This is a genomic window from Nonomuraea sp. NPDC001699 (assembly GCF_053596455.1).
The window spans coordinates 110,856-226,198 of sequence record NZ_JBSFGF010000011.1 but is presented as its reverse complement, the minus strand read 5'-3'; the positions used below and the strand labels follow the sequence as shown (position 1 = coordinate 226,198).

At 72.4% G+C, this 115,343-nt stretch carries 92 protein-coding genes (2 of these 92 cut by a window edge); 47 read left to right on the top strand and 45 right to left on the bottom strand.

Going from position 1 to position 115,343, the window contains the following annotated elements:
* Positions 1 to 309: the start of an AraC-like ligand-binding domain-containing protein gene (locus ACWCSU_RS30670; protein WP_449939657.1), read on the bottom strand. It extends 705 nt beyond the left edge of the window; 309 of the gene's 1,014 nt are visible here — the first part of the coding sequence; the start codon lies at positions 307 to 309; its stop codon lies beyond the left edge, outside the window.
* 306 nt (positions 310 to 615) lie between these two features.
* On the opposite strand from ACWCSU_RS30670, the gene ACWCSU_RS30665 reads away from it, so the two are divergent.
* Positions 616 to 1,713, top strand: coding sequence for a HesA/MoeB/ThiF family protein (locus ACWCSU_RS30665; protein WP_449939656.1), 1,098 nt, complete (start codon positions 616 to 618; stop codon positions 1,711 to 1,713).
* A 142-nt stretch (positions 1,714 to 1,855) separates the two neighbouring features.
* Positions 1,856 to 3,067: a hypothetical protein gene (locus tag ACWCSU_RS30660; RefSeq protein ID WP_449939655.1), complete on the top strand. Its 1,212-nt coding sequence runs from the start codon at positions 1,856 to 1,858 to the stop codon at positions 3,065 to 3,067.
* A gap of 233 nt (positions 3,068 to 3,300) precedes the next feature.
* Here the strand turns inward: ACWCSU_RS30660 and ACWCSU_RS30655 are convergent, their stop codons facing one another.
* Together ACWCSU_RS30655 and ACWCSU_RS30650 are read right to left on the bottom strand one after the other, a co-directional pair.
* Positions 3,301 to 3,528, bottom strand: coding sequence for a hypothetical protein (locus ACWCSU_RS30655; RefSeq protein ID WP_449939654.1), 228 nt, complete (start codon positions 3,526 to 3,528; stop codon positions 3,301 to 3,303).
* A gap of 29 nt (positions 3,529 to 3,557) precedes the next feature.
* A complete protein-coding gene (locus ACWCSU_RS30650) occupies positions 3,558 to 4,319 on the bottom strand; it encodes a L,D-transpeptidase (RefSeq protein WP_449939652.1) in 762 nt (253 codons plus the stop codon).
* A 90-nt stretch (positions 4,320 to 4,409) separates the two neighbouring features.
* Between ACWCSU_RS30650 and ACWCSU_RS30645 the strand changes: the two genes are divergently transcribed.
* A complete protein-coding gene (locus tag ACWCSU_RS30645; RefSeq protein ID WP_449939650.1) occupies positions 4,410 to 5,093 on the top strand; it encodes a response regulator transcription factor in 684 nt (227 codons plus the stop codon).
* Positions 5,090 to 6,880, top strand: a complete 1,791-nt coding sequence (locus ACWCSU_RS30640; protein WP_449939648.1) for a sensor histidine kinase — start codon at positions 5,090 to 5,092, stop codon at positions 6,878 to 6,880. The genes ACWCSU_RS30645 and ACWCSU_RS30640 overlap by 4 nt, the downstream gene beginning before the upstream one ends.
* Before the next feature lie 62 nt (positions 6,881 to 6,942).
* Here the strand turns inward: ACWCSU_RS30640 and ACWCSU_RS30635 are convergent, their stop codons facing one another.
* Complete coding sequence (locus ACWCSU_RS30635) at positions 6,943 to 7,146, bottom strand: hypothetical protein (protein ID WP_357696788.1); 204 nt, start codon at positions 7,144 to 7,146, stop codon at positions 6,943 to 6,945.
* Between the two features lie 289 nt (positions 7,147 to 7,435).
* Here ACWCSU_RS30635 and ACWCSU_RS30630 point away from each other — a divergent pair, with 289 nt between their 5' ends.
* Positions 7,436 to 7,996: a hypothetical protein gene (locus ACWCSU_RS30630; RefSeq protein ID WP_449939645.1), complete on the top strand. Its 561-nt coding sequence runs from the start codon at positions 7,436 to 7,438 to the stop codon at positions 7,994 to 7,996.
* An 80-nt stretch (positions 7,997 to 8,076) separates the two neighbouring features.
* A complete protein-coding gene (locus ACWCSU_RS30625; RefSeq protein WP_357696794.1) occupies positions 8,077 to 8,787 on the top strand; it encodes a helix-turn-helix domain-containing protein in 711 nt (236 codons plus the stop codon).
* Here ACWCSU_RS30625 and ACWCSU_RS30620 read toward each other — a convergent pair.
* The 4 genes from ACWCSU_RS30620 to ACWCSU_RS30605 form a co-directional block, all read right to left on the bottom strand.
* Entirely contained in the window at positions 8,769 to 9,347 is a 579-nt protein-coding gene (locus tag ACWCSU_RS30620; RefSeq protein ID WP_449939642.1) for a dihydrofolate reductase family protein, read from the bottom strand. The genes ACWCSU_RS30625 and ACWCSU_RS30620 overlap by 19 nt on opposite strands.
* A gap of 257 nt (positions 9,348 to 9,604) precedes the next feature.
* Positions 9,605 to 15,268, bottom strand: coding sequence for a WXG100-like domain-containing protein (locus ACWCSU_RS30615; protein ID WP_449939639.1), 5,664 nt, complete (start codon positions 15,266 to 15,268; stop codon positions 9,605 to 9,607).
* 6 nt (positions 15,269 to 15,274) lie between these two features.
* Complete coding sequence (locus tag ACWCSU_RS30610) at positions 15,275 to 15,577, bottom strand: hypothetical protein (protein ID WP_449939637.1); 303 nt, start codon at positions 15,575 to 15,577, stop codon at positions 15,275 to 15,277.
* The gene (locus ACWCSU_RS30605; protein ID WP_357696804.1) at positions 15,574 to 15,957 is read right to left on the bottom strand and encodes a YbaB/EbfC family nucleoid-associated protein; all 384 of its coding nucleotides are present in this window, start codon (positions 15,955 to 15,957) and stop codon (positions 15,574 to 15,576) included. Before ACWCSU_RS30605 ends, ACWCSU_RS30610 begins: the two co-directional genes overlap by 4 nt.
* Positions 15,958 to 16,145: 188 nt before the next feature.
* Between ACWCSU_RS30605 and ACWCSU_RS30600 the strand changes: the two genes are divergently transcribed.
* Positions 16,146 to 16,406 (top strand): hypothetical protein, encoded by a 261-nt coding sequence (locus ACWCSU_RS30600; protein ID WP_449939634.1) that lies wholly within the window; start codon positions 16,146 to 16,148, stop codon positions 16,404 to 16,406.
* 279 nt (positions 16,407 to 16,685) lie between these two features.
* Here the strand turns inward: ACWCSU_RS30600 and ACWCSU_RS30595 are convergent, their stop codons facing one another.
* Entirely contained in the window at positions 16,686 to 17,381 is a 696-nt protein-coding gene (locus tag ACWCSU_RS30595; RefSeq protein ID WP_449939632.1) for a hypothetical protein, read from the bottom strand.
* Between the two features lie 53 nt (positions 17,382 to 17,434).
* A complete protein-coding gene (locus ACWCSU_RS30590) occupies positions 17,435 to 17,896 on the bottom strand; it encodes a GbsR/MarR family transcriptional regulator (protein WP_449939629.1) in 462 nt (153 codons plus the stop codon).
* Between the two features lie 160 nt (positions 17,897 to 18,056).
* Between ACWCSU_RS30590 and ACWCSU_RS30585 the strand changes: the two genes are divergently transcribed.
* Complete coding sequence (locus ACWCSU_RS30585) at positions 18,057 to 19,337, top strand: glycosyltransferase (RefSeq protein ID WP_357696811.1); 1,281 nt, start codon at positions 18,057 to 18,059, stop codon at positions 19,335 to 19,337.
* 9 nt (positions 19,338 to 19,346) lie between these two features.
* Here the strand turns inward: ACWCSU_RS30585 and catA are convergent, their stop codons facing one another.
* Together catA and ACWCSU_RS30575 are read right to left on the bottom strand one after the other, a co-directional pair.
* On the bottom strand, positions 19,347 to 20,000 hold the full coding sequence (catA, locus tag ACWCSU_RS30580) for a type A chloramphenicol O-acetyltransferase (RefSeq protein WP_449939626.1): 654 nt from the start codon (positions 19,998 to 20,000) through the stop codon (positions 19,347 to 19,349).
* A gap of 77 nt (positions 20,001 to 20,077) precedes the next feature.
* A complete protein-coding gene (locus ACWCSU_RS30575) occupies positions 20,078 to 21,310 on the bottom strand; it encodes a hypothetical protein (protein ID WP_449939624.1) in 1,233 nt (410 codons plus the stop codon).
* Positions 21,311 to 21,457: 147 nt separating this feature from the next.
* Between ACWCSU_RS30575 and hemC the strand changes: the two genes are divergently transcribed.
* Entirely contained in the window at positions 21,458 to 22,393 is a 936-nt protein-coding gene (gene hemC / locus ACWCSU_RS30570; RefSeq protein WP_449939621.1) for a hydroxymethylbilane synthase, read from the top strand.
* A gap of 16 nt (positions 22,394 to 22,409) precedes the next feature.
* On the opposite strand, the gene ACWCSU_RS30565 is transcribed toward hemC, so the two are convergent.
* Positions 22,410 to 23,282 carry an alpha/beta fold hydrolase gene (locus ACWCSU_RS30565; RefSeq protein WP_449939617.1) on the bottom strand — a complete coding sequence of 291 codons (873 nt, stop codon included), beginning with the start codon at positions 23,280 to 23,282 and terminating at the stop codon, positions 22,410 to 22,412.
* Between the two features lie 100 nt (positions 23,283 to 23,382).
* Entirely contained in the window at positions 23,383 to 24,537 is a 1,155-nt protein-coding gene (locus tag ACWCSU_RS30560; protein WP_364087868.1) for an ROK family transcriptional regulator, read from the bottom strand.
* A 239-nt stretch (positions 24,538 to 24,776) separates the two neighbouring features.
* Here ACWCSU_RS30560 and ACWCSU_RS30555 point away from each other — a divergent pair, with 239 nt between their 5' ends.
* The 5 genes from ACWCSU_RS30555 to ACWCSU_RS30535 all read left to right on the top strand — a co-directional run bounded on the left by ACWCSU_RS30555 (position 24,777) and on the right by ACWCSU_RS30535 (position 31,761).
* Positions 24,777 to 26,387, top strand: coding sequence for a beta-N-acetylhexosaminidase (locus ACWCSU_RS30555; RefSeq protein WP_357696822.1), 1,611 nt, complete (start codon positions 24,777 to 24,779; stop codon positions 26,385 to 26,387).
* Positions 26,384 to 28,243, top strand: a complete 1,860-nt coding sequence (locus ACWCSU_RS30550) for an ABC transporter permease (RefSeq protein ID WP_357696824.1) — start codon at positions 26,384 to 26,386, stop codon at positions 28,241 to 28,243. Before ACWCSU_RS30555 ends, ACWCSU_RS30550 begins: the two co-directional genes overlap by 4 nt.
* 22 nt (positions 28,244 to 28,265) lie before the next feature.
* Complete coding sequence (locus ACWCSU_RS30545; RefSeq protein ID WP_449939614.1) at positions 28,266 to 29,531, top strand: extracellular solute-binding protein; 1,266 nt, start codon at positions 28,266 to 28,268, stop codon at positions 29,529 to 29,531.
* 142 nt (positions 29,532 to 29,673) lie between these two features.
* Positions 29,674 to 31,077 carry a serine hydrolase domain-containing protein gene (locus ACWCSU_RS30540; RefSeq protein ID WP_449939612.1) on the top strand — a complete coding sequence of 468 codons (1,404 nt, stop codon included), beginning with the start codon at positions 29,674 to 29,676 and terminating at the stop codon, positions 31,075 to 31,077.
* 18 nt (positions 31,078 to 31,095) lie between these two features.
* Positions 31,096 to 31,761 (top strand): nitroreductase, encoded by a 666-nt coding sequence (locus ACWCSU_RS30535; RefSeq protein ID WP_449939610.1) that lies wholly within the window; start codon positions 31,096 to 31,098, stop codon positions 31,759 to 31,761.
* Between the two features lie 10 nt (positions 31,762 to 31,771).
* On the opposite strand, the gene ACWCSU_RS30530 is transcribed toward ACWCSU_RS30535, so the two are convergent.
* A complete protein-coding gene (locus tag ACWCSU_RS30530) occupies positions 31,772 to 32,761 on the bottom strand; it encodes a helix-turn-helix transcriptional regulator (protein WP_364087857.1) in 990 nt (329 codons plus the stop codon).
* 91 nt (positions 32,762 to 32,852) lie between these two features.
* Between ACWCSU_RS30530 and ACWCSU_RS30525 the strand changes: the two genes are divergently transcribed.
* Positions 32,853 to 33,251, top strand: coding sequence for a VOC family protein (locus ACWCSU_RS30525; RefSeq protein WP_357696834.1), 399 nt, complete (start codon positions 32,853 to 32,855; stop codon positions 33,249 to 33,251).
* A 34-nt stretch (positions 33,252 to 33,285) separates the two neighbouring features.
* Here the strand turns inward: ACWCSU_RS30525 and ACWCSU_RS30520 are convergent, their stop codons facing one another.
* A complete protein-coding gene (locus ACWCSU_RS30520; RefSeq protein WP_449939607.1) occupies positions 33,286 to 34,155 on the bottom strand; it encodes an arylamine N-acetyltransferase family protein in 870 nt (289 codons plus the stop codon).
* A gap of 189 nt (positions 34,156 to 34,344) precedes the next feature.
* Here ACWCSU_RS30520 and ACWCSU_RS30515 point away from each other — a divergent pair, with 189 nt between their 5' ends.
* The 3 genes from ACWCSU_RS30515 to ACWCSU_RS30505 are packed head-to-tail and all read left to right on the top strand — an operon-like array spanning position 34,345 to position 37,444.
* The gene (locus ACWCSU_RS30515; protein WP_449939604.1) at positions 34,345 to 35,022 is read left to right on the top strand and encodes an FkbM family methyltransferase; all 678 of its coding nucleotides are present in this window, start codon (positions 34,345 to 34,347) and stop codon (positions 35,020 to 35,022) included.
* A complete protein-coding gene (locus tag ACWCSU_RS30510; protein ID WP_357696840.1) occupies positions 35,022 to 35,786 on the top strand; it encodes an enoyl-CoA hydratase/isomerase family protein in 765 nt (254 codons plus the stop codon). Before ACWCSU_RS30515 ends, ACWCSU_RS30510 begins: the two co-directional genes overlap by 1 nt.
* A complete protein-coding gene (locus tag ACWCSU_RS30505) occupies positions 35,783 to 37,444 on the top strand; it encodes a CoA-transferase (RefSeq protein WP_449939603.1) in 1,662 nt (553 codons plus the stop codon). The genes ACWCSU_RS30510 and ACWCSU_RS30505 overlap by 4 nt, the downstream gene beginning before the upstream one ends.
* A 29-nt stretch (positions 37,445 to 37,473) precedes the next feature.
* Here ACWCSU_RS30505 and ACWCSU_RS30500 read toward each other — a convergent pair whose 3' ends face one another.
* On the bottom strand, positions 37,474 to 38,670 hold the full coding sequence (locus ACWCSU_RS30500) for a kynureninase (RefSeq protein WP_449939601.1): 1,197 nt from the start codon (positions 38,668 to 38,670) through the stop codon (positions 37,474 to 37,476).
* Positions 38,667 to 39,452, bottom strand: coding sequence for a tryptophan 2,3-dioxygenase (locus ACWCSU_RS30495; protein ID WP_357696846.1), 786 nt, complete (start codon positions 39,450 to 39,452; stop codon positions 38,667 to 38,669). Before ACWCSU_RS30495 ends, ACWCSU_RS30500 begins: the two co-directional genes overlap by 4 nt.
* Before the next feature lie 238 nt (positions 39,453 to 39,690).
* Here ACWCSU_RS30495 and ACWCSU_RS30490 point away from each other — a divergent pair, with 238 nt between their 5' ends.
* Positions 39,691 to 40,974, top strand: coding sequence for an acyltransferase family protein (locus tag ACWCSU_RS30490; RefSeq protein ID WP_449939600.1), 1,284 nt, complete (start codon positions 39,691 to 39,693; stop codon positions 40,972 to 40,974).
* A gap of 72 nt (positions 40,975 to 41,046) precedes the next feature.
* Here ACWCSU_RS30490 and ACWCSU_RS30485 read toward each other — a convergent pair whose 3' ends face one another.
* A complete protein-coding gene (locus tag ACWCSU_RS30485; RefSeq protein WP_449939599.1) occupies positions 41,047 to 41,985 on the bottom strand; it encodes an NADP-dependent oxidoreductase in 939 nt (312 codons plus the stop codon).
* Between the two features lie 99 nt (positions 41,986 to 42,084).
* Here ACWCSU_RS30485 and ACWCSU_RS30480 point away from each other — a divergent pair, with 99 nt between their 5' ends.
* On the top strand, positions 42,085 to 42,792 hold the full coding sequence (locus ACWCSU_RS30480; RefSeq protein WP_357696852.1) for a TetR/AcrR family transcriptional regulator: 708 nt from the start codon (positions 42,085 to 42,087) through the stop codon (positions 42,790 to 42,792).
* Between the two features lie 10 nt (positions 42,793 to 42,802).
* On the opposite strand, the gene ACWCSU_RS30475 is transcribed toward ACWCSU_RS30480, so the two are convergent.
* Positions 42,803 to 43,555: a methyltransferase domain-containing protein gene (locus ACWCSU_RS30475; RefSeq protein WP_449939598.1), complete on the bottom strand. Its 753-nt coding sequence runs from the start codon at positions 43,553 to 43,555 to the stop codon at positions 42,803 to 42,805.
* On the bottom strand, positions 43,552 to 44,718 hold the full coding sequence (locus tag ACWCSU_RS30470; RefSeq protein WP_449939596.1) for an MFS transporter: 1,167 nt from the start codon (positions 44,716 to 44,718) through the stop codon (positions 43,552 to 43,554). The genes ACWCSU_RS30475 and ACWCSU_RS30470 overlap by 4 nt, the downstream gene beginning before the upstream one ends.
* 104 nt (positions 44,719 to 44,822) lie before the next feature.
* Here ACWCSU_RS30470 and ACWCSU_RS30465 point away from each other — a divergent pair, with 104 nt between their 5' ends.
* Entirely contained in the window at positions 44,823 to 45,806 is a 984-nt protein-coding gene (locus ACWCSU_RS30465; RefSeq protein ID WP_449939595.1) for a GlxA family transcriptional regulator, read from the top strand.
* A 39-nt stretch (positions 45,807 to 45,845) separates the two neighbouring features.
* Here ACWCSU_RS30465 and ACWCSU_RS30460 read toward each other — a convergent pair whose 3' ends face one another.
* From ACWCSU_RS30460 to ACWCSU_RS30445, 4 genes are all read right to left on the bottom strand, one after another.
* On the bottom strand, positions 45,846 to 46,298 hold the full coding sequence (locus tag ACWCSU_RS30460; protein ID WP_357696860.1) for a DUF1579 family protein: 453 nt from the start codon (positions 46,296 to 46,298) through the stop codon (positions 45,846 to 45,848).
* Between the two features lie 60 nt (positions 46,299 to 46,358).
* Positions 46,359 to 46,766 carry a DoxX family protein gene (locus tag ACWCSU_RS30455; RefSeq protein WP_357696862.1) on the bottom strand — a complete coding sequence of 136 codons (408 nt, stop codon included), beginning with the start codon at positions 46,764 to 46,766 and terminating at the stop codon, positions 46,359 to 46,361.
* Positions 46,767 to 46,784: 18 nt separating this feature from the next.
* Complete coding sequence (locus ACWCSU_RS30450) at positions 46,785 to 48,251, bottom strand: multicopper oxidase family protein (RefSeq protein ID WP_357696864.1); 1,467 nt, start codon at positions 48,249 to 48,251, stop codon at positions 46,785 to 46,787.
* A gap of 141 nt (positions 48,252 to 48,392) precedes the next feature.
* Complete coding sequence (locus ACWCSU_RS30445; RefSeq protein WP_449939592.1) at positions 48,393 to 49,706, bottom strand: extracellular solute-binding protein; 1,314 nt, start codon at positions 49,704 to 49,706, stop codon at positions 48,393 to 48,395.
* 148 nt (positions 49,707 to 49,854) lie between these two features.
* Between ACWCSU_RS30445 and ACWCSU_RS30440 the strand changes: the two genes are divergently transcribed.
* The 12 genes from ACWCSU_RS30440 to ACWCSU_RS30385 all read left to right on the top strand — a co-directional run bounded on the left by ACWCSU_RS30440 (position 49,855) and on the right by ACWCSU_RS30385 (position 73,704).
* The gene (locus tag ACWCSU_RS30440; RefSeq protein WP_357696868.1) at positions 49,855 to 51,072 is read left to right on the top strand and encodes an NAD(P)/FAD-dependent oxidoreductase; all 1,218 of its coding nucleotides are present in this window, start codon (positions 49,855 to 49,857) and stop codon (positions 51,070 to 51,072) included.
* An 11-nt stretch (positions 51,073 to 51,083) separates the two neighbouring features.
* Positions 51,084 to 52,838 (top strand): amino acid adenylation domain-containing protein, encoded by a 1,755-nt coding sequence (locus ACWCSU_RS30435; protein ID WP_449939590.1) that lies wholly within the window; start codon positions 51,084 to 51,086, stop codon positions 52,836 to 52,838.
* 10 nt (positions 52,839 to 52,848) lie between these two features.
* Positions 52,849 to 53,061 (top strand): MbtH family protein, encoded by a 213-nt coding sequence (locus ACWCSU_RS30430; protein ID WP_357696872.1) that lies wholly within the window; start codon positions 52,849 to 52,851, stop codon positions 53,059 to 53,061.
* A 3-nt stretch (positions 53,062 to 53,064) separates the two neighbouring features.
* Positions 53,065 to 54,177, top strand: a complete 1,113-nt coding sequence (gene hppD / locus ACWCSU_RS30425) for a 4-hydroxyphenylpyruvate dioxygenase (protein WP_449939587.1) — start codon at positions 53,065 to 53,067, stop codon at positions 54,175 to 54,177.
* Complete coding sequence (locus ACWCSU_RS30420; RefSeq protein ID WP_357696876.1) at positions 54,174 to 55,526, top strand: condensation domain-containing protein; 1,353 nt, start codon at positions 54,174 to 54,176, stop codon at positions 55,524 to 55,526. The genes hppD and ACWCSU_RS30420 overlap by 4 nt, the downstream gene beginning before the upstream one ends.
* Positions 55,527 to 55,531: 5 nt before the next feature.
* Positions 55,532 to 56,884, top strand: a complete 1,353-nt coding sequence (locus ACWCSU_RS30415) for a nucleotide disphospho-sugar-binding domain-containing protein (RefSeq protein ID WP_449939584.1) — start codon at positions 55,532 to 55,534, stop codon at positions 56,882 to 56,884.
* Between the two features lie 30 nt (positions 56,885 to 56,914).
* Positions 56,915 to 57,898: a dTDP-glucose 4,6-dehydratase gene (rfbB, locus tag ACWCSU_RS30410; protein ID WP_357696880.1), complete on the top strand. Its 984-nt coding sequence runs from the start codon at positions 56,915 to 56,917 to the stop codon at positions 57,896 to 57,898.
* A gap of 18 nt (positions 57,899 to 57,916) precedes the next feature.
* Entirely contained in the window at positions 57,917 to 59,188 is a 1,272-nt protein-coding gene (locus ACWCSU_RS30405; protein ID WP_357696882.1) for a class I SAM-dependent methyltransferase, read from the top strand.
* 11 nt (positions 59,189 to 59,199) lie between these two features.
* Positions 59,200 to 59,952 (top strand): class I SAM-dependent methyltransferase, encoded by a 753-nt coding sequence (locus ACWCSU_RS30400; RefSeq protein WP_364087812.1) that lies wholly within the window; start codon positions 59,200 to 59,202, stop codon positions 59,950 to 59,952.
* Complete coding sequence (locus ACWCSU_RS30395; RefSeq protein ID WP_364087810.1) at positions 59,939 to 61,093, top strand: aminotransferase class I/II-fold pyridoxal phosphate-dependent enzyme; 1,155 nt, start codon at positions 59,939 to 59,941, stop codon at positions 61,091 to 61,093. The genes ACWCSU_RS30400 and ACWCSU_RS30395 overlap by 14 nt, the downstream gene beginning before the upstream one ends.
* Before the next feature lie 642 nt (positions 61,094 to 61,735).
* Positions 61,736 to 72,274 (top strand): RHS repeat-associated core domain-containing protein, encoded by a 10,539-nt coding sequence (locus ACWCSU_RS30390; RefSeq protein WP_449939579.1) that lies wholly within the window; start codon positions 61,736 to 61,738, stop codon positions 72,272 to 72,274.
* 29 nt (positions 72,275 to 72,303) lie between these two features.
* Complete coding sequence (locus ACWCSU_RS30385; RefSeq protein WP_449939577.1) at positions 72,304 to 73,704, top strand: WD40 repeat domain-containing protein; 1,401 nt, start codon at positions 72,304 to 72,306, stop codon at positions 73,702 to 73,704.
* A 125-nt stretch (positions 73,705 to 73,829) separates the two neighbouring features.
* Here ACWCSU_RS30385 and ACWCSU_RS30380 read toward each other — a convergent pair whose 3' ends face one another.
* Positions 73,830 to 75,137 carry an MFS transporter gene (locus ACWCSU_RS30380; protein ID WP_449939575.1) on the bottom strand — a complete coding sequence of 436 codons (1,308 nt, stop codon included), beginning with the start codon at positions 75,135 to 75,137 and terminating at the stop codon, positions 73,830 to 73,832.
* A gap of 47 nt (positions 75,138 to 75,184) precedes the next feature.
* Between ACWCSU_RS30380 and ACWCSU_RS30375 the strand changes: the two genes are divergently transcribed.
* From ACWCSU_RS30375 to ACWCSU_RS30365, 3 genes are all read left to right on the top strand, one after another.
* Entirely contained in the window at positions 75,185 to 75,970 is a 786-nt protein-coding gene (locus ACWCSU_RS30375; RefSeq protein ID WP_357696892.1) for an SAM-dependent methyltransferase, read from the top strand.
* 144 nt (positions 75,971 to 76,114) lie between these two features.
* Entirely contained in the window at positions 76,115 to 77,155 is a 1,041-nt protein-coding gene (locus tag ACWCSU_RS30370; protein WP_449939572.1) for a trypsin-like serine peptidase, read from the top strand.
* Between the two features lie 96 nt (positions 77,156 to 77,251).
* A complete protein-coding gene (locus ACWCSU_RS30365) occupies positions 77,252 to 77,818 on the top strand; it encodes an RDD family protein (protein ID WP_364087799.1) in 567 nt (188 codons plus the stop codon).
* Here the strand turns inward: ACWCSU_RS30365 and ACWCSU_RS30360 are convergent.
* From ACWCSU_RS30360 to ACWCSU_RS30315, 10 genes are all read right to left on the bottom strand, one after another.
* Positions 77,806 to 78,618 carry a class I SAM-dependent methyltransferase gene (locus tag ACWCSU_RS30360; RefSeq protein WP_449939570.1) on the bottom strand — a complete coding sequence of 271 codons (813 nt, stop codon included), beginning with the start codon at positions 78,616 to 78,618 and terminating at the stop codon, positions 77,806 to 77,808. The genes ACWCSU_RS30365 and ACWCSU_RS30360 overlap by 13 nt on opposite strands.
* 8 nt (positions 78,619 to 78,626) lie before the next feature.
* Positions 78,627 to 79,082, bottom strand: a complete 456-nt coding sequence (locus tag ACWCSU_RS30355; RefSeq protein WP_357696900.1) for a GbsR/MarR family transcriptional regulator — start codon at positions 79,080 to 79,082, stop codon at positions 78,627 to 78,629.
* Positions 79,083 to 79,167: 85 nt separating this feature from the next.
* Positions 79,168 to 79,716 carry a GNAT family N-acetyltransferase gene (locus ACWCSU_RS30350; protein WP_357696902.1) on the bottom strand — a complete coding sequence of 183 codons (549 nt, stop codon included), beginning with the start codon at positions 79,714 to 79,716 and terminating at the stop codon, positions 79,168 to 79,170.
* 27 nt (positions 79,717 to 79,743) lie between these two features.
* A complete protein-coding gene (locus ACWCSU_RS30345; protein WP_449939566.1) occupies positions 79,744 to 81,033 on the bottom strand; it encodes a cation:proton antiporter in 1,290 nt (429 codons plus the stop codon).
* 190 nt (positions 81,034 to 81,223) lie between these two features.
* On the bottom strand, positions 81,224 to 82,435 hold the full coding sequence (locus ACWCSU_RS30340) for a cytochrome P450 family protein (protein WP_449939564.1): 1,212 nt from the start codon (positions 82,433 to 82,435) through the stop codon (positions 81,224 to 81,226).
* A 32-nt stretch (positions 82,436 to 82,467) separates the two neighbouring features.
* Positions 82,468 to 83,604 carry a M29 family metallopeptidase gene (locus ACWCSU_RS30335; protein ID WP_357696908.1) on the bottom strand — a complete coding sequence of 379 codons (1,137 nt, stop codon included), beginning with the start codon at positions 83,602 to 83,604 and terminating at the stop codon, positions 82,468 to 82,470.
* Positions 83,605 to 83,626: 22 nt separating this feature from the next.
* Positions 83,627 to 84,736, bottom strand: a complete 1,110-nt coding sequence (locus tag ACWCSU_RS30330; protein ID WP_364087788.1) for an NAD(P)/FAD-dependent oxidoreductase — start codon at positions 84,734 to 84,736, stop codon at positions 83,627 to 83,629.
* On the bottom strand, positions 84,733 to 85,740 hold the full coding sequence (locus ACWCSU_RS30325; RefSeq protein ID WP_449939563.1) for a cucumopine synthase-related protein: 1,008 nt from the start codon (positions 85,738 to 85,740) through the stop codon (positions 84,733 to 84,735). The genes ACWCSU_RS30330 and ACWCSU_RS30325 overlap by 4 nt, the downstream gene beginning before the upstream one ends.
* Positions 85,741 to 86,008: 268 nt before the next feature.
* Entirely contained in the window at positions 86,009 to 87,118 is a 1,110-nt protein-coding gene (locus tag ACWCSU_RS30320; protein WP_357696914.1) for a S1 family peptidase, read from the bottom strand.
* Between the two features lie 187 nt (positions 87,119 to 87,305).
* Positions 87,306 to 90,497, bottom strand: coding sequence for a BTAD domain-containing putative transcriptional regulator (locus tag ACWCSU_RS30315; RefSeq protein ID WP_449939560.1), 3,192 nt, complete (start codon positions 90,495 to 90,497; stop codon positions 87,306 to 87,308).
* Positions 90,498 to 90,620: 123 nt separating this feature from the next.
* Between ACWCSU_RS30315 and ACWCSU_RS30310 the strand changes: the two genes are divergently transcribed.
* The 3 genes from ACWCSU_RS30310 (at position 90,621) to ACWCSU_RS30300 (ending at position 94,184) form a co-directional block, all read left to right on the top strand.
* Positions 90,621 to 91,721, top strand: coding sequence for an alkene reductase (locus tag ACWCSU_RS30310; RefSeq protein WP_449939558.1), 1,101 nt, complete (start codon positions 90,621 to 90,623; stop codon positions 91,719 to 91,721).
* Between the two features lie 323 nt (positions 91,722 to 92,044).
* On the top strand, positions 92,045 to 92,500 hold the full coding sequence (locus tag ACWCSU_RS30305; RefSeq protein WP_357696920.1) for a VOC family protein: 456 nt from the start codon (positions 92,045 to 92,047) through the stop codon (positions 92,498 to 92,500).
* Between the two features lie 112 nt (positions 92,501 to 92,612).
* Entirely contained in the window at positions 92,613 to 94,184 is a 1,572-nt protein-coding gene (locus ACWCSU_RS30300) for an FAD-dependent oxidoreductase (RefSeq protein ID WP_449939557.1), read from the top strand.
* A gap of 89 nt (positions 94,185 to 94,273) precedes the next feature.
* Here the strand turns inward: ACWCSU_RS30300 and ACWCSU_RS30295 are convergent, their stop codons facing one another.
* The 3 genes from ACWCSU_RS30295 to ACWCSU_RS30285 form a co-directional block, all read right to left on the bottom strand.
* Positions 94,274 to 95,149: a hypothetical protein gene (locus ACWCSU_RS30295; RefSeq protein ID WP_449939556.1), complete on the bottom strand. Its 876-nt coding sequence runs from the start codon at positions 95,147 to 95,149 to the stop codon at positions 94,274 to 94,276.
* Positions 95,150 to 95,292: 143 nt separating this feature from the next.
* Entirely contained in the window at positions 95,293 to 95,985 is a 693-nt protein-coding gene (locus ACWCSU_RS30290) for an HAD family hydrolase (RefSeq protein WP_357696925.1), read from the bottom strand.
* 26 nt (positions 95,986 to 96,011) lie between these two features.
* Positions 96,012 to 96,929, bottom strand: coding sequence for a LysR family transcriptional regulator (locus tag ACWCSU_RS30285; RefSeq protein WP_449939555.1), 918 nt, complete (start codon positions 96,927 to 96,929; stop codon positions 96,012 to 96,014).
* 119 nt (positions 96,930 to 97,048) lie between these two features.
* Between ACWCSU_RS30285 and ACWCSU_RS30280 the strand changes: the two genes are divergently transcribed.
* Positions 97,049 to 97,906, top strand: coding sequence for an SDR family NAD(P)-dependent oxidoreductase (locus ACWCSU_RS30280; RefSeq protein WP_449939553.1), 858 nt, complete (start codon positions 97,049 to 97,051; stop codon positions 97,904 to 97,906).
* Here the strand turns inward: ACWCSU_RS30280 and ACWCSU_RS30275 are convergent.
* Positions 97,899 to 100,856 carry a S8 family serine peptidase gene (locus tag ACWCSU_RS30275; RefSeq protein ID WP_449939551.1) on the bottom strand — a complete coding sequence of 986 codons (2,958 nt, stop codon included), beginning with the start codon at positions 100,854 to 100,856 and terminating at the stop codon, positions 97,899 to 97,901. The genes ACWCSU_RS30280 and ACWCSU_RS30275 overlap by 8 nt on opposite strands.
* Positions 100,857 to 101,007: 151 nt before the next feature.
* Between ACWCSU_RS30275 and ACWCSU_RS30270 the strand changes: the two genes are divergently transcribed.
* On the top strand, positions 101,008 to 102,006 hold the full coding sequence (locus ACWCSU_RS30270) for a helix-turn-helix domain-containing protein (protein ID WP_449939550.1): 999 nt from the start codon (positions 101,008 to 101,010) through the stop codon (positions 102,004 to 102,006).
* 126 nt (positions 102,007 to 102,132) lie between these two features.
* Positions 102,133 to 103,593 carry a serine/threonine-protein kinase gene (locus ACWCSU_RS30265; RefSeq protein ID WP_449939547.1) on the top strand — a complete coding sequence of 487 codons (1,461 nt, stop codon included), beginning with the start codon at positions 102,133 to 102,135 and terminating at the stop codon, positions 103,591 to 103,593.
* Positions 103,594 to 103,611: 18 nt separating this feature from the next.
* Here ACWCSU_RS30265 and ACWCSU_RS30260 read toward each other — a convergent pair whose 3' ends face one another.
* Positions 103,612 to 104,115 (bottom strand): nucleotidyltransferase domain-containing protein, encoded by a 504-nt coding sequence (locus ACWCSU_RS30260; protein WP_449939546.1) that lies wholly within the window; start codon positions 104,113 to 104,115, stop codon positions 103,612 to 103,614.
* Positions 104,116 to 104,170: 55 nt separating this feature from the next.
* On the opposite strand from ACWCSU_RS30260, the gene ACWCSU_RS30255 reads away from it, so the two are divergent.
* Genes ACWCSU_RS30255 through ACWCSU_RS30245 form a run of 3 tightly spaced genes read left to right on the top strand, consistent with a single transcriptional unit; the run spans position 104,171 to position 107,021 of the window.
* The gene (locus ACWCSU_RS30255) at positions 104,171 to 105,580 is read left to right on the top strand and encodes an aldehyde dehydrogenase family protein (protein WP_449939545.1); all 1,410 of its coding nucleotides are present in this window, start codon (positions 104,171 to 104,173) and stop codon (positions 105,578 to 105,580) included.
* A 3-nt stretch (positions 105,581 to 105,583) separates the two neighbouring features.
* Entirely contained in the window at positions 105,584 to 106,027 is a 444-nt protein-coding gene (locus tag ACWCSU_RS30250; protein WP_357696939.1) for a hypothetical protein, read from the top strand.
* A 1-nt stretch (position 106,028) separates the two neighbouring features.
* A complete protein-coding gene (locus ACWCSU_RS30245; protein ID WP_449939543.1) occupies positions 106,029 to 107,021 on the top strand; it encodes a nitrilase-related carbon-nitrogen hydrolase in 993 nt (330 codons plus the stop codon).
* A gap of 3 nt (positions 107,022 to 107,024) precedes the next feature.
* On the opposite strand, the gene ACWCSU_RS30240 is transcribed toward ACWCSU_RS30245, so the two are convergent.
* Genes ACWCSU_RS30240 through ACWCSU_RS30230 form a run of 3 tightly spaced genes read right to left on the bottom strand, consistent with a single transcriptional unit; the run spans position 107,025 to position 109,683 of the window.
* On the bottom strand, positions 107,025 to 107,831 hold the full coding sequence (locus tag ACWCSU_RS30240) for an ABC transporter permease (RefSeq protein ID WP_357696943.1): 807 nt from the start codon (positions 107,829 to 107,831) through the stop codon (positions 107,025 to 107,027).
* A complete protein-coding gene (locus ACWCSU_RS30235; protein ID WP_449939541.1) occupies positions 107,828 to 108,604 on the bottom strand; it encodes an ABC transporter permease in 777 nt (258 codons plus the stop codon). The genes ACWCSU_RS30240 and ACWCSU_RS30235 overlap by 4 nt, the downstream gene beginning before the upstream one ends.
* Positions 108,601 to 109,683: an ABC transporter substrate-binding protein gene (locus ACWCSU_RS30230; protein WP_449939540.1), complete on the bottom strand. Its 1,083-nt coding sequence runs from the start codon at positions 109,681 to 109,683 to the stop codon at positions 108,601 to 108,603. Before ACWCSU_RS30230 ends, ACWCSU_RS30235 begins: the two co-directional genes overlap by 4 nt.
* Before the next feature lie 267 nt (positions 109,684 to 109,950).
* Between ACWCSU_RS30230 and ACWCSU_RS30225 the strand changes: the two genes are divergently transcribed.
* Entirely contained in the window at positions 109,951 to 111,327 is a 1,377-nt protein-coding gene (locus tag ACWCSU_RS30225; RefSeq protein WP_449939539.1) for a sensor histidine kinase, read from the top strand.
* Between the two features lie 85 nt (positions 111,328 to 111,412).
* Here ACWCSU_RS30225 and ACWCSU_RS30220 read toward each other — a convergent pair whose 3' ends face one another.
* Complete coding sequence (locus tag ACWCSU_RS30220) at positions 111,413 to 112,207, bottom strand: glycerophosphodiester phosphodiesterase family protein (protein WP_357696951.1); 795 nt, start codon at positions 112,205 to 112,207, stop codon at positions 111,413 to 111,415.
* A 348-nt stretch (positions 112,208 to 112,555) separates the two neighbouring features.
* On the opposite strand from ACWCSU_RS30220, the gene ACWCSU_RS30215 reads away from it, so the two are divergent.
* A protein-coding gene (locus ACWCSU_RS30215) for an ATP-binding protein (protein WP_449939538.1) crosses the window boundary here: on the top strand, positions 112,556 to 115,343 show its 5' portion. Its footprint extends 2,711 nt past the window's final position; 2,788 of the gene's 5,499 nt are visible here — the first part of the coding sequence; the start codon lies at positions 112,556 to 112,558; the stop codon falls past the right edge of the window.

Below are 115,343 nucleotides of genomic sequence, written 5' to 3'. Positions count from 1 at the left end.
CATCCGGGTGTCGTTGCCGCCCTGGGAGATCCACATCGAGCTCCCGACGATCAGGGCGAGCTCGTACCTCTCGGGGTCGGAGCGGCGGATCAGCGCGGGCGTGCGCACCGAGCTGAGCGCGGGGAACGACATGGTCGTCACCTGGACGGTGTCCAGGTCGATCGCCCCGGCCGACGCCCGGAAGTCGGCGGCGTGGTCGCTGGTGATCTGGATGGGCGCCACGTCGTGGCTGATCAGGTCGCACCACCAGTCGAATCGCTGGTCGGGCGGCAGGTCCGTGCTGTGCAGGGTGACGATTCCCAATTTCACCTCTCACGCCGTGATCTCGAGCTTCCGAGACGTACTCGATGTGACGAGAAGCCCAGCCGATGCGACGATCGCGGCGCCCCCGCCGACCACATCATCCGCCATCCCGAGGCCGCGTCGGCCGACCGGACCGGGGTGCGAGCCGGTGTCCGTGCCGCCGTCGCCAAGGAACAGTGCGCGCTCCGCCAACGACTTCCATGATCCGCCGCGCCTATGCTGCCCACGTCGGACCGCCGAACGGGGTTCTCCACCCCAGGTTCGACGCAGCGGCCATGGTCGTCACGGCCGGGACCACACATCGGAGGACGTATGCGGCCACGACTCAAGAACGTCGCCTGGGAACGGATGGGCGAGGAGCTCCGCCTCGTGTACGACCTGCGTGACCAGCTGATCGTGACCGACCCCGGCGGCCAGGTGGAGAAGCTCCTCGCCCTGCTGCGCGAGGGCGGGCGCACCGTCGGTCAGCTCGCCGGCGAACTCGCGCTCCCCGTCCAGGACGTGCTCGGCGCGATCGAGGCCCTCGACGCCGAGCGACTGCTGGAGGACGGCGATCGCCTGGGCGCCCTCGACGCCGCCGAAGCCGAGCGCCACTTCAGCAACCTGGCCTTCTTCGAGTCGTTCGGCACGTTGTCGCGCAGCCGCGAGGACCTGCAACGCCGGCTGCGCGAGTCGCACGTGCTCGTCCTCGGCACCGGCGGACTCAACTCCAACACGATCCCGCATCTCAGCGGGCTGGGCGTCGGCAGGATGACGCTGGTCGACAGGGACACCGTCGACGTGCGCAACTTCGCCAGGCAGTACCTCTACCGCTGGGAGGACCTCGGCGCCAGGAAGGTCGAGCGGGCGGCGGAGTGGGTGCGCGCCTTCGATCCGGCCATCAAGGTCCAGGCGATCGACACGGGCGTCGAGAGCGCCGGGCAACTGGCCGAGCTCCTCGACGAGACGCGCCCCGACGTGGTCGCCTCGGGGATCGACCAGCCCAAGGAGGTCGACCTCTGGGTCAACGCGGCCTGCGTGGGGCACGGCGTGCCGTTCGTACGCGGCGGCATCACGGTCACCAAGGGGATCGTCTGGTCGGTCGCGCCGGGGGAGAGCGCCTGCAGGGCCTGCGTCCCCGCCGATCCGACCAGGCCCGACGGCCACGCCGATCCCGACGAGCCCGCGCTGAGCGCCGAGATCGCCGCGGCCCGCCTGTTCTACAGCAGGCCGCAGCCCAACAGAGGCATCGGGCCCGTCGCCGGCCTGCTCGGCGCGCTCCACGCCTTCGAGGTGCTGCGCTACCTGACCGGTTTCGAGCCACCGGCGTACGCCGGTCGGCCACTCACCATCGACTTCGCCGGCGCCTGCGCCATGAGTCAGGCCGAGTGGTCCCGCAATCCCGACTGTGTGACCTGCGGAAGGAGTTGACCACTATGAAGATCGAGATCGTGCGGATCGAGAACACCCGCCTGACCGGGCTGAACACGCCCGACTCCTGACCATCGAGGGCGCACCCCGGCCGAGGCAGGGGTGCGCCTCTCTTGTCGCTCCGCGAGCTCCAGGAGGACGGATGTCCGCCATCGCCGACCGGGACCTGCGCGAACGGGCCGCCCGGCTCACCGTCGCCTTCGACGGTGACGCCTGGATCCTGGGCCGTCCCGACCTCGGAATCTTCGTCGCGGTGCCGGAGCCGGGCGCGGTGTTCGTCACCACACTGCAGGAGGGCGGCTCGGCCGCCGAGGCCGCGGGGCGGGCGAGCGAGGTGGCGGGCGAGGAGGTCGACGGGGCCGACTTCCTCGACGGTCTCACCGGCGCCGGCCTGCTCGACCCGCCCGCACCTCCCGAGGAGCGAGCCCCCAGCGGCTGGATCGAGGGACTCGGCCAGGACACGGCGGCCAGATTCTTCGGCAGGACCGCCTGGACGTGCTACGCGGCGGCAGCGGTCTTCGTCGTAACCGTCTTGGCGTTCGCGCCCGACTTGCGTCCTTCATGGGAGGACGCCTGGTTTCTCCCGAGCGCCGCACTGTCGATGCTCACCTACCTGCTGGTCGACATCGCCTTCAGCGCCCTGCACGAGGCGTGGCACTGGGTCGCGGGCAGGGCGCTCGGCGTCCCCGCCACGTTCAGGGTCAGCTATCGGGGCCTCTACATCGTCTTCGAGACCGACCTGACCCAGATCGTGAACGTGCCGCGCCGCCGCAGGTACGGGGCCTACCTGGCGGGCATGGCCATCGACGTCGTGGTCGTGGCGACGGCATTGGGGCTGCGGCTGCTCGACAGGGCCGGGATGCTCACACTGCCTGAGACGCTGAGCGGGCTTCTCGGCGCGGTGGTGTTGTATCGGCTCGTCGGGATCGTCTGGCAGTGGGCCGCGGTGCCCATGCGCAGTGACGGCTACGCCGTACTGGCCAACGCGTTGCGCTGCCACAACCTGTACCGGGTCACGTGGCTGACCGCCAAGGCCAAGCTCTTCCGGCTGCCTCCCGCCGAGGCGGCCGAGCTGGCCTCGGCGGGCGAGCGTGATCGGCACGTGGCGCGCTGGTTCGCCCTGCTGTACATGGCGGGGGTCGTGGTCATGGCCGGCATGTTCGTGCTCGTGGCCCTGCCGCTGCTGCTCGCCCTCGCTCAGTGGGGCCTGGTACGGCTGAGCGCCGGCGCGACAGGTTCGGCCGAGTTCTGGGAGGCGCTCGCCGTGACGGCGTACGTGGCGACACAGCTTGCCCTGCCCCCGCTCCTCGCACTGAGGGAACGCCGACTGCGGAGGTCGGGCAGGCTCCTCTGAAAGGATGCTGCCCACCGGCCAGTGCTACGGGAACTCCACGTTGCGTCGCATCGCACGGGGAGATCCGGGGCAGCCGCTCTCCATGCGGACGCTGACAGCAGGCCGCGGTCCCCTTCGCCGCCCGTACGCGCCGCCGCGGCGTCCGGGGCCTGCTCCTGCCCGCGATGGCCAGGCCGCTGACGCGGCCGACGGGCAGGAGAGGCGGGACGTCACGCGGCGGCGACGTGTCGTGATCAGCCGGTGTAGCGCGGCTTGACGGCGACCGGCTCCCTCGGCCCCGCCGTCCGCTCGACCCTGGGCCGGCTGTCGGCGGGCGCCGGGGAAGGCACTGCGGAGGGGGCGGCGGAGGGCACCGCGGCGGGCTTCCTGGGCTCGGCCGAGGCCGTCCCCGACAACCCGGCGACACCCGCCGCGAGGGCCAGCGCCGCGCAGGCGCCGACGAGGATGTTTCTGATCTTCATAGGGTTCCTCTCATCCTTCGAACAGGGCCTCAGCCCTTGACGACGACCGGAGTGCCGATCGCCAGGTTCTTCGCCATCCAGGTGATGTCGTCGTTGCTGACCCGGACGCAGCCATGGCTGGCCCGCGTGCCGATGGCGGAAGGTCTGTTCGTCCCGTGGATCGCCAGCTGGCCGGGGCCGCCGGCGAAGCTCTTAAGCACCGGCGAGAAGCCGCTCAGTCCGAAGGCGTAGGCGCCGTAGGCCCCGCCGTCACCGGTGGGCTTCACCAGCTCGGTGAAGAAGTAGCGGCCCGGAGGCGTCGGCGTCCCCGCCTCGCCGGTCGCGACCCTGCCCGTCCTGACGGCCCGGTCGCCGTCGTAGACCGTGAAGCGGAACGCCCCGCGATCGATCTCCACGCGGTGGGAGGTCTCCGCGAGCGTCACGTCGGCGGCCCTGATCCAGCCCTTGCTGCCGTTCGGCCGGATCGGCAGCAGCACCTGGAGCCAGTCGCCCTCGTCGCGTTTCACCAGGAAGACGCGCGTCGCGCCGTAGTCGTTGGGACTGGTGATCGTCCTCTGGACCGCGCCCTGTTTGTCCCGATAAATCGTGATCCGGGTCCTCTTGGCGCTCGCGATCTTCGATCTGGCGCCGCCCGCCGGGGTGCTCGCCGAGCCGGGGCGTACGGCGCTGCCGGCGCTGACGGCGCTGTCCGCACCGGCCGCACGGTCCGTGCTGCCGGCGCTGCCCGCGCAGCCCGCCAGCAGGAAGGCGAGTGCCGTCGCCGCGGCCGTACGAAGCAGGTTGGTTCTCACCCGGCGCAGCCTGGCGACAGAATGTGTGGAACCTGTTTGCCTGTCATGCGAATCCCGTATGCACTCTCGGAGTACGCATAACCTCGGGCCATGTGCGCGTACGTACTGGTCGCCGAGGACGACCCCAAGCAGGCCGAACTGCTCAGGCGCTACCTGGAGCGGGAGGGCCACGAGGTCCGCGTCGTGCACGACGGACGTTCGGCGATCGACGAGGCCCGGCAGGGAGACCCCGGCCTCGTGCTGCTCGACGTGATGATGCCGAAGGTCGACGGGCTGGACGTCTGCCGGGTGCTGCGCGGCGAGTCCGACCTGCCGATCCTGATGTTGACCGCCAGGTCCACCGAGGACGACCTGCTGCTCGGGCTCGACCTCGGCGCCGACGACTACGTCACCAAGCCGTACAGCCCGCGCGAGCTGATGGCCCGCGTGCGGACGCTGCTGCGCCGTACGGGCAGGTCGCCGGAGGCCGGCCGGCTGTTCCGGGCGGGCGATCTCGTCGTCGACCCGGTCAGGCACGCCGTCACCGTGGCGGGCACGCCGGTGGACTGCACGCTCGCGGAGTTCCGGATCATCGAGACGCTGGCCGCCGAGCCGGAACGGGTGTTCAGCAGGAGGCAACTGCTGGAGCGCGTCCACGGGTTCGACCGGTTCATCACCGAACGCACGGTAGACGTGCACGTGATGAACCTGCGCAAGAAGATCGAGCCCGACCCGCGCCGGCCGTCCCGGCTGTTGACCGTGTACGGCGTCGGCTACAAGCTGACCCAGGCATGAGATCGCTGTTCGTCAGGCTGCTCACGAGCTCGGCCGTCGTCGCGGTCTGCTCGATCACGGCGACGGCGTGGCTGGCCGCCAACAGCACCTCCGGCGCGATCCAGCGCGAGCAGGGCCAGACGCTGGCCAGCGACGCCCAGATCAACAACAGCCTGCTCGGCTACGCCTCCCGCCATCCCGACTGGTCCGGCGTCGCCGCCACCGTACGCGACCTCGCCGCCGCCAACAGCCGCCGCATCGCGCTGACCACCGAGAAGGGCGCCCTCATCGCGGACTCGGCGTCCGCCGGGACCGCGCTGCCCGCCCGGGTGTCGGCCGTCGTCGATCCGCTGGCCGTGGACGTGACCCTGGTGCCGGGGGCGGCCGAGGACCGCATCGATCCGCGCGCGGTGGGCCCCTTCCTGCTGCCCGACCGTGACCGTGCCCGGCTGGGGAAGGCCGCCGACGCCTACGCCGTCTGCATGAGACGTACCGGGCAGGCCGTACGGACGACGGTCTCCCACACCGGCAGGCCCTCCGTGACGACGACCGGCGAGGGTGCCCCGCGGGAGCCGAGCCAGCCGAGCCCGGTCCCGGCGGTGACGGCCCCCTGCGACGCCGTCACCTTCAACGCGCCGACGCCCACCGAGAAGACCGCGTTGAAGCAGCTCAACCTCCTGGTCGGCAGATGCCTGAAGGGCAAGGGCGCGGAACGCGGCTCGGTCGGCCTCGACTTCACCTGGATCTCCAAGGAGAGGCGGCCGGCGTCGTCGGCCGCCGAACCCGGCCAGACGATCTCCTCCTGCATCGTCACCGCCCGCAAGGAACAGCTCGATCCCTACGTCGCTCCGGCCGCCTACCTGTACATCGGATCCCCCGCCGAGGCCACCGGCCCGCGCATCCCGCTGCCCTCGATCGCCGGCGCCGCCCTCCTCGTGCTCGTGCTGACCGTCGGCGTCAGCGTCATGGCGGCCAGACGCCTGGTCGGCCCGGTCAACGCGCTCACCCACGCCGCCCGGCGGATGCGCGACGGGGACAGCTCCGCCCGCGTCCAGGTCAGGACGACCGGCGAGATCAGCGAGCTCGCCACGGCGTTCAACGAGATGTCCGAGCATCTCCAGCGCATGGAGGAACAGCGCAAGGCCATGGTCAGCGACGTGTCCCACGAGTTGCGCACCCCGCTGAGCAACCTCAGAGGCTGGCTGGAGGCGGCACAGGACGGCGTCGCCGAGCTGGACCCCGCGCTGATCGCGTCCCTGGTCGAGGAGCTCCTGCTGTTGCAGCACATCGTGGACGACCTCCAGGACCTCGCCCTCGCCGACGCGGGCAAGCTCCGCCTGCATCTCGAACCCGTCCACCTCGGCGACCTCCTCGACCAGGTGGCCACCGCCCACCGAGGCCGCGCCGAAGCCGCCGGGCTCACCCTGACCACCGGCATCACCGGCACTCCCGCCCTGACCGCCGACCCCGTACGACTCCGCCAGGCCGTCGGCAACCTCGTCACCAACTCCCTGCGCTACACGCGGGCCGGCGGGCACATCACGCTGACCGCCCGCCAGGACGGCGACCACGTGATCATCGAGGTGACCGACACGGGGATCGGCATCCGCGCCGAGCACCTTCCGCACGTCTTCGACCGGTTCTGGCGGGCGGAGAAGTCCCGCAACCGCCGCACCGGGGGCAGCGGCCTCGGCCTCGCCATCGTCCGCGACCTGGCCGAGGCGCACGGCGGCACCGCCACCGCCACCAGCACCCCGGGCGTGCGCACCACCTTCACCCTGCGCCTTCCGGGCGAGGACCCGTCCTAGGGTGACGGGGATGACGGGATCGGCGACCTCCTCCAGCTCGGCTGCCGGCATCGGCTGAGGGATCAGCTCCCCGGATGCCGGAAGACGTGGAACTCCATGTCGGTCCCCTGAGCGAGGCCCAGTTCCGGAGGCAGCGAGGCGAGCGGCTCGCACCCGGCGAAGGCGCGCCGCAGGGAGTCGTGGGCGATCACCTGAGGGGTCTTGACGACGATCAGGCACGCCGTCCCCTGCCGGGAGGCGGCGATGTCGGCGACGATCCGCGGCACGGGCGGCGAGGTGCGGGTCAGGTCCAGGCCCTGCTCGGTGAAGGCCGGACCCCAGGGCGGCTCGACGACGTAGACGTCGGACGGGCTCCGCCGGCATCCACTACTGCCCGGCCGCCCACTTCTGCCGTCTGATCGTCCACACGCTCGTCAGAGCCCCGCGCCGCCGCCTGCCGGACCTGCGTCTGGACCTGGCGGTCTGCTCCGCGCCACCCCGTACCGACCTGGGACTGAACGGCCCGGCCCAGGTGACCGTCCACTGGCCGCGACCAACGGAAAGGATCATCACCCGATGACGACGACCGACCTGACCCCTCAGCAACTCGGCGGCAACTGGCTGCTCAAGGCCGAGGCCGACTACGACAGCGCGCCCTCCGGCACCGACTACACCGCCTACGCCAAGGCCGTCATGGTCTGCGCCAAGGGCGACGGCGAGATCTCGGCGCCGGAGCGCGACTGGATCCTCGGCTTCTTCGCCGCGCTGGGATTCACCTGCAAGAACCAGTCGCTGTGCATGTCCGGCGCGACCTCCGGAGCCTCGTGCGGCCGAACCGTGGACTACAAGTACAGCGAGGTCTGCGGCAAGGACATCTACGGCAGCCAGGAGTGCTACAGCAACCTGGTCTCGGCCGGGCAGCGGGTCGACAGCTCCCGACACGGCGACAGCGGAGGGCCGGTCTTCGAGCTGACCGGCGGCGACGCCCAGGTCCGCGCGATGGGCACGGTCACGGGCAGCATCACCAAGGACTGGATCATCACCAAGGGCCAGTGGTTGTTGCAGGAGTTCGCCACCGCCGTCCGGGACTTCCCCGGACTCGAACCGGCACTCGACCTCGGCCCCGATCCCGTGTAGTTCACGGCCTCCCGGATGGTCCCCGTACCTCGGCCGGACCGGGGCCGACCCTCGGCCGGCTGCGCGCGTATCCTGCTCTCGTGGCACTGCGGTTCGAGACACGCGCGTCCGACTCACCGTGGGTCGACGCCGTGTGGAGCTGTACGAGCGAGCACGTCGCGGAGATGACGTCCGTCGCGGCGGTGTGCTGGGGCCTGGTCTTCTGGGAGCGCGAGGGCAGGGCGTACGCGGGCATCTCCGGTCCCGAGACCAGAAGCGGCACCGCGCAGGTGCCGGAGGGCGCGACCTTCGTCGGCATCGAGTTCGCCGTGGGCACGTCGCTGCGCGCCGTCCCCCCGCCGACTCTGGTCGACGGGGGCGTCGAGCTCCCCGACACCATGCGCAGGACCTTCGTGCTGGACGGCGTCCGCTGGGAGTCTCCCGCCCCCGACGACGCCGAGGCCCTGGTCGACCGTCTGGTCCGCGTCGGAACCCTGGTCCGTGACCCGCTCGTCACCGACGTTCGCCGAGGCCGCCGTCCAGCGGTCTCGGGGCGCACCCTCGAACGCCGGTTCCGGGCGGCGACCGGGCTGACCCAGGGCGCCGTCCGGCAGATCGAACGGGCCCGCAAGGCCTCGGTGCTCCTGGCCGCCGGCGTATCAGTCGCCGACGTCGTCTCGGGGCTCGGGTATTTCGACGAGCCACATCTGGCCCGCGCGCTGCGCCGCTACGTCGGGCGCACGGCGCGGCAACTCCGGGAGGGCACCGGCGGCGCCATCGCCCTGGACCTGGGTCAGCTGACGACGTCGTAGATCAGTTTCACGATGCCGTTGGGGTAGGCGGCGGACGCGCGGAGGCTCAGCACCTGCTTGTCCTTGTCCGCCTCGCTGAACAGGCTCTTCCCAGCGCCGAGCAGCACGGGGAAGACGAGAAGGTTGTACCGGTCGATCAGGCCCGACTCCGACAGCCGCCGGGCGAGTTCCGCGCTGCCATGGATGAAGATCGCGCCACCTTCGCTCTTCTTGAGCTCGACGACGTCGTCGGCCGAGCGCAGGATCGTCGTCGGCCCCCACCCCTCGACGAGGTCGTCGTCGGACAGCGTGGTCGAGACCACGTACTTGGGCAGGTCCTTGTAGGCGGCGTGGTCCTCCGAGTCACGCCAGATCGGCGCGAACGCCTCGTAGCTCCGGCGGCCGAACATCAGCGCCGTCGTGTCCTCCAGCTCCTCGCCCTTCAGCGAGAAGGCCTCGGGCAGGAACTCGATGTCCTTGGCCACCCAGCCGCCGCTGCGGTGCTCCTCGCCCGGCCCGCCGCCCGGGGAGTCCACAATGCCGTCAAGCGACATGAATCCGGTATAGATCAGATCACGCATGTGCTGTTCTCCTCATGGTCCGGCGACGAGGTCGCCAGATGGATCGTCAAGCGGGCCGCAGCGTCAGGCCGACGCGGTGGCGGAACGCCTGCGCCCATGCTACGAACCGGTCATCGCGACCGTCTTGGACGAAAACGACGCCATCCCTTCGGTGCGGGCCCGCCGTCGCCCGCCCGGCTGCTCACAGGCGTGCCGCTTCGCCTGTCACGAGACCCGTGTTCCGGAGAATCAGTCCGACGGTGCAGGAGGTGCCGTCCTCAGCGGGTGATCACGCCGGGGTGTGCGGCCTCGAAGTCGGCGAGCCCCTTGGCGGTGAGTCTGAGATGAAGGCCGCCGGCGACGTCCACGGTCAGGGGTTTGTCCCTGCCGTGGAACACCAGGGAGACGTCCAGCTCAAGATAGGTGTTGTCGTGCTGCTCCTCCAGGAAGTTGCGCTCGACGATGTTGGCGTTCCGCGACGCGGCCTCGTCCGCCGTCTTCAGGTTGCCGCCGACGCCGCCGAAGCCGAGGCCCCCGTCCTGCGAGCCGGCGGACCCGCCCGCCCGGGCCGCCACGCCCCGGCCCTGCTCCTGGCCGTGCCCGACCGTGCTCATGGTCTGGGCGTAGACACGCTGCTTGACCAGCGCGGTGGTGATCTCGCGCGCTCCGGTGACGTCGATGCCGACCCTGCCGATCCCCGGGATCACGTACTCGTGCGCGAGCAACTGCTCCAGATGGGCGCGCATGGTCCGTTCCTTGGTGGCCTCGGCGAGTGACATGCCGGCCGGGCGGGAGAGCTCGAATCCGCCGGGCCGGTCGGCCAGGGACGGGACCTCGCCCCGGAGTCTCGGCGGCACCGCGCTCATCGGCGCCCATTGCTCGACGAGCGTGGCGGCCGGGAACGCGACCTGGCTGACGTCCCCCTTGGGGACGCCGTCGCCCAGGGTGGCGGACATGGGGTTGGGGTCCGCCGGGTCCGCCCAGCGCGGATCCGCGGCGACGACCGGCGTGCGTCCCGCGACCGGCGTGCCCTGCGGCACCTCCGTGGTGAGGTGTCCCGGCACCAGGACGCCGACCTCGCCGTCCGCGACCGCCCGGGACGTCGAGGTGACCCCGGCGTGCCGGTCGAACATTCTCCCGGCGCCGTCGTGCCCGGTCACCTCGCCCACCTTGAGCAGCACGTTGCGGGCCACGTTCTGCACGGGCTCCAGGAGCGGGCGGACCGGGACGTGTTCGAGCGTGATCTCGAACCTGACCGGGTGCTTGAACTCCTGCGGGGCCTCGCGCGTCTGGTAGCGGTTGATCTCCTTCGCGATCGTGCCCCGCCCGTCCACGGTGTGGGAGTCGCGGTTGTTCGCGAACCCCGCCTCGGCGCCCCTGAGCTCGCCGTCCGAGGACTCCATGTAACGCGCGATCGCCTCCGCGCCGCGGTCCGTTCCCGCCTCGCGCACGCTCAGGTCGCCGCTCAGGCGCTCGTTGCGCAGCATGAGGCCGGCGTCAGGACGCTCACCGACGTGGACGCCGTCGTCCACCTCGGCCGTGACCCGGATGCCCACGCGTTCGGTGACCCGGCCGTTCTCGTCCGTGACGAACAACCAGGAGGACACGCCGTTCCCGCGGAGTTCGCCCAGCTTCGTGCCGAGTGCGCCCTGGCTGTAGTTGCCGCGCAGGTGTTCGGCCACCGGATGGTTCGTGAGCTCCTGGCCGTCAGGGAGGAGGCCGTCGCGGCGGAGCAGCCCGAGGATCTCCGGCAGCACGGCCTGCGCGTCGAGGTGCAGGACGAAGGCGGTGTTCAACGCCGCCTCGGGCGCCGCGTAGGCGCGCGTCGTGTGCCCTGCCTGACCAGCGGGGTCCACGGCCTCCGGGCCGTCGAGCCCGTGACGGCGTGCCACCTCGTCGGGAAGCACGAGGTCCATGATCTCTTCCACCCGGACGTACGTGGTCGGGCCCTGTTCGACCGTTCCGCCGCTGGTCCTGGTGGGGGTGACCTCCAGGACCAGGTCCGCGCGGTACCAGTGGGAGGTGCTGCCGTCGGAGTAGGTGACCCGGGACACGTCGCTGCTGCCCAGGTAGGAGCTCTCCACGGCACTGCGTTTCGCGGCGCCGTGCACCCCGGCTCGCGCCACGACCTTGCGCTCGGTCGCGCCGGCTTCCCCGGTTCCGTGCGAGGACCCGGCGGCCTCGCCGTCGCTGAGCGTGACGCGCAGGCCGGTCCTGGCGTGCCCGCCGACCGTACGCCTGCCGCGTTCGGCGTCCAGGGCCCTGGAGTTGCTGCTGGAGTAGCTCTCGTGCTCCACCCCGGTCTCCGACTTGACGTGCCTCACCCCGGCCACGTGGGCCTTGACGTGCACGTCGTGCCGCGACCCCGAACGGTCCGACACGGTGTAGTGCAGGCCGTCGGGATGAGACGTGATCATGGTTTCCAGGTTGATCACGTCGGTGGCGGTCTCGAACACCGGCGGCACGTCCAGCCGCTCCGCGGGCGCCGGCAGTTCCGCCCATCGGTGGTAGAGCTCGGCCAGCGTCGAGGGAAGGTCGGGCATGGCCCCCATCCGGACGATGGCCGACAACTCGTCGGCCCCGGGCCGCCACAGGTCGGCGGGCCGCTCGGACGACGACTCGACCCGTCCGAGATGCGCGACGTCCTGTGCGAGCACCGGCCTCTGCGGCAGGTGGACGTTCGGCACGAGGACCTCCGCCCTGCTGCCGTGCACCTCCCACGAGGTGTTCAGCGTCTCCGTGCCGTCCCGCGAGATCCTCATCCTGACGTCGAAGGAGAGATCCCGCGTGATGGTGAAGCCGCCGCTGGTCTCCGTACGGTCGTACCTCGTGTGGCCCGAGGAGAAGCCGGTGCTGCCGGACTTGGTGCCGCTCCCGGTGAGGGACAGGTTCACCGGGTCGATCTTGAGCCGATCGTTCACGTCGAGGCGCGCGACACCACGCACCTCCGCACGGCCCGTGCGGGAGCTCTCCCGCTGGCTGGTGTCGGTGCGCGAGGTGATCCGGCGCTCGTTGACGGTCAGGTCGGACGCGCCGACCTCGTGCCGCCGGCCCAGCGTGCCCTCGGCCAGGATCTCGACGGTGTAGCCGCCGATCGACCCGTCGTACCTGATGCCGTGGAGGGCGTGCGTCAGGTCGGCCTCCAGCGCCGCGGCGCCGAAGCGGCTCTCGACGTCCCGCATGATCTGCCGTGCGATCTCCGGCGGGAGGTCGGGCAGCGCCCGGGCGACGGCCTGGTGGATCTCCGCGCTGAGCAGCGTCTCCCCATGGACCCGGACGCCGCTGCCGAGCCCCGTCCCCCGACCGGCCGCGAGCGTCTCCGGCTCCAGGGCGTGCGGGTCGTAGCCGCGGTTCGGGTGCTCGCCCCTGGCCGGGTACTCGCCGACCGGTTCGTCCAGTGAGAACCCCGCCCGCACGTCGTCCAGCTCCCGGTGGAGGTCGGCGAGCTTGCGCTGGATGTCGTTGAACTCTCCCAGCGGGCGCAGATCATGCCCGAAGACGTCCTGCTCCATCCGGGACGCGTCGCGGGTCGGGACGATCAGCTCGGCGGGCACCTCCACCTCGAAGGTGCCGAGCTTGTCGGTCTCGACCTGCAGCCGCATGCGGGCGTCGTACATGGTGACGTCGCCGAGCCTGGTCAGGACGGTGTGGTTGCCGTGCGCCCTGTTGGTGGACGTCACATGGTCCGTCCCGTAGCCGACCCCGCCGACGGCCCTCGCGACGACCTCCGCGCGGTCACCCAGCGGCAACCCGATCTTGCCGCCCGCGTGGACGCCGACGCTCGCGCCCTGCCGGTACGACGTGCCCTCGCTCTCGCGCCGCCCCAGGTCGTCCCGGAACATCGTCTCGACCGGCGAGCGCCCGCTCCCGTCGATCGGCTCGACCCGCGTGATCTCGCCGGTGATCCGGACGGAGTCCTCCGCCGACCGCAGCAGGGACGTCTTGTACCGGATCGCCTCGGACGAGACCCCGCTCGACAACATCGACTGGCTGCGGTTCTTCATCCCCTGTTCGCTGAGCAGGCTGGAGGTGAGATGGTCGGTGATCCTGACCACCTCGCCCGCGGGCAGCCCCGCCGCCAGCCCCCGGCGCTGCACCTCCAGCACGAGAGGCGTGACGTCCAGGCCGGTGATGGCGATCCCGTGGTCACGGAACCTGTGCCCCGCTCCTTCCGGCACCTCGTGGCGGGGGAGCGGCGCGGGGTGGTCGGCGCTCAGCAGCGGCCCTTCCCGGGTGAACTGCTTGGGGAAGGGGATGGTCAGCGAGAGGTCGGGGACCGCCGCGGTCCGGGTGACCTTCTCGCCGTCACGGTAGATGTCGAGGGAGATGCCCGTGGCGAAGTAGTCATGGGCGGGGGAGATGGCCTTGTGCCCGCTGATGACCTCGACGCCGTTCGTGTGGGTCGTCCGTGCCGTGCTGCTGACGCCCGACCGGGGCAGGGCGTTCGCCTCGGCCTCGTCCGGCGACTGGTAGAGCCCCTTCATCAGCCCCGCGGTGCGATCCAGTGAGGTGCCCCGCGAGGACTTGCCCTCCACGCCGTCCCCGCCGAAGGCGACCGGCTTCTCCGGGGCCAGACCCGGCTGCTCCACGTGCGTGAACTCGCTCGGCCTGAGCTTGAGGTAGATCACCTTGTCCCCGACGCCGAGCGCCACGCCTCTTTGCAGGTGGTTGGTCCACACGTCGCGGTCGCCGCTGGAGAGCGCCTCCGTCAGCCAGAGGCGGATCACGGCCCGTTCCCGCGGGACGATGCCCGTGATGCCGGCGGTCATGGCCTGCGCCGCCGCCCTCGGGTCCACCGGCACCCTGACGTCGTGCACGGCGGTCTCGCCCAGGGCGCCGATCTCGACGACGCGAGGCGGATGGATCTCGGGCTTCGGAACCCCCGCGTCGGCGGACGCGAGCTGGGACGTCAGACCCTGGAGCACGTCGGACGCCAGGTCGGGGCGGTGCCAGGCGGGCGATGCGATGGTCTGCTGGTTGTGGTTCACCGCCTCCTGGACCGCGTCCGCGCCGGTCCTGGGCCCGGGGCGTCCGTCCGGTCCGGAAGTCAGGGGTGAGGCCAGGTGCTGGCCGTCCGCGCCGAGCGCGCTGGACGTGATGCCCTTGGCCAGCAGGTCCCAGCTGAAGTTGCCCTGGACCATCATGGTGCCGGCCGTCGTGATCCCGCCGGCCAGGGCGAACTGCCCGGCCTGGCCGTACAACGAGGAGTGGGCCGCCGCCAGCAGCTTCTCGGCCGTGGACATCTCGGCCCTGGTCAGACCGGCCCGCAGCGTGGGGGTGGCCAGGCTGCTCAGCCCGCCCGAGGCCAGTCCCATGAGCCCGCCCATGGCGGCGCCGCTCACCGCCGAGATCGCGAGCTGACGGAGATCGATGTCGTCCCTGCGGCCCTGCAGCAGCTGCGTGCCCTGGATGCCCAGGTCCATCCCGGTCACGATCCCGGCGAAGAGCAGCATGTTGCGCCGGCACTGCCTGGCGATCTGCCCGACCGTCAGCCGGGCGAGCTGCAGCCGCGGCGGAATGAGCGCCAGACTCGCCCCGCCGGTGGCCAGGGCCGCGGCCAGCAGATATCCCAGTTGCACGATCAGCAGCCAGACGGTGACCTCGATCATGTACTTGGCGTACTGGATCTGCACGCCCACGCCGTTGAGCGCCACCGCGGCGTCCACGAGCCGCTTGACCGCGAGGGCGACCTGACCGCCCGCCACCTTGCCGACGTGGGCGGCGAAGGCCAGATGGGCTTCCCCGTCCCAGTCCTTGCCGATCCTGCGCGCGCTGCCCGGCAGGTCGGCGCCCGTGCCCTCGACGAGCCGGTGCGCGGCGATCACGCAGGCGTCGGCCAGCCGGAAGCAACCGGTCTCGTCCCCCTCCGGCCAGTCCATGCCGACCACCCAGCCGATGTACGGCTTGGCGAACTCGGGCACGAGGAACCCGTCGAACCCCATGGACGATCAGTCTCGGGTGACGGGGGGAGGGTGCTCCGCCGCCTTGTAGTTGCGGGCGCTCGCGTTCAGCCCCAAGGCGACGTCTTCGAGTTCGTCGATGAACGTCGTCAGGGCGTCGAAGATGCCGCGCTCCATCTCGGGCAGCTTCTTGGCCAGCTCCGCGCCGTACTCGTCGTCGCCGAGCGTGTTCCTGTCCCGGTTGAAGGCGGCGCGAAGGTCGGCGCGCACCTGCTCCACGTTCCCCGCGAACAGCTCGTACGTCCTGGCTTCCCGGTGCAGCGCCTCCCGCCGTACGTTGAAGCCGCTCACGGGGCCGGCTCCACGGGGCCGGGGAAGAACGCGTCGAGCGTGGCCCGCTCCCCGAAGACCTCCTCGTACGGCACGCCGTCCGGCATGAGGGGGTTCAGCAGCTGCCGGCTCTGCTCGGAGACCGCGGCGGTGGCCGCGTCGGCCTGCTGCATGATGGCGTCGGCCAGTTGGGTGGGGGACAGGCTGCGATATGCCCGGGGGCTCAGCTCGACGCCGCGCAACTGACCGTGGCGGCCGACGGTCACGCTCACCATTCCGTCCGCCGACCGTGCCGTGTGCTCCAGGGCGGAGAGCTCTCCGAATGCTTCGCGTACGCGGGCCACCTGCTGGTTGATCTCGTCCGCGAGCGCGCTGACCTCCGCCTCGAACGCATCCGCCACAAAAACACCTTTCGCCCGCCTAATACCGGAAGGCATCATACGTCACCATTTTTTACAGGATTACGGGTAACCGTATCGTTTACCTTCTGTTAACAGAAGTGTCACGAGATGGCCGAGTGCCCGCCGGGGAGTCCCGTAACGCGGCCCGGGCGTCGCTCGATCGAGCGGGTGTGACGAGAAGAACCCCGGTGAAGGCCATGATCCCGCCCAGGAGACCGACAGCCGACGCCTCCTCTTCCGACAGGCAGAGCTACGGCCAGGTCATCAACGTCGTCGCAGGCAGTGTCACCGTAGCGGCCGGCGTACTCGGGGTGTCCGGCGTCACGGCGGGTGTCGCCACCGCGCCGCTGCGCAACGTCACCAGCGTCCTTCTCGTCGTGATGTGGGTGATCATCGCCTGGTCGTACATCGGCAACGCGAGCAGTTCCAGCCAGAACGCGGTGGGCTAGGCGGCCTTCCTGGGCGGGATCGCCGCGGCCACGGTTCTCCTGGCCGTCGTCGTGACCCGCCACCTTCACTGGCCGGCCTCGGAGACCTGCGATACACCTTCTCCATCGAGCTCCCGAGGCACGGAAGCGGGAAGTGGGTCGGCATAAGCGCCCGGCTCGGACCGGAGAACCCCTCGAACATCCCCGTCGCGAACAAGTGCGGGCACGCCGGACCTCCCGAGGAGGGCGTCACCTGCACACTCGTGCGGCTCCCGTGATGGCCGGTGCGGTCGCCGGGCGTCAAGCCGTGCGATCTCGCCCCGGGAGGTAGGGGCTGAAATGGTCGGCGACGATCTCCGCGATCGCGGCGGCGTCGCGGGAACCGTCGACCTCGACCACGCGGATGCCGAGCCGGCGGGCGGTGCGGACGGCGTCCTCCGCGACGAGGGCGTCCCGGGCCACGCGGTTGGCCTGTGCTCGGGCCGGATCGCTGACCTCGTGCCCGAATGCGGAGGCCCGGGGGAGGTGGTGGAGCTGGTGTCGGCGGAACTCCGGCGTGGGCACCATGACGACCATCCGGCGCGGTGAGTCGATGATGGGGGCGACGAGTTCGGGGCGGAGTCCCCAGCCCTCGGCCATGATCGGAAGGCCCGAGACGAGCGCGCGCAGGTCGTCCAGGGCCCACTCGAACCGTACGGGGAAGCCGGTCAGGGTCTCGGCGGCCATCTCTTCCGGGGTGGAACGGACCCACACCTGGTCCGGATCGGGATCGGCGGCGGGCTCGCCGAGGCTGACCCGGCGGGCGATCCGGCGATCGTTGTGCCCACGTGCGTCGTGGTAGTCGTAGTGATAGACGGTGATGCCGTACTGGACGGCCAGGAGCCGGGCCACGGTCGACTTTCCGGCCCACTGGCCACCGCCGATCCACAAGGCGCGGCGCAACGTGCCGAAGGGGTCCCGGACGTCGTCGTTCGCAGGGAGGTCACGGGTGGTCATCTGATGTCCCTTCGGATCGACGTGCGGCGGCCGACCACGGTGGCGCGGCTCGCTCAGCGGGGTGCGTGGGTCTGTTCCCAGCGGTGCAGCAGGCCGGGCAGCTCGCTCAGCAGGAACTGGTAGAAGTCGCGCATCCGGGCCAGCCGGGTGTGGGCCGGGTCGCCGGAGGCGGTGGTGGCGATGCCGGTCTCGGCGGCCCGCAGCAGGACGTGCACCATGGTGTTCTGGGTGGAGAACAAGGTGGGCCAGGCGTCGTCGCGCAGCCGGTAGTGCTCGCGGCGGCTGCCGGGCGCGGGCAGGCGTTCGATGAGCCCGGTCGTCAGCAGGGCCTTGACCGCGCCGGACACCGACCCCGCGCTGACGTCGAGCCGGTCGGCGATGTCGCCCATGGTGACCGTCTCGGCGTCGGTGAACAGGAAGAACGCCAGGACGCGCGCCGACATGCGTTGCAGGCCGCCCTCGGTCAGCACCAGGGCCAGCCGCTCGGCGGCCTGCCATCGTTCCTGGTCGCTCACCGCGCCACCTCCTGACAGGGATCATAACCGAATGACCCAAACTTCAGGAATTTCTGAAACTTCGGTATATTGTGCTGTTGTTCGGCCCTTCAGACAGGCCGTTGGTGTGCCGGGAAGCCTGGTCGGCGAGCGCAACAGTCCTTTCGAGCAAGGAGCGCCGATGAAGGTCCTCGTCCTCACCCACGGCACCCGTGGCGACGTGCAGCCGTACGCCGCCCTGGCCCTCGCCCTGAAGCGGGCCGGGCACGAGGCCGTGCTGGCGGCCCCCGCCGCCATGGCCGGCCTGGCCCGTCCGCACGGCATCGCCTTCGCGCCGCTGCACGACGGCCCGAACACGCTCATCGACGACCCCGGCATCCGTCAGGCGGTCGAGACCAACTACCGCGGCCTGCGCGGCAAGAAGGTCGCCCTGCAGGTGATGCGCCGCAGCAAGCCCCTCATGGCCGAGGTCTTCACCGACCTGGCGGACGTGGTGCTGGACGGGCCCGGCAAGGGCGCCGACCTGGTGGTGCACGCGCCCGGCATGCCGGGCGCCCATGTCGCCGAACGGCTCGGCGTGCCCGCGGTGCCCGCCGCGCTCCAGCCCGTGTGGGTGCCCACCGCCGCCTTCCGCAACCCGATGTTGCCGCTGCCGCTGCCCAGGGCGCTGAACCGGGCCTCCTACCTGTCGATCAAGCTGATGCTGCGCTCCTTCGCCGGCATCGCCGACGACCTGCGCTCGCGCCTGGACCTGCCCCGGCGGCGCGGCCGGCACGACCTCCTGCGCCGTCCGGACGGAGGCCCGGCGACGGTCCTGCACGCCTTCAGCCGCCACCTGCTGCCCCACGACACACCGGGCGGCCTGGACTATCCGGCATGGGTGCACACCACCGGCTTCTGGTACCTGCCCGCCCCGCCCGACTGGACGCCCTCGCCTGAGCTGGCCGCCTTCCTGGCCGACGGGCCGCCGCCGGTGTACGTCGGGTTCGGCAGCATGGCCGGCACCGATCCGTGGCGGCTCGGCCGGGTCGTCGCCGAGGCCGTCCGGCGGGCGGGGGTGCGTGCCGTGCTGGCCACCGGCTGGGGCGGCATCCAGGCCACCGATCTTCCTGACGGCGTGCACCTGCTCGACCAGGCGCCGCACGACTGGCTGCTGCCGCGCATGGCCGCGATCGTGCATCACGGCGGCAGCGGCACCACCGCCGCGGCCCTGCTGGCCGGACGGCCGCAGGTGATCTGCCCGTTCGTCGCCGACCAGCCGTTCTGGGCGGCCCGCGCGCACGCCGTCGGCGTGGCCGGGCCGCCCCAGCCGCAGCGGCGGCTGACCCCGGACGGCCTGGCCGCCGCCCTCCGCCTGGCCGCCACCGACGCCCGGATGGCGGACACCGCCGCCGAACTCGGCCGGCGCGTCCGGGCCGAGGAAGGGAACGGCCGCGCGGTCGAGATCCTGGAGTCCCTGTGAACGGGTGGGTCAGGTCTCCAGCCAGGCCGGGTCCGCCACCAGCTCCTGCAACTCGTTGACGAGGCGGGCCGAGTGGAACCCGTCCACGACGGCGTGGTGGGCCTGCACGGCGAGGGGGAGCAGGACGCGGCCGTCCCGCTCGGTGTAGCGGCCGAGCGTGAAGATCGGCGCGAGATGGTCCCAGTTGTCGCCGATGTTGAGGTTGAACCCGGTGAAGGACGCCCACGGCAGGCTCGACACGTCGAACGTGTTGGCCGGGGGCGCCCCCTGCGGGAAGAAGTCGGCGGCCCGGCTGTGCTCGGCGAGCAAGGGCGCGGCGACGTCGTGGAAGGCGCCGAAGCCGGGATCGTAGGGCGCCCACACGCACGAGAACGTCTCGCGTTCGGCGTTGAAGACCGTGAACGCCGGGTGCGCGACGGGCCACACGGCCGGCTCACCCGACGTGGTGAGGCACATCCTGAACTCGTCGTGCCGGTTGACGACGGTGGCGAGCGCCCAGATCTGCGCGATGTAGGATTTGCGCCGCGACTGACGCAGCGCCGCGGCGAACGCGGTGACGTCGACCTCCACCGTGATCGAGTACGTGCACGGGACGCGGCGGTAGTGCTCGAAGTGTTGCCGGCGGGGCCATGCGTCGAGGTCGACGGGGGTGGGAACGTCCATCCGATCATCATGCCAGCCGCCCGCGCCACCACGGCACCGCTCGCTCGGCGGCCGCCCCCGAGACGGCCGGGCGAGTCCTAGTCGCCGTGGAGCCCGTCGGGGTCGCAGTAGTCGATGTCGTCGGTCGGCCTGAAGTCGGCCACGATGATCTCGCGCTTGAACGGCCCGCCGCGCTCCATCTCCTCGGCGGACGCCTCGTAGGTGAACTGCTGCATGGGGCGCAGCCGTCTGCCGCCGATGACCACCGGCCTGCGCACCGAGTAGATGGCGGGGAACGGGCAGCAGTAGTAGCTCCCGAGCGGCTCGCCCGCGGCGTCGACGGCGTAGGCGATGGCGCCGTCCCGGAAGGCGGCGTTGATCTGCCCCTGGATGCGCAGGGTGGCGGCCGGGTCGGGGTCGTACTCCCACATCTCCTTGACGGCCTGCCTGGCCTTGGGGTCGGCCTGCCAGAATTCCCGCCGTTGCGGGTCGGTCAGGCACCAGGCGTCGAAGTCGCGGGCGTCGACGTCAAGGGACTCGTACGTCGCGGCGGGCCGGGTGGCGGTGCTGCGGTAGCCGGCGATGTGCCGGGGCATGGCGATGAGCTGGCCCACGTGGTAGTAGAGCTCCAGGGAGCGCTGGAGCCGCTGCTCGATCGCCTCGTGCAGGCTCGGCCGGGGGTCGGCCTTGAGCAGCCCCTCGGCGTAGTCGGCGGCGGTGGCGGCCTCGGCCACGAGCTGGCGCAGCCGTTGCAGGTCGGCCTGGTGGTCGTGGGCGTCCGGGACGGTCTGCTCGAACACGCCGAAGGCCACCTCGGCGTGCCGGCGGATCGCCCGGGCGGCGGCCAGCATGCCGTGCAGGTGGGGCAGCGGGCAGGGGTCCGCCTCGGCCCATTCGGGCAGGTCGGCGGGCAGCTGGAGCTCTGTCTCGACCAGGTAGCGGCTGTTGCCCGCCGCCTGCCGGGCGCGCGACACCCAGCCTTCCACCTGGCCGAAGCAGGCGGCCACCTGCCGGCTGGTGACCGGCGGCACGTAGCCCGCGGTGCGCGGGTCGGCGGTGTAGTCGGCGTCGAGCAGCTGTTCACCGATGGTCTGCAGCACGAACGCGTTCCAGGTGCACAGCAGCTGGCCGGAGGCGGCCTGCGAGCCGTGCCAGAGGTTGACGCCGTCCTGGACGAGGCGTAAGCGCAGCTCCTCGGCGTGCTCCAGCTCGGTGTAGACCAGGCCGCCCGCACGCCGGTACGCCTCCAGCTCGTCCGTGCTCACCTCGCCCCTGTAGGCCGCGATCACCCGCGTCATCAACGTCGGCCGCGCCGGGTCGTTCGCCATCATGTACGTCCCCGTTCTCTTCCCCGTGAATGGTGATGATCCGTACCTTAGGCCGCCATAGGCGGATTCGTGGGGCGGACGGCCCGGGAACGTCACGGACGGCGGGCGATTGCTCCGCGCGGCGGGCAGGCGACGCCCTACGATCGGACGATGACCGTCCCCGAGTTGATCCGCATCGTGACGCGCTCCTCTCCCATGGCGCTCGCCCAGGTCGAACGCGTACGGCGCGAACTCGCCGACAGGCACCCCGGCATCCGCACCGAGGTCGTGCCGGTCACCACGTCCGGAGACCGGTGGCAGGGCTCGCTGTCGGCGCTGGGCGGCAAGGGCGCGTTCACCAAGGAGGTCGACGAGGCCCTCCTGGCGGGCCGGGCCGACCTGGCGGTGCACTGCGTCAAGGACGTGCCCGCCGACCGTCCGCTCCCGGCCGGGACCGTGTTCGCGGCCTTCCTCAAGCGTGACGACGTGCGCGACGCGCTCGTGCACCCCGGCGGCCTCACGCTGGACGCGCTGCCCGACGGCACCCGGATCGGCACGTCGTCGGTGCGGCGCGTCGCCCAGCTCGCCGCGTCGCATCCGCAGCTGCGCTGTGTGCCGATGCGCGGCAACGCCAACCGGCGGCTGGAGAAGCTGGACGCGGGCGAGGCCGACGCGCTGCTGCTGGCGGTGGCCGGGCTGGAGCGCATCGGCCTGCCGGACCGGATCACCGAGGTGCTGTCGCCGGAGACGATGTGCCCGCCGGTCGGAGCCGGCGTGCTCGCCCTGCAGTGCCGCGAGGACGACCCGGCGACCGCCGAAGCGGTCGCCGGGCTGGGGCACCCCGACACGTGGCGGGAGGTCACGGCCGAGCGCATGCTGCTGCACGTGCTCCAGGGCCACTGCAACTCGCCCATCGCCGGTCACGCCCGTGCCGAGCGCGACGGCCGGCTGTCGTTGCGCGCCCGGGTCTTCTCCCCGGACGGCAAGCAGGTGCTGGACGCCCACGAGTGGGCCGGCCCGCTGGACCCGGCGACCCTCGGCACCTCCGTCGCGGTCGCGCTGCTCCGCCAGGGCGCCCGGGAACTGATCGACGCCATCCCGCACTAGCCGCCCGGACGCCCGCCTAGACGGGTGACCCGGTCTCGCTCGCCTCGCCCTGCTCGACGTGGGGTTCGTCGCCGCGCAGCAGCCATTCCAGCGTGGCCGGGGTGGCGGCGAAGTGTCCGGCGTGTCCGCCGTCGGGCTGAACGGTGAGCGTGGCGGTGGGGAGGTAGGCGGCGAGCCAGCGGGCGTGCGCGACCGGCACCACGCCGTCCAGCTCGCCGTGCCAGAGCCGGACCGGAACGGTGACGGAGGCGAGGTCCACGCCCCACGGGCGGCCGAAGAGGGCGATGACGTCGTCGGCCCAGCCGCCGACGCCGGGGCGGACCGCCTCGGCGTACGCGGCCGAGAGCATGGCGCCGATCTCGGGACGGGCCAGGACGGCGGCCTCGGCCGGGGGCAACCGCGGCGGTTCGGACGAGTCCGTCTCCAGGTGGGCGATCATGGCGTCCCGGTCCCGCAGGGCGACGGCGGCGCTGCGCTGGTTGCCCTCCATCATCCCGGCCGTCCAGTCCAGCCCTTCGGCGTCGCGCGGGGCGAGCGCCGCCAGCGAGGCGACCCGGACGATCCGGTCGGGGTGGCGGGCGGCCGACGCCAGCGCGTGCGGCCCGCCGCCGGAGACCCCGTAGACGGCAAAGCGGTCGAGGCCGAGCGCGTCGGCCACGGCGACGACGTCGTCCGCGCCGTCCACCACCCGCCGTCCGGGCAGGGGCGTCGAACCGCCGAACCCGGGACGGTCGAAGGTGATCAGCCGGATGCCGAGCCCGGTGAACAAGGAGTCGTCGGGATGGCGGGCCAGGCGTCCCATGGGGGTGCCGTGCAGATAGAAGACGGGTGTCCCGTCGGGCATGCCGTACTGCTCAACGGCGAGGGTGCGGCCGTCTCGGGTGATCACTGTTTGCACTCCGCCACGCTAGCCATTGGCGACACCCGTGCATCAGGGGTTTCATTCCGGGCGAAAAAGGACGCATCGCCCCCGGAAGCGTCTCGGGGGGTCAGCGTGCGGTCGGCAGGGGCGCGTCCGGGGTGAAGTGCTGGGCGTCCACGTGTGCGACGGCATAGTCGATGGCGCCGGTGACCACGCACTCGTCGCCCAGCGTCGAGGCGCGCAGGTCGGGCAGGCGGATGCAGGCACGTTCCAGGCGGGCGCGCAGCGGCGGCAGCAGCACGTCGGCCGATCGGGAGAACCCGCCGCCCAGCACGACGACCTGCGGGTCGAGCAGCAGCACCATCGCGCTGGTGCCGACGGCCAGGTCGTCGACGTACCGCTCGACCGCGGCCAGCGCCACCGGGTCGCCCGCGCGGGCGGCGGCCAGGGTGTAGCCGGCGGCGTCCGCGGGCGGGGTGCCCTCGGGGATGATCGCGCAGCTCTGGAGGTGTCGCGACGCGTCGAACAACCGCGCCTGCGGCAGCATGGCGATCTCGCCGGCCGCCGTGCCGAACCCGCGGTGCACCTTGCCGTCGATGATGACCGCGGCGCCCATCCGGCGGCCGACGTGCAGGAACACCACGTCGTCGACGTCGCGGGCGGCGCCGCGCACGGCCTCGGCCCGGGCGGCCAGGCGGCTGTCGTTCTCGACGAGCACGTCGCAGGGGAACAGCCTTCGCAGGTGCCCGGCCAGGTCGAACCCGGTCCAGGCGGGGATGGCGGCGCAGTAGAGGATGCGTCCCTCGGGGGTGATCACGCCGATCGTGCCCGCGGCGAGGACCCAGACGTCCTCGATGGTCTTGCCGCCCAGCGCCAGGCAGCTCGCGACCGTCCGCTCGATCGCGGCCAGCCGCTCGTCCAGGGGGGTGTCCGGTTCCACGGGCTGGCGGGTCTCGGAGAGGATCACGCCGTTCAGATCCGCCAGGGCGGCCCGGATGTTGTGACCCCCTATGTCGAGCCCCACCAGGTAGCCGCTGCCGGCGCGGAACCGGTAGCGGCGGGCCGGCCGGCCGACCGTGCCCTGGGCGGGCGGGGTCTCCTCCACCCAGCCGAGCGTCATCAGCTCGTCCACGACCTCCTTCGTGGAGGGGCGCGACAACCCGGTCCGCTCGGCCAGGGCCGACAGGGTCAACGGGCCGGCGGCGCGCAGTGCCGCGATCGCGGTCAGGACGTTGAGCTGTCTGAGCCGTGACAGGTCGCCGCCGCGAAGTGTGGGGGCCAAGAGCCGTCCTAACGCAGGTCTCCTCGATAAGGGCGGAACTCATTATGCCAGCCCGGGGTCCGAAGCTGAGCAAGAAGGGCTGATACGAGCACGAATGAGCATTGACCCTCGCTCTGGGCCGGTGCTACTAATGAAGCGCTCCTTCGTAAAGGAGGCTGGGCCCCGTACGGCGCCGTCGGTCACGCCCGGGAACGCGCCCGCGGCGAAGAGTCTCCTTCATCAGCTCCGAGAGGCCGTCAATGATCGTCCCCAAGCCCCTGCACCACGAGGCCAGACCGGGCCGCTTCGTCATCGACCGGAGCACCGCGCTCACCGCCGATCCCGCGCTCGGCGAGGTCGCCGCCTGGTTGCGCGGCGAGCTCAGCCCGGTCACCGGCGGCGAGCTGCTGCCCGGCGGCCCGGGACCGGCGACGATCAGGCTCGGCCTCGCCGACCTGCCCCCCGACGCCTACCGGCTGACCGTCACGCCCGGCGAGGTCACCCTCGACGCCGGATCGGCGGCCGGCGCCTTCTACGGGGCGCAGACGCTGCGCCAGCTCCTGCCGCCCGACGCCTTCCGCCGCGCGGGCGCGGGCGTGCCGCTGGAACTGCCCGCCGTGCACGTGGAGGACCGCCCGCGCTTCGCCTGGCGGGGCGCGATCCTCGACGTGGCCCGGCACTTCATGACCAAGGCGGACGTGCTGCGCTTCATCGACCTGATGGCCCTGCACAAGCTGAACGTCCTGCACCTGCACCTGACCGACGACCAGGGCTGGCGCATCGAGATCAAGCGCTACCCGCGCCTCACCGAGATCGGCTCCTGGCGCGAGGAGAGCCAGGTCGGCTGGCTGGGCGAGATGGACGGCCGGCCGCACGGCGGCTTCTACACCCAGGACGACCTCCGCGAGATCGTCGCCTACGCCGCGCGCCGGCACATCACGGTCGTGCCCGAGATCGACCTGCCCGGCCACACCCAGGCGGCCATCGCCGCCTACCCCGAGCTGGGCAACCTCGACACCCCGCTCGGCGTGCGCACCACCTGGGGCGTCGGGCACAACGTGCTCAACGTCGAGGACGCCACGATCGACTTCTTCAAGAACGTCCTCGACGAGGTGCTCGACCTCTTCCCCAGCCCGTACGTGTGCGTGGGCGGGGACGAGTGCCCCAAGGAGCAGTGGCGCGACAGCCCGGCGGCCCGCCGCCGCATCGCCGAGCTGGGCCTGCGCGACGAGGAGGAGCTGCAGAGCTGGTTCATCCGCCAGTTCGACGACTACCTGGCCGGACGCGGGCGCCGCCTGGTCGGCTGGGACGAGATCCTGGAGGGCGGCCTCGCCCCCGGCGCGGTGGTGGCCTCCTGGCGGGCCGACCTGGGCGCGGTGGCCGCCGCCCGCGCCGGGCACGACGTCATCAACTGCTCCAACACCGCCGTCTACCTGGACTACCGGCAGAGCGAACGCGACGACGAGCCGCTGCCGTTCAGGACCGTGCTCACCGTCGAGGACGTCTACGCCTTCGAGCCCGTCCCGCCGGAGCTGCGCGGCGACCCGGCCGCGGAACGGGTCCTGGGAGCCCAGTGCGGGATCTGGACGGAGCTGATCGACTCCACCCGGCACGTCGACTACATGGCCTTCCCCCGGCTGGCGGCGTTCGCGGAGACCGTCTGGTCGGGCCCCGAGCGGGATCTGGCCGACTTCCGCCGCCGCCTGGCCGCCCACCTGGCCCGCCTCGACGCGATCGGCGTGGAGTACCGGCGCGAGTCCGGCCCGCTGCCGTGGCAGAGACGCCCGGGGGTGCCCGGCATGCCGGCCGAGCGCGACGAGTGGCTGGCCACGCTCGACTCCTGGACCGCCAACCTCAGGGACGCGCCGTGAGGACGCCCGCGGCGGCCCGGCTCGCCGACCTGTGGCAGCGGACGGTGCCCTGGCGCTGGCTGACGCCGAGCACGCTGCTCATCGCCGCCGTCGTCGGCTTCCCCGCCCTGTACATGGTCTGGATGTCCTTCCTCGACATCAGCAGGATCGGGCTGGTCAAGGGCATGGCCGGGCTGGACAACTACGCCAGGCTCCTGAAGGAGGACGCGCTCGGCCCGGTGGTCGGCAACACGCTGCTGTGGCTGGTGATCGTCGTCGGCCTGACCATGCTGCTCTCGCTGGCGCTGGCGCAGTTCCTGTCCAAGCCGTTCTTCGGCCGCAAGTTCGTCCGGCTCGCGCTGGTGGTGCCGTGGGCGACCTCGCTGGTGATGACCGCGACCGTGTGGCGCTTCATCTACGAGGGCGGCAACGGCCTGCTCAACCGCCTGCTGATGGACCTGTCGATCATCTCCGCGCCCGTCGACTGGTACAAGGACCCGGCCACCGCGCTGTATTCGATCATGGCGGTCGGGATCGTCACCTCGATGCCGTTCACCACCTACGTGCTGCTGTCCGGCCTGCAGACCGTGCCGCACGACGTGCTGGAGGCCGCCCGCATGGACGGGGCGAGCGCGTGGGCGACCTGGCGGCGGGTGACGCTGCCGATCCTGCGGCCGTCGCTCATGATCGCGCTCGTGCTCAACATGTTGCACGTCTTCAACGCGTTCACCGTCATCTGGGTGATCATGGGCAAGACGGCGGGCAACCACGCCGACACGACGGTGACGTGGCTGTACAAGATCGCGTTCACGGCGCAGCTCGACTCGGGTGAGGCGGCCGCGCTCGGCGTGCTCAACGTGGCCTTCCTGCTGCTGCTCATCCTGGCCTTCGTGCTGGTCCTGCGTCCTCACCGCAACCCGGCGGCGAGCGACAGGACGCCCGTGCCGGACGGAGAACGTCCCGCCGAGGAGCAGCCTGCCGGTGAGCGTCCCGCCGGGCCGGTTCCCGGCAGGCGGAGCAGGCCGGTGCTGGTGCGGGCCGGCCGCGGATGGGCGCGGGTCCGTCCCGTGGTGCTCCCGGTCATCGGGTTCGCGGTGGCGCTGTTCTTCCTGGCCCCGTACGTCGCGATGTTGCTGGGATCGCTCAAGACGGACGCCGAACTGTTCGCCGTCCCGGCCGACTACCTGCCCAAGAGCTGGGCGTGGTCCAACTACGCCGACGTGTGGCGGCGCATCCCGCTGGCCGACTACTTCCGGGTCAGCCTGACCGTCGCGCTGGCCTCGACGGCGCTGGTGCTGGTCGTCGCCGCGCCCGCCGCGTACGTGCTGGCGCGCTCCAGGTTCAAGGGACGCTCGGCGTTCCTCAGCGTGATCCTCGTGACGCAGATGTTCCCCGCCGTCGCGCTGCTCATCGGCCTGTACCGGCAGGCGGTGTTCGTGGACGGCGTGAACAGCTACTTCGTCATCATCGCCATCAACTCGGCCTTCAACCTCGCCTTCGCCGTGTGGATCCTGCACGCCCACTTCGGCGCGATCCCGGTGGAGATCGACGAGGCCGCCATGATGGACGGCCTCGGCAAGTTCCGGATCATGCTGCGGATGATCCTCCCGCTGGCCGCGCCCGGCCTCGTCACCGTGATGATCTTCACCTTCATCCAGGTGTGGAACGAGTTCGTCATCGCGCTGACGCTCTTCAACGACCCGGCGGGCGGCCGCGTGCCGCTCACGGTCGGCGTCCAGCAGTTCGTCGGCCTGTACGAGACCAACTACCAGTACCTGTTCGCCGCGGCGCTGATGGCGATCGTGCCCGCGGTGATCCTGTTCGCGCTCATCGAGAAGCACCTGGTGAGCGGCCTCACCGCGGGCAGCACCAAGTGACAACGACAAGGATCGGTGTGAGATGACCCCCACAAGACGACGACGGCTCGGCGGCCTGGCCGCGTTCACCGGTCTCGTGCTCGCGCTGACCGCGTGCGGCGGCGGCTCGGACGGCTCGGACGGATCGGGCGGCGACGGCCAGAACTCCATCAAACTGGTCGTGGCCCAGTACACCGAGGGCACCCGGCCCTACTGGGACGAGCTGATCGCCTCCTTCGAGGCCAAGCACCCCGGCAAGAACGTCGAGCTGCAGGTGATCGACTGGGGGAACCTGCAGAGCCAGGTCAACACCATGGTCCAGACCAAGCAGTTCCCCGACGTGCTCAACGGCAACGTCTTCGCCGACTACGCCGAGGCCGGGCTGCTGTACCGGGCCGAGGAGGTGGTCTCGAAGGAGGTGCTGTCGGACTTCCTGCCGTCCTTCGCCGAGAACGCCTCCTACGACGGCGGCCAGTACGGCCTGCCGTTCGTCGCCACCGTCAACGGCATGTACTACAACAAGAAGATCCTCAAGGAGGCAGGGCTCGACAAGCCGCCGGCCACCTGGGACGAGCTCCGCGCGGCGGCCAAGGCGATCAAGGCGCTGCCCGGCAGGTACGTGCCGTACGCGCTGGCCCTCGGCGCCGAGGCCGGCGGCTACGAGTTCGGCACCTGGCTGCGGGCCGACGGCGGCGACTGGCGCGCCGACGGCAAGTGGGCCGTCAACGGCGATCGCGCCGTCGAGACGCTGGACTTCCTCAAGTCGCTGACCAAGGACGGCTACACCCAGCCGAACCCCGGCCAGACCAACCGCGCCGACGGCACCTGGCCGCTGTTCGCGCAGGGCAAGGCGGCCATGGTGTACGCGTCCTTCGGCACGCGGGCCTTCCTCGACCCGGTGGACAAGGCGGGCATCGACTACGGCACCGCGCCGTTCCCCACCAACAACGGCGCCGAACCGGCCACGCACGGCATCCAGGACTACCTGATGGCCTTCAAGAAGGACGGCAACCAGCAGCTGGTCCGCGAGTTCCTCGACTACTTCTACCAGGCCGACAACTACACCAAGTACCTCAAGGTCGAGGGCCTGCTGCCGACGACCGCGTCCGCCTCGGCGCTCATGCGCCAGGACCCGAAGGTGACCCCCGTCGTGGACATGGTGGCCAAGGCCCGCTTCGACCCGACCTCGGAGCCGGTCTGGGCGGAGCTGCGCGGCACGCTGGCCGCCGAGCTGGGGGCCGCGCTGGCGCCGGGCAGCGACCCGCGCGCGGTCCTGACCAAGTTCCAGCAGATCGCCGCCGGCTCCTGACCGCCGCACCCGGGCCGTCGTCCCGCCGCGCGGTGGGATGACGGCCCTGCGCGGCTTCCGTGAGGAATAGCGGTTTTCCGTAGGAAAAGCGGAGGGATATCGCAATGGTTGCGGAATGAGGGTGGTTCATAGCGTTGGGCGGGTGCTCAGAAACCTCCTCGCCGTGCTCTGCCTCGCCCTGCCGCTCGCGTCCGGCCCGGTTCCGCCGCACGACCTCGACCCTTCGTCGGTGGACGCCTTCGTCACCAAGTACCGCGAGGCGACCGGCCTCCCCGGGGCCGCGGTCGCGATCACCAAGGGCCGGCGGATCGTCCACGCCGCCGGGTACGGCGAGACCGCCTCCGGCGAGCCGGTGACGGCCGGCACGCCCATGGCCGTGGCGTCGGTCAGCAAGTCCTTCACCTCGCTCGCCGTCCTGCAACTGGTGGAGAAAGGGCAGGTCGAGCTGGACAAGCCGGTGCGCGGTTACCTGCCCGAGTTCACCATGGCGGATCCCAGGGCCGCGCGGATCACCGTGCGGCAGCTGCTCAACCAGACGTCCGGCATGGCTGACTCGGCCTTTCGCGAGAAGAGCCTGCCCCAGCCCGACACGCTCCAAGGCGCCGTGGCACGGCTCAGGACGGCGAAGCTCGCCGCGGAGCCGGGGACCGCCTTCAGCTACCACAACACCAACTACCAGGTCGCCGCGCGGCTGGTCGAGGTGGTGAGCGGGCAGCCGTTCGCGGCGTACCTGGACGCGCACGTCTTCACGCCCCTCGGCATGCGCGGCAGCAGGACCGTCGACACCGACCGCGACCTGCCCGGCAGCGCCCGCGGCCATCTGGTCGTCCTCGGCCGGGCCGTCGCCGTGCCCGAGCCGTCCGGGTTCGGCAACGGCTCGGGCGGGATCCTCAGCACCGCCGACGACATGGCCCGGTGGCTGATCGCGCAGAACAACGGCATCCTGTCTCCCCAGAGCGTCAAGGAGATGCGCACGCCGTCCGAGCAGGACGCGGAGTACGCCCTCGGCTGGATGATCGGCGAGACCGCCCGCGGCACTCCCGTCGTCCGGCACGACGGCGACCTCTTCACCTCCACGGCCGCCCAGTTGCTGATGCCGGAGTCGGGGTACGGCGTCGCGGTCATGGCGAACACCGGAACGGCCTTCGGCGACGCCGACGCCCTCATGGACGGCCTGGTTGCCCTGATTGAGGGAGGCACCCCCGAGATCCCCTCGTCGCCGCCCTACCTCGTCACCGACATCCTGTTCGTCCTGCTGACCCTCGCGACCGCCGGGCCGGCCGTCCGGGCTGTGGCCCGCTCCCGGCGCTGGGCCGTCGTGCACGGCGGGTGGCGGCGGTGGCGGCTGCTGCCGTATCTGGTCCCGCTCGCGCTGTGCGTCACGGTCGTCCCGATCATGAGGGTGCTCCTCAGAGGTGGCGACATCATGTGGATCCAGGTGGTCTATCTCTATCCGACGTTCATGATCTGGTTGGTGACGGCCGCGGTCGCGGGCACGGCGGTGACGGCCGCACGGCTCTACGCCGCGGCCCGCAAGGGCAGTTGAGTGAGAGGACGAGCAGGCATGGACGTGTACGAAGCCGTGGACAGCCGCCGGGCGGTGCGGGCGTTCAGCGACGAGCCGGTCCCCAAGGAGGTGCTCGAACGCGTGCTGGCCGCCGCGACACGGGCTCCGTCGAGCGGGAACCTCCAGCCGTGGCGGCTGTACGTCCTGGCCGGCGAGCCGCTGGCCGAACTGAAACGGCGGGCGACGGCCAGGGCGCTGGCGGGTGACCCGGGGGACGAGCGGGAGTACCCGATGTACCCGGCCGAGCTGGCCTCGCCGTACCTGGACCGCTTCGCCGCCGCGGCCGACCAGCGGTACAGGGCGCTGGGGATCGAGCGCGACGCCCCCGACAGGCCCAGGAGGATCGCCGCCCTGAACTCGGCGGCGTTCGGGGCGCCGGTCGTCCTGTTCTGCTACCTGGACCGGACGATGGGCCCCGGGCAGTGGGCGGACGCGGGCATGTACCTGCAGACGGTCATGCTGCTGCTGAGGGCCGAAGGGGTGCACAGCTGCCCCCAGGTGATGTGGACGATGTACCGCGAGACCGTCAGCCAGATCGCCGGAGCCCATGACGGACTTGTCCTGCTCTGTGGCGTCGCGGTGGGCTTCGAGAAGGAGGACGTGCCACCGCTGCGCACCGGTCGTGCGGACCTGACGGAGACGGTGAGCTTCGTCGGCGTGTGACGCCGGGGGATCAGGCTCGGGCGCGGGACGCGAGGCGGTCGGCGACGGCGAGGACGAGGTCGCGCAGCTCGCCGGGGCGCTCGATGACGAACGGCCGGTCGAGCGCGGCGAGCACGGCGGGCAGCCAGTCGAGCCGCTCGGCCCGTAGCTCGACGCGCAACCAGCGCTCGCCCGCCGGGCCCGCCTCGCCGGCGGGCTCGTCGGCGATCTCCTCCACGGTGGCGACGGCGGCGGGCAGGCGGGCGCGGATCTGCTCGGGCGTCGCGTGGACCCGCAGGGTCACCTCGTGCCGGTAGGACGCCGTGACGAACCCCGACAGGACGCGCTGCGCCGGGTCCGGTCCGGCCGGCGCCTCGAACGAGCCGGGCAGGGCCCGGGCGTCCGCGACGCGGTCGAGGCGGAAGGTCCGGTTCTCGCCGAGGCCGGGGTCCTCGCCGGTCACGTACCAGCGGCCCGCGTGGCTGACGATCCCGTACGGGTGCAGCGTGCGGTCACTACGCCGGCCGGCGCGGTCGGCGTAGCGGATCGAGACGGGCCGGCGGTGGCGTACGGCGTCGGCGATCGTGAGCAGGGTGGCGGCGTCCGGGGCGGCGGGCCCGCCGGGCGGCCCAGTGAAGGCGAGGGATTCCAGGAGCGCGTCGAGCCTGCGGGCGAGCCGTTCGGGCAGCACCCGGCGGATCTTCGCGGCCGCCGTCTCGCTCGCCGTGTCACCCGCGTCGCCGGACGTACGCCGGTTGGCGATCAGGCCGAGCAGCACGGCGAGCGCCTCGTCGTCGTCGAGCATGAGCGGCGGCAGGCGGTGGCCGCGGGCGAGGCGATAGCCGCCGTAGCGGCCGCGCACCGACTCGACCGGCAGCCCGAGATCGATGAGCTGACCGACGTACCGCCGCACGGTACGGCCGTCGACGCCGAGCCGGTCGGCCAGTTCGGCCATCGTCCGGACGCCGCCCGACTGAAGCAACTCCAGGAGCGTGAGCACACGACCGGTGGGTGGCGACATGAGTTCGAGCTTATGGCGAATAGTGGACCGAATCTGTCCAGTATCAGTCGTAACGTGCGGGGTGCCAAGAGAAAAAAGCAGGAGGAACGCCGTGGATTTCGTCTCGATCCGCATCATCACCGGTGACGTCGCCCGCCTCGCCGGGTTCTACGAGAAGGCCACCGGGACGCCGGCGGCCTGGTCCACCGAGGACTTCGCCGAGATCAGGACCGGCACCGCCACGCTGGCGATCGCGAGCACCCGCACCGTCCCGCTGTTCGCCCCGGGATCCTCCCGCCCGGCCGACAACCACAGCGTGATCGTCGAGTTCCTGGTGGACGACGTGGACCGCGTGTACGGAAACCTCACCGGCTTCGTCACCGACTTCGTCAACGAGCCCACCACGATGCCCTGGGGCAACCGGTCGCTGCTGTTCCGCGACCCCGACGGCAATCTCGTCAACTTCTTCACCCCGGTCACCGCCGCCGCCGAGGCCAGGTCCGCCCGCTGACCGGCGGGGTCGGGCGGCGGGGTCGGGCGGCGGGTCAGGCGACGGGGGTGCGGCGGCGGGACTGCCAGGCGAGGTGGGCGTCGCGGACCTTGGTCCACAGGGCCTCGCGTTCGGTGCCGCCGATGTCGTCGAGGCGCAGCCCGAACACCTCCTCCAGCGCGCCGTACCACTCCCGCCGCGTGGACAGCTCCCGCTCGGTCCTGCCGTCCGCGCCGATCCGGCGCAGCATGCAGCCCACCAGGCAGTCGGCCCCGGTCGCGTCGCGCCGCAGTACGACGGCGGCCCGCACCAGGCGGGACTCGGGCGACGTGCACAGGTACGGATGCCACTCCACGAAGTCCCCGGGCGCGGCGGGCGCCCGTTCGACGTCGAGCCCGGCGATCGATCCGCGGGCGTCGTGGTCGAACCGCCACCCGCCCGGCTCCACGTCCGAGGCGGACAGCCGGAACTCGAACGGCCCCTGGCGGTACGTCCCCGCCCGCAGCGGCAGCGGCTCGTGCAGCCCGTCCCCGAGGCCGATGTCCACCAGCCAGTCCTGCCCGTCGAGCGCGACGGTGAGGGCCAGGTGCGGCGCGAACGACGCCGGCGAGGCGGGCGCCCGTACGGCGGCCTGCACCCCGGCCCGATGCCAGGTGACGTCGTAGCCGAGCGCGGTCAGCAGCGTGGCGAACGCCCCGTTGAGCTGCACGCAGTAGCCGCCGCGCCCGCGCAGCACCCGCTCGACCGACTCGCGCGGGTCCACGGTGGTCGGCCGTCCGAGCTGGACCTCCAGCGTCTCGTACGGCACCCGCTCCACGTGCGCGCGATGCAGCGCGCGCAGCGCCGGGAGCGACGGCTCGCCGGGGTCGCCGACGTCGAGCCGGTCGAGGTAGGCGTTCAGGTCACGGTCGCGTGTTCGCCGCATGGGCCCTCCCTTCGGTCGCCGTGTCCATCGTGGTCCGCCGCGCGGCCGGCCCGCACCTCGCGGATTGCTCCCCGGACCGCTCCCCGGGCGGCGGACCGCGCAATCCACGAGATGCGGCGGCGTCCGGCCGCGACCGACGATGACCATGATGACGCTGCCCTGAGCGTTTCACCGGGAGGAGACGACCAGATGCGCAACCAGACTGTCGCACCGGAGCGGGTGAGCGCCCGATGGGAGGATCACCTGCCCGACCTGCTGGACAAGCTGGGGTTGCCGGCAGAAGGGGTGATCCAGGTGGGCGCGCACCGGGGCCAGGAGGTGGAGGCCCTCACCAGGTGCGGGTTCCGTCGCCTGGTCATGATGGAGCCCAACGGCGACCACCTGCCCGCGCTGCGCGAGCAGCTCCGGCTGCACCACCTGTCCGCCGGGCTGCCCGAGCCCGAGCACGGCCACCCGGCCCGCGAGGTCGTGGCGGCGTGCGCCGGCCGGGAACGCGGTCAGGCCACGCTCAACGTCACCCCCTACGACAAGCAGTCCAGCATGCTGCCCCCGCTGCTGCCCATGGCCGTCGTCCGGCAGGACGTCGTGCCGGTGATCCCCGTCAGCGAGGTGCAGCACGGCTGCAACGTGCTGGTGGTGGACGCCCAGGGCGCCGAGCTGGAGGTGCTGGCCGGGACCGACCTGAGCCGGCTGCGGCTGGCCGTGGTCGAGGGCAGCGTGACCGCCCGCTACGGCGGCGGCTCGACCCTCGACAGCATCGCCGAGCACATGACGGCGCACGGCTGGCGCGAGGTGGCCTCCTGGCCGCACCTGCGTCCCGGCGTCGTGGACGTCGCCTGGCTGGCCCCCTGGCCCACCTCGTTCTGATGGACCGCCCGTCGGACGGGGGACTGGCGTGCGAGCGCCGCGGCGCGGTGGCCGTCCTGCGGCTCGACCGGCCCCGCGTGCGCAACGCGCTCGGGTCCGGTCTGGTCGCGGCGCTCGGCTCCGCGCTGGCCGCGCTGGACGACGACCCCGGGGTGCGCGCCGCCGTGCTGACGGGCGCGCCTCCGGGGTTCTGCGCGGGTTCGGACCTGAAGGAGCTGTCCGGGATGACGCGTGAGGGCATGGTGCGGCACGAGGCCGACACCGGGCGCGTGGCCAGGGGCGTCCAGCATCTCGGCATCCCCGTGGTGGCCGCCGTCGAGGGCTTCGCGCTCGGCGGCGGCTTCCTGCTGGCCACCGGCTGCGACGTGGTGGTCACCGCCGAGGACGCCCGCTGGCACCTGCCGGAGGTGCGGCTCGGCTGGGTGCCGCCGTGGGGCATCCAGTCCCTGGTCGCCCGGGTCGGGCCCGTCGTCGCGCGCCGGCTGGTCTGGGGCGACCGCCCGCTGACCGGCCGCGAGCTGCACGGGCTCGGCGGCGCGGACGAGCTGACCGCGCCGGGGGAGGCGCTGGCCTGCGCGCTGGAGGTGGCGGCGGGGCTCGCCGCCCTGCCGCCGCACGCGGTCGCCTCCGCCAAACGGGCGCTGGCCGACACGGTGAGCGGGCCCGCCGAGACGCTCGACGCGCGGACGGCCTGGATGTTCGGCGCCGACTGCGCCTCGGCCGCGGCCCGCGAGAGCCTGTCCCGCTTCGGAGCCCGCCCATGACCGGCCCGGACGAGGCCCGCGACGTGACCGCGGCGGGCCAGGAGGGCCGGGAAGGCCAGGGGACCCGGGCGGGCCAGGAGGGCCGGGTCGGGCGGGCGGGCAAGGTGTGCGGGGTGGCCGAGGCCGTCGCGCTCATCCAGGACGGTCAGGCCGTCGCCAGCACCGGAGTCATCGGCTGGCTCACCCCCGACGCCCTGCTGGCCGGGCTCGGCGAGCGTTTCGCCACCACCGGCGCCCCGCGCGACCTGACCTTCTACTTCCCCTGCGCCACCGGGGACGCCGTCGGCATCGGCGGCATGGACCACGTGGCCAGGAAGGGCCTGATGCGCCGCATCGTGTCGGCCTCCTTCGTCAACCCCCGTCACCCCGTGACCGGCGCCCGCCCCGCCCTCACCGAGCTGATCCAGAACGACCTCGTCGAGGCGTACAGCTGGCCGATGGGCGCCGCCATGCACTGGCTGCGCGAGGTGGCCCGGCGCGGCCCCGGCTACCTGACGCGCGTCGGCCTCGGCACGTACGCCGACCCCCGGCACGGCGGCGGCAAGTTCACCCGCCTGGCCCAGGACGACCTGGTGGAGCTGGTCGAGCTCGGCGGCGAGGAGTACCTGTTCTACCCGTCCTGGCCGCTGCACGCCGGGCTGGTGCGGGCGAGCGCCGCCGACCCCGACGGCAACCTGTCCTTCGAGGACCAGCCGCTGTTCTCCAGCGCGCTGGCCATCGCCCTGGCGGTGAAGGCGTGCGGCGGCACCGTGATCGCGCAGGTGTCGCGGATCGTGCCCGCCGGGTCCTTCCCCGCGCGGGAGATGCGCGTGCCCGGGGCGCTCGTCGACCGGGTCGTCGTCGTCCCCGACGCGCCCATGACCACCGGCGTACGGCACGATCCCGGCTATCTCCGGCACGTCCCCGACGTCGTCGCGCGGGTGCCGCGGTTGCCGTCCGGCCCGGACAAGGTGATCGCCCGCCGGGTCGCCAGAGAGGTCCGGCCGGGGGAGACCGCGATCTTCGGGTTCGGCGCGTCCTCCGACGCCGTCCTGGCCATGGCCGAGGACGGCCTGCTGGACGACGGCCGCCTGTCCGAGCACCTGTTCACCACCGAGCACGGCTCCTTCGGCGGCATCGTGATGAGCGGCTGGCAGTTCTCGGCGAACTACTCGCCGCGGGCGCTGCTCGACGGGCCCTCGCAGTTCGACTTCATCGACGGCGGCGGCTGCCCGTTCGCCGCCCTCGCCTTCGCCCAGATCGACGCCGAGGGCAACGTGAACGTCAGCCGGTTCGGCGCCGCCAACCCGGGCGCCGGCGGGTTCGTGGACATCGCGCACAACGCCAGGCGGCTGGTCTTCGCCGGCACGCTGACCACCGACGGCCTCCGGGTGAGCTGCACCGACGGCGAGCTGCGGGTCCTGGCCGAAGGGCGGGTGCGCAAGCTGGTGGCGCGGGCCGGTCACGTCACGTACCGGCTGGGGGAGGGCGTGCGGCGCGGGCAGTGGGCCCGCCTGGTCACCGAGCGCGCGGTCTTCGACGTCGTCCCCGGCGGGCTGGAGCTCGTGGAGCTCGCACCCGGTGTGGACCTGCGGCGCGACGTGCTCGACCAGATCGGCTTCCCGGTCCGCCTCTCGCCGTCGCTCGTCCCCATGGATCCGGCGCTCTTCCGTCCCTGACCTCCGCCCGCCCACGCCCCCGCCTCCGTTCACGCCGCCCGCCGCGCCCCGGTCAGCGTGCGGACCTCGGCGGCGAGGCCGTCCATGGCCGCGTGGAGCTGGGCGTCCGACAGGTACGGCGCCGGCCCCAGCCGCAGGTACTCGCCCCGGCTGTCGGCCTGCACCCCCCGGGCCGCCAGCCCCGCCCGCAGCCGCCCCGCGTACGGCGAGCGCAGCGCCAGGAACCCGCCGAACTCCTGCGGAGCGGCGTCCACGTCCCGGCTGATCACCCGCGCGGGCGCGCCGAGCTCGTCGAAACGCGCCGCGAGCAGCCCGCGCTGCCGCAGCGACACCGCCCGCAGCACCTCCGGCGTCAGCCCCTGCTCGGCGAAGAAGTCGAACACCCGGGCCGCCCGGTAGTGGCTCACCGGGTCGTAGGTCGCCCCGGCGAACCGGGCCGCCCCCGTCGGGTAGCCGACCCGCCCGCCCGCCCGCGGGTCCTCCGCCAGCTCGGCGAACTCGGAGTACCAGCCGGTCACCACCGGCCGCAGCAGGTCGGCGTGCCCCGGCAGCCGCAGCACGCAGTTGCCCTCGCCGAGCTGGAGGTACTTGTACCCGCCCGCCACCACCCAGGCCGGGTCGAGCCCCGCGGTCGAGAACGGCACCACGCCCAGCGCGTGGTAGGCGTCCACCAGCAGCTCACAGCCCAGGCCGCGGCAGGCGGCGGCGAGCCCGTCCAGCCCTGGCACGATCCTGGACGTCTCGAACAGCACCGCCGAGACCAGGACCGCGGCCGTGCGGTCGTCGGCCGCCTCCGCCAGCCGCGCGGCCAGCGTGCCCGCCGGCTCCGGCGGGACGACGACCACCTCCACCCCCTCCTCGCCCAGCCGGGCGAGTTGCCGCCGCAGCGTGTGGAACTCGCCGCCGGAGGTGACCAGCCGGGGCCGGCGACGCAGGTCCAGGGCCGACAGGAAGCGCAACACCAGCTCGTGCGTGCTGGACCCGAGGGCCAGCTCGGCGTACGGGTCGCCGAGGAAGAGGCGGAAGCCCTCCCTGACCCGGTCGGCCTTCTTGAAGGCGGCGGCCCATTTGTCGTCCACATCCCTGGCGGCGTCGTCGAACGCCTCGATCTGCCCGGCCAGGGCCACGTCCGGCCACGCCTGGTGGGAGTGGCCGGTGAGCAGCAGCCGGTCCGGCGCCCGGAAGGCCGAGTAGTGCGGCGCCAGGCGCCCGGAGATGTCGTTCATGCCCGGCTCCTGACCGCCCACAGGTCGGGGAACGCCGGCGTCAGGGACGCGCGCAGGTACGCGCCGCCGCTGGAGCCGCCGGTGCCCGGACGGGCGCCGATGGTGCGCTCGACCATCTTCAGGTGCCGGTACCGCCACTCCTGGAGGCATTCGTCCAGGTCCACCAGCCGCTCGCAGAGCTGGGCCGCGCCGGTGTCGTCCCGGTAGACCCGCAGCAACAGGTCCTGCACCGGCTCCGAGGGCTCCAGCGGCAGCCGCACGTCACGGTGCAGCCGGTCCTGCGGCACCTCGTAGCCGCGCAGGTACAGGTAGGTGAGCAGCGAGTCGTACAGCGTGGGCCTGCCCATCGCGTCCTCGATGCGGGCGCGGGCCGGGGTGCCCTCGGCCTGGCCAAGCAGCATGCGCTCGTCGCGCCGGCCCAGCACCGCCTCGATCTCGCGGAACTGCGCCGACTGGAAGCCGCTGCTGGTGCCCAGCTTGCCGCGGAAGGCGGCGAACTGGAACGGCGTCATCGTCTCCATGACGTCCATCTGGGACACCGCGAGTCTCATCAGCTTCAACGACCGGTGCAAAGTCCGCATGGCGTGCGCGGTGAATCCGCCGGCGAGTTCGAGCTGCAGCTCGGCGAATTCGTGCAGCAATTGTTTGAACCACAGCTCGTACACCTGGTGGACGATGATGAACAGGGTCTCGTCGTGGCTCTCGGAAACCGGCCGCTGCGCCGTGAGGATCTCCTCCAGCGCCAGGTAGGACGAGTACGTCAGGACTGTGTCTTCTCTCATGGCCTCAACGATGGGCGCCCGCGGGAAAGGGGACCAGGCGATTCCCGGGCAGCTACCTGCCCCGCCGGGACCGCTTCCTGCAATTCACCGGAAGCGCATTCCGGAAGATGTGGAAAGGCCGTCCGGGGGCACGCGCGAATTCAGCACGACACGAGATGCGGCCGCCCGCGACCTCGCGTGACGATGGCGCCGAGGGGGCGCCGAGCCCCATCAGCGAGCGAACTGCGAGGAACATGCCATGACCTCACCGGAGATCATCAAGAGGGGCGGGCCCGGCAAACGGGCCCCTCGGCTCGACGGGCTGCGCGGATATCTGGCACTGGGCGTGATCGTCGTGCACGTCGCCTTCGCCGCCGGCGTCATCGGCTTCTACGACAAACCGTCCGTCGGCATCTGGCCCGTGCTGATCCAGGGTCTCAACGTGCTGCTGCCGCCCTTCTTCGTGATGTCCGGCCTGCTGCTGTACCGGCCGTTCGCCAGGGCGACGATCCTCGGCACGCCGCGCCCGGAGATCAAGAGCTACCTGATCAAGCGCATGCTGCGGATCCTGCCCGCGTACTGGCTGGTGGCCGTGGCGGCGCTGCTGCTGCTCAACCTCAAGAGCGTGGACGGCCTCTGGTACGTGCTCAGCCCCCTGCTGCTCATGCACTACTACGTGACGGGCCCCGAGGCGGGCTACGCCGGGCTGGAGCCCACCTGGACCGTGCCCGCCGAGGTCACCTTCTACCTGGCGCTGCCGATCCTGGCCTGGATCTTCGACCGGTACGCCAGGAAGGCGACCGACCCCGGCGCCAAGGCCCGCCGCCTGCTGGCCCCGCTGGGCGTCTTCGTGCTCGTCGGCCTGGCCTGGACCGCGTACACGCACCTGGAGTCGATGGGCCCCTTCCCGTACGAGTACTTCTGGGTGATCGGCTTCACCGGCTTCCTGGCCATCGGCATGGGCCTGGCCATCCTGTCGGCGTACGCGGAGGCCAAGGGCACCACGCCCGCCTTCTACCGCCTGGTGGCCCGCCGGCCGCTGCTGTTCTGGCTGGGCGCGGCCGTCGTCTACGTGATCAACTGCATCCGGCCGTTCGGCAAGCCCGGCATGGCCGACTACGCCACGGTTCCCGAGGCGATGGCCGAGATGGTGCTGTTCCTGATCTTCGCGCTGCTGGTCATCGCCCCGGTGGTGGTGCCCGGCGTGCACTCGAAGGTCATCGACGCCGTGCTCACCAACCGCCCGATGCGCTTCTTCGGCCGCATCTCCTACGGCGTCTACCTGTGGCACTTCATCCTGCAGTACCTCTGGCTCCAGAACGGCAGCGTCTTCGGCGCGCCGCCGGTGCCGATGCCGATGGTGATGGGCAAGTCCGGCTTCTGGGAGCTGCTGGCGGTCGTGCTCGTCGGCACGGTGGCCGTCGCGACGGTCAGCTACTACCTGGTGGAACTGCCCGCGATGCGGCTGCGCGAGCGCCTGGTGGCCCGGCGCGCCCAAGCCGAGCCGAGCCAGGCCGCCGAGAGCCCGAAGGTCCCGGTCTGAGAGCCGTGCCGGATCCCGTGCCGGATCGCATCCGGAGCCGGACGGCCTCGGCGACCGGGACGCCCCGCCGGGTCAGGAGCAGGCGACGGCGATCTTGCCCAGCGTTCCCGCGCCGAACGCGGCGAACGCCTCGGAGGCCCGCTCCAGCGGGTAGGTGGCGGTGACCGGGACGCGCAGCGCACCGGCCGCGGCCCGGGCCGCCAGCTCGGTCAGGGTGCGCGGGTTCGGATCGGCCATGACGGTGTGCACGGTCACCCCGGCGCCCTGGACGGCGTCCTGGGTCAGGCCGAGGGTGGAGGCGAGCCGGCCGCCCTCGCGCAGCAGCCCCGCCAGCTCGGCGCCGTCGCCCGCCAGGTGCAGCACGGCGTCCACGCCCGCCGGGGCGAGCGCGCGGACCTGGGCGGGCACGTCGCCGCCGTGGTCGACGAGCTCGACCTTGGCGCCGGTGAGGCCGGTGACGAAGTCGGCCTCGACGCCGGGACGGGCGGTGGCGATCACCCGGACGCCGCGCGCGGCGGCCAGCTGCACGGCCAGCGCGCCCACGCCGCCGGTGGCGCCGGAGACCAGCACGGTCTCGCCCTCGGCCGGGGCCACGGCGCCGAGGCTGTCGACCGCCGCGGTGCCGGCCAGGCCCAGCGCGCCCGCCTCCGCCAGGCTCAGCCCCTCGGGCAGGGGGGCGATGCCGTAACCGGCGGACACGGTCACGTACTCGGCCATCGAGCCGGGGCCCAGGAACGGCTTCATCACCACGCCGAAGACCGGCTGCCCGACGATGAAGCCTTCGACGCCTTCGCCGAGCGCCTCCACGGTGCCGGCGAAGTCCTTGCCCACCACCAGCGGGAAGCGGTGGTCCATCATCTGCTGCAAGTAGCCGGCGGCGACCGCCAGGTCGAAGCCGTTGACCGAGGAGGCGGCCACCTTCACCAGCACCTCGCCGGCCTCGGGCCGCGGGACGGGCAGGTCGGCCAGGGCCGGGGTGGCGGGGACGGAGTTCAGCATGACGGCACGCATGAGCGGCACCTCTCAATAAGTGGAACGGGCTACCCGTTTCTTTCGGCCAGCGTAGCAACAAAAGTGGGTAGGTCGTTCCACTTGGGTAGGATGGGCGGCATGGACCTTCCCGCCGACGCCATCGACCCTTCAGGCGAGCAGCCCGGACCGGGCCTGCGCGCCGACGCCGAACGCAACCGCGAACGCATCCTGGCCGCCGCCCGCGGCCTGTTCGCCAGCCACGGCCTCGGCGTCTCCATGGCCTGCATCGCCCGCGCCGCCGGCGTTGGCAAGGCCACCTTGTCGCGCCGCTTCGCCACCCGCGAAGAACTGCTCAACGCCGTCTTCGCCGACCGCATGGACGCCTACGCCGCCGCCGTCGCCGAGGCGCTGGCCGACCCCGACCCCTGGCACGGCTTCGTGGGCTACGTCGAGGCCGTGTGCGCCATGCAGGCCGCCGACCGCGGCTTCGCCGAGGTGCTGGCCATGACCTTCCCCGCCGCCAAGGCGCTGGAGAAGCGCCGGGCCGCGGCCTATCACGGCTTCCTCGACCTCATCGAGCGCGCCAAGGCCACCGGCCGGCTGCGTGCGGACTTCAGCGACCGGGACATGGTCATTCTGCTGATGGCCAACGCCGGTGTCATCGCCGCCACCGGGGACGCGGCTCCGGACACCTGGCGCCGTCTCGTCGGGCAGATGTTGCGCGCCTACGCCACGCCCGGCACCGACCTGCCGCCGCTGGAGCCGGCCCCCGCGCCCACCGCCCTGTACCGGGCCATGGTCCGCCTCACCCGCCCCGCCCCCGGCCCGGACGGCGACCTGGAGTGAGCGGCCGGGGTCAGTTCGGGCGGGTGGCGGTGGCGCTGACCCATGCCTGGGCGAACATCGCGCCCGGGTCGGCGGCCCACGCGCGCAGCCGGTCGGCGTGGGCGGGCTGCTCCGCCAGGTCGAGCTGGCGCGCGAGGTAGCCGGCGATGCGGGACGGGTCGGCGTGGCGCTCGTGGTGCACGTCCAGCCAGACGTCGGTGAATCCCGCCTCGCGCAGGTACGGGCCGAGTTTGCGGCCGACGTGCGGGTCGCCGCCGTTGGCCCGCTGCAGGTTGATGTAGGCGGCGACGGCGTCGCCCAGGGGAGGGCTTAGCAGGAAGCCGCCCCAGTCGGGGCTGCACAGGCCGACCGTGCCGCCGGGCCGCAGGACCCGGTGGATCTCCGCCAGCGCGCGCGCCGGGTGGGCCAGGTGTTCCATCAGGGCGTGCGAGAAGACGAGGTCCACCGAGCGGTCCGCCAGCGGGATGTCGTAGCAGGACCCCTCCTGGAACCGGACGTTCCTCAGGCCCCGTCGCCGGGCCGACGCACGCGCGCCCGTGAACTGGGCCGCCTGCTGGTCGAGACCCAGCACGTGGCCCGGTGCTACGGCGGCGGCGAGGTCGTTGGTGATGGTGCCGGGCCCGCACCCCAGGTCCAGCAGCGACGTCCCCGGCGCGAGATGCGGCAGGAAGAAGTCCGCGTGCGTCGCGGCGCGCCTGGCGGCCATGAAGTCGACGGCGAAGGAGTCATGACCGGGCGTGTAGCGCTCGACGTCGGGAGTCATCGGCCGACCGCCTCCTTGGCGCGTGCGTCGATCGCTCCCGAACAGAGCGCGAGGGCGAGCCCGGCGGCGGCCAGCACGGCGCCGACGGCGTTGGGGCTGGTGTAGCCGAACCCGGCGCTGATCACCAGCCCGCCGAGGAACGCGCCGAGCGCGTTGGCCACGTTGAACGCCGACAGGTTCAGCGCGGAGGCGAGGGTGGGGGCGCCGGTGGCCTTGTCCAGGATGCGCATCTGCAGGGCGGGGACGGTCGCGAAGCCGAACAGGCCCAGCAGGAACAGGGTGCAGGCGGCGAGGATCCTGCTGTGCGCGGTCACCAGGAACAGGCCCAGCACGACGGTGAGCCCGGCGAGGAACACGTACAGGCTGGGCATGAGCCGGCGTCCGGCGAAGTGGCCCGACAGCAGGTTGCCCGCGGCCATGCCCAGGCCGAAGACGACTAGCAACGCCGTCATGCTGCCGCCGCTGAAACCCGCGACCTGGGTCATCATTGGGGCGACGTAGGTGAAGGAGGCGAAGACGCCGCCGAAACCGGCCGTCGTCACCGCCATCGCGAGCCAGACCTGCGGCCGGCGCAGGGTCGACAACTCCGAGCGCAGCCCGGCCTCGCCCCCGGGACGCAGCCGGCCCGGCACCAGCGCCGCGATGCCCGCGAGGGACAACACGCCGAGCGCGGCGATCGCCCAGAACGTGGCCCGCCACCCGGCGGCCTGCCCCAGCCAGGTCACCAGCGGCACCCCGGCCACGTTCGCCAGGGTGAATCCGCCGAACATGATCGACATGGCCCATCCGCGGCGTTCCGGCGGGACGAGCTCGGCCGCCACCACCGACCCGACCCCGAACAGCGCGCCCTGCGGGATGCCCGCGACCACCCTGGCCGCCATCAGCAGGCCGTAGCCGGACGCGACCGCCGACAGGACGCTGCCCGCCGTCAGCAGCGCCGCGACGATCAGCAGCGTCGTGCGGCGCGACAGGCGTGCCGAGACCGCGGTCAGCAGCGGCGCTCCCACGATCACGCCTACGGCGTACCCGCTGATCAGCACGCCGGCGGCCGGGATCGACACCCCGACCCCCGTGGCGACCTGCGGCAGCAGGCCCATGATGGCGAACTCGGAGGTTCCGACGGCGAAACCTGTGACGGCCAAGGCCAAGAGGGCCAGCGGCATGGCAATGCGCTCCTCGACTCATCGGGACGATCGCCTCCGAGCCTGGCGGCCGAGCCGGTCGGTCCGTGAGTGGCAGAAACGCAAACGTGGGATAGATTTCCGCCATGCGCTGTGTGGGGATCGTGGTGACCGAGCACGTCCGGGTCTTCGACTACGCCGTGGCCACCGAGGTCTGGGGCCTCGACCGGACCGATCGCGGCGTCCCGGCGTTCGACCTGCGCACGTGCGGGCCGCGCGGTCACGCGCTGACCATGAGCACGGGCGTGACCTGCGTTCCCGACCACGGCCTGGACGGCCTGGACGAGTGCGACCTGGTCATCGTGCCCGGCGTCCAGAACCTGGCCGGGCCCGTCCACCCGGACGTGGTCACCGCGCTCCGCGCCGCGCACGACCGTGGCGCGACCGTCGCGTCCCTGTGCTCGGGGGCGTTCGTGCTGGCCGCCGCGGGCCTGCTGGACGGCCGCAGGGCCACCGCCCACTGGCTCGACGCCGAGCAGCTCGCGCAGCGCCACCCCGAGGTGAGCGTCGACCCCGGCGTGCTGTTCGTCGGGGACGGCACCGTGTGGACCTCGGCGGGCGTGGCCGCGGGCATCGACCTGTGCCTGCACCTGGTCCGCCGCGACCACGGCGCCGCCGCCGCGGCCGAGATCGCCCGCACCATGGTCACCGCGCCGTTCCGGTCAGGCGGCCAGGCGCAGTTCATCACCCGCCCCGTCCCCGCCGGGGGCGGGCCGCCCGACAGCCTGACCGGCCTGCGCGAACGCATGCTCGACGACCTGGCCCACCCGTGGACCGTCCCGGAGCTGGCGAACCTGGCCCGCATGTCCGAGCGCAGCTTCGCCCGCCGGTTCGTCCAGACCACCGGCGACACGCCCCTGCAATGGCTGCTGACCCAGCGCGTCCTGGCCGCCCAGCACCTGCTGGAGGTCAGCGAGCTGCCCATCGCCGCCATCGCCCACCGCTGCGGTTTCAGCACTCCGCTGACCCTGCGCCACCACTTCACCCGCCACGTCGGCCTGCCGCCGCGCGACTACCGCCTGGCCTTCGGCAGGCGCCCCGAGGCGGAACGCGACAGCGCGGAGAGGTAGCCGGGGCGGCCCAGGACGCCACGACCTCGAGACGCCGCGCTACCCCGCCCGCGTCATGGTGGCCTCGTAGCCGCCGCCCGGCCACTCCCAGCGGCCGCTGATGGTCCGGCCGTCCTCGCTGAACGCGCCGCTGAACCCGGCCGGCGAGCCCTCCGCGCCGAACCAGATGTTGAGCTCGCGCCCGTCCAGCTTCCACACGTAGACGAAGTTGTTGCCGGTGCTGTCGAAGTAGTGCGAGCGCAGCGCGCCGCTCTCGGGGTCGTGGCCGATGTACTCCACGCCGGTCATCGTGCCGCCGCCGTGGCTCATCTCGACGCGCTGGATCAGGAAGAAGCCGCCGTCCATCCACTCGAAGACGAGCCGGCCGCCGGTCGCCTCGCCGGTGCCGAAGTCCTTGCCCGTCATCTCCCACGTCCCGACCAGCGGTTGCAGCGTCTGGAGCGAGGCGTCGGGGGTGGGGAGCTGGTTCTGCGGGTTCGCTGTCTCTGTCATGTTCCCTCCACGGGACAGGTCGACGCCCGGTACGCCGATCGCGTACCGGGCGGGGGGAGCTCACTTGGCGCCGAAGAACGCCTTGACCCGGGACCAGCGGCCCCAGACCACCAGGGCCAGGACGACCAGCAGGACACCCTCGATCACCGGGACGCCGCCCAGGACGATCAGGTTGGTGCCGGCCGCGCCGACGATCAGGCCGATCAGCGCGAGCGCGGCCACGCCGGTCAGCCGCGGGATCAGCAGCCCGATCGCGCCGGCGATCTCCAGCACGCCGACCACGTAGCGGAACCACTGGCCGGCGCCGATGTCCTCGAACATGGTGACCATGGTCGGGTCGCCGGCGAGCTTGAGCACGCCGCCCAGGCCGACCTGGAACGCCAGAAGGACCTGGGCGACCCAGAGGGCGATGTTGACGCCGCGACCGGTGGACCGGCCGACGGCGGTCGTGCTGTTCGTGGTGCTCATGCAGTCCTCCTTGAGGAACTAGTTGACGATCTCCATCTGGCCCATCATCCCGATGGCCGAATGCTCCAACATGTGACAGTGGTAGACGTATCGCCCCAGGTAGTCGGCGAAGCTGGCCTGGAAGCGCACGGTCTCGCCCGGCTGGATGAGCACCGTGTCCTTCCAGCCCGCCTCGCCCGGCTGCGGCGGCGTGCCGTCGCGGTCCAGGATCCGGAACTGGGCGAGGTGGGTGTGGAAGTTGTGCGGGACGCCGAAGCCCGACCCGCCGACGTTGGTGTCGGAGTTGGTGACCTCCCAGATCTCGCTGGATCCCCGCCTGACCTGCATGTCCACCCGATTGGCGTCGAACGCCTGATTGTTGATCAGGGCCTGGATGTTGACCGGGTCCAGGCTGAGGGTGAGCTGTCGGGTCTGCGTGGCCGCGGCCAGCGGGACCATCGCGCGCAACTGGCCGGGCACGCGGCTGCGGTCGACGGCCCGCCGTACGACGTCGAAGCGGAGCACGGACCCGCTCACGTCCTCCAGCGTCACCTGCGTGCCCAGCGGGAACGCGCCGAAGTCGATCACGACCTCGGCCCGCTCGCCCGAGGAGAGCACCAGCTTGGACGTCGGCACCGGCGCCGGCAGCAGCCCGCAGTCCGTGGCGATCTGCGTCATCTGGGCGCCGTTGCTCAGCGACAGCTCGAAGATCCGGTGCGTGGAGCCGTTGAGCAGCCGCAGCCGGTACTTGCGGGCCGCGACCTTGAAGTACGGCTGGGCCTTGCCGTTGGCGATCAGCGTCGGCCGGTTGTAGGGGTCGGCCGGGTCGAAGACGAGCCCGCCCTGGTCGTCGAAGAGCGCGTCACGCAGCAGGATGGGCACGTCGTAGGCCCCGGACGGCAGGCCGAGCTGCTGCTCGTCGGCGCCCTCGACCAGGTAGAAGCCGTGCATGCCGCGGTAGACGTGCTCGGCCTCCATGTGGTGGGTGTGGTCGTGGTACCACAGCGTGGCGCCGGCCTGGGCGTTCGGGTAGTCGTAGGTCTTCGACTTGCCGTCGGCGATCAGGTCCATCGGGTAGCCGTCGCTGGCGGCCGGCACGCGGCCGCCGTGCAGGTGCACGTTCGCCTCGTGGCCGAGCTTGTTGTCGAAGGTGACCAGCGCCCGGCGGCCCTGCCGGACGCGGATGGTGGGGGCGGTGAACTGGCCGCCGTACGTCATCACGGGCGTGCTGACGCCGGGCAGGATCTCGGTGGTCGCCTGCTGGATCGACAGCCGGTAGAAGTCGATGCCCGGCAGGGTGGCCACGGGGGCCAGCACCGGGGGCACCGGCATGGCGACGCTGAAGGGCGGCGCGGTGGCGCCGGTGCGGACCGCGGGGACCCGGCCCCCGTGGTCGTGCATCTTCATCATCTGCTGTTGCCGCGCCTGCTGCTCCGGCTCGCCGAGCAGCCCGCGGGCCACCGGGGTCAGCGCGGCGCCTCCTGCCAGGCCACCGAGAACGATCAAGCGCCGTCGGCTTAACATACGGGAACTCCCATCGCCATGTCCGAGCGTGGCATCGCCCGCCGGCACGGTCTTCTTCTGAAGTGCTCACTTCACGGGCGGATGCCGTGGGAGCGGTGCCACCGCCCGGAGGGCGGCGGTGGTTCAGCCCACGGACAGGCGCCGCGGGGTGCGCCCGTCCAGGCAGTCGGCGTTGTGGGCGTCGAGCAGGGCCTGGGCCCGTTCCGACGCCTCACCGAAGCAGTCGTCGGGATCCGCGCCGTCCAGCACGCGGGCCATGGCCCCGGTCATCAGGTCCTGGATCCCGGCGAAGTCCCCGAGCACCGCGCCGAGCGCCGCGGGGGAGCCGTCGGCCGCGCGGAGCTGGGCGGTCGCGGCCCGGTGCACCGGGTGCCGGTCGAACCAGCCCTCCTCCTCCAGCAGGCCGGCGGCGGCCCGGGTGACCGGCAGGAAGCCGGCCGCCCGATGCCACTGCGCCGCGTTGCCCGCGCTCAGCAGGTGCTGGACGAACGCCAGCGCGCCGTCCCGCCGCTCCGGCGGCAGCCCGTCGGTCAGCCAGAGCGCCTGGCCGGAGACCAGGTGCCCGGCGCGCGGCAGGCTCTCGTTGTGCGGCAGCGGGCTCGCCGTCACCTCGAACCCGGCCTCCCGCCCCCGCTCGGCGATCATGCCGGCCACCACGGAGGACGCGATCGTGAACGCCACCCGCCCCTCCAGGAACGCCCCCAGCGCCGGACCCCAGTCACCGGGCTCGCCCGCGCGCAGGTAGTGGCCCTCGGCGTGCAGGCGCCGCCACCAGGAGGCGTAGGCCAGCAGCTCCTTGGAGGCGAGGTCCACCCGTCCGGCCCGGCCGGAGCGGCCGTTGTCCTGGTCGGCCAGCAGGCCGCCCTGCCCGGCGACGGCCTGCTGGAACAGCCAGCCGTGGTTGGCCCAGGAGACGCCGTGCGGCGGGCCGCCGGGCAGCGCCCGCACCGCGGCGCAGGCGCGCTCCAGTTCCTCCCAGGTCGCCGGGGGCGCGTCGATCCCGGCCGCGCGGAGCAGGGTGGCGTTGGTGAGCAGCACCGCCGTGGTCGCCGTCGCGGGCGCGGCGACGAGCTCGCCGCGGTAGGTGTAGTGGCCGCGTACGGCCGGTTCGAGGTCGGCGAGCACGACCGGCTCGCCGAGGATCTCCGCGCGGTCGGCGACGGCGCGCTCGATCGGCGTGAACAGCGGCGCGCCGGTGCGCGACCGGGTGTCGAGCGCCAGCCGGGTGGCCGTGGCGTAGTACTCCGCCAGGTCCGGCGGCTCGCCGCGGCCGGCCGCGGCGGCCACCTCGGCGGGCAGCTCGCGGAAGCCGTGCCCGGTGATCTCGATCCGGAGGTCCGGGTGCGCGGCCTCGAAGTCGGCGGCCATCCTCCTGATCGGGCCCAGGTAGTCCGGCAGGGGATGCTCGGCGATCCAGACGCTGATGACCGTTCTCATTCGCCTCATGATGAACGCGGCTACCCCGCCACACATCTTGTGAAATGCGGTGTTTCGTCAGCTCAGACAGCAATTCAAAGGATGTGGGCCCCTCGACGTGAATGTGACCCTGACTGCGAGTCGCAGAGCGGCGAAACGGAGGAGCACGGTGATCAACACTCATGACGAGTTCGACGTTGTCGTGATCGGCGGAGGCCCTGGCGGCTCGGGTACGGCGGGACTGCTGGCCCAGCGCGGGCACCGGGTTCTGGTGCTGGAGCGCGAGAAGTTCCCGCGCTACCACATCGGTGAGTCGCTGATCACGGGATCCATGCCCACGTTGGAGGAGCTGGGACTGAAGGACAGGCTCGACCAGATGGGGTTCGTCAAGAAGTACGGCGGCACCCTGCTGTGGGGCAAGAACCAGGGCACCTGGGACTTCCGCTTCGCCGAGGCGTCCAACTACGAGCACGCCTACCAGGTGCGCCGGGCCGACTTCGACTCCCTCCTGCTGGCCAGGGCCAGGGAGCTGGGCGCGACGGTGTTCGAGGAGGCCACGGTCAAGGACCTGGTGTTCGAGGGCGAGCGCGTCACCGGCGTGACGTACACGGTGAAGGGCGACGCCGAGCAGCGCACCGCCCGCTGCCGCCTGCTGATCGACGCCACCGGGCAGCAGCACCTGCTGGCCCGCCGTTTCGACCTCATCGAGTACCACGACGACCTGCGCAACATCGCGGTCTGGTCGTACTGGCAGGGCTGCAAGCGCTACGGCGGCACGCGCTTCGGCGACACCGTCACCGAGAACCGCCCCGCGGGCTGGTTCTGGTTCATCCCCCTGCACGACGGCACGGTGAGCGTCGGCTACGTCACCCCCATCGAGGAGTACAAGAAGTCCGGCAAGAGCCTGGAGGACCTGTACGCCTCCGAGCTGGCCGCCGCCGAGGAGGTCAGGGCCCTGACCGAGGGCGCCACCCGGGTCAGCGGCTTCCGCAGCATCCGCGACTGGTCCTACACCTGCACCAGCTTCCACGGCCCCGGCTGGGCCCTGGTCGGCGACGCGGCGGCCTTCATCGACCCGCTGCTGTCCACGGGCGTCGGCCTGGCGCTGCGCGGCGCCCACGGGCTGGCCGGCGCGGTGGACGAGATCCTCGACGACCCGGCCTCGGAGGAGGCCGTGCTGGCGCGCTACGAGAAGGACTACCGCGAGTTCCTGGACTCCCTGCTGGACTTCGTGCGCTTCTTCTACGACCGCACCAGGCACAAGGAGGAGTACTGGGACAGGGCGCAGAAGACCCTCGACCCCAGCAAGCTCCGCCCCCGCAAGATCGACTTCGCCACGATGCTCTCGGGCGTCTCCGGCATCCACGCCATCTTCCACGACGACTGAGGACCGCGCTGATGTCGCCTACAACTGTGCACGGACACGTCGCCGAGCAGGCCAGGCGGACGCCCGACGCGGTCGCGGTGTCGGCGGGCCCGGTGCGGCTGACCTACCGGGAGCTCGACGAGCGGGCCAACCGCCTCGCCCACCGTCTGCGCGGGCTCGGCGCCGGCCCCGAGACGCCGGTCGCGGTGCTGATGGAGCGCTCGGCCGAGCTGGTCGTCACGCTCCTCGCGATCCTCAAGACGGGTGGCTGCTACCTGCCCGTCCACAGCGCCTACCCGGCCGACCGCCGGCAGTGGATCGTCGACTCCTCCGGGACGCCCGTCCTGGTCGCCGACCGGGCCAAGGCCGCCGAGGGCCTGCCGACGGCCCCGGCGGTCCTGATCGCCGACGACGACCCCGCCACCTCCGCAGAGCCGGCCACAGAGCCCGAGGCCGCCACCGGCCCGGACGACCTGGCCTACGTCATCTACACCTCGGGCTCGACGGGCCACCCCAAGGGCGTGGCGGTCACCCACTGGGACGTGCTCGGCCTGGCCCTCGACCCCTGCTGGGACACCGGCGCCCACGAACGCGTCCTGATGGTCGCGCCGTACGCGTTCAACGTCTCGACGTACGAGCTGTGGGTGCCGCTGCTGCACGGCGGCACGATCGTGGTGGCGCCGCCCGGCGAGCCGGACCTCGACACCCTGCGCCGGCTGATCCGCGAGGAGGAGATCACCGGCCTGCACCTGACCGCCGGGCTGTTCCGGGTCGTGGCCGAGGAGGGGGCCGACGCCCTCGCCGGGGTCCGCGAGGTCCTCACCGGCGGCGACGTGATCGTCCCCGCCGCCGTCCGCCAGGTGCTGGCCGCCTGCCCCGGCACGACCGTGCGGGCCATGTACGGCGCCACCGAGGTGACCCTGTTCTCCACCCACGCGCCCCTGACCGCCGGGACCGAGCTGGGCACCAGCGTGCCGGTCGGCGGCCCGATGCGGGACGTGCGGCTCTACGTGCTCGACGACCGCCTCAGCCCGGTCCCCGGCGACCTGGAGGGCGAGCTGTATATCGCGGGCAGGGGAGTGGCGCGGGGCTACTTCGGGCGTCCCGACCTGACCGCCGAGCGGTTCGTCGCCGACCCGTTCGGCGGGCCCGGCGAGCGCATGTACCGCACCGGCGACCTGGTCCGGCGCAACGACGACGGCCAGATCGAGTTCATCGGGCGGGCCGGCGACCAGGTCAAGATCCTGGGCTTCCGGGTGGAGCTGGCCGAGGTGGAGGCCGTGCTGGCCGCCTATCCGGGGCTGGCGCACGTCGCCGTCGTGGCCGGGCAGTCGCGGCAGGGCGACAAGCGCCTGGTCGCCTACGTCGTGCCCGCCGCCGACGCCCCCGACCCGGCCGCGCTGCGCGCCCACGTCAAGACATCGCTGCCGGACTACATGGTGCCCACGGCGTTCGTCGTGCTGGACGCGCTGCCCCTGACCGCCAACGGCAAGGTGGACCGCGCCGCCCTGCCCGACCCCGACACCGAGCCCGGCTCGGCCTACCGCGCGCCGCAGAACCCCCGCCAGGAGATTCTCTGCACGGTGTTCGCCGAGGTGTTCGGCGTCGAGCGGGTCGGCGTGGACGACAGCATCTTCGACCTGGACGTCCAGTCGCTGCTGGCCATGCGGCTGGTCAGCCGCATCCGCGCGGCGCTGGGCGTGAACCTGTCCATCGGCGACCTGTTCGACGCGGCGACCGTGGCCGGCCTGGACGAATGGCTAGAGGCCGGCGCGCGCACCCAGTGAGAGGGACGAGATGACCAACCCATTCGACGACCGGGACGCGGCCTTCCGCGTGCTGGTTAATCAGGAGGGCCGGCACAGCCTGTGGCCCGCCTTCGCCGACGTGCCCGCGGGCTGGGAGGTCGCCTTCGGCCCCGCCGTCCGCGACGCCTGCACCGAGTACGTCACCACCCATTGGACGGACCTGCGCCCGCGCGGCCTCGCCGTCCGGACGGACGCCGGATAGCCCATGACCGACACGACGATCTTCGACGACCTGCGCCTGGACCACATCGGCTTCTACGTCGGCGACCTGGAGGCCGAGACCGCCCGGCTCAGCGACACCCTGGGCCTGACGGCGTACGCCGCGGCCGAGGACGGCCGGGCCCGCTCGGCCGCCGTGGGCGCGAACCGGATCAGCTTCGTGCTCACCCAGCCGCTCACCGCCGACCATCCCGGCGCCGGATACCTCGACCGGCACGGCGACGGCGTGTGCGACGTCGCGCTGGGCGTGCCCGACGCCGCGGCCGCCTACCACGAGGCGGTGCGGCGCGGCGCCCGTCCCGTCTCGGCCCCCGCCGTGCGCGACGGCCTGGTCACGTCCGCCATCCACGGGTTCGGCGACGTGGTGCACACGTTCGTGCAACGGCCGGCCGGGGCCGGCGAACGTGCTCTGCCGGCCGGGGCCGGCGAACGTGTTCTGCCGGGCTTCCGGAGCACCGCGCCGCGCACGTCCGGCGCCGGCCCCGGGCTGCTGGCGGTGGACCACCTGGCCGTGTGCGTCCCGGCCGGGGAGCTCGACGCGACCGTCGAGTGGTACCGGCGGGTGCTCGGCTTCGAGTTCACCTTCGCCGAGCGCATCGCCGTCGGCTCGCAGGCCATGACCACCAAGGTCGTCCGCAGCCACGGCGGCGAGGTGACGTTCACGCTGATCGAGCCGGACGTGACCAGGACGCCCGGCCACATCGACGAGTTCCTGCGCGACCACGGCGGCGCGGGCGTGCAGCACCTGGCACTGGCCGCCGACGACATCGTGGCCGCCGTGCAGGCCACCGCGGACCGCGGGGTGGAGTTCCTGACCGCCCCCGACGCCTACTACACCCTGCTCGCCGAACGGGTCCGGCCGGTGAAGTACCGGCTGGAGGACCTGGCCCGGCTCGACATCCTCGTCGACGAGGACCACGACGGGCAGCTCTACCAGATCTTCGCCCGCTCGACCCACCCCCGCGACACCTTCTTCTTCGAACTCATCGAACGACTGGGCGCCCGCTCCTTCGGCAGCGGCAACATCAGCGCCCTCTACCGGGCCGTGGAGCTCCAGCGCAGCGGCCAACGCGATGCCCGCACGGAGGCGGCAGCATGACCATTTCCCCGCCGGCGATCCGGTACCCCCTGTCCTACACCCAGCACTTCCTTCGCCTGTTCGACCAGGGCGACGCCCAGGGGCCCTTCAGCGCCCGCTACAACATCGTCGTCGGCTGGCGCGTGCGCGGCCGCATCGACCTCGACACCCTCCGGCTCGCCATGGAGGACGTGGCCGACCGGCACGACGCCCTGAACATGACGATCACCCGGGGGGAGGGGGAGGCGTACCAGGTGCGGCAGCCGTCCGCGCCCGCCCGGCTGCTCGTGGTCGACCTGCCGGCCGCCGGCCCCGAGGAGCGCGCGCTGCGGGCCGAGGAGCTGCTGACCGAGGTCGAGGCCGGCTCCTACAGCCTCCAGGAGCTGCCGCACCTGCGCGCCATCCTCGGCCGCTTCGACGACGAGGACGCGGTGCTCGCGCTGATCGTGCACCACACCGCGGGCGACGGCTGGTCGATGCAGCTCCTCATCCGCGACCTCGTCACCCGCTACGCCGAGCGCCGCGGCCACACCGTGCCGCCGCTGCCGGAGCCCCGGCCCTACCACGAGTACGCCGGACGGCAGCAGGAGCAGGCCGGCAGCGCCGAGACCCAGGCCGCCCGCGACTTCTGGGGCGAGCGGCTGCGCGGCGCGCGCATGCTGGCCGTCCCCACCGACCACGCCCGGTCGGCCGGGCTGGCCAAGGTCTGCCCGGTCCACCGCTTCTCCCTGCCCAAGGACGTCTCCACGCGGGTGATCTCCTACGCCAGGACGATGCGCAGCTCGCCGTTCATGGTGCTGCTGGCCGCGTACAACGTGCTGCTCAGCCGGATCACCGGGGCCACCGACCTGGTCGTCCCGGTGATCAGCTCCGGACGCGGGCAGCCGGAGTTCCAGGAGACCGTCGGGCCGTTCTTCAACTTCCTGCCGCTGCGCACCGGCCTCGACGGCTGCACCACCTTCCGGCAGGTCGTCGAGCGCTCCCGCAGGACCTGCATGGACTCCTACGCCAACGAGATCCCGTTCCTGCAGATCGTCGCCGAGGCGCCGGAGCTGATGGCCGACGCCGCGCTGGAGAGCAAGGCGCTGTGCGCCCTGCAGGTCTGGCAGTTCGCCACCGGCATGGACGGCGAGCGCGTCGGCGACCTGGAGATCGCCGAGGTGCGCGAGCGTCTGCTGGACCAGCCCAACGGCACCGACATCCCCGACGGCGCGCTGCTCACCTTCGACATCGCCCCCTCCGGCGAGATCTTCGGCAACTTCGCCTACAACAGCAACCTGTTCCTGGAGAGCACGATCGCGACGATGGTGGCCGACTTCGGCGAGATCCTGCGCGCCGGCCTGGCCGCCCCCGACTCCCCCCTGGAGTGACCGCCATGCGCGTGATGTTCACCGTCTTCCCCGCGACGGCGCACTTCCTGCCGATCGTGCCCTACGCCTGGGCGTTGCAGGCGGCCGGGCACCAGGTGGTGGTGGCGGCCCCGCCGGGCGTCGACACCGGGGTCTCGGTGCCCGACTTCCACCGGTCGGTGAACGCGGCCGGGCTGACCGCGGTCTCCTGTGGCGCGCCTGAGCCGCTGTCCGTGCACGACCGCGGCTACCCCGGGTTCGCCGAGCTGATCCCCACGATCGAGGAGTCGGAGCGCCTGGTCGCCGCGCTCGGCATCACCGAGGCCGAACGTCCGCCCTGGGATGTCTTCTACCACTTCGCGCTGCTCACCATGCGCAACTACCATCCGCCGGCGCCCCGCCAGGACGTCCAGGCCGTCGTGGAGTTCGCCCGGCAGTGGCAGCCCGACCTCGTCCTGTGGGACCCGTGGTTCCCGTGCGGCGCGGTGGCGGCCCGGGCCTGCGGCGCCGCCCACGCCCGTACGCTGCTGGCCCCCGACTACACCGCCTGGGCCGTGGAGAAGTTCGCCGGCAGCGGCGAGGAGAACCCCATGACCGGGGTGATCGGCCCGCTGGCCGACCGGTACTGCGTCACGGTCGACGACAACCTGCTGCTCGGCGACTGGACGGTGGACCCGTTCCCGGCCGGGATGAGCCTGCCCACCGGCGTGCGCCGCCTGCCCGTCCGGTACGTCCCCTACACCGGGGCGAGCGTCGTGCCCGAGTGGCTGCGGCGACCGCCGGAGCGGCCGCGGGTGGCGATCTCGCTGGGCGTGTCGATGCGCACGTTCTTCAAGGGCGACTGGGGCCGCACCGCCAAGCTGATGGAGGCCGTGGACGGCTTGGACGCCGAGGTCGTCGCCACCCTGGACGCCAACCAGCTCCTCGACCTGGACCGCCCCCTCCCGCCCAACGTGCGCGTGTTCGACTACGTGCCGCTCGACCAGCTCCTGCCGACCTGTTCGGCGATCATCCACCACGGCTCGATCGGCACGTTCGCGGCCGCCTCGGCCATGAACGTCCCGCAGATCGTCTGCGACACCGACGAGCACAACCGCCTCGTCGGCACCCCCGTCGAGGACGGCATCGACTGGCGGCTCCAGTGCCAGAAGCAGCTCACCTCGACCCGCACCTCCCGGTACGTCACCACGCGCGGCGCCGGCGTGCGGATCAACCACCAGACGCAGTCCGCGGCCGACATCCGCGACGAGCTGCTGCGCGTGCTGAAGGACCCCTCGTTCACCAAGGGCGCGGCCTCCATCCACGAGGAGTGGCAAGCCACGCCGAGCCCGACCGACATCGTCGCGGAGCTGGAGCGGCTGACCGCCGCCGCCCGGTAGCCGTCGACCCCTCAGACAGGAGGCGGACAGTTGCGGATCCTGGTCACCGGCGGCGCCGGTTTCATCGGCTCGGAGTTCGTCAGAGCCACGTTGCGCGACTCGCCGGGCACGCGGGTCACCGTCCTGGACAAGCTCACCTATTCCGGCAACCTGGAGAACCTCGACCCGGTGGCCGGCCACCCGGGGCTGCGCTTCGTGCAGGGCGACACCGCCGACCCGCTCGTGGCCGACGAGGTGGTGGCCGGGCAGGACGCGATCGTGCACTTCGCCGCCGAGACGCACGTCGACCGGTCGATCGTCAGCGCCACCGGCTTCGTGCGCTCCAACGTGCTGGGCACCCAGACCCTGCTGGAGGCGGCCCTGCGGCACGGCGTCGGCCGCTTCGTGCACGTCTCCACCGACGAGGTGTACGGCTCCATCGCCGAGGGCTCGTGGACCGAGGACACGCCGCTCGCGCCGAACGTGCCGTACGCGGCGTCCAAGGCCGGCTCGGACCTGCTCGCGCTGGCCTTCCACCGCACGCTCGGCCTGGACGTCGTGATCACCCGCTGCACCAACAACTACGGCCACTACCAGTTCCCCGAGAAGGTCATCCCGCTGTTCGTCACCAACCTGCTCGAAGGCCGCCGGGTCCCCCTGTACGGCGACGGCGGCAACCGGCGCGACTGGCTGCACGTCTCCGACCACTGCCGGGCCATCCGCATGGTCCTCGACCGCGGCCGGGCCGGCGAGGTCTACCACATCGGCGGCGGCAGCGAACTGAGCAACCTGGAGCTGACCGCCCGCCTGCTGGAGGCGTGCGGGGCGGGCTGGGACCTGGTCGAGCACGTCCCCGACCGGCCGGGGCACGACCTGCGCTACTCCCTCGACATCACCAAGATCGAGAGGGAGCTGGGCTACGCGCCGTCGGTCGACTTCGAGACCGGGCTGGCCGCGACCGTCGCGTGGTACCGGGACAACCGGTCCTGGTGGGAACCGCTCAAGCACCGCGAGCTCGCCGTGGCCGCCCACTGAAGATCATGAGGAGAAGTCATGCAGGACATTGTCCGACGTCTTGACACGTGCCGGGTCTGCGGGCGCGACGACTGGCTGGAGGTCACCTCCTTCGGGTCGGTGCCCCTGGCCAACGGCTTCCTCGACCCCGCCGACCTGCCGGCCGAGGAGCCCGCCTACCCCGTGGACGTGATCGTGTGCCGCAACTGCCGGCTGATGGCCATCCGGCACGTGATCCGGCCCGACGTGCTGTTCCGCCACTATGTCTACGTCACCTCCGAGTCCGACCAGATGACCGGCCACATGCGGCGCATCGTCGGCTGGTGCACCCGCCGGGCCGGGCTCGCGCCGGGCGAGCTGGTCGTCGAGCTGGGCAGCAACGTCGGCCTGCAGCTCGCGCTCTTCCAGGAGCAGGGGCAGCGCGTCGTCGGCGTCGACCCGGCCGAGAACCTGGCCGAGATCGCCAACGCCCGCGGCGTGCGCACGCTGCCCGAGTTCTTCGGCGCCGACCAGGGCCGCCGCATCCACGCCGAGCAGGGCGAGGCCAAGCTGGTGCTCGGCCGCCAGTGCTTCGCCCACATCGACGACGTCCACAACGTCCTGGACGGCGCCACCGCCGTGCTGGCCCCCGACGGGCTGGTCGCGATCGAGGTCCCGTACCTGCTGGACCTGCTGGAGGAGAACCAGTTCGACACGATCTACCACGAGCACCTGTCGTACTACTCGGTCACCACGCTCGGCCACCTGTTCCGGCGGCACGGCCTGCGCATCGTGGACGTCGAGCGGGCGGCCGTGCACGGCGGCTCAATCGTCGTCTTCGCCGCCCGGGAGGAGTCGGCCCACCCCGCCCGGCCGTCGGTGAACCGGCTGCTGTCGCTGGAGCGGCAGAGCGGCCTCGACACCGACGACGCTTACCTGGAGTTCGGCGCCCGCGCCCACCAGGTCATCCAGGAGATCGGCGACCTCGTGCGCGACCTGGCCGGCCGCGGCCTGACCGTGGCCGGGTACGGCGCGCCGTCCAAGGGCACCACCCTGCTGCAGTTCTGCCGGCTCGGTCCCGCCGAGGTGCGCTTCTGCAGCGACACCACCAGCCTCAAGCACGGCAGGCTGCTGCCCGGCACCCGCATCCCGTGCCGCTCGCCCGAGCAGGCCCGCGACCAGCAGCCCGACTACTACCTGCTGCTCGCCTGGAACTACGCCGACGAGATCATCGGCAAGGAGCGGGACTTCCTGAGCCGCGGCGGCAAGTTCATCATCCCCATCCCCCACCCGAGGGTCGTGACGGCCGAGCCCGTCCCGGCGGTGGCCTGAAGGAGATCTGCATGGAATACGGATCCGACCACGCCGAGTACTACGACCGCGTCTTCCGCAGCCGTGGCAAGAGCTTCGAGGGCGAGGCCCGGGAGCTGGCCGACATCGTCCAGAGCCGGTCGCCGCAGGCGTCCTCGCTGCTGGACGTGGCCTGCGGCACCGGCGCCCACCTGGAGACGTTCGTCAAGATCTTCGACCACGTCGAAGGTGTCGAGCTGTCGCCGGACATGCGCGAGGTGGCCGCCCGGCGGCTGCCCGGCGTGCCGCTGCACGCCGGCGACATGCGCGACTTCGACCTCGGACGCACCTTCGACGCCGTCACCTGCATGGGCAACGCCGTCGGCGAGCTGGGCTCCTTCGAGGAGCTGGTGGAGGCCGTCGGCCGCATGGCGGCCCACCTGGCGCCCGGCGGCGTCCTGGTCGTCGAGCCCTGGTACTTCCCGGAGAACTTCCTCGACGGGCACGTCGGCGGCCACACGCTGGTGGAGGAGGGGCTCGTCATCTCCCGCATGACGCACTCGCGCCGGGAGGGCGGCAAGAGCCGGCTGGAGGTGCGGTTCAGGGTCGCCGACGCCTCGGGGTTCAAGGAGTTCGCCGAGGTCCTCTACTCCAGCCTGTTCACCTGCGACCAGTACCTGGAGGCGTTCGCCAAGGCGGGCTGCCGGGCCGAGTTCCGGCCCGCGTTCAAGCTGGCCGACGGCCGGCCCAACAGCCCCGGGCTGTTCGTCGGCGTGCGCGAGGAGGCCGGCGATGGCCTCTCGTGAGCCGCTCGTCGTCGGCCGGCCGAACGCGGGGGAGCGGGCGCGCCTGCTGGAACGGCTCGGCGGCGTGCTCGACCGGCTCTGGCTGACCAACAACGGGCCGCTGGTGCGCGAGTTCGAGGCGCGACTGGCCGACCTGACCGGCGCCCGGCACGCCGTGGCCACCTGCAACGCCACCACCGGCATCCAGATCGCGGCCAGGGCCGCCGGGCTGCGGCCGGGCGACGAGGTGATCGTCCCGTCCTTCACGTGGGTGGCCACCGCTCACGCGCTGGAGTGGATCGGCATCGTCCCGGTCTTCTGCGACTCCGACGAGATCACCGGCAACGCCGACCCCGACCACGTCGAACGCCTGATCGGCCCGAGGACCCGCGGCATCCTGGGCGTGCACGTCTTCGGCTACCCGTGCGACGTCGACGCGCTGACCCGCCTGGCCCGCGAGCACGGGCTCGTCCTGATGTTCGACGCGGCGCACGCGCTCGGCTGCACCTACCGGGGCAGACCGATAGGCACGTCCGGGGACGCGGAGATCTTCAGCTTCCACGCCACCAAGTTCGTCAACAGCGTCGAGGGCGGCGCGATCGTCACCGACGACGACGAGCTGGCCGCGCGGGTCAGGGAGCTGCGCAACCAGGGCATCGACGCCTCCGGGCACATCTCCGGGGCCGGCACGGTGGCCCGGATGAGCGAGTTCCACGCGGCCATGGGGCTGACCTCGCTGGAGGCCATCGACACCATCGTCGAGGCCAACCGGCGCAACCAGCGGGTCTACGAGGAACTGCTCGCCGGGCTGCCGGGCGTCGTGGTGCGCGGCCAGGCCCCCGGCGAGCGGGCCAACTTCCAGTACCTGGTCATCGAGGTGGACGAGGCCGTCGCCGGCGTCTCCCGGGACGTGGTGCTGGAGGCGCTGCTCGTGGAGAACGTGCACGCGCGCCGGTACTTCTCGCCCATCTGCCACCAGGTGGAACCGTACCGGTCGGACCCGGCCCGGCACTTCCCGCTGCCGCTGCCCCGCGCCGAGGGCCTGGCCGCCCGCGTCCTGTCCCTGCCGACGGGGCCCACGGTGGACGCGGACCACATCGCCGGCATCTGCCGCGTCGTCCGGGAAACCGTCCACGCGGCCGACCGCCGTCTCGTCGCCTGATCCCACCACGAAACGGGGCGCCTCCGGGTACGGAGGCGCCCCGTCCCGTGTCGGCACCGCGGTGGAGAGTGATCTGCATCACACGGCGTCCGGTCGTCGTCCTTGATCAGCGCCGATGGCGCCGGAGCCGTCCCTCCGGAATGGGCAGCCTCGATTTCCCGATTGATCATCTTCCATAAACGCATCGGCTCGGTCTAAATAGGCGTTGGTCGTTATTTACTTTCGCCTTATTTGCCTCCAGGGCCTGCCACGAGCGTGCCCTTCCCTCAGCTTGGAGTGGTCGCCGTGGGGATGCATGCTGCTCGAAATCGAATGGAGCGCGGCCTTCCGGGAATCGCGTCCCTGCCGCGAGAACGGCGGCTCGCCCGCCTCGCTCTCATTCTGCTCGTGGTCATGTTGCCGGCCTTCCTGGGATATTCGACGATGCCCGCGCTCGCGGAGGTGTCGCCGGTGCGCCTGCCTCTTCCCGCGTCGCCTTCGGACGGGGCCTCGACCCACGCGCCCGTGCAGCAGACCGGTACGGCCAAGAATCTGCCGCACCTGGTCGACACTGCTGCGACGAGGGCAAGAGCCAAGGCCGGTCGCGGGGGCGCGGGCGATGACGGGCGTGTCCCGAGGGCGCTGCCGGTAGACGTCCCGCACATGATGAAGCAGCCGGACGTCGCGGGGCTGAAGACGCCTCCGCCACCTCCAGGGAATCCGGCAGGGAAGGGCGAGGACGCGGCAGGGGGATCGGCGGGGCCGCAGGGCCCGGCCTTCGGCAGGGCCGCGACCATCACGCGGGGTGCGGGCAGGACGGTGGCCGCACGGGCGGCGGCCGAGCCGGTCGTGGATTCCTGGTGGGCATATCCCGTCATGGAGAGCGAGTCGTCGACCTGGACCTTCCCGACCGTGACCCCCACCTTCGAGGGGCAGATCAACGATCCTGCGGGCCGGTACGGCTCGCTGGTGGTGGAGGTCGAGCACGACCCGTCGGTTCCCGCCCAGGGCAGCGGGTTGATCTGGTCGGCCACGGGGACGCCCACGTCGGCCTCGACCTCGTTCTCGTCGGTCGCCATGCCTGCCGGGAAGGTGCAGGACGGCTGGCTCGTCCGGATGCGCGTACGCGCGGTCACCACGGGAGGCTCGCCCGTGGCCGGTCCGTGGTCGGGCTGGCAGGCCGGAAAGGTGGAGACCCACAAGCCGTTCGTGGAGTCGTGGTGGGCCGGGCCGCTCATGGAGGGTGAGTCGTCCGACTGGACGTTCTCCAGTGTGACCCCCACCTTCGAGGGCCGGATCGCGGACCCTGCGGGTCGCTACGGCTCGCTGGTGGTGGAGGTCGAGCACGACCCGTCGGTTCCCGCCCAGGGCAGCGGGTTGATCTGGTCGGGCACGGGGCCGGTGACGTCGGCCACGTCGTCGTACTCGGCGGTCTCGATGCCGGCCGGGAAGATGCGGGACGGTTGGCGCGTCCGGATACGGGTGCGGGCCGTCATCCCGGGCGCCACACCCGTCACGGGAGCGTGGTCGGCCTGGCAGGCCGGAAAGGTGGACACCCACAAGCCGCTGGTGGAGTCGTGGTGGGCCGGGCCGCTCATGGAGGGAGAATCGTCCGACTGGACGTTCTCCAACCTCACGCCGCAGTTCGAGGGCCGGATCACGGACGCCGAGAGCCGCTACGGCTCGCTGGTGGTGGAGGTCGAGCACGATCCGTCCGCCGCCGGGCAGGGCAGCGGGTTGATCTGGTCCGGCACGGGCACGGTGACGTCGGCCACGTCCGCGTACTCGTCGGTCACCGTTCCGGCGGGGAAGCTGAAGGACGGCTGGCACGTCCGGATGCGGGTGCGGGCGGTGATCCCCGGTGCCACGCCGGTGACAGGGCCGTGGTCGGGATGGCAGGCCGGAAAGGTGGACACCCACAAGCCGCTGGTGGAGTCGTGGTGGGCCGGGCCGCTCATGGAGGGCGAGGCGTCGACCTGGGCCTTCTCCTCCCTGACGCCGCGGTTCGAGGGCCGCATCACGGACGCCGAGGGCCGCAACGGCTCGCTGGTGGTGGAGGTCGAGCACGACCCGTCGGTTCCCGCCCAGGGCAGCGGACAGATCTGGTCCGGCACGGGCACGGTGACGTCGTCCTCGTCCCCGTTCTCGGCGGTCACCGTGCCGGCGGGGAAGCTGCAGGACGGCTGGCACGTCCGGATGCGGGTGCGCGCGGTGACCTCGGGAAGCTCTCCCGTCACAGGACCATGGTCGGCCTGGCGGACCGGGCGGGTCGACACCACCAAGCCGGTGGTGGAGTCGTGGTGGGCCGGGCCGCTCATGGAGGGCGAGGCGTCGACCTGGACCTTCTCCTCCCTGACGCCGCGGTTCGAGGGCCGGGTCACGGATCCGTCGGGCCGGTACGGCGCGCTCGCGGTCGAGGTCGAGCACGACCCGTCGGTTCCCGCCCAGGGCAGCGGGCAGATCTGGGCGGCGACCGGATCGGTGACGTCAGCCACGTCGGCGTACTCGGCGGTCACCGTGCCGGCCGGGAAGCTACGTGACGGCTGGCTCGTCCGCATGCGGGTGCGGGCGGTGATCCCGGGCACCACGCCGATCACCGGCCCCTGGTCCGAATGGCGGCTGGGCAGGGTCGACACCACCAAGCCGATCGTCGAGAGCTGGTGGGGCTCCCCCGCGTCCGAGAGCACCCTGTGGTCCTTCTCGTCGGCCACACCCACCTTCGAGGGCCGGATCACGGATCCGTCGGACCGGTACGGCGCGCTGGCGGTCGAGGTCGAGCACGACCCGTCGGCCTCCGCCCAGGGCAGCGGGCTGATCTGGTCCGGCACCGGGCCGGTGACGTCGTCCTCGTCCGCGTATTCGGCGGTCACCGTGCCGGCCGGGAAACTGCAGGACGGCTGGTTCGTCCGGATGCGGGTGCGGGCGGTGATCCCGGGCACCACGCCGATCACCGGCCCCTGGTCCGAATGGCAGTTCGGCATGATCGAGGTGGGCAGGCCCGCCGGGGCGGGCCTCGGCGCGATGCCCGCCACCCAGGGCACGGGCACCTGGACGCTGTCCTCGCTCACCCCCTGGCTCTACATGAAGGTCACCACCTCGAACGGCGCCGCCTCCTCCTTGGGGACGGAGATCGAGCACGATCCGGCCGTCCCCGCGCAGGGCACCGGGCTGATCTACGCCGGCAAGGACACGACGTCCTACCCGTCCGGCTCCAACGCCTGGCTCCAGGTGCCCGCCGGCAAGCTGCGCGACGGATGGCGGGTGCGCTGGCGGGTGCGCGGCGTCCCCACGTCCGGGACGGCCGGCGCCTGGTCGGCCTGGCAGTACGCGAGCGTGGACCTGAAGAAGCCGTCGGCCGCCGCCCCGGGCATGACGCCGGGCACGTCCGGCGCCGGTCAGTGGACACTGCCCTCACTGACTCCGTCGGTCTACGCGACCGTCACCGACCCCGAGAGCCGCGCGTCCTTCCTGGGCGTGGAGATCGAGCATGATCCCTCGGCTCCGGCGCAGGGCTCCGGGCTGATCTACAGCGGCAGGGGAAGCGCGTCCTCGGCGTCCGGCCGTACCGCGTGGCTCCAGGTGCCCGCCGGCAAGCTGCGCGACGGATGGCGGGTGCGCTGGCGGGTGCGCGGCGAGACCACCACGGGCGTCGCCGGCCCCTGGATCGAGTGGCAGACGGCGCGGGTCGACCTGACCAAGCCGTCTGCCGAGGCGCCCGGCCTGGACCCCGCCACCCGCGGCACCGCCTCCTGGACCACGCAGTCCCTGACCCCGTCCGTGTACGCCAAGGTCACCGACGCCGAGAACCGCGCGATGAACCTGGGCGTCGAGATCGAGCACGACCCCGCCGTGCCTGAGCAGGGCAAGGGCTCCATCTACGCGGCAACCGGTACCACCCCGGCCGCCTCCGGCAGGGAGGCCTGGTTGGGCGTGCCGTCGGACAAGCTGCGGGACGGCTGGCTGGTCCGCTGGCGGGTGCGCGCGGTCACCACGTCCGGAGTCGGCGGGCCGTGGTCGGAATGGCAGTCCGCGAAGATCAACGCACTGCCGTTCGAGACCTTCTCGCCGGCCAACAACACCCGTGTCGGCACGCTCACTCCCACCCTGTCGGCTCATGCGCGTCCGGCCGACCCGGCGACGGAGGTGACGTACTGGTTCCAGGTCTGCGCGGGCAAGCAACCGACCTGGTCCTGGTGCGAGACATCGCCGGACTGGGGCAAGTCGGGTGCCTGGACGGTGCCAGGCGACAAATTGAAGTGGGGACAGACGTATTGGTGGCAGGCCAAGGCGATGGGCGGCGGTACCACCGTGACGTCCGCCTGGCGGGCCTTCGTCCCTGTTCCTGAGCAGGGGAGCATCAACGCGTCCCTGGGGGAGGGGAGCGACGGGCTCGCCTTCGACCACTCGACCGGCAACTACACCACTGCGGCGATCGACGCATCGGTAACCGTGGTGGGGCCGCCACTGTCGGTGGCGCGCACGTACAACAGTCTGGACCTCCGGCCCGATTCCGCCTTCGGCGTCGGCTGGTCCACCCGCTGGGACATGCGGGTCGAGCCCGAGCCGAAGACCTCGACCGTGCTGATCACCTATCCCGGCGGGGAGCAGCACCGCTTCGCCGTCCGGAAGGGCGAGACCCCGCGCACTCCCGCGGAGGCCACCTACGCGTCGCCGCCCGGGGTGTTCGCGACCCTCGCCGACGTGACCGGAGGCGGCTGGCGGCTGATGGACAAGTCGGCCACCTCCTACTGGTTCGACGCGGCCGGTCGGCTCACCAAGGTCACCGACAACCGTAACCACACCCAGGAGCTGACCTACGGAGCCGACGGCAAGCTCGCCAAGGCCACCGCCACCGGCGGCAGGTCGCTCACCTTCACCTGGACCGGCGCCCATGTCACCGCCGTCTCCACCGATCCGGTCGGCGGCGCGCCGCTCACCTGGACCTACGCCTACGACGGCGACAAGCTCGTCAAGGTCTGCCCGCCGAGCACGACGACGGCGTGCTCCGTCTACAGCTACGGTGACGCCTCCCGCTACCGCAGCGCCGTGCTCGACACCGGCCCCGAGGGCTACTGGCGGCTGAACGAGACCGGAACCGCCAACGGCACGAAGATCGACAGCGCGACGCCCTGGCAGCCGGAGCCGGGCGAGGAGGCCAAGCTCACCGGCACGACGCCCGACGTGGTCGCGGCCGTGCCAGGCGCCCTCACCGGCTCGCCCGACACCGCCATGCGCTTCAAGGGCACCGCGACCTCGTCGTACGTGGCCCTGCCCCAGTCCGCCGTCAACGGCCAAGGCGGCAACCTGGCCGTCGAGGCGTGGTTCAGGACCACGGGGTCCGGGACGATCCTCGGCTACCAGAACTCCACCGACACCCCCAGCGCCTTCACACCCGTGCTGTACGTCGGCACGGACGGCAAGCTCCGCGGCCAGTTCTACACGAAGGCCGCCACGCCGATCACCTCCGCCGTCTCGGTCAAGGACGGCAACTGGCACCACGTGGTCCTGTCCGGCGCGGAAGACACACAGACCCTCTTCCTGGACGGCCAGGCCGTCGGCACCCTCGCCGGTGAGATCGAGCACTACAACCAGTACGAGACCCGCATCGGCTCCGGCTACGGCTCCTCCGCCTGGCCCGCCACCACGGGAACCACCGCGGTCTTCCCGTTCGCCGGTGACATCGACGAGGTCGCCGTCTACGGCAAGCCGCTGGGTGCCCAGGTCGTCAAGACCCACTACGCGGCGCGCTCGCCGCAGCCGCAGCTCGTCAAGTCGGTCACCGCGGCGGGCCGTACGGAGGCGGAGAACGTCTACGCGGCCGACGGCGGGCGGCTGACGCAGCACACCGACGCCAACGGCGGAACCTGGAAGCTGTCGGCCCCGGTCTACAGCAGGGAGACCAACGTCCTCGTCTTCGCCACCACCACGGTGACGGACCCGCACGACAAGACGCTGACCTTCGTGGACGACGCCCTGCGCGGCAACCGGCCGATCTCCAAGGCCGACCAACTCGGCCAGACCAGCCGGTTCACCTACGACGTCGGCGGCTATCCGGCGAAGATCTTCGACCCCAACGGGAACGTCGTGGAGACGGCGTTCGACAGCCGCGGGAACCTGCTGTCGAAGAAGACGTGCCGGACCGCCACCAATTGTTCCACCGAGTACCACGCCTACTACCTGAACATCGACAACCCCTTCGACCCGCGCAACGACCTTGAGAACGCCCGTCGGGACGCGCGGTCGTCCGCGCCGGCGGACGAGACGTACCAGACCTCGTGGGTCTTCAACTCCTTCGGCGAGCAGATCAAGCAGACGATCCCGGCCACCTCGGACTTCCCGCAGGGGCGTACGACGGTGAAGACCTACAGCGACGGGACCGAGCCCGCCGAAGGAGGCGGGCTCACCCCGGCGGGCCTGCTGAAGTCGGCCAAGGACCACAAGGGCAACGAGACCACGTACACCTACACCGCGGCGGGCGACCTGGCGGTCCAGACCAGCCCCGGAGGACTGGCCAAGAAGTACGAGCACGACGCGCTGGGCCGCGCGGTCACGGTGAGCGAGATCTCGCAGGCGTTCCCCGACGGGGTCAAGACGAACGTCGTCTACGATGCCCTGGGCAGGGTCACCTCCCGTACCGGCACCGGGGTGAAGAACGTCGTCACCGGAGTGACGCACACCTCGCTGTGGACCGGAACGTACGACGCGGACGGCCTGCCTTTGACCGAGTCGCTGGCGGACGTCACCGGCGGCGACCGCACTCGCGCCACTGCCTACACCTACGACGTCTACGGCCGCGTGGAGACCGCGACCGGCCCGGAGGGCGGGGTCCAGCGCTTCGCCTACGACCACAAGGGCCAGAAGATCAGCTTCACCGACGAGCGCGGCACGACCTTCGCCTACGGATACACGCCGCGCGGAGAATGGGCCACGACCACCCTCAAGGGCTGGACCGGTAGCCCGGTCACCCCTCAACAGGCGGCAGACCTGGTCATGACCTCCAACGCCTACGACCCGGCCGGGCGGATGGCGTCGCAGACCGACGCGTTGGGCCGCACCACCGCCTACACCTACTACGACGACAACATGCCCGCGGAGAAGATCGCCAAGAATGTCAGGCTGAACGGCTCCACAGCCCCCCGTGACGTCGTGCTGGAGTCCAGAACCTACGACGCCGCCGGCAACCTGACGAGCCAGACCAGCGACGGGGGAACGCTACAGGTCGACGCGACCTTCGACGCGGCCGGACGGCTCGTCTCCCAGACGGTCGATCCGGCGCGGCTGAACCGGGTCACCGCCATGACCTACGACGCCAACGACAACGTGACCAAGATCAGCATGACCGCCGCAGGCAGCGGCCGCACGGAGGTCAGCGAGTACGCCTACAACGAGGCGAACCGGCCGATCCGGCAGGTCGTGCACAACGGCGGTCAAGATCTCGTGACCAGCTTCACCGTGGACGACCGCGGCCTGGTCACCTCGACGACCGATCCGCGCGGCAACGCGCCCGGCGCTGACCCCGCAGCCTTCACGACCACCCTCTCCTACGATGAGGCGGGTCAGGTCGCACAGGTTCAGCTGCCGTCCATCACGATCGAACGCGCCGGCGCCCCCACGGCCACCATGAGGCCGTCGGCCAAGATGGGTTACAACACCTTCGGCGACAAGACGCACCAGGTCGACGCGGAAGGCCGCGCCACAACCTCGGCGTTCGACCGGGCCGGACGCGTCGTCGAGCAGGTGTTCCCCGCTTACACCCCGCCAGGGGGCCAGCCGCTCACCCCCAAGGAGAGTGCCGCGTACGACGCCGCGGGTCAGTTGATCACCTCGACGGATCGCCGCGGCCAGACGACCACGGCGGTGTACGACGGGCTCGGCCGCAAGGTGCAGGTCACCGCGCCCAAGGCGGGTACGGCCCCGGCCGGCGTGTGGACCTACGGCTTCGACCTGCTGGGGGAGGCACTCTGGACGGTCGATCCCACCGGGGCCCGGTCCGAGTCGACCTACGATGACCTGGGCCGGCAGATCACCTTGACCACGATCGAGCGCAAGCCGTCGCAGGCGGTATACGTCACGAGGATGGAGTACGACGACGCCGACCGTGTGACCAGGACGACACGGCCGACGGGCGACGCGAGCACTCGGGCCTATGACGCGACCGGCGCCCTCGTCAGCGAAACCGACGCGCTGGGCAACACCACCACGTTCGCGTACGACCTGGCCGGGCGCACCACCAGGACCACCGACCCGCTGGGCCGCTCAAGCACTGCCAGTTACGACCTGGCGGGCAGGAAGACCCAGATCCAAGAGGTGGACGCCGACGGCAGCGTGCTGCGGACCAGGAGAGCCGACTACGACCTGGCCGGCAATCCGATCAGCCAGACCTCTGCCGAAGGCCATACCGCAACCCAGGTGTTCGACGGCGCGAACCGGCTGATCGAGCGTCAGGAGCCGATCTCGGCCACCGAAAAGATCACCACGAGCTTCGGCTACGACGCCGTTGGTCGTCCGACGCGCTCCACCGACGGCCGAGGCAACGCCACCTTCACCACCTACAACAGCCTTGGCCTGGCGGAATCGGTCATCGAGCCCAGCACCGCGGCCCATCCTGACGTGTCCGACCGCACCTGGACCACCGCCTACGACGCGGCCGGCAACCCCGTGACCAGCCTCATTCCCGGCGGAGTGCGCGTAGACCGCGTGTTCGACGAGCTCAACAGGCTGACCAAGCAGTCCGGCACCGGCGCCGAGGTCGCCACCGAGGACAAGACGTTCGGCTACGATCAGGCCGGCAGGATGGTGGCGGCGAACGGTCTGAGCTTCACGCTCAACGATCGCGGCCTGCTGCTCAAGGCGGCGGGAACGGGCGGCGACCTGAACGCCTTTGCCTACGACGCCGACAACAGGCTCGCCCAGCGCGTCGACGTCACCGGAACCACCAGCTTCACCTGGGACGACGCCGATCGGCTGACCCAGACGGTGGACCCCGTCAGCGCCTCCTCCATCGATTACGTCTACGACAAGGCCTCGCGCCTGACGTCGATGGCCTACGGCGCCTCGGGGGCCCGCCGCTCCTACGCCTACGACGGTCTGAACCGGCTGACCAAGGACGAGCTCACGACTTCGTCGGGTGGCGCCATCGCCTCGATCGAGTACGGCTATGACCTGGACGACAACCTCGTCGCCAAGACCACCAGCGGTACGGCGGGAGCCGGGACCAACACCTACACCTACGACTGGGCCAACCGGCTCACCTCGTGGACCGCCCCGGACGGCAAGAAGACCGACTACGGCTGGGACGCGGCCGGCAACCGGACCAAGGCCGGCGACAAGACCTACACCTACGACGAGCGAAACCGCCTGACGTCGGGAGACGGCCACTCCTACACCTACACGGCGCGCGGCACCCTGGCCGAGGACTCAGCCGGAATCGTGCGCTTGACCAAGTTCGACGCCTTCGACCGGCTTGTGCAGGACGACGGCGTCACGTACCACTACGACGGCCTGGATCGGGTCGAAACCCGCACTCAAGGGCAGCAGACCACTCGCCACGTCTACGACGGCCTGTCCGACAACCTCGTGTGCGTGACGGATGCCGCCAATGTCGTGCGAGCGGCCTTCGGCCGGGACGCGCTGGGCCGCACGCTGGGCATCAGCGACGGCGCGGGCGCCCAGCTCGCCTTCTCCGACCTGCGCGGCGACCTCGTCGGGGCGTTCAAGGCGGACGGCACCTCCCTCATCGATTCGGTCGCCTACGACCCCTTCGGTGAGGTCATCACCCGAACCGGCAACGCCCACGCCCTCGGCTACCAAGGCGCCTACACCGACCCGGACTCCGGCAAGATCAACATGGCCGCCCGCTGGTACCAACCCAGTACGGGCAGCTTCGTCTCGGGTGACACGCTGAGTCAGAACGCGGACCCCAGCGTCCAGCTCAACCGTTACGCCTACGCCAACGACAACCCCCTCACCAACATCGACCCTGACGGCCACAAGGCTCTGAGCAAGGTCATGGGCAAGCTCGCCGGCATGGTCAAGAACATGTTGTGGAACAAGTCCGGAGGCCTGAGCATCGCCACGTCGGCGGGCGGCGCCACGATGAAGGCGCTGAGCTGCCCCCAGGGCGGCAAGAAGAGCAAGGATCCCATCTGCAAGGACGCGGCGAAGGAATACACGAGCTGCACCAAGGAGAACAAGGGCAAGACCGGTAAGAACATCTGCCAGGGCATGAAGGACGACTACGTCGACTGCCGCAACGAGCGCCGTGCCGGAAACTACAAGGGAAGCGCCAAGATCTGCGGGTCCTTCGCCGACGAATATGTCACCTGCCGGAAGGGCAGCGACTACGAGTCGCGCAAGAGTGACGACGTCTGCTCGGGGGCGGGACGTGAGGTTCGCCGCTGCATGTTCGGAGCCGAGAACGGTTCGCGTCCCGGATACGGCCAGGGGGTCGGCGGTTGCGAGAACGTGCGTTTCGACTATTACTCGTGCCGTGCCGACAAGAGAGGCGACGATCCAGGATGCAGCACCATGTCGGAGGTCGTCTTCCGCTGCAAGAAACACACCAACGTCAAGTGTGACGACGTTGACGACAAGTTCCTGTCTTGTTACAAGCGTGGCCGCGGGATGTCGGCGAACGAATGCGCTTTCGGAGTGAACGTGCTGTTCCACTGCCGGGACAGCGTGAACCAGAAGGTCCTCTCCGAAAAGGGGATCTGCGGCAAGACCTATAACTCGTTCCTTGAGGACTGCAAGGATCTCAAGGGGCTCAGAGGCAGCAACTGCACGCAAGGAGAAAGCTGGCAGGACGTCTCCTACGCCATCTGCGAGAACGGCAAGGGCGGCGGCGTGTGCGTCACCTACCTGAGCGACGACGACAAGGGGACCCTGGAGAAGGGCGGAGAGCTGCCGATGGTCATCATCAGCTCCGGGCTCGACATCTGCGCGGCCGTCATGGGCGTCGAACAGCCGCTCGTCGCCGCGGGCTGCGGGGTGGTGAAGGCGGTGATCGACATCATCAACGGAGTGCTCAAAGATATGCAGGACAATGCGATCGCCGCTGCCAGCAGCGGGAGCAGGTCGCACGGCGAGGGCTCCGGTATCGCCGTCATCACCAAGACGAGCAACTGTAAGTTCAGCAAATACGCGACCGTGTGCAAGCCTGAGTACGCGCACATCATAGACACCAAATATGCGCCGCTGTGAGCCGGAACGACGAAGTTGACGGAGAGCAGATGACGGATGATCCGGCCGAGGCCAGGCGCAGTTCACCCCGCTCCGGCCGTCGTCTCGCCATGGTGCTTGCTCTCTGCCTGGTTCTCGGCGTGGGGGCCGGCGGATTCGCCTGGAAGCGCGAGCATGACAAGGCGTCGAGCCAGGAACGTCTGGCCGTGGCCCGCCTGCTCGCGCTCCATGCCGCTGAACTGCGCGACACGGATCCGGTCAAGGCACGGAAACTCGGGGCGGCCGCCGTCGCACTCCATGCCGACGAGCAGACCCGTGCCGGGCTGACGGACACCCTGCTCATGTGGCGGCGCGCACATCTGGCGGAGCCCACCCCCACCGGCGTTCAGGCCATGGCCCTGAGCGCCGACGGGCGGATCGCTCTCACAAAGGGCACGGACGGCGTGAGCGTGCTCGACCTTCGCACCTGGCTGGATCCGGACATCACCGAGAAGGCGGATCGGCTCGCCGTGCTGAAAGGGCTTGAGGAGGTGACCGCGGTGGCGTTGTCGGCCGACGGGCGGACGGCGCTGATCGGTGGTGATGACGGCTCCGCGATCGTCTGGGATCTCACCGACCCGGCCCGTCCCGTCCGCGGGACCACTCTCGAGGGCAGGGCGAAGGGCGGGGCGGCACGTAAGATCGCGCTGTCCGGTGACGGTCGCACCGCGCTGGTCGCCGACGATGACGGCGACCTGCTCGTGTGGAATCTGGCCGATCGATCCCGCCCGGTCCGGTCCTCGGTCATCGAGGCCGGCCATGACGGCGTCCAGGACCTGGCGTTGAGCGGTGAGGGCCGCACGGCCGTCACCGTCGGGGAACGGGGTTCGACGGTCGTCTGGAATCTGGCGGACCCCAAGCATCCCGTCAGGTCAGCCGACCCTGCCTTTCCCGGCAGTCTCACGGAGGCGCTGGGGATGAGCGGGGACGGCCGGATCGCTCTGGTCGCCGGCGCCGAACGGGTGAGAGCGTGGGATCTGCACAATCCCGCCGATCCTGGAGAGACCGGTGGCATGGATGTTCCGGACGTCACCCAGATCGCCCTGACGCCCGACGGGCGGAGAGCCCTCCTCGGCACCAGCCTCGGCGACGGGTTCCTGTGGGACCTCTCCCGCCCGGCGCGGCCCGTCCGGCTCGCCGCGCTGAAGGGGAACACGGAGGACGTCGACGCCGTCGCGCTCAGCGCGGACAGCCGGGTCGCCCTCATGGCCGACCCCTACCGCGGGATCTTCCTCTGGGACCTTCACGACCTGGACCGCGTCATGGCGGATCCCCTGGGAGCGATGTGTTCGCAGGCCGGTGGCGGGGACCCTCTCACCTGGGAGGAGTGGACGAGGTTCGCGGGAGACGCGGACTGGACACGCTACGGCGGCGACGCCTCCGGCGTCCTGTCCGTCTGCTCCATGCGCTGACGACCCCATGCGCCGACGAACGCCGCGCTCGCGCACCGCCGCATGGAGCGCGTCCGTGTAACGCGCTCCACCACAGCGGGCTCAGCGGGACGGATGCCCTTCCGAAGGTTCGCCCGGGTCAGCGGTCAGGCCGTACGGTCCGGGGTGAGGTCCGGAGCGACCTCCGGGTGGGCGGTGACGCGGCGGCGGACGGCCAGGCCGAACAGGGCGACCAGCAGGCCGCACGCGCCCGACAGCGCGAAGGGCGCCGCGGGACGCCACAGGTCGTAGAGCCAGCCGCCGACGCCGGAGATGACGAAGATGCCGATCGCGCCGCAGAGCGTCTGGACGCCGAAGCTGGACCCCCGGTAGCGGGCCGGCACCTGCTGGGCCAGCAGCGGGCCCGCCGTGGTGATGACGCCGATCTCGCCCAGGCCGATGGCGGCCGCCACCAGCATCATGCCCGGCCCGAGCGGGTCGCTGACCAGCAGCGTCGACAGGTACGCGGCCGCGGCCAGCGTCTGGGCCAGGATCACCACGTCCTGCCGGCGCATCCGGTCGCCGAGCCAGCCGAACAGCGGCGCGCCCACCACGATCACCATGTACGCGATGCCCACGATCGCGCCGCTCTTGGCCAGGGCCTCGGTGGCGGACATGCCGCGCACGGCCTTGGCGTAGTCGACGATCCACAACGACAGGAAGCTCGCCACCAGCGCCAGGTCGGCCCTGGCCACGAAGGACGCCGCGTACGACAGCGCCACGCCGGGATCGCGGGCCAGCCGCACGCCCTTGCCGACCAGCCGCGCCAGCCCGATGCGCTGCTCGACGGGCGCGGCCGGGCCGGCCGCGAGCGTGCCGCGCAGGGCCAGCGCGCCCAGCAGCACCAGGCCGGCGACCACCAGGAAGCCCACCCGTGCCGCCGTGGCCGCTTCCATGCCGCCGTTCTCCAGCATGTTCGGCAGGCGTACCAGCACCAGCACCGCGATCACCGCGCCGATGCCGCTGAACAGGCCGAGCCAGCCGTAGGCCTTGCCGCGCGCGTGGTCGCGCACGTAGTCGGCGGTGATCGCGGACATGGTGACGTTCAGGGCGGCGATCCCGAGGGCGAAGACGACCCGCAGCGCGACCAGGACGACGACGTTGCCCGCGAACGGGTAGAGCGCCGCGCCGACCGCGCACAGCAGCAGCCCCGCCACGGCGACGGGCCGCCGGCCGATGCGGTCGGCGAGCGCGCCATACCAGACCAGGCTCAGGATGAGCGCCGCCTCGGCGGCGATCTGCAGGTAGCCGGTGGTGCGGCCGAGCTCGTCGCCGGACAGCCCCAGCGCGTCGGTGAGCAGGTACGGCTGGGCGGCCGGCAGGAACGTGATGACCGCCGTGCCGAGGAGCCCGAGCCCCATGCATGCCCAGAGGTTGGTCCTGCTGATGCCCGTCGAGGCGTCGAGACCTAACATGGCAGAGATCATCCCAACGTCAGCCCTAGATCGTCTAGGTTTGGGGCATGATGAGTGACCGAGTCCCGCCGGGCGTCAGCGCCGCGGTGCCCAACGTGGCGCGGATGTACGACTACTACCTCGGCGGGAAGGACAACTTCGCGTCCGACCGGGACGCCGCGGAGAAGGTGCTGTCGATCATCCCCGAGATCAGGGGCGACGCGCGCAACAGCCGGGCCTTCCTGCAGCGCGCCGTGCGCCACCTGCGGCAGGAGGGCGTCGACCAGTTCCTCGACATCGGGTCGGGGCTGCCGACCGCCGGCCACGTGCACGAGGTGGTCGAGGGCGCGAAGATCGTCTACGTGGACAACGACTCGGTCGTGCTGACCCACTCCCGTGCCCTGCTCGGCCGTTCGCCGGACGTCACCGTCCAGGAGGGCGACCTGCGGCGGCCGGAGGCCGTCATGGAGCGGGCGGCCGAGGTGCTGGACTTCTCCCGGCCGATCGCGCTGCTCGTGGTCTCGCTGCTGCACTTCGTCACCGACGACGAGGACCCGGTCGGCATCGTCCACCGTTACCGCGACCTGCTGCCGGCGGGCAGCCACATCGTGCTGACGCACGTCGCCCCGGACACCATGCCGAGCAAGGCCGACGACGTCAGCGCCGTCTACCGGAACGCGACCTCGCCGTTCACGGCCCGCAGGCGGTCGGTGTTCGCCTCCCTCCTGGACGGCTTCGACCTCCTGGAGCCGGGCATCGTCAACACCCGCGAGTGGCGTCCCGACCCGGACACGGACCCGTCCCCGATCCACGGCGACTACCACCTGTGCGCGGTGGGCCGCAAGCAGTCCTGATCCGCGCGCTTTCGGAACCCGTTTCGAACATGTGATCTAAAAACCGTGGGCTTCCGCCGTCGGTCGTGCTTACGATCTCGGTGATCGCCGGCCGTGCGGAGCGGCCGGCTCCACCGGACGGGAGAGATGTCCTTGAGGCGTGCGATGATCGCGTCAGTCGCCGGGTTGAGCCTGCTGGGTTCCGTTGTCGTGGCGGGCCCCGCGCGGGCGGCCACCGTCGCGACGGTCCCGCTGGCCCCGGTCGTGGAGCAGGCCAGGGAGGTGGCCCGGTTCTGGCTCGCCGACGGGGCCGCCAACCTGCGGAACGCCACGCCGTACACCGTTCTGACCGTGGCCCCCGGTGAACGCCTGTCCACCGGGGTCGTTCCCGACGGGCCGCCGGTCAGCATCTCCCCGATCGGGCCGGAGGACCCGCCAGGGGACGGAGCCGTGACGTCCGGCAAGGTGTTCTTCATCGGCAGCGACAACCAGCCCCACTGGTGCACCGGCACTTCGGTGCAGTCGAACTACCGCAATCTCGTCGCCACCGCGGGCCACTGCGTGTTCGACGTCGAGGCACCGATGGGCGCGCTCGGCAAGTGGGTCTTCGTCCCGGCGTACTCCGACGGCGCGACCCCGTTCGGCCTGTACGTCGGCAAGCAGGGCATCTCCCACTACGACTTCGACGACATCCGCGACTTCGACCGGGACTACGCCTTCGCCACCGTCCACAGCGGCGTCGTCCTGTCCGCCCCGGACGTGCTGACCCACGTCGGACGCCTGGGCGACCGGGTCGGCGGCATGGGGCTGGCGGTCAACCAGCCGCTCCCGCCCGTCGCCGACGTCTTCGGCTACCCCGCCGGGGTCCATCCCGACGGCACCGGCCCGTACACGGGCGGGACCCTCGAACGTTCGACCGGGCCGACGTTCGCCGTGCGGACCACCAGGCCGCCGCGCATGGACCGGCCCATCGGGGTGGACTCGCCCTTCACGGGCGACGGCTCGCTGGGGTCGGCGTGGGTGAGCGGGTACGACGAGGAGACCCGCGCCGGCTACCTGACCGGCCTCACGATTGGCGTCGCCGACACCGACGGTGACGAACGGTACGACACCGGCGTCTCCCCGTACTTCGACAGCGCCCTGTTCCAGGTCTACCGGGACGCGGCCAACCGCTGGACCGGTGCCATCACCACCACGTCCGGCTGATCCGGACGTCCCGGCAGGGGGCGTACCCCCCTGTCGGGGCGGCCGTGCGAGGATCGGGCTCCGTTCTGTGAAGGTCATGGTGAGTGGAGGCGACGCGTGCTGAACGAGCGGGAGCGGACGCGGGGTGGCCGGGTGGGGTTACGGCCGAGGCTGGTGGCGGCGGGCTGGGACTATCTGGTGATCGTCGCCTGGCTGGTCCTGCTGGCCGTGGTGTTCGTCCCGCTGCGCCTGGCGGGGGCGGCGGTGTTCGACGGGCTCGGCGTGGTGGGCACCGATGTGCTGATCACCGCCCTGTCCGTGCTGCCTGTGCTGACGTACCTGACCCTGGGGGAGGCGGGGCGGCGGCAGGCGACGTGGGGCAAGCGGCGGGCGGGGCTCGTCGTGGTCCTGGCCGGTGGCGGGCGGCCCGGTGCGGCGCGGATCGTGGCGCGCGGCCTGGTCAAGCTGCTGCCGTGGCAGTGCGCCCACATGGCGGTGTCCCGGCTGGCCCGTGACCAGGAGTCGGCCGTCGCCATGCCTCTGCTGGTCGCGGCGTACGCGCTGGCCGGGGCCACGATCGTGCTGGTGCTGGCCCGCCGCGACCGGGCCGCCCTGCACGACCTCGTGACGGCCACCCGGGTCGTCCGGACGCGGCCGGGGGAGGCCGCCGGTCAGAACCGGTAGCGCAGGACGCGCGCGCCCTGCCGCGACAGGGCCGTGCTGAGGGCGGTGAGCCGGGTGAGCGCGCGAAGCGGCTGCGGGAACCCGGCGACCTCCGGCGCGCGGACGAGGAGCTGCTCCTCGGCCAGTTCGAGACCGGCTCCCCAGGACTCCGGCTCGCGGGGGTCGTCGAAGCCCTGGGCCGCCTTGACGCCGAGCGCCTTGATGCTCGGGTGGTACTTCATGGCCCAGGCGGCGAAGCGGGTGTAGCCGTTGATCGCGAGCTCGCCCGAGGGGAAATGACGGGTCAGGTCGCGGGCCATCGCCGCGAAGGAGTCGCCGGGCATGAACGGCAGCAGCCCCTCGGCGACGACCATCGCCGGCCGGTCGCCGGGGACGTCCGCGAGCCAGCCGGACGAGGTGAGATCGGCTCCCACCAGGTGCGAACCGCCCGGCAGGCACTCGGCTCGCAGGGCCACCACCTCGGGGAAGTCGACGTCGTACCAGTCGACGCCCGGCGGGGGATCGCACCGCCACATCCTGGTGTCCAGGCCGCAGCCCAGGTCGATCACCACGCAACCGGGACGGGCGGCGACGAAGGCGCGGACGGCGTCGTCGAGCTTCTTCGCGCGCAGCGCGGTGGTGGCGACCAGGTCGGGCTTGACCTTCAGCCTGCCGAAGTCGTAGTCGATGCGGCCGGCCAGCTCGGCCGAGAGCCGGTCGCCCAGGATCGCGCCGGGCGACCCGGCGTCCAGGGCTCTGGCGTGGAGGGTGAGCAGCAGCGTTTCCTGGATCAGCCCGAGTTCGGGGCGCAGGAGGTGCACGGGATTTCCTAACGGCGTGGCGGATGGCGGGCTGCGAGGTCCTGCAGCCACGTCAGGGAGTCGTGGGCGGCCCTGATGCGCTCGGCGCGGTGACCCTCGCCGCCGACGAGGCCGATCCCTTCGCCGGCGATCTCGCCGAAGGCGCTCAGGCTGTCGAGCTTGCGCTGGACGACCTTCTGCCAGGCGTCGTCCTCGATGCGGTAGTAGGAGGTGCGGTCGGCGGGCCTGCGGACCTTCGCGACCAGGCCGATGGCGGTGAGGAAGCGCATGTTCGAGGTGAGCGAGGCGCGGCTGGCCCGGATCGCCTCGGCGATCTGGCCGGCGGACTGCTCGGCGGGGTCGCAGATCATGAGCCAGCCGAGGATGCGCCCGGTGATGGGGGGCAGCCCCCACTCCTCGACGCAGAAGGCGGTCACCCGCTCCACCCATGGGAGCAGCCGGTCCTGCTGTTCCTCGGCGCTCATGGGCCCCTCCGGTCCGTGTTGCTAGTTGTTTCAACTCTGACTGAAACAACTAGCAATGTCAACGCCGGGGATCACGTAAGGAGGCTCATGCCTCCGGCAGGGACGGGTCGGGCGTCCAGGGGGCGGGGGCGGTGATGGACCAGCGTTCGTGGTCGCGCCAGGCGCCGTCGATGTAGAGGTAGGCGGCCGACAGCCCTTCGTAGCGGAAGCCCAGCCGCCGGGCCAGCGCCAGGGACGCCTCGTTCCCCGGCTGGATGTTGGCCTCCAGGCGGTGGAGCCGCAGGTCGGTGAAGGCGTGCCGAAGGGTGAGGGTGAGCCCTTCCGTCATGTACCCCCGCCCCGCGGACGGCGCGAAGGCCGCGTAGCCGACGGACGCGCCCTGGTAGCGGCCCCGGATGATCGAGTTGATGTTCACCGTTCCCGCGACGGCTCCGGTCTCCCGGACGCGGATCAGGAAGCCCAGGTTGAGGCCGTCGTCGAAGCGGTGCATCCAGGCACGGAACCCCTCCGCGGTCGAGGGCAGCTGCATCCATGGCAGATGCAGCGCGGCGCTGGCCCGGACGAGCGAGCAGAATTCGTCCTGGTCGGAGAGGGTGAGCGGGCGCAGTTCGACCCGCGATGGCATTTCGGACATGCGGTCAACACTAGGGGCTACGGCCGGTCAGGCGGAGGTGCTGCTGCCCGTGGTGGTCCAGGCCCGGTGGGCGGTCTCGCGGATCTCCTCGTCGGCGGTCTGCTCCACCCGGGACATCGCCGCGCGCAGGATGGGCGGGGTCATCAGCGAGGTGACGATCGCGACCAGCACCACCAGCGTGTACGCCTCCACGCTCAGGATGCCCAGCCGCAGGCCGACCATGGCGACCACGACCTCGATCACGCCGCGCGCGTTGAGCCCGGCGCCCAGGGCCAGGGCCTCCCAGCGGTTGAGCCGGCTCAGCCGGGCGCCGGCGTACGCGCCGACGAACTTGCCGACGATCGCGACGGCCAGCACCGCGAGCCCGGCCAGCAGCACCGGCAGGCGGGTCAGCGCGGTCAGGTCCATCCGCAGCCCGGCGGTGGCGAAGAAGACGGGGGCGAAGCCGTACAGCGTCACCGTGCGCAGCGGCGCCAGCCGGGCCGGGTCCACCCGGCCCGCGCTGCCGATCAGCATGCCCATCACGAACGCGCCGAAGACCGACTCCAAGCCGAGCGCGTGCGTCCCGGCCGAGGCCAGGATGACGAGCACGACCGCCGTCCCGACCGTCGGGCCTGCCTCCGGCGACCTGGCCGCCAGCCGCATCGCGCCGCGCACCAGCGGACGCCCGACGGTCAGGGCCAGCACGACGATGGCCACGAGGTAGGCCAGCGAGGTGAGCACGGTGCCCGTGGTGACCGCGTTGACGGCCATGGCGCTGACGATCGAGAGCATGAACCAGCCGAACGCGTCGTCGATCATCCCGGCGGTGAGGGTGAGCTGGCCGATGTTGCGGTGCAGCAGCCGCATGTCGATCAGCGTCTTGGCCAGCACGGGGATCGCGCTCACGCACATCGCCACGCCCATGAACAGCGCGAACACCGTCGTGTCGGTGCCGTCGGGGACGATGGCCCTGGGCAGCAGGAACCCGGTGGCGATGCCGAGCCCGAGCGGGATGATCAGGCCGCCCGCGCTGACCCCGGCCGCGGTGGCCGCCCGCCGGCGAACCAGCTTCAGGTCCATGTGGATGCCGGTCAGCCCGACCAGCAGCAGCACGCCGATCTGCCCGACGGCGTCCAGGAGGTGGAACTGGCCGGGGTCGGCGGGGAAGAGCCAGCGCTGGAGGTCCGGCGCGACGTGCGCCAGGATCGACGGCCCGAGCAGCACGCCGGCGAACAGCTCGCCCACCACGGCGGGCAGCCGGAACCGGGCCGCCAGCGACCCGAGTCCCAGGGCGAGCGCGAGCATCACTGCGATCTGGAGCAGAAACACGAGCATGCTGTGCGCGCCTATGGGGGCAATGGGCGTCTGCATGAATATCCCCTGGGGTCGATCCGGTTCCCGAGCCTGGATATTCAGCTAAAAACACCCGGCGCAGCCGCCGCAACGGACCCGTCCGGATGCGGCACTCTCTGAGAAGGCGCTCCTCGAAGATGCGCAATCTCGGATAAACCGGACGGGACGCGGCTCAGGCGCGCGGCCCGAGCAGCACCGGCAGGGCGCGCACGCCGTTGTCCAGCAGCGAGGTGAGCCGCGGCAGGTCGTCCAGCGGCCCGGCGGCCCGCATGCCGGGGAACGTCGCGAACAGGGCCGGCAGCGCGACCTCGGCCTGCAACCGGGCCAGCGGCGCGCCCAGGCAGAAGTGCGGCCCGTGCCCGAACGCGAGATGCGGCACGGACGGCCTGGTCACGTCGAAGTCGGCGGCGTTCTCACCGAACCGCTCGGGGTCGCGCCCGGCGGCGGAGAAACAGGCGAGCACCGCCTCGCCCGCCCGCAGCCGGACGCCCTCGATCTCCAGGTCCTCCATGGCGTAGCGCATCGGGAAGTAGGCGTTGGGCGACTCCCAGCGCAGCGCCTCCTCCACGGCCGCGCTCCACGGCACGGCCCCCGAGCGCAGCAGCTCAAGCTGCTCGGGCCGGCCCAGCAGGGCGCGGACGGCGTGCGCGATGAGGTTGATGGTCGTCACGTGGCCGGCGATCAGCAGCACCTGCACGGTGTCCTGCAGTTCGGCGTCGTCCAGCCGTCCCTGCCCGTGCAGCGCGATCAGCTCGGTCGTCAGGTCCTCGCCGGGCGTGCCGCGCCGCAGCTCGATGATCTCGGCGACCAGGTCGAACAGCGCCCTGCGTCCCTGCGGGCCGTCCGGCGGGCACCGGTCGAGCTGCACCACCTGGTCGGTCAGCTCGCGCAGGCGCTCCCGGAGGACCTCGGGGACGCCCAGCATCTCGACGATGACGCGCAACGGCAGCGGGTAGGCGTACTCGGCCCGCAGGTCGACCGGCTCGCCCGGCGGCCGGGCCGCCAGGTCCTCCAGCAGGTCGCCGACGATGGAGGTGATCCACGGCTCCATCCGCTGCACCTGGCGCGCGCTGAACAGCTTGACCAGCGGGCCGCGCAGCCGCCGGTGCTCCTCGCCGTCGGCGTTGAGCATGGACGCGTCGGTGACCAGCCGCATCAGCGACGTGCCCTCCGGCGCCGCGGCGCGGGCCTCGGGGTCCCAGTAGCGGATGTCGCGCGTCATCGCCGGGTGCGACAGCACCGCCTCCAGCGTCGAGTGGCTGACGGCGGCCCAGGCCCGCACCCCCTCGACCAGTACGGGGACGAGCGGCCCGGCCCGGCGCAGCCGCTCGTCGCTCGCGTGCAGGTCAAGGGTGGCCGGGTCGAGAACGAACTCGGGATCCATGGTCATCCTGTCTGTCTTGTACGGTTCGGCGGTCATCGGCTCGACGCCGCCCCGCTGAAGCGGCGGGGCAGGACCATGACCGGGTTGTCGTCGAGGATCACGTCCGGCGGCCCGAAGCGCTCGGCCACCCGGCGGATCTCCGGGTCGTCGAGCAGCAGGAGCCGGCCGTCGAGGACGAGCGGCTCGTCGTCGGCGTACAGGGTGGGCCGGTCGACCTGGCAGTCGCAGTGGGCGTGGCCGGGCGCGGTGGTGACGGCCACGCCGTCGGTGAGCGCGTCGAGCCCGCAGTAGAACGCGCCGGCGTGCTTCTCCCGCTCGAACTGGGTGCCGCCGGCCACCCGCACCTTCGGGTTCAGCCCGATCAGCGCGTGCCGCAGGTAGTAGCCGCCGGGCGAGAAGCGGCGCAGCCGGTCGGCGGACGTCCCGCCCTCGATCTTCTGCACCACGTTGCCGGCCAGGATGACGCTCAGCGGCTCCTCGGGCACGCCGGTGACCGTGGAGTCCTCGACGACGAGCACGCCCTCGGTGTCGGCGGGCCAGAAGTTGACGCCCCCGTACGGGAAGGGCCGCCACTGGCCGGGGCCCGGAGGCTCGGCGTCCGGCATGAGGGTCAGCCCGGACAGCGTGAGGTCGGTGCCGGCCGTCGAGGTGACCCGGATCCTCGCGGCCGCGCCCAGCTTCTCCAGCGTGCGGTGCGCCAGGGCGTAGAAGACCTCGTTGGGCAGGCGGGCGCCGGTGAGCAGCGCGCCCGCCGTGGCGCTCATGTGCAGGGACGCGAACCTGACCGGCAGCGCCGCGATCTCGTCGAAGAACAGCGGCGCGGTGTGCACCTCGCCCCACCAGGTGCAGGCGATGACCACGTCCGACGCCCCGACGGCGGCCCGCTCGACGTGGTGCCCGGCCCCGCTGTCCCATCCGCCGGGGCTGAACGGCGCCACCGACAGGATGTGCACGTCGGCGTCCCGGTAGGCGGCCGCGGCCGCGATGGCCTGGACGACGACCGGATCGACGGTGTGCTCGGCCAGCACCAGCACCCGCTCGCCCGGCGCCACCCGCAGGTAGTGCACCAGGTTGCGGGCGCCGGGCATGAGCTCGACGATCGAGTACGGCGCGGCCGTCGGTTCGGCCGCGTAGCCGAAGGGCGAAGTGGCGTACGGATTCGTGGTCATCGTTGTCTCCCCCCAGCGCGGTTCAGCGTGAGAGCCGCCGCGCGCCGGCCGACAGCGCGGCCGGGTCGAAGCCGAACGCGTCCGCCGGGTCGTTGCCCAGATACAGGTCGCGGACCAGCTCCCCGGCCGCCGGGGCGTTGCACAGCCCGTGGCCGGAGAACCCGGTCGCGTACAGGAACGCCGGCGATCCGGGCAGCCGGCCGATGAAGGCCGACCGGTCGGGGCTGGCGTCCCGCGGGCCGCGCACCGCCGTCTCCAGCCCGGACAGGTCCAGGCCGGGGTAGGTGGTGGCGAGTTGTTCCCTGGCCCTGACGAACCAGGCGTCCCGGTCGGTGCCGGGGTTGCCCATGCCGATCAGGATCCGGTCGCCGCGCCGGCGGATCAGCAGCCCGCTGGCGGCGTGCAGGGTGACCGGCATGTCGGGCACCTCGGGCAGCGGGCCGGTGGTGAGCAGCTCCTGCACCGCCGGACCGGTCAGCGGCAGGTCAACGCCCGCCGCCGACGCGATCCAGCCCGACCAGGCCCCTGCCGCGCACACGATCGCCTGCGCGGTGAACGTGCCGTCCGCGGTCTCGACGCGCCCGGTGGCCGGGTCGACGGCGGTGACGGCGCAGCCGGTGCGCAGCGAGGCCCCCGCCCGCGCCGCCCCCTCCGCGTACGCCTGCACGATGGCGGCCGTGTCGCTCACGAACGCCTGCGGCGACCACGCGGCCGCCAGCAGCGACGGCTCCTCGACCAGCGGGTTGAGCCGCCGGGCCTCCTCCGCGCCGATCAGCGACACGTCCACGCCCGCGGCCCGCTGCGCCGGCAGCTCGGCCTCGAACCTGTTCACCTGCTCCCGTTCGGTGAACAGCACGAGGTAGCCCACCTGCCGCATCGGCAGCTCGGTGCCGGGCCAGCTCGGGAACGAGTGATAGGCCGACAGGCTGCGCACCGCCATCGCCGAGCTGACCGGGTCGCCGGAGAAGTAGGCGCGCAGCACGTCCGCGGTGGCCCGCGAGGCGCCGGAGGCCAGGTCGTCGCGCTCCAGCACGATGGTCTCGATCCCGGCCTCGGCCAGGTGGGCCGCGATCGACAGCCCGATCACCCCGCCGCCGATGACCACCACCTCGGCCTGGTCGGCCTGGCTCATGCCGGGGCCACCGTCCCGCCCTTGAACGGAGTCAGCATCGGGCCGGTGACCGGGGCCACCGAACCGTCCGCGCGCAGGTGCTCGTCCACCTGCCACGGGAAGAGCTGGAGGTTCCAGGCGCCCAGGCAGTTGACGTACAGGGCCATGTGGCTCATGAGCGCGACGAAGTCCTCGCGGTCCTGGAGCTGGTCGGTGATCTCCAGCGCGCGCTCGGTGAACTGGTGCAGCTTGTTGAGCCCGCAGTAGCCGAGGAACTCGGCCGGGGTGGCGGCCATGATGCGCGCCATCTGCTGCAGGAACTCCAGCGGGAGCTGCTGCTGGGCGGCCCTGACCAGGCCGGAGTAGCAGCAGTAGCCGAGCGGGCGGGTCTCGCCGTTGACGAACAGCATCGTGGTCAGGGTGGTGCCGAAGCTGCCCGCGCCCGAGGCGATCCGGCCCTCGTGCAGGTCGACCAGCTCCTGGGGCGGGTCGAGCCAGATGCGCTCGATCTCGTCGTGCAGCTCGGCGAGGAGCTGGTCGGCCTCGGCGTGCCGGGCCGTCGGGCGGCGCAGCTGGTGGCCGCCGCCGTCGCCGGCCCTGCGGACCTCGACGATCACGGGCTCGCCGCCGGAGTACACCGACTGCCACACCGCCTTCCCGGCCTCGGCGAGCGCGTCGAGGTCCTCCTCGCGGACGGTGCCGATGGGCGTGGCGGGCATCGGCTCGCTCAGCGGGCCGTACTTGATGCCGAGGTGCTGGAGGCGGGAGCAGAACACCGAGCCGTCCGGCGCGATCCGCCGGTCGATCTTGTGGACGCCCGGGACGTGCAGCAACTCGGGCATCGGGGCCAGGTGGTAGAGGTGGTGGCCCGCCACGAGGGCGTGGCCTTGCAGGCTGCGATAGGGCAGGGTCTGCCACAACGCGTCGGCTAGGTCGCGGTTGCGTCCGTCGAGGTCTGCTGTGACCGATACGCCGATGGTGGGCCAGAGGATTTCGATCTGCCGCTCAGTGGCCGATTTGTTCATAACGCGGACAGTAACACAGCCGTTACGACGCGTAATTGAGGGGGTCGCACGACGCCCGGAGGGGAGAGATGTCCGGGGGAAGGGGCCGCGGGCGGTCGTCGCGCGCGCCGGCGGGAGAAGTTTGGCGCCCCAGTCGTTTCCGACTGGGGCGATGCCAACATTAGGGTGTTTTGTCTGGTTTGTACAGGTTCTTTAACGTGCACGTGCGGGCCGCGCCTGGACGCGGCCCGCACGTGAGATCGTCCTACCCGTGTCGCGGGCCGGGCGATCAGAAGATGTTCACCCCGTAGGCGCTCAGCGCCTCGGTGACCGGCTGGAAGAAGGTCGTCCCGCCGCTGGTGCAGTTGCCGCTGCCGCCGGAGGTCAGGCCGAGCGCGATGCCGCCGGAGAACAGGGCGCCGCCGCTGTCGCCGCCCTCGGCGCAGACGTTCGTCTTGATCATCTGGCGTACGGTGCCCTCGGCGTAGTTCACGGTGGCGTTGAGCGCCGTCACCGAGCCGCTGTGCACGTGGGTCGTGCTGCCGCTGCGCTGCACGGACTGGCCGACGTAGGCGTTGCCCGCGCTGGTGATGTCACGCGAGCCGCTGTAGAGGTCCACGCCGCCCGGGTGGGCGATGCTGGTGTTGGTGTAGCGGACGATCGCGTAGTCGTTGCCCGGGAAGCTGGAGCCCGTCGTGTTGCCCAGGGTCGTGGTCTTCGCGGAGTTGGAGTACCACGTGGAGGCGATGTTGCCGCAGTGGCCGGCGGTCAGGAAGTAGTAGGTCGAACCGCTGACCACGTTGAAGCCCAGCGAGCACCGGTACTGCCCGCCGTAGATCGCGTCGCCGCCCTGGATGAAGAGGCTGAACGTGCCGGGCTCGTTCTCCACGCGCACGGCGGGCGTGGCCGCCTCGGCGCTCTGCCCCTGCGCGGCGGCCGCCTGGGTGTTGGCCTGCTGGACCGCGATCTGGACCTTGGTGCGAGCGGTGCTCGCGACGGTGCTGTCCACCCAGACGACGACCTGGTTGGAGGCCGGGTCGACGGCCCACGCGGTGCCGGGGACGGCGGCCGTGCGGTCGAGGAAGGACATGATGGCCTCTAGCGAGGGGCCGCTGCGGGACACGACACGAGGCACGGCGCCGGAGGCGGCGATGGCCTGCGCGTCGGCGGGATCGGTGGTGGTGACCACCATCTTGCCCTGTGCCTGGTCGAAGTAGGAGCCGGCGGTGCGGGCGCCGAGCTGCCCCTCCAGCCTGGCCGCGGCGGCGGCCGGGTCGGCGGCGGGCTGGGCCGGCGCGGGCGACGCCTGGGCGGGTACGCCCGTGACCGCGCCGGTGAGGAGTCCGGCGGTGGCGACGATCAGTGCGGCGCGCCGGATCCGTAAGCCATGGATGCTCACTGGAGCCTCCTGAGGGTGGGGTGACTTGCCCGCAAATATGAACAAAATCCCTAAGGAGAGCAAGGGGCTGTCATACTGATTTTTTGACCGTCAGTAAGAGATCAGGGAAGGAGCGTCACCACTCCCGGCAGGTCACTGACCTGGCCTGACGACCCGGAAAATGAGATCGCACCGGCCCGAGCAGGACTCATGAAAAGTTCGTTTCGGTATTTTCGGCGATGTCAACAAAGGTGTTTACGCCCTGTAGGAACGTCGCGGCGAACGCGTCCTGGCCCAGCGTCGCGACGGCGGACGCGGTGATCCTCTCGACGTCGCCGCGCTCGGCCGCCGGCAGCGGAGCGCCCACGCTCCCGCGCAGCCCGTCGGCCGCGCCGAGCAGCAGCGCGGCCCGCCCCGCGTCCCCGGCCAGCGCCGCCGCGCCGGCCAGCCCCTCCAGCGAGAGCGCGACGGCCCGCGGCTCCCCGGCCGAGCGGGCCAGCTCCAGGCCCCGGCGGTGGCGGACGGCGGCCGAACCGTGGTCTCCGCGCAGCTCGGCCACGAACCCCAGCTCGGCGTGGACCAGGTGCTCGCCCGCCGGAGAGGAGGGGTGGACGTCGCGCAGGAGGACCAGGTGGGACTCGGCGGCGTCCAGGTCGCCCGAACGCCGGGCGCCCAGGGCCAGGCCCATCACCGCGTGCACCTCCCCGTAGACGTGGCCGTGCCGGGCGGCCTGGTCTCTGGCGCGTTCGTGCAGGTCGCGGGCGCGCTCCCAGTCGTGGGCGAGCAGCGCCAGACGGCCGAGGCCCGATCGGCGGGCCGACAGCTCGTTCGCCAGGCCCAGGTCCTCGGCGATGCGCAGCCCGTCCTCCTGCAGCCGGGCGGCCTCGGCGTAGTCGCCCCGGATCTCGGCGACCGCCGACAGCGGCGGCACCGTCTGCAGCTCGCCCCAGCGGTCGCCGAGCTCGCGGAAGAGCTCCGCGCCACGCCGGGCGTGCCGGGCGGCCGCGGCCAGGTCGCCGTCGAGCAGCGCGTGCATGGCCCGCAGGCTGAGCGTGGCGGCGGTGGTCCAGGGGTCCTCGGACGCGGCCGCCAGGTCGAGCGCGCCGGTGTCGAGGTCGCCGGCGTTGAACAGGGCGTAGGCGTACAACCAGACCACCCGCCCCGGCACGGCCGCGCCGCTGGACGAGAGGTCGCCGAGCGGCACCGGCTCGGGGCGTCCCCCGGTCAGCAGCGTGAACGCGGCGTGCGCCACCCGCGCGCCGGCCGACCCGGGGGCGAGCGCGCACACCCGTGCCAGGCTGCGGCGGCCCTCGTGCAATCGGCCGCGCAACAACCACCACCACGACAGGGCGCACCCCAGACGGTCAGCCAGGACGGCGTCCCCGCGCCCGGCCGCCTCCTCCAGCGCCGCGCGCAGATTCGCGGACTCGGCGTCGAGCCGGGCCAGCCACTCCCGCTGCCCGGCGCCGCGCAGGGCGGGCTCGGCGCGTTCGGCCAGGGCCGTGTAGTACCGCAGGTGCCGCTCGCGCGTCTCGTCGAGGTCGTCCGCCTCGCGCAGGCGTTCCCGCGCGTACGCGGCCACCGACTCCAGCAACCCGTACCGGGGACCCGCCGGGCCGTCGGTCATGACGGCGAGCGAACGGTCGACCAGCCGGGTCACCAGGTCGAGCACCTCGTCGGCGGCGACGCCGTCACCCGGGCACACCTCCTCGGCGGCCTCCAGCGTGCAGCCGTCGCGGTGGACGGCCAGGCGGCGCAGCACGACGCGTTCGGGCGTGCTCAGCAGCTCCCAGCTCCAGTCGATCACCGCGCGCAGCGTGCGCTGCCGCTCCGGCGCACCGCGACGCCCCCGCGTGAGCACCGCGAACCGGTCCTCCAGCCGCGCCGCCAGCTCCCGTACGCCGAGCCCCCGGACGCGGGTCGCGGCCAGTTCGAGCGCGAGCGGCAGGCCGTCGAGGCGGCGGCAGACGGCGGCCACCAGCTCCCGGGTCTCGTCGTCGGCGGGGGAGAAACCGGGCGCGGACGCGGCGGCGCGCTCGACGAACAGCCTGACCGCGTCGGCCTCCGGCAGCGGCTCGACCACGAACACCCGCTCGCCGGCCAGGTCCAGCGGCTCCCGGCCGGTGGCCAGGACGCGCAGCCGGGGCGCGGCGGCCAGCAGGCCACCGGCCAGGCTCGCGGCGGCCTCGACGACGTGCTCGCAGTTGTCCAGCACCAGCAGCAGCTCGCGCCGCCGCAGCGCACCGGCCACCCGCGCCCCCGCCGCTCCTCCCGCCGCGTCCCCGCCGGAGACGGGCGCCGCGTCCGCGCCGGACGCCGGGGTGGGGTCGTCGCGGAGGCCGAGTACGGCGGCGACGTGCTGGGCCAGGTCGTCGGCGTCACCGCGCCACCCGGCCAGCTCCACCAGCCACACCCCGTCACCGAACTCCTCGGCCGGCCCCTCCTCGGGCGAGGCGGCGGCCCCACGGGCGGCCTCCAGGGCCAGCCGGGTCTTGCCGACGCCGCCGGGACCGGTCAGCGTCACCAGTCGTCCGGCTCTCAGCAGCCGTCGCACCTCGGCCGTGGCCGCGTCCCGTCCCACGAGGTCTCCGAGCGGTGCCGGCAGGTTCGTCCGCGCCTCGCCGTCGGGGGCCGTACCGCTTTCGGCGGGGGCGGGAGTCCCGGCGAGGAGGGCGGGGTCCTGGCGGAGGATGGCCTCGAAGAGGGTGGTGAGGGCGGGGCCGGGATCGACGCCCAGCTCGTCGGCGAGCCGGTCGCGCAGGTCCGCGTACGAGGCGATGGCCTCGCTCTGGCGCCCGGCCACGTACAGGGCCCGGAGCTGGACCGCGCGCAGGCGCTCCCGCAGCGGATGGCGGGCCACCAGCCCGGCCAGCTCGCCGGCCAGCAGGAGGTGGTCGCCCGCCGCCAGCCGCGCCTCGGCCTGCTCCTCCAGCACGGACAGGCGCTGCTCCTCCAGCCGCCGCGCCGCGCCCCGCGCGAACTCCTCGTCGGCGACGTCCGCGAACGCCGGTCCCCGCCACAACTCCAGCGCCTCGGTGAGCAGCGCGGCCCGCTCCCGCGGACCGGCGGCCGGACCGGCCGGCGCGACCAGGGAGCGGAAGCGCGCCGCGTCCACCTCGTCGGACGGCTCCAGCCGCAGCCGGTACCCCGCCGCCTGGTACGGCACCCGGTCACGCCCCAGAGCCGCGCGCAGCCGTGACACCTTGGCCTGCAACGCGTTGCCCGCCCGCTCCGGAGGCTCGGCGCCCCACAGGTCGTCGATCAGCCGGTCGGCCGACACCGGCCGCCCCTCGTGCACGAGCAGGTCGGCGAGCAGAGCCCTGACCTTGCTCTCGACGATCTTGACGGGCCTCCCCTCGTCGTCCCACACGGCGAGCGGGCCGAGCACTGCGAACCGCATGCGAGAACCGTACACACGCGCCGGAGGAGGACCGTCAGCGGACCGTCAGGATTCCCGCAGCGCCCGGGTGCAGAGTCGGTCACGAGTCACGGAGATCCACCCCGCACAGATCGGAGCGCCACCATGTCCGGCACGTCACCCCTGTTCCAGCCCACGACGCTCGGCCCGCTGAGCCTGCCCAACCGCCTGGTGATGGCGCCGATGACGCGCAACCGCGCCGCCGCCGACGGCACGCCCACCGCCCTCATGGCCGAGTACTACGCCCAGCGGGCCGCCGCCGGGCTGATCATCGCCGAGGCCACCACACCCAACGCCGTCGGCCAGACCTACCCGAACATCCCCGCCCTGCACCTGCCCAGGCACGTGGCCGGCTGGCGGCGGGTCACCGGGGCCGTGGCCGAGGCGGGCGGACGGATGTTCGTGCAACTCCAGCACGGCGGCCGGATCGGCCACCCCGCCACCAGCGGCCTGACGCCCGTCGCGCCCTCCCCGCTGCCCCTGCCCGAGCCGGTCGCCACCCCCGGCGGGAACCGCCCGGCCGTCGTGCCGAGGGAGATGGGCCTCGACGAGATCGAGTCCACCGTGGCCGACTTCGCCGCCGCCGCGCGCCGGGCCGTGGACGCCGGGTTCGCCGGGGTCGAGGTGCACGGCGCCAACGGCTACCTCATCCACCAGTTCCTGGCCGACGGCACCAACCACCGCACCGACGCCTACGGCGGGTCGCCCGCGGGCCGCATGCGCTTCGCCGTCGAGGTGGTGCGCGCGGTCGCCGCCGCCGTCGGGCCGGAACGGGTGGGGGTGCGGCTGTCGCCCGGGTTCCCCGGGGCGGGGATGAGCGAGAGCGACACGGACCTGCTCTATCCGGCGCTCGTCGAGGAGCTGTCCGGCGCCGGGCTGGCCTACCTGCACCTGGTGTGGGTCAAGCCCGACCAGCCCCTGTACCGGCGGCTGCGCGGCGCGTGGCCGGGCGCCCTGATCGCCAACCCGGCCCAGCCGTGGCCGGGCCCGCTGCCCGCCGACGGCGGCCTGCGCGAGGCGGAACGCCTGCTCGACGCCGGGGCCGACCTGGTCTCGCTGGGGCGGGCCTTCCTGGCCAACCCCGACCTGCCCGGACGGTTCGCCGCCGGCGCCCCGCTCAACCCCGTCCGCGCCGAGCACTGGTACGGCGGCGACCACACCGGCTACACCGACTACCCGGCGCTGCGCGTCCCCGCCCTGACCTGATGATCCGACCTCAGCATGCCTCCTGCGGGCACGACCGGCGGCGTGGCCGCGTGCCTTCGGGCCGCGACCGCGCCGCCTTCTTCGTTTCCCGCCCCTGACCTGCGGTGACATCGCCGATCCCCATCCTCCGCCGCCCCCTGGTGGAGCAGGCGGGTGCCCGAGCCGGCCGCCGGCGTCGTCCTCGACGAACCTGGTCAAGGCCCTCGCCGCCGGCTGACCGGTCGTCCGCCCGGCCCCTGGACACGCCGGAGACCTGTGGCGGAATTTCCGGGCGCGTGCGCGGGTTGGGCCGGGTGATCGTCCGTACCTGATGAGGAGAACCCATGAACGACCAGCCCGACGTCCCGGCCGTCCGACAGCTCCGGCTGGTCGTCGAGGCGGAGGACTACGAGGCCGCGCTGACCTTCTACCGCGACGTGCTCGGCCTGCCCGAGGAGGCCGCCTACTCCTCCGGCGACGGCGCCCGCGTGGCCATCCTCGACGCGGGCCGGGCCACGCTGGAGATCGCGAACCCGGCCCAGAAGAAGATGATCGACGACGTCGAGGTGGGGCGGCAGGTCGCGCCCAAGCTCCGGGTCGCGTTCGAGGTGGACGACTCCCGTGAGACCACCGCCCGCCTGGTGTCGGCCGGCGCGGCCGAGGTGGCCCCGCCCACCCTCACGCCCTGGCAGTCGCTCAACTCCCGCCTCGACGCGCCCGCCGGGCTGCACATCACCGTCTTCCAGGAGCTCGCCAGCTCGGAGGAGCGGGAGAAGCTGGACGGCTTCGGCACCTCCTGACCACCGGCCCACCCGGGCGGTGGGGCGGCCGGTTGCCATTTCGGCAACGGCATTTGTCAACCTCGTCGCGCGCGACGCACAGTGTGCCTTCGGCACGTACTGGAGGAACGCGATGGACGAGAAGTACGACGTGGTGGTCGTCGGCGGCGGGGCCGCCGGGCTGAGCGGGGCCCTGACCCTGGGCCGGGCCCGCCGCAGGGTGCTGGTGATCGACGAGGGCCGGCCGCGCAACGCCCCGGCCGACGGCGTGCACACCTACCTGGGCCGGGAGGGCGTCCCGCCGCTCGATCTGCTGGCCGCCGGCCGCGACGAGGTGACCGGGTACGGCGGCGAGATCGTCACCGGCGCCGCCGTGTCGGCCGAACGCCTGGACGCCGGCGGTTTCCGCGTACGGCTCGCCGACGGGTCGTCGGTCGTCGCGGACCGGCTGCTAGTCACCACGGGCCTGGTGGACGAACTGCCCGACCTGCCCGGCGTGGCCGAACGGTGGGGGCGGGAGGTGCTGCACTGCCCGTACTGCCACGGGTGGGAGGTGCGCGACCAGCCGATCGGCGTGCTGGCCGCCGGCTCGATCGCCGCGCACCAGGCGCTGCTGTGGCGGCAGTGGAGCGCCGACGTGACCCTCTTCACGCACACGGCCCCGCCGCCCGGCGAGGAGGACCTGGCCAGGCTGGCCGCGCGTGGTGTCACCGTCGTCGAGGGGCCGATCGCCGGCCTGTCGCCCGACTCCGGCCCGCTCACCGGCGTCACCCTGGAGAACGGCGACGTCGTCCCGTGCCGGGCCTTCGTCGTCGCCCCGCGCTTCGTCGCCCGTTCGGGTCTGCTGGCCGGGCTCGGCGTCGAGACGGCCGAGCAGCTCATGAACGGGCACGTCATGGGCGCCCACGTGCCCGCCGACCCGACCGGCGCGACCGGCGTCCCCGGCGTGTGGGTGGCCGGGAACGTGGCCAACCTGGGCGAGAACGTCATCGGGGCCGCGGCGGCGGGCGTCAGGGCGGCGGCGGCGATCAACGCCGACCTGATCGAGGAGGAGACCCGCCGCGCCCTGGCGGCCCACACGGGCGCGCCCGTCTCCGGCGAGCGGTTCTGGGACGACCGCTACGGGCAGTCCGAACGGATCTGGAGCGGCGACCCCAACGCGCGCCTGGTCGAGGAGATCGCGGACATGACGCCCGGCACCGCGCTGGAGCTGGGCTGCGGCGAAGGCGCGGACGCCGTGTGGCTCGCCCGCCGCGGCTGGCGGGTCACCGCCGCCGACGTCTCCGGCGTGGCCCTGGCCCGCGCAGCCGCCCACGCCGCGGACGAGGGCGTCGCCGAGCTCATCGACTGGCAGCGCCACGACCTGGCCGAGTCCTTCCCCGAGGGCGAGTACGACCTGGTCACCGCGAGCTACCTGCACTCGCCCGCCGAGCTGTCGCGCGAGAAGGTCCTGCGCGCCGCCGTCGCGGCCGTCGCGCCCGGCGGCCAGCTCCTGGTGATCGGGCACGCCGGCCCGCCGCCGTGGGACCCGGACGCCCACCCCGGCGTCCACCTGCCGACCCCGGAGCAGGTGCTCGACGCGCTGGAACTCGCCGAGGGGGAGTGGGAGGTGCTGCGGGCCGAGGAGTTCGCGCGCGTCCAGGCCGCCCCGGGCGGCGGGCAGGCCGTCCGCACCGACAACGTGCTGAGGATCCGGCGCCGCTGACCGATGCGGACGCCGGACGCGCGAGACGAGGAGGTCTCCGGCGAACCGGCTACCGCAGACCTCCTCGTACGGCCATCACCGGGACACGGCTAGTTGACGCAGCCGGGAACGGGTGTGGGCGAGCAGTTGGTCGGGGTGTTGCCGCGCACCACCGAGGCCGTCAGCGTCACCGAGCCGGGGGCGCCCTCGTTGTCGATCCCTCCGGGCGCGCCGCCCGCGCGGTTGTTGTCGATCACGCTGCGGCTGATCGTCGCGGTGCCGGGACCGAGGTTCGCCACACCGCCACCGGCGATGCCGGCCGAATTGTCGTTGATGGTGCTCCGCATTATGGTGAGAATTCCGTCGCCGGCGATTCCGCCACCCCTTTCTCCGGCGCGGTTGTCGGTGAGAAGACTGTTGGTGAAGGTCATTCTTCCGTCGGTGGCCGCGCCTCCGCCGTTCCTGTTCGCGGAGTTATTCAGAATATTGCTGTTCGACACGTTGACGACGGTTCCCCCGATGCCGCCGAGGCCGCCGGAGAGGGTGGCGGTGTTGTACTGGATGAGCACCCGATCGAGGTTCGTGGTACCGCTGTTGACCGCGACGGCCCCGCCGAACCCTCCTGTGGAGGTCGTCGCGTCGCCTCCCGTCAGCCTGACCCGGTCGAGGTTGAAGTTGCTGTTGACGGTGAACAGACGGAACCGGGCCGCCGCCGGGTCGCGCTGTATCGTGGCGTTCTGGCCATGGATGGTGAGCGGCCTGTTGATCGGCGGGAGGGGGCCGGTCGAGTTGTTCAGGACGTAGGTGCAGCCGGGTGTCAGGAAAAGCGTGGCGCCGGGCGCGGCGCCGTTGATCGCGTTGATCAGCGCGGGCCCGGCGCACGGTACGACGGCGACCGTCGCACTGGCCGCGGGTGTTCCGGCCGCGAATGTGGCGGCCGAGAGAACGACGCCCCCGATAAACTGATAGGCCCTGGTTGCCTGCATTGAAATATCCCCCCGATCGGACTCATGGTGAATGAGCGGCGATTAGCTGGCCTGGTCATCCCCGGGGCGGATAAGCATTACGCGTATGACTTATCGGATATAAGTGCAGAAGCGGGTCAATTGGGATATTGCGCCCCGCGCCCCTAGTCGAGGGCCGTCGTCAGCGGGCCGCGCGCGGCCTCCTCCAGCAGGGCGACGGTGACGGCCAGGTCGGGGAAGGCGTCGATGAAGGCGTCGACGGGGTGCGGGGCGAAGTCGGCGGGCTCGCGCAGCCCGCTCTGCATGCAGGCCACGAACCGCAGCCCGGCGCCGGTGGCCGCCTGGGCGTCGGTGGGTGAGTCGCCCACGTAGAGGCATTCGCCGGGGGCCAGGCCGGTGACGGCCAGCAGCTCGTCGAAGGCGCGCGGGTCGGGCTTGCCGAAACGGGTGTTGTCGGCGTGGTAGACGGCCGCGATCCGGCCGTCGAGCACGTGGCCGGGCGCCATCAGGTGCTCCATCTCGGCCTCGGTGCGGGAGGTCAGCAGCATGACCGCGCGCCCGGCCGCGTTGAGCTCGTCGATCACGCGCAGGTTCTCGCCAGGGACGACGTCGACCAGCCCGGCCGCCACGTACTCGCGCAGCACGGCGTGGTGCAGGGGGAGGTAGGCGGCCAGGTCGAGGCCGGGCGAGCGCAGCGGCATCGCCTCGTGCAGCGGCCGGCCCCACGTCGCGACGTGCACCGCCCTGGACATGGGCCCTCGGCCGAGGCGCGCCAGGACCTCGTTCTCCAGCTCGAAGCACGCGGCCTCGGTGAGGCACAACGTGTCGTCGACATCAACCACCACGGAACGGATCACAGGCCACACCATAACCGGCGGCCGTGTCAGGAGCCGACGGCGGCGGCGCGCAACGCGCCCGCGAGGTGCGCGACCGGGCCGGGGACGGGGCCGGGAAGACGGGCCAGCAGCAGCCGGCGCTGCTCGCGCGGCCCGCCCCGCACCGGCAGCACCCGTACGCCCTCCGGCACGGCCGGGCCCATCGACGCCGGCACCGTGGTCAGGCCGCAGCCGGCGGCGACGAGGGCGAGCTTGGCCAGCCAGTCGCGGGCGACGAACACCGTCTCGGGACGCTCGTCCAGGCCCGGCCACACGCCCAAGGTGGGGCTCTCGCCCGCCGCGGCGGCCGGGCCGGCGATCCAGGGACGGCCGTGCAGGTCGGCGACGTCCACGTACTCCCCCCGGGCCAGCGGGTGCCCGGCGGGGACGGCGACGCGCAGGCCGCGCTCGGCCAGGATCTCGATCTCCAGCGCCGGCGTCTCGGCGTCCGGGGCGCGGAAGGGCGGCGCCGAACTGAGCAGGGCCACGTCCAGTGTGCCGGCTCGCAGCGCGCGGACCAGTGCCGAGCTGCCGTCCTCGCGGCCGGTGACGGCGAGGGACGGACGCGTGCGCCGCAGCTCGGCCAGCGCGCGCGGCACCAGGACGGCCCCCGCGCTGGCGAACCAGCCGAACCGCACGGTCGCCGGCTCGGCGGGCAGCCCGGCCAGCTCGCGGGCCGCGGCGTCGACCTCGTCCACGACGGTGGCGGCGCGGCGCAGCACGAGCCGTCCGGCGGCGGTCAGGCGCACGCCGTCGTGACGCCGCTCCAGCAGCCGGGCGCCGGCCGCGCGTTCGAGCGCGGCGACCTGCCGGGAGACGGCGGACTGGGTGTAGCCGAGGGCGGTGGCCGCCGCGGTGAGCGTGCCGCGCTCGGCGACCTCGCGGAAGACCCGCAGGGCGGTGAGCGAGGCGTCGGTGAAGGCCATGACGATCACGCATACCGGACTTGACGGACTTTCGCTACCCGAATGTCTCCGGCGCTCCTAATCTGGCCGGTGCCGGGAGCGCGCACCGGCCCGCGGAACGATTCCCGAAGGAGCAGACAATGAGCACCACCCCGAAGGTCGCCCTGGTGACCGGCGCGACGCAGGGGCTCGGGCTGGCCCTGGTCGAAGGGCTGGCCCGCCGGATGACGCCGTCCGACACCGTCTACCTCACCGGCCGCGACCCCGGCCGCGTGGCCGAGGCCGCGGCGGCGATGCCCGCCACCGGCGCCCGCGTACGCGGCGAACTGCTCGACGTGGCCGACCCCGAGGCCGCCGCCAAGCTGGCCGGCCTGCTGAGCGAGCGGCACGGCGGCGTGGACGTCGTGATCGGCAACGCGGTCATGCGCGTCGGCCCGGACGACGACATGCGCCGGCTCATCGACGCCTACACCGAGGTGAACAACTTCGGCACCACCCGGCTGCTGCGCGCCTTCGCGCCGCTGCTGCGGGGCGGCGGCCGCCTCCTCGTCGTCGTCAGCTCGCTGGGCACGCTGAACCATTTGGCGCCCGTCCTGCACGATCGCTTCGACGGGCTGGAGAGCCTGGAGGAGGTGGACGCGCAGGTGGCCGCCTGGCGTGACGCGGTCAAGGACGGCAGCGCCCGCGCCCAGGCCTGGCCGGGGTTCGTCAACATCCCGTCGAAGATCGCACAGGTGGCCGCGGTGCGGGCGCTGGCCGGGCAGCGGCGGGACGAGGACGCGAGCCGCGGGATCCTGCTGGCCGCCGTCTGCCCGGGGATGATCAACACGCCGACGTCCGGCCTCTGGTGGGACGTCAGCGGCGCCCCTTCGCCGGAGCAGGCCGCCGTCCCCCTGCTCGATCTGGCCCTCGGCCCGGTGGACCCCGACCACTACGGGGAACTCGTCCGGTTCGGACAGGTTCTCCCGTGGCGGCCGGGGCGGCGGGCGGCTAGTTGATCGTGACGATCGTCCCGCTGCCGTTGGGGTACTCGACGTAGCCGGTGTTGACCCGCGGCGTCGCCCCCGTCCAGGACGCGGTCAGCGTGAACGGCGTGCCGGCGCTCGTCTTCGGCCTGGCCGGCGTGACGGTGAGCGCGCCGCGCTCGTGACCCGGCTCCACGATGTCGACCTGCGTGGTGAACGCCGTGGACGTGGTCCCCGGCAGGTCCCCGAGGGAGAGCACGAGCAGGGTGTGCCGGCCGGGCCGGGGGCGGGACAGCACCGCGCGGTGGTCGCCGTCCGGGGCGGACACCCACGACTCGAACTCGCGCCCGCCCTTGCCCTCGTAGAGAAGCAGGCCGCCGACCTGCGCCTCCGGGTCGACCGCCTTGATGCGGAACGCGACGGCCTTGGCGCCTTCGGGCACCGTGACCGGGATCTCGCGGCCCATGATCTCGTCCTGGCTGACCGTGCCCGGCCGCTCCTCGCCCGAGACCGGCCCGTACGGGGTGACCTGGAACTTCCGCAGCCCCGGCGTCACCTCGAACGACAGTGAACCGGCCGCGCCCGTGCCCCGCACCTCTGCGGGCGCCTTGGCGCTCAGCGGCGTGGCCACGACCGCGCTGCGCACGCTGGTGCCCGCGCCGGTCCAGGTGAGGTGCCCGCTCACGGTGTCCCCGGTGGCCTCGGGCAGCGTCTCCAGCGTGACGGTGAACTCCTTGGCCTGACCGGCCTCCTTGAACACCAGCGTGGACGGCTTGACCTTGGCCTTGAACCCGGGCAGTTCGATCGAGGCGTGGTAGACGCCCGGCGTCAGCGCCGTCACCCGGCGGGTGACCGTGCGGGAGCCGAACAGCTCGCCCACCGAGATCGTCGGGTAGTTCAGGTCGGAGGCGGCCAGCGGCTTGACGCCGGTGCCGGTGGCGACCCCGAGGCCCTCAAGGAAGCCGTACCAGTCCTCGGCCCCGGCGTCGTAGACCAGGCCGGGGGTGAACATGCGGGACGGGTCCACGTGGCCGGCGCCCTGGGCGAAGACGTCCGGGGTCCTGGTGTCGTACGCGGTGGTCATCATGGCCGACTTGATCGCCATCGGCGACATCCGCGGATTCCGGCCGAGGTAGAGGGCGGCCAGGCCGGCGATGTGCGGGGTGGCCATCGAGGTGCCGGAGTAGAAGTCGAAGTCCTTGCCGTCGTTGCCCGGAGGCGCCACGGCGGCCAGGATCGCCGAGCCGGGGGCGGTGATGTCCGGCTTGAGCAGGTCACCCTTGGCGGAGAGGGCGGGGCCGCGCGAGGAGAAGCTGGTGACCTCGGGGTAGGCCACGCCGTCGGAGGGGGCCGGGAGCAGGGTGGCGGTCGCGCCCGGCGTGGCCGCGTAGGCCGCGATCTTCCCGGCGTCCGGCGCGTCCACGTGCACGGTCGGCACGGCGTGCAGGTCGGCGTCGGTGGACTGGACGGTCGGGTTGCCGAGCACCATGCCCACGCCGCCGGCCCGCCTGACCTCGGCCGACTTCTCCACGCGGGGGGTCGTCCCGCGCGCGCAGTAGACGATCTTCCCGGCGGCCCTGGCAGGGTCGAGCGAGCCGGCCGCGCACACCTCGGCGTCGGCGTCGGCGGCCGGGCCGGCCTTCACCGACACGGCGGTGACCAGCGGCTTGGGACCGACCGGCGCGACGACGGAGGTGCTGATGCCGCGGTAGGCGGAGCCGTCGCCGAGCCGGACCTCGCCCCGGCGGGGCGCGATCGTGCCGGCGGCGACGGTCGTCGTCCAGGGCGCGGTGTTGTCCAGCGTGGAGGCGTCGGGGCCGGAGTTGCCGCCCGCGGTCGAGACGAAGACGCCGGCCTGGGCGGCGGCGAGGAAGGCGAGCTGGATCGGGTCGTCCGCGGCCGACTCCGACATCTCGCTGCCGATCGAGTAGTTGATCACGTCCACGCCGTCGGCCACCGCCTGGTCGATGGCCGCGATGAGGTCGGAGCTGTAACCGCCGGTCGTGCCGCCGTTCTTGCCCTGCCACAGGGCCTTGTAGACGGCGATCGCCGCGCCCGGCGCGACGCCGGAGACCGTGCCGAAGTCGATGCCGTTGGCGGCGGCCGGGACGCCGTTGTTCCCCGCCGCGGTCCCGGCGGTGTGCGAGCCGTGGCCCTGGGCGTCACGCGGGGAGGCGAAGTCGTCGCGCTGCTCCGGCGGGTTGTACCGCAGCCACTGCTCGCCGAAGTAGCGGGCGCTGATCAGCTTGCCGTTGCACAGGTCGGCGGTGAAGCGCTCGCCGGTCTGGCACACGCCGGTGAACGTGGAGCCGTCGGCCTTGTTCATGACCGTGGCCCCGTCCTTGAGGTAGGGCCGGTACGGGTCGGCGCCGGCGGGCGGTTCCGTGCCGAGGGCCGGGCCGGCGAAGGACGGGTTCTCCGGCCAGATGCCGGTGTCGACGACGCCGACGACCACGCCCTTGCCCGCCTTGGCCGTGCCGCCGAGCGCGGCCCACAGGCCGCGGTCGCCGGACAGGCGCAGGAAGTCGGCGGAGTTCCGGTCGTCCAGGGCCTTGTGCAGGACGTCCGGGGTGACCGACAGCACGCCCTGGGTGGCGTGCAGCCGCAGGGCCTGGGCGGGGGTGAGGTCGGCGGTGAAGCTGTTGGAGGCCACCACGTGGTGGGCGGTGGCGGACGCGCCGACACTGCGGGCCACCTCGTCCTGCCGACCGGTCAGGCGGTCGCGGTAGCGCTTGGCGTGGGCGCTGGTGGTGTCGACCTTCCTGCCCTTGCCGCCCTTGGTGGGCGCGATGCCGGTCACGCCGCCGTCATAGGTGGCCAGGGGCGACTCGGTCAGGGTGACGACGTAGGGGGACGGGCCGGGGGAGGGGGCGGCGGGCGGCGTGGAGGCCGCCGCGGGGCGGGCCACTGCCGGGACGGCGGCGGTGACCGCCAGCGCGGCGGCCAGCGCCAGGACGCGGTGAACGCGGGTGTTGCGGGACATTGCTCCTCAAGGGGGGCGAGCCTGGTCACCCGTCCGGGGAGGATCACCGGAGGGCCGTCATGGAGTCAAGCGGCCAGTGGAGATCGATGTCGAGATATAGTGCTGACATTTTCGGCCACATGACCAAAAACGACATTTTGGAAGGTGCTTCTTGGGGGACGGGTCGGTGCTCGGCGCGGTGGGCCTGTCGGACTTCGACGAGCGGCTGTACCGGCTGCTGCTGCGCCGGCCCGGCCTGCGCACGGCCGAGGCCGCGGCCACGCTGGAGGTCGGCGCCGCCCGGGTGCGCCCCGCGCTGGCCCGTCTGGCCGACGCCGGGCTGCTGCGCCGCACCGGACCCGGCCGGTACGACGCCGTGCCCCCGGAGGCCGCGATCGAGTGGCTGCTGGACCGCCGCAGGCTGGAGACCGAGGCACGGCTCGCGGCGGTCAGGACGGTCGTGTCGGACTTCACCCAGCTCTACCACTCCGGCCGGATGGGCTCCGGGCCCGCCGGGATCGTGGAGGTGCTGGCCGGGGAGGAGGCCGTCAAGCGGGTGATCACCGAGCTCCAGCGCACGGTCGGCGTGGAGCTGCTCGGCTTCGACCGTCCCCCGTACGTGGGACGCCCCGACGACTCCCACGACACCAACGAGTCGGAGCTGGACGGCACCCGGCAGCTGCTGGCGCGCGGCGTGGACATCCGCGTGGTCTACTGCGCCGAGTCCCTGGACCGGCCCGGCCGCCTGGAGACGCTGATCCGGCTGGCCGAGGAGGGCGAGCGCTCCCGGTTCGTCGCCCATCTGCCGTTCAAGCTGCGCATCGCCGACCGCAGGATCGGCCTGTTCCCGCTGGTGGACGGCGTCTACGACAACATCGCGCTGCTGCACCCCTCGCGGCTGCTGGACGCGCTGGTCGAGCTGTTCGACGTCTACTGGGAGCGCGGCCGGCCGCTGGCCGGGCTGCCGCAGGCGGCGCAGGAACGCCCGGCGGAGTCGGACCTGCTCGTGCTGCGCCTGCTCAACGCCGGGCTCAAGGACGAGGCCATCGGCCGCCACCTCGGCGTCAGCGCCAGGACGGCCACCCGCAAGATCGCCGCCGTGGTGGAGAGCCTCGGCGTGACCAGCCGTTTCCAGGCGGGCGCGGAGGCGGCCGCCCGCGGCTGGCTCTGATCCCATCTCGCCGCACTTCGGTAGATCTTCGCTTACTGTGCATTTGGGGAGGTGCGCTGCGGGAGAATGTCCTCGCCGCGCACCGGTGCACGGCTCACGGGGGAATCACGGAGGATGACGTCGAGGATGAGTGCTCAGACGCAGGAGCATCTCGGCCCTTACCGGGTGATCAGGAAGATCGGCGAGGGTGGCATGGGGGTCGCCCACCTCGGTCTCGACGGCGCGGGGCGCCAGGTCGCGATCAAGGTGCTGCATCCGCACGTCGCCTCCGACCTCAAGGCGCGCGACCGCCTGGTGCGCGAGGTGGAGACCATGCGCCGGGTGCGCAGCCGGTTCGTCGCCGAGGTCGTCGACGCCGAGTTCGACGCGGACCGGCCCTACGTCGTGACGCGCTTCGCCGACGGCCGCACGCTTGAGCAGACCGTCCTGACCGACGGTCCGCTGGAGGCCCGCGCGGTCGTCAGGCTCGCGCAGGGGCTGTGCCAGGCGCTGGTCGACATCCACGCGGCGGGCGTGATCCACCGCGACCTCAAACCGGCCAACGTCATGCTGGTCGGCGGCGAGCCGCTGGTCATCGACTTCGGCATCGCCCACCTGGTCGACGCCGCCCGGCTGACGCAGTCCGGCATGTTCGTCGGCACCCCCGGCTACCTGGCCCCGGAGATCATCCGGGCCTCGCAGGTCACTCCGGCGGCCGACGTGCACGCGCTGGCCTCGACGGTGTTCTTCGCCGCCACGGGGCTGCCGCCGTTCGGCACCGGGTCGTTCGAGGCCGTCTGCTTCAACACCATGGAGGGACGGGCCCGGCTCGACCAGGCGCCCGAATGGCTGCGCGGCTGGCTGGCCGGCGCGCTGCGGGTCGACCCGGCGGCCCGGCCCGGCGCCCGGGAGCTGCTGCGGCAGGCCGGGGCGCTCGACCCGGTCAGCCGCCCGATCAGGGCCGAACCGCCCGCCGCGAGCACGTTGACCATGGACGTCGTCTCCGCCCTGCTCCCGCCGGTCGAGTACGCGCCGCGCGGCCACGAGCACCGGCCGCCCCCCGCCCCCACGGTCCACGCTGGCCGGCCGGAGGAACGCCCGCGGCGTCCCGCCGAGCCCGCGGCGCCCCCGGCGCCCGCCGAGCCCTTCGACCTGCGGCGGTTCGTGACCAGCAGCGGGTTCGTCGGGGTGCTGGCGCTGGTGACGCTGTCGGCCTCGACCGTCGTCACGCCGATCGTCGGCGGCCTGCTGGCGGTGGCGCTCTCGCTGGCGCTGCGCGCCGCCGACCACTTCCTCACCGAGGAGCGGCCGACGGCGTCCCGCGCCGCGCTCGTGGCCATGGGCAACCTGCTCCTGTCGCTGGCCTGCGGCCTGGGCGTGGCCGGCCTGCTGGAGGCGGCCGGATCGAGCACCAGCCACGCCGAGGCCCTGGCCGCCGGCGGGTTCACGCTGGGGCTGTTCGTGCTGCCCGGCGCGGCGCCGGTGCGGCGCAGGGCCTCGGCGTGGCTGGCCCGCCTTCTGCCCGGCCGCAGCGCGACCGTGGTGACGGTGGCCGTCATGGGGCCGATCGCGCTGCTGGCGACGATCGCGGCGCTGCTCCAAGGCTGACCGGCCCGGCTGACCGGCTCAGCCGCCGGTGGCCTCGGGCAGCGACCGCAGAAGCGCCAGGTCGTGCAGGTCGCGTTCCCTCGGCTCGTACCCCTGGTGGAAGGCGAGCTGCTGGGCCGCTGACAGGCACGGCACGCGCCGCCCGGCGACCGTGCCCGAGGTGAAGGCGGCCGCCGGGTAGAAGAGCGCGCCGCCCCGGTCGTCGAGGTCCTGCACGGCCGAGCCGTCCGCGGCGAAGCGGAGCGGATGCAGGTCGAGCTCGCGGCCGAGGTCGTCGGCCATGACGAAACGGGCCGGACGGCCGGGCACCGCGCCGTCCCGCTCGGTGTAGCCGAGCGCCTCCAGCGCCCCGATCACGCGCGGCTCCTGCTCGGCCCGGTGCAGCAGGTCGAGGTCGTGGTGGTCGCGGGTGGCCCGGCCGACGAGGGCATCGACGCCCCAGCCGCCGGCGATCCACACCGCGCAGCCGGCCGCGCGCAGCGCCGCGTGTACCCGCAGCAGCTCCCCGGCATCGAAGATCATTCGGGGTAGCGTACGGCTGGACACCACGACGGTCAACGTGTTCAGAATGGGCCTCGTGACGCCTTCGACCGGGCACGTCGTCAGGGACCCGCTCACCGGGCGGGTCGAGCGGCCGCTCGCGCCCGTCGGCCCCGAGCGGCTGGCGGAGATCGCGGCCGGGCTGCGTGCGACGGCCCCCGCCTGGCGGGCCCCCGGCCGCATCTCCGAACGGATGGAGGTGCTGGCCGCGTTCGGCAGGGCGCTGGCGGCCGACGACGAACTGCTGGCCGCGCTGGTGGCCGACACCGGCCGGGAGGCCGAGTCCAGGCTGGAACGGCAGCTCACGGCCGGCCTCGCCGAACGATGGGCACGCCAGGCCCCCGCCCTGCTCGCGCCCCCACCCGAACGACCGGCCGGGCTGCCGGGGATCGCGGTGGGCGGCGACGCGGTGCCGTACGAGCTGGCCGGGGTGATCAGCCCCTGGAACTTCCCGCTGCTGCTCGGCCTGATCGACGCGGTGCCCGCGCTGGCGGCCGGTTGCGCGGTGCTGGTCAAACCGAGCGAGGTGACGCCGCGCTTCATCGAGCCGCTGACGCGGCTGATCCCCGACGAGCTGCCGCTGCGGCTGGTCGAGGGCGCGGCCGAGACCGGCGAACGGCTCGTCGGCCTGGTGGACACCGTCGTGTTCACCGGCAGCGTGCCGACGGGCCGCCGGGTGGCCGAGGCCGCGGCGCGCGCGTTCGTCCCCGCCCACCTGGAGCTGGGCGGCAAGGACCCGGCGATCGTCCTCGCGGGCGCCGACCTGGAACGGGCGGCCGAGGCCGTGTTGTGGGGCGGCACGGCCAACGCCGGGCAGTCCTGCCAGTCCGTCGAACGCGTCTACGTCGAGCGCGGCGCGTACGACGCCTTCCTCGGCCTGCTGGCCGACCGGGCCGCGGCGACCCGGCTGACCTGCGAGGGCGGTCCCATCGGGCCGATCATCGACCCCGCGCAGGCCGACGTGATCGCGGCTCACCTGGCCGACGCCGCCGCCAAGGGCGCCCTGACCCACACGGGCGGCGCGATCGAGCGGCACGGCGGCGGCCTGTGGTGCCGTCCCACCGTGCTGTCGGGGGTGCGGCACGACATGCTCGTCATGACGGAGGAGACGTTCGGGCCGGTGCTGCCGGTCATGGCCGTGTCCGGGGCGGAGGAGGCGGTGGCGCTGGCCAACGACAGCGTGTACGGCCTGTCGGCCGCCGTGTTCGCCGCCACCGAGCGGGAGGCGCTGGCCGTCGCGGCCCGGCTGAACGCCGGCGCGGTCAGCGTCAACGACGCCGCGCTGACCGCACTCGTCCACGAGGGTGAGAAGAACTCCTTCGGCCTGTCGGGGCTCGGCGGCTCGCGCATGGGCGCCGCCTCGATCGGCCGGTTCCTGCGCCGCAGGGCGTACCTGGTCAACCGGTCCGGGGCCGCCGATCCGTGGTGGCACCCGAGGAAGGGATAGAGCATGGGACTGCGTGCCGAGATGCCGCTGCTGGCCCGCCACGAGGGCGAGTGGGCCGGCGAGTACGTGCACGTCGACAAGGACGGCGCCGTGATCGACCGGCACCACGTCGAGATGACCTGCGCGATCGTCGGCGACGCCGGCTACCACCAGACCAACCGCTACCGCTGGGACGACGGCCGCACCGAGGTGCACGAGTTCCCCGGCACGTACCTGGGCGGCGGCCGGTGCGGCTTCGACACCGAACGGCTGACCGGCCAGTTCTGGGAGCTCGACGACAGCACCATCTACCTGACCTGGCGCTTCAAGGCCGAAGGCGACGACCTGCGGCTGTTCGAGCTGATCGTGCTGAGCGCGGACGGCGACTCCCGCAGCCGCACCTGGCAGTGGATCAGGAACGGCGAATGCGTCCGGCGCACCCTGATCGACGAGCGCCGGACGGCCTGACATGACCGCCTACGCCGCCCTGGCGCTCCAGATCGAGGCCAGGGCCCTCACCGGCCGCGCCGACCTGGCCCGCGCCGTCGAGCGCGTCGCAGAGCGCGTCGGCGGCAGCAAGGCGTGGCTCGGCCCGGCCCTGCGGCTGGTGGTGCTGCCGGAGTACGTCCTGACCGGCTTCCCCGCCCGGCAAGGCCCGGCCGAGTGGCGCGAGAAGGCCGCCCTCGACGTGGACGGGCCCGAGTACCGGGCGCTGGGCGCGATCGCCGCCGCGAACGACGTGTTCCTCTGCGTGAACGCCTACGAGCGCGACGAGCACTTCCCCGGCCTGTACTTCCAGGCGTGCGTGATCCTCTCCCCGGCGGGGGAGGCGGTGCTGCGCTACCGGCGGCTGCACTCGATGTTCACGCCCACGCCGTACGACGTGTGGGAGCGCTACCTCGACTGCTACGGCCTCGACGGCGTGCTGCCGGTCGCGCGTACCGAGATCGGGAACCTGGCGGCGCTCGCCTCGGAGGAGATCCTGGTGCCCGAGCTGGCCAGGGCGCTGGCCCTGCGTGGCGCGGAGGTGTTCTGCAACCCGACCTCCGAGGCGTACTCGCCGGCCCTCACCCCCAAGGCCGTCGCCCGGCGCGCCCGCGCCGCGGAGAACCTGGCCTTCGTCGTCTCGGCCAACACCGCCGGGCTGTCCGGCATCGCGATCCCGGGCGACTCGGTCAACGGCGGCTCGGAGGTGATCGGCCCCGAGGGCCGCGCGCTGGCCCAGGCCGGGCCGGGGGAGACGCTGGTCGCCGCCGCCGAGCTGGACCTGGCCGCGCTGCGCCGCGCCCGCCGCGCGCCCGGCATGGCGAACCTGCCCAGCCGGGTCAAGACGGGGCTGTGGGCCCAGGCGTACGCCGCGCACGACGTCGAACGGCCCGGCGAGCTGACCGACGCCCCGGACCGCGCCTTCTACGCCGCCCGGCAGCGCGAGGTCATCGAACGGCTGTACGGCCGGGAGTGAACGTCAGGCGCGGGCGTAGCGGCGCAGCAGCCCCCGCTCGGCCGCCAGGAAGATCGAGTTGAGCGCCACGCCCAGCACGCCCAGCAGCACGATCCCGGCCCACATGGCCGGGATGTCGAACTGGCTCTGCGCCTCCAGCAGGCGGTGGCCGATGCCCTCGCTGCTGCCGTACAGCTCGGAGATCACCATCATGATCAGCGCCAGCGAGACGCTGAGCCGCAGGCCCGCCAGGATCTTCGGCGCGGCGGCGGGCAGGATGACGTGGAACAGGCGGGTGGCCGCCGACAGGCGGAAGACCTGGCCGGTGTCGAGGTAGCCGCGGTCGACGTGGCGGCCCCCGTCCATCGAGTTGATCAGTACGGGCCACACGACCCCGTACACGATCGAGGCGAGCTGCATCGGGGTGCCGATCTTGAACAGCAGCAGGAACACCGGCAGCAGCGCCGCGGGCGGCACCGAACGGCCGAGGTGCAGCAGCGGCTCGGCCAGCGCCGCCAGCCAGGCCAGCCGGCCCAGGGCCACGCCGAGCGCCACCCCCGCCACCGCCGCCAGCGCCCACCCCGCCACCAGCCGCCCCAGGCTGGGCAGCAGGTCGGCGACCGCCTCGTCGGTCAGGAACAGCCGGCCCGGCGAGCCGGAGAACCACATCTCGCGCAGCCGGGTCAGGATCGTGCTGGGCGGCGGGAAGTAGACGGCCTCCGCCCGCCGGGCGACCAGCTCCCACAGCACCGCCACCACGGGCAGCAGCCAGTGGCGGCGCGCCCACCGCCAGGTGTTCGCCGCAGGCCCGCCCGGCCCGGACCGGGTCACGCCGCGACCTCCGCGCGGGCGTGGTGCCAGCGGAACAGGCGCCGCTCGGCCGACGTGACCAGCAGGTTGGCCGCCAGCCCGAGCAGGCCCGCCCACAGCGTGCCGGCCAGCACCCGGTCGACGTGGTTGGCGGTGCCGGCCTGGAGCAGGAACGTGCCGATGCCGTCGCCGCCCGCGATGAGCTCCACGCTGACGGCGACGATGAGGGTGACCCCGACGGAGATCCGCACGCCGGTGGCGACGAACGGCGCGGCGCTCGGCAGCGAGACCCGCAGCACGACCGCCAGCGGGCCGAAGCCGAAGCTGCGCAGCGTCTCCTTGGCCTGCGGGTCGACGTCGGCCAGGCCGTACATGGTGTTGACGAGCAGCGGCCAGCAGCAGGTGTAGACGATCAGCGAGGTCTTGGCGTCGGCGCTGTCGGGGAACAGGAACATGGCCAGCGGGATCAGCGACACCGACGGGATCGGCCGCAGGAACTCCACCAGCGGCCGCGCCGAGCGCTCCACCACCGGCACCGTGCCGAGCAGCAGCCCGGCCGGCACCGCCAGCGCGATGGCGATCAGCAGGCCCGCCGCGCACGCGCCCAGCGTGGCCAGCACCTGGGCGTGGAACCCGCTGTCGGCCGCCAGCCCGGCCGCGGCGGCCAGGACGTCGGAGGTGTACGGCAGCACGCCCGGGTCGACCAGCCCCGCCCGCCCAGCGGCCTCGGTCAGGACGAGCACCCCGGCCACCCCCGCGACCCCGAGCAGCAGCCGCCTGCCCCGCGTGATCATCCCAGGCCGGTCGCGATCTGCTGGGCGACGACCGGCCTGCTCTTCAGGTAGCCGTAGCCGACGAGCAGGTCGGCCAGCTTCTGGAAGCCCGCCTGAGGCGGCTCCATCGAGAAGACGCCGAGCTTCATGGCGGCCGCGCTCGCCGCGTCGATCTGCGTGTACGTCGGGATGACCTCGTCGATCGCCGAGCGGTCGGCGGCGGCGATCCGCTGGGCCTTGGCCAGCGCGCGGTGGAAGGCGGCGGCGGTGCGGGGGTTCCTGGTCAGCCAGTCCTGCGACACGCCCCAGCCGTCGATCGGGATGCCCGCGGTCGGGCCCGACATGGTGTCGATCACCTCGGTGCCGCCCGCCTTCTTGGCCGCCGTCAGGAACGGCTCGACCAGCCAGGCGGCGTCGACCTTGCCCGAGGCCAGCGCGCCGAGCTGCTCGTTGAACGGCATCGCCACGTACTTGACGTCGCCGGGCGCGAGGCCGGCCTGCTGGAGGTGGGCGTTGGTGACCGTCTGGCCCAGCGCCTTGAGCACGTTGACCGCGACCGTGCGGCCCTTGAGGTCGGTGGCGGACCTGACCGGCGACCCCTTGGGCACGACGACGCCCGCGATGCCGGGCGCGGACTCCTGGCTGTGCTGGAACAGCTTGAGCCTGGCCGCGCCGGAATCGTTGATGGACAGCAGCGAGACATAGGAGGTCAGGAACGCGTCCATGCTGCCGTTGAGTATTTTCGGCATGACCGCCTGAGGGGCCTGGATGATCTCCGTTTTGACGGTCAGGCCCTCGGCCTTGAAGAAGCCGCGTTTCTCGGCGATGAACAGCGGCGCCGCCGACGGCACCGGCACCACGCCGACGAGGAGCTGGGTCTTCTCCAGCCCGCCCGAACCGCCTGAACCGCTGGTGGAGGTGGGGGCCGCGGCGCCGCCGCAGGCCGCGAGGCCGCGACGAGGGCCAGCGCGGCGGCGGCGTGTGCGATCTTCACGATGCTCTCTCCTGACTGCCGGCGCGTTTCCTGGCCGGGCAATGCGAGAATCGCGGCGCGCGCACGGACAAGCGCGGGCCCGAATCGAACGAGCCCCCCGACGCATTCGGCACCACCGGAACCCCCGCTGCCACGAATGGCGATCGTACAGCAGGAGTCGTGACCGCCGCCATGAAACAAAGCGGGCATTTATCCGAATAGCCTGACCGTCGGTATAAGTGACGGTAAATCGGTAATACGCCTATATTTCTGGCCTTTGTGGGATCAATTCTCGACGTCCGTGCCGCCACGGAGTCATTGCCGCTCCTTGGACGTGCGATGAGACCCGGGTTGAGATCATTGGGCGGCAGGACCCGGCGAGACCGGTGAGGGGGTGGGGGCCCTGCGGCCGCTTCGGCTCTCGGTCCAGGCGCGTCTCATCCTGGCCACCGCCGTGCTGTCGCTCATCGTCTGCACGGCGATCGGCCTCGCCCTCGACCTGCTGATCCGCGAGCGCATCCGGCAGGACGTCTTCGCCGACACCCAGCGCGCCACCACCGAATGGATCGGCTCGATGGGCACCGCCTTCCCGCCCCCGGTCACCACGTCCTCCGTCGACCTGCTCCAGCTCGTGGACGCCCACGGCCACGTGGTCGCGGCCAGCCGCGCCGCCTCCGGCAGGCCGCCCGTCAGCACGCTGTGGCCCGCCTCCGGCAACCGCATCCGGCACGGCGTGGCCTGCGCGCGCGGCGAGTGCGTGATGTTCACCGCCACCAGGCCCTCGCCGCAGGAGGAGCAGTTCCTGTGGGGCGGGGCGTCCCACGTCGTCTACGCCGCGCGGGCCGAGCCGCCCCTCCTGGCCACCCACCGCCTGGAGCTGATCATCACCGCCGGCGGCCTGGCCGTCAGCGCGTTGCTCACCTGGATCGCCGCGTTCCTGATCGGGCGTACGTTGCGGCCGGTCGAGGGGATGCGGGCCAGGATGGCCGAGATCACCGTCACCGACCTCAGCATGCGGGTGCCCGAGCCGCCCGGCGACGACGCCGTCGCCCAGCTCGCCCGCACCGCCAACAGGACGCTGGCGCGCCTGGAGGAGGCCGTCGAGCAGCAGCGCAACTTCTCCTCCATGGTCTCCCACGAGCTGCGCACGCCGCTGACCGGCCTGCGCGCCCGGCTGGAGGAGGCGCTGACCTACCCCGACGTCGACCCCCGCGCCGCCCTGCGCGACGCGTTGTCCACCGCCGACCGGTTCCAGGCGATCATCGAGGAGATGTTGCTGCTGGCCCGCGTCCGCACGGCCTCCCCGCGCGACCGGGAGCCGGTGCGGCTGAGCGAGCTGGTCCGGGAGGAGGTCGCCGCCCGGCGGGCCGGGCTGCTGATCCGGGTGGACGTCGCCGAGGATCTCCAGGTGCTCGGCAACCGCGTGCAGCTCGGGGAGGTGCTGACGAACCTGCTGGTCAACGCCCAGCGGCACGCCCGTACGGTGGTCGAGGTCCGGGTGGAGCGCCGCGACGGCCAGGCGATGGTCTCGGTCCGCGACGACGGCGCCGGCGTCGTGCCCGAGGACCGCGAGCGGGTCTTCCAGCCCTTCGTGCGCCTGTCCGAGGGACGCCGGCGCGACCCCGAGGGCAGCGGCCTCGGCCTGGCCATCTCCCGTGCCATCGCCCGCGCCCACCAGGGCGACCTGGACATCGAGGACTTCCCCGACGGCCCCCGATTCGTCCTGCGCCTCCCGCTGCCCGCCCCCGGCCCGGACGCCCCGCCGCCCTGAGCCCGGTCGTGGACCCGGCGGGCCGCCTTCCCCGGGTCGCGGCGCCGGGCGGCGGGCCCGGCCGAGCGCGTCCCTCAGGACGCGGTCACTGGCACTTGCCCTTCAGCCACGCGCTGAACTCCGGCGTGTAGTCGGTGGCCACCCGCTTGGCCCCGCTCGCGAGCGCCGACTTCCACGCGTTCTCGTTCAGGGTCCAGGAGGGGGGCGGCTCCTCCCACTTGGTCACCTCCGGCCAGATCGGACCGCCGGTCAGCACCTGGCTCAGCCCCGCGGCGGTCACGCGGCTCTTGAGCTCGGCGGCGATCGCGCTGTCGTGCGAGTACAGGATGATCTCCTGCGACCGGTAGTTCTCCTTGACCGGGTCGAGCACCTCCTTCCAGCCCTGCGCCTTGATCGTGGCGTTGGAGCTGAGCAGCGACTGGCGGGCCTCGGGCTTGATCTCGACCAGCCCGACCATGCCGGACGAGCGCATCGCGGCCAGCCACTCGCGGAAGGTGTAGACGGTCTCGCCCTTGAACAGGCCGCGCACGATCGTCCGGCCCTTGAGCGCGGTGTCGCCCGCCGCCCACCAGATCTCGGTGATGTTCTTCTTGGTGCCCGACAGGCCCCACGTCGAGGTGTTGTGCCACATGACGGCCTTGGTGCCGTCCTTGGTGAGCTGGAGGTCGGCCTCGACGCCGGAGGCGCCCCAGCCCTTGTAGCGCCGTACGGCGGTGGGGTTGTTGGGCTGGCGCACCTGGTCCCGCTCCCAGGCGTTGGCGCCGGTCGGGTAGCCGCCGTGCCCGAAGATCTGCGGGCAGGCGGGCAGCGCGGCGGACGGAGAGGTGAGGAGTGAGGCCAGGGTCAAGGCGGCGAAGGGGCCGGCGAGGGGAACTGCCAAGGCACGCACCTTTCGATCTTGAGGTTCACCGCACTCTGCCACATTCACGGACGTTCCGTCCCAGGAGGGCGGCCGCGAGGGCGAGCGCTGCGCGGGCGCGGGGCAGGTCGCCGGTACAGTCGTCAGTACCGTGGCGGCTTGTGGCAGGGTGCCACGGGAACCGGCGCTCGAACCCTGTGGCGGGGTCACTTTTTGTGGAAACCGCACAAAGCAGGAGCCCCGGCGTGCACTATGCGGACATTGGTACACGCGGCGGTGATCGAGCACGGTAGAGACAGTGACGGGCGAGGCTCCGGGGGACCACCCCGGACTCGCCTACTTGTACGGGGTACGTGGGAGGCTCAACCGGTGTTCAATCGTGTCGCCATCGTCAACCGCGGAGAGGCCGCGATGCGGCTCATCCACGCCGTCCGGGATCTTTCGGCGGAGACCGGCAAGCGGATCGAGACGATCGCGCTCTACACCGACGCCGACCGCGACGCGACCTTCGTCCGCGAGGCGGACGTCGCCCACTCGCTGGGGCCCGCCTCGGCGCGCCCGTACCTCGACCACGCCGTGCTGGAGCGGGCGCTGGTCGAGACCGGGGCCGACGCCGCGTGGGTCGGGTGGGGGTTCGTCGCCGAGGACCCGGCCTTCGCCGAGCTGTGCGAGAAGATCGGCGTCACCTTCGTCGGGCCGAGCGCGGAGGCGATGCGCCGGCTCGGTGACAAGATCGGCGCCAAGCTCATCGCCGAGGAGGTCGGCGTCCCCGTCGCGCCGTGGAGCCGCGGCGAGGTGGCCACGCTCGAGGACGCCCTGCGCGCCGGCGACGCGATCGGCTACCCCCTGATGCTCAAGGCGACCGCGGGCGGCGGCGGGCGGGGCATCCGCATGGTCGCCTCGGCCGACGAGCTGGCCGACGCCTACGAGCGCACCAGCCAGGAGGCCGAGCGCGCGTTCGGCTCGGGCGTGGTCTTCCTGGAGCGCCTGGTCACCGGCGCCCGCCACGTCGAGGTGCAGGTCATCGCCGACGGCCAGGGCACGGCGTGGGCGCTGGGCGTGCGCGACTGCTCGGTGCAGCGGCGCAACCAGAAGATCATCGAGGAGTCCGCCTCCCCGGTCCTGAGCGACGACCAGACCGCCGAGCTGAAGGCGTCGGCCGCGCGGCTCGCCGTGGCCGTCGGCTACCGCGGCGCGTGCACCGTCGAGTTCCTCTACCACCCCGGCGACAAGCTGTTCGCCTTCCTGGAGGTCAACACCCGGCTCCAGGTCGAGCACCCGATCACCGAGCTGACCACCGGCACCGACCTGGTCCGGCTGCAGCTGCACGTCGCCGCCGGCGGCCGCCTGGAAGGCCCCCAGCCGCGCGAGAGCGGCCACGCCGTGGAGGCCCGGCTCAACGCCGAGGACCCCGACCGCGACTTCGCCCCCGCGCCGGGCCGCATCGCCCGCCTGGTGCTGCCCGCCGGGCCCGGCATCCGCGTCGACACCGGCGTCAGCGAGGGCGACACCATCCCGGCCGACTTCGACTCGATGATCGCCAAGATCATCGCCTACGGCCGCGACCGCGAGCAGGCCCTGGCCCGCCTGCGCCGCGCGATGTCAGCCACCACGGTGATCATCGAGGGCGGCGCCACCAACAAGAGCTTCGTGCTCGACCTGCTCGACCAGCCCGAGGTCGTCGACGCCGTCGCCGACACCGGCTGGATCGACCGCGTACGCGCCGAGGGCCGCCTGGTCAGTCACCGCCACTCCGCGGTCGCCCTGGCCGCCGCCGCGATCGAGGCCTACCAGGACGAGGAGGAGGTCAGCCGCAACCGGCTGCTGGCCACCGCCCACGGCGGGCGCCCGCAGGTGCAGCACGAGACCGGCCGCCCGCTGACCCTCAAGCTCCGCGGCGCCGGCTACCGGCTCACGGTGGCCAGGGCCGGGCAGCGGCGCTTCCGCGTCGGCATCTCCGACGGCGACCGCTCCCACCCGCTCGACGTCGAGATCGACCGCTTCGACGAGCACAGCGGCCGCATCACGGTCAACGGCCGCCGCTTCCGCCTGATGTCGGCCACCCACGGCCCGATCCACCTGGTCGAGGTCGACGGCGTCACCCACCGCATCAGCCGCGACGAGGGCGGCGTCGTCCGCTCGCCCGCGCCCGCGCTGGTCGTGGCGACGCCCCTGTCGGCCGGCGACGAGGTCGAGGCGGGCGCGCCCATCCTGGTGCTGGAGAGCATGAAGATGGAGACGGTGCTGCGCGCGCCGTTCCGCGCCCGCGTCCGCGAGTGCGCCGTCTCGGTCGGCAGCCAGGTCGAGGCGGGCGCGCCGCTGATGCGCCTGGAACCCCTCGCGGGCGCCGAGGACGAACCGGCCGCCGCCGCGACGACCGCCCCCGAGATCGACCTGCCCGCCGCCCCGCCGCGGGCGTCGGCCGCCGAGCAGGCCGAGCGCGGCGTGCAGGACCTGCGCGATCTGCTGCTCGGCTTCGACGCCGCCCCCCACGACCGCCGCCGCATGGTGTCGCACTACCTGGCCGCGCGGGCCGAGCTCGACGACCGCGTCGTCGAGGGCGAGCTCGACCTGCTCACCGTCTTCGCCGACCTGTCGGAGCTGAGCCGCAACAAGCCGGGCGGCGAGCTCGACGTCGAGCCGGGCAGCCCGGTGCACAGCCCGCGCGAGTACTTCCACAGCTACCTGCAGAGCCTCGACGTCGAACGGGCCGGCCTGCCCGAGGCGTTCCAGGCCAAGCTGCGCCGCATGCTCAGGCACTACGGCGTCGAGGAGCTCGACCGTACGCCGGAGCTGGAGGCCGCGGTCTTCCGGATCTTCCTGGCCCAGCAGCAGATGACCACCGGCGTCACCGTCATGTCGGAGCTGCTGCGCGCCTGGCTGGCCGGCTCGCCCCCGCGCGAGCCGCTCGGCGAGCGGGCCGGGCTCGCCCTGGAACACCTGGTCGAGGCCACGCAGGTGCGCTTCCCGGTGGTCGCCGACCTGGCCCGCGGCGTGGTGTTCCGCTGGTTCGCCCAGCCGCTGCTGCGCCGCAACCGCGCCAAGGTCTACGCCGCCGTCCGCGACGAGCTGCGGCACCTCGACCGCGACCCCGACGCGCCCGACCGCGCCGAGCGCATCCAGGCCATGGTGGCCAGCTCCGAGCCGCTCGTGCGGC

What these genes read in the sequence shown, in the direction of transcription:
- ACWCSU_RS30665 (WP_449939656.1), top strand. Translation starts at nt 616, where the DNA reads ATGCGGCCACGACTCAAGAACGTCGCCTGGGAACGGATGGGCGAGGAG.
- ACWCSU_RS30660 (WP_449939655.1), top strand. Translation starts at nt 1,856, where the DNA reads ATGTCCGCCATCGCCGACCGGGACCTGCGCGAACGGGCCGCCCGGCTC.
- ACWCSU_RS30655 (WP_449939654.1), bottom strand. Translation starts at nt 3,528, where the DNA reads ATGAAGATCAGAAACATCCTCGTCGGCGCCTGCGCGGCGCTGGCCCTC.
- ACWCSU_RS30645 (WP_449939650.1), top strand. Translation starts at nt 4,410, where the DNA reads ATGTGCGCGTACGTACTGGTCGCCGAGGACGACCCCAAGCAGGCCGAA.
- ACWCSU_RS30640 (WP_449939648.1), top strand. Translation starts at nt 5,090, where the DNA reads ATGAGATCGCTGTTCGTCAGGCTGCTCACGAGCTCGGCCGTCGTCGCG.
- ACWCSU_RS30630 (WP_449939645.1), top strand. Translation starts at nt 7,436, where the DNA reads ATGACGACGACCGACCTGACCCCTCAGCAACTCGGCGGCAACTGGCTG.
- ACWCSU_RS30620 (WP_449939642.1), bottom strand. Translation starts at nt 9,347, where the DNA reads ATGCGTGATCTGATCTATACCGGATTCATGTCGCTTGACGGCATTGTG.
- ACWCSU_RS30615 (WP_449939639.1), bottom strand. Translation starts at nt 15,268, where the DNA reads ATGGGGTTCGACGGGTTCCTCGTGCCCGAGTTCGCCAAGCCGTACATC.
- ACWCSU_RS30595 (WP_449939632.1), bottom strand. Translation starts at nt 17,381, where the DNA reads ATGACCACCCGTGACCTCCCTGCGAACGACGACGTCCGGGACCCCTTC.
- ACWCSU_RS30585 (WP_357696811.1), top strand. Translation starts at nt 18,057, where the DNA reads ATGAAGGTCCTCGTCCTCACCCACGGCACCCGTGGCGACGTGCAGCCG.
- catA (WP_449939626.1), bottom strand. Translation starts at nt 20,000, where the DNA reads ATGGACGTTCCCACCCCCGTCGACCTCGACGCATGGCCCCGCCGGCAA.
- ACWCSU_RS30575 (WP_449939624.1), bottom strand. Translation starts at nt 21,310, where the DNA reads ATGATGGCGAACGACCCGGCGCGGCCGACGTTGATGACGCGGGTGATC.
- hemC (WP_449939621.1), top strand. Translation starts at nt 21,458, where the DNA reads ATGACCGTCCCCGAGTTGATCCGCATCGTGACGCGCTCCTCTCCCATG.
- ACWCSU_RS30555 (WP_357696822.1), top strand. Translation starts at nt 24,777, where the DNA reads ATGATCGTCCCCAAGCCCCTGCACCACGAGGCCAGACCGGGCCGCTTC.
- ACWCSU_RS30545 (WP_449939614.1), top strand. Translation starts at nt 28,266, where the DNA reads ATGACCCCCACAAGACGACGACGGCTCGGCGGCCTGGCCGCGTTCACC.
- ACWCSU_RS30535 (WP_449939610.1), top strand. Translation starts at nt 31,096, where the DNA reads ATGGACGTGTACGAAGCCGTGGACAGCCGCCGGGCGGTGCGGGCGTTC.
- ACWCSU_RS30530 (WP_364087857.1), bottom strand. Translation starts at nt 32,761, where the DNA reads ATGTCGCCACCCACCGGTCGTGTGCTCACGCTCCTGGAGTTGCTTCAG.
- ACWCSU_RS30520 (WP_449939607.1), bottom strand. Translation starts at nt 34,155, where the DNA reads ATGCGGCGAACACGCGACCGTGACCTGAACGCCTACCTCGACCGGCTC.
- ACWCSU_RS30515 (WP_449939604.1), top strand. Translation starts at nt 34,345, where the DNA reads ATGCGCAACCAGACTGTCGCACCGGAGCGGGTGAGCGCCCGATGGGAG.
- ACWCSU_RS30510 (WP_357696840.1), top strand. Translation starts at nt 35,022, where the DNA reads ATGGACCGCCCGTCGGACGGGGGACTGGCGTGCGAGCGCCGCGGCGCG.
- ACWCSU_RS30505 (WP_449939603.1), top strand. Translation starts at nt 35,783, where the DNA reads ATGACCGGCCCGGACGAGGCCCGCGACGTGACCGCGGCGGGCCAGGAG.
- ACWCSU_RS30500 (WP_449939601.1), bottom strand. Translation starts at nt 38,670, where the DNA reads ATGAACGACATCTCCGGGCGCCTGGCGCCGCACTACTCGGCCTTCCGG.
- ACWCSU_RS30495 (WP_357696846.1), bottom strand. Translation starts at nt 39,452, where the DNA reads ATGAGAGAAGACACAGTCCTGACGTACTCGTCCTACCTGGCGCTGGAG.
- ACWCSU_RS30490 (WP_449939600.1), top strand. Translation starts at nt 39,691, where the DNA reads ATGACCTCACCGGAGATCATCAAGAGGGGCGGGCCCGGCAAACGGGCC.
- ACWCSU_RS30485 (WP_449939599.1), bottom strand. Translation starts at nt 41,985, where the DNA reads ATGCGTGCCGTCATGCTGAACTCCGTCCCCGCCACCCCGGCCCTGGCC.
- ACWCSU_RS30480 (WP_357696852.1), top strand. Translation starts at nt 42,085, where the DNA reads ATGGACCTTCCCGCCGACGCCATCGACCCTTCAGGCGAGCAGCCCGGA.
- ACWCSU_RS30475 (WP_449939598.1), bottom strand. Translation starts at nt 43,555, where the DNA reads ATGACTCCCGACGTCGAGCGCTACACGCCCGGTCATGACTCCTTCGCC.
- ACWCSU_RS30470 (WP_449939596.1), bottom strand. Translation starts at nt 44,718, where the DNA reads ATGCCGCTGGCCCTCTTGGCCTTGGCCGTCACAGGTTTCGCCGTCGGA.
- ACWCSU_RS30465 (WP_449939595.1), top strand. Translation starts at nt 44,823, where the DNA reads ATGCGCTGTGTGGGGATCGTGGTGACCGAGCACGTCCGGGTCTTCGAC.
- ACWCSU_RS30460 (WP_357696860.1), bottom strand. Translation starts at nt 46,298, where the DNA reads ATGACAGAGACAGCGAACCCGCAGAACCAGCTCCCCACCCCCGACGCC.
- ACWCSU_RS30455 (WP_357696862.1), bottom strand. Translation starts at nt 46,766, where the DNA reads ATGAGCACCACGAACAGCACGACCGCCGTCGGCCGGTCCACCGGTCGC.
- ACWCSU_RS30445 (WP_449939592.1), bottom strand. Translation starts at nt 49,706, where the DNA reads ATGAGAACGGTCATCAGCGTCTGGATCGCCGAGCATCCCCTGCCGGAC.
- ACWCSU_RS30435 (WP_449939590.1), top strand. Translation starts at nt 51,084, where the DNA reads ATGTCGCCTACAACTGTGCACGGACACGTCGCCGAGCAGGCCAGGCGG.
- ACWCSU_RS30430 (WP_357696872.1), top strand. Translation starts at nt 52,849, where the DNA reads ATGACCAACCCATTCGACGACCGGGACGCGGCCTTCCGCGTGCTGGTT.
- hppD (WP_449939587.1), top strand. Translation starts at nt 53,065, where the DNA reads ATGACCGACACGACGATCTTCGACGACCTGCGCCTGGACCACATCGGC.
- ACWCSU_RS30420 (WP_357696876.1), top strand. Translation starts at nt 54,174, where the DNA reads ATGACCATTTCCCCGCCGGCGATCCGGTACCCCCTGTCCTACACCCAG.
- ACWCSU_RS30415 (WP_449939584.1), top strand. Translation starts at nt 55,532, where the DNA reads ATGCGCGTGATGTTCACCGTCTTCCCCGCGACGGCGCACTTCCTGCCG.
- ACWCSU_RS30405 (WP_357696882.1), top strand. Translation starts at nt 57,917, where the DNA reads ATGCAGGACATTGTCCGACGTCTTGACACGTGCCGGGTCTGCGGGCGC.
- ACWCSU_RS30400 (WP_364087812.1), top strand. Translation starts at nt 59,200, where the DNA reads ATGGAATACGGATCCGACCACGCCGAGTACTACGACCGCGTCTTCCGC.
- ACWCSU_RS30395 (WP_364087810.1), top strand. Translation starts at nt 59,939, where the DNA reads ATGGCCTCTCGTGAGCCGCTCGTCGTCGGCCGGCCGAACGCGGGGGAG.
- ACWCSU_RS30390 (WP_449939579.1), top strand. Translation starts at nt 61,736, where the DNA reads ATGATGAAGCAGCCGGACGTCGCGGGGCTGAAGACGCCTCCGCCACCT.
- ACWCSU_RS30385 (WP_449939577.1), top strand. Translation starts at nt 72,304, where the DNA reads ATGACGGATGATCCGGCCGAGGCCAGGCGCAGTTCACCCCGCTCCGGC.
- ACWCSU_RS30380 (WP_449939575.1), bottom strand. Translation starts at nt 75,137, where the DNA reads ATGTTAGGTCTCGACGCCTCGACGGGCATCAGCAGGACCAACCTCTGG.
- ACWCSU_RS30375 (WP_357696892.1), top strand. Translation starts at nt 75,185, where the DNA reads ATGATGAGTGACCGAGTCCCGCCGGGCGTCAGCGCCGCGGTGCCCAAC.
- ACWCSU_RS30370 (WP_449939572.1), top strand. Translation starts at nt 76,115, where the DNA reads ATGATCGCGTCAGTCGCCGGGTTGAGCCTGCTGGGTTCCGTTGTCGTG.
- ACWCSU_RS30355 (WP_357696900.1), bottom strand. Translation starts at nt 79,082, where the DNA reads ATGAGCGCCGAGGAACAGCAGGACCGGCTGCTCCCATGGGTGGAGCGG.
- ACWCSU_RS30350 (WP_357696902.1), bottom strand. Translation starts at nt 79,716, where the DNA reads ATGTCCGAAATGCCATCGCGGGTCGAACTGCGCCCGCTCACCCTCTCC.
- ACWCSU_RS30345 (WP_449939566.1), bottom strand. Translation starts at nt 81,033, where the DNA reads ATGCTCGTGTTTCTGCTCCAGATCGCAGTGATGCTCGCGCTCGCCCTG.
- ACWCSU_RS30340 (WP_449939564.1), bottom strand. Translation starts at nt 82,435, where the DNA reads ATGGATCCCGAGTTCGTTCTCGACCCGGCCACCCTTGACCTGCACGCG.
- ACWCSU_RS30335 (WP_357696908.1), bottom strand. Translation starts at nt 83,604, where the DNA reads ATGACCACGAATCCGTACGCCACTTCGCCCTTCGGCTACGCGGCCGAA.
- ACWCSU_RS30330 (WP_364087788.1), bottom strand. Translation starts at nt 84,736, where the DNA reads ATGAGCCAGGCCGACCAGGCCGAGGTGGTGGTCATCGGCGGCGGGGTG.
- ACWCSU_RS30325 (WP_449939563.1), bottom strand. Translation starts at nt 85,740, where the DNA reads ATGAACAAATCGGCCACTGAGCGGCAGATCGAAATCCTCTGGCCCACC.
- ACWCSU_RS30315 (WP_449939560.1), bottom strand. Translation starts at nt 90,497, where the DNA reads ATGCGGTTCGCAGTGCTCGGCCCGCTCGCCGTGTGGGACGACGAGGGG.
- ACWCSU_RS30310 (WP_449939558.1), top strand. Translation starts at nt 90,621, where the DNA reads ATGTCCGGCACGTCACCCCTGTTCCAGCCCACGACGCTCGGCCCGCTG.
- ACWCSU_RS30305 (WP_357696920.1), top strand. Translation starts at nt 92,045, where the DNA reads ATGAACGACCAGCCCGACGTCCCGGCCGTCCGACAGCTCCGGCTGGTC.
- ACWCSU_RS30300 (WP_449939557.1), top strand. Translation starts at nt 92,613, where the DNA reads ATGGACGAGAAGTACGACGTGGTGGTCGTCGGCGGCGGGGCCGCCGGG.
- ACWCSU_RS30295 (WP_449939556.1), bottom strand. Translation starts at nt 95,149, where the DNA reads ATGCAGGCAACCAGGGCCTATCAGTTTATCGGGGGCGTCGTTCTCTCG.
- ACWCSU_RS30285 (WP_449939555.1), bottom strand. Translation starts at nt 96,929, where the DNA reads ATGGCCTTCACCGACGCCTCGCTCACCGCCCTGCGGGTCTTCCGCGAG.
- ACWCSU_RS30280 (WP_449939553.1), top strand. Translation starts at nt 97,049, where the DNA reads ATGAGCACCACCCCGAAGGTCGCCCTGGTGACCGGCGCGACGCAGGGG.
- ACWCSU_RS30275 (WP_449939551.1), bottom strand. Translation starts at nt 100,856, where the DNA reads ATGTCCCGCAACACCCGCGTTCACCGCGTCCTGGCGCTGGCCGCCGCG.
- ACWCSU_RS30265 (WP_449939547.1), top strand. Translation starts at nt 102,133, where the DNA reads ATGAGTGCTCAGACGCAGGAGCATCTCGGCCCTTACCGGGTGATCAGG.
- ACWCSU_RS30260 (WP_449939546.1), bottom strand. Translation starts at nt 104,115, where the DNA reads ATGATCTTCGATGCCGGGGAGCTGCTGCGGGTACACGCGGCGCTGCGC.
- ACWCSU_RS30250 (WP_357696939.1), top strand. Translation starts at nt 105,584, where the DNA reads ATGGGACTGCGTGCCGAGATGCCGCTGCTGGCCCGCCACGAGGGCGAG.
- ACWCSU_RS30245 (WP_449939543.1), top strand. Translation starts at nt 106,029, where the DNA reads ATGACCGCCTACGCCGCCCTGGCGCTCCAGATCGAGGCCAGGGCCCTC.
- ACWCSU_RS30235 (WP_449939541.1), bottom strand. Translation starts at nt 108,604, where the DNA reads ATGATCACGCGGGGCAGGCGGCTGCTGCTCGGGGTCGCGGGGGTGGCC.
- ACWCSU_RS30230 (WP_449939540.1), bottom strand. Translation starts at nt 109,683, where the DNA reads ATGCGTCGGGGGGCTCGTTCGATTCGGGCCCGCGCTTGTCCGTGCGCG.